Annotated in this window: 91 protein-coding genes, 2 tRNA genes and 1 pseudogene; 55 read left to right on the forward strand and 39 right to left on the reverse strand. The window is 68.4% G+C overall.

All coding sequences use genetic code 11. The annotated features are described in order from the left end of the window. Positions 1–74: 74 nt before the first annotated feature. Genes mscL through ITJ67_RS14120 form a run of 3 tightly spaced genes read right to left on the reverse strand, consistent with a single transcriptional unit; the run spans position 75 to position 1,498 of the window. Positions 75–512, reverse strand: coding sequence for a large conductance mechanosensitive channel protein MscL (mscL, locus tag ITJ67_RS14110; protein WP_160073377.1), 438 nt, complete (start codon positions 510–512; stop codon positions 75–77). Between the two features lie 45 nt (positions 513–557). Then, complete coding sequence (locus ITJ67_RS14115; RefSeq protein ID WP_160073375.1) at positions 558–860, reverse strand: FmdB family zinc ribbon protein; 303 nt, start codon at positions 858–860, stop codon at positions 558–560. Between the two features lie 59 nt (positions 861–919). Then, on the reverse strand, positions 920–1,498 hold the full coding sequence (locus tag ITJ67_RS14120; protein ID WP_160073373.1) for a 5-formyltetrahydrofolate cyclo-ligase: 579 nt from the start codon (positions 1,496–1,498) through the stop codon (positions 920–922). Between the two features lie 133 nt (positions 1,499–1,631). Here ITJ67_RS14120 and ITJ67_RS14125 point away from each other — a divergent pair, with 133 nt between their 5' ends. From ITJ67_RS14125 to ITJ67_RS14140, 4 genes are all read left to right on the forward strand, one after another. After that, entirely contained in the window at positions 1,632–2,555 is a 924-nt protein-coding gene (locus ITJ67_RS14125; protein ID WP_160073371.1) for a UTP--glucose-1-phosphate uridylyltransferase, read from the forward strand. A gap of 12 nt (positions 2,556–2,567) precedes the next feature. Continuing rightward, the gene (locus ITJ67_RS14130) at positions 2,568–3,215 is read left to right on the forward strand and encodes a GNAT family N-acetyltransferase (protein WP_160073369.1); all 648 of its coding nucleotides are present in this window, start codon (positions 2,568–2,570) and stop codon (positions 3,213–3,215) included. 129 nt (positions 3,216–3,344) lie between these two features. Further along, positions 3,345–4,466, forward strand: coding sequence for a hypothetical protein (locus tag ITJ67_RS14135; RefSeq protein ID WP_160073367.1), 1,122 nt, complete (start codon positions 3,345–3,347; stop codon positions 4,464–4,466). 43 nt (positions 4,467–4,509) lie between these two features. After that, positions 4,510–5,436, forward strand: a complete 927-nt coding sequence (locus tag ITJ67_RS14140) for a hypothetical protein (protein ID WP_194678063.1) — start codon at positions 4,510–4,512, stop codon at positions 5,434–5,436. A gap of 33 nt (positions 5,437–5,469) precedes the next feature. On the opposite strand, the gene ITJ67_RS20295 is transcribed toward ITJ67_RS14140, so the two are convergent. Next, a complete protein-coding gene (locus ITJ67_RS20295; protein WP_194678064.1) occupies positions 5,470–6,114 on the reverse strand; it encodes a helix-turn-helix transcriptional regulator in 645 nt (214 codons plus the stop codon). Between the two features lie 381 nt (positions 6,115–6,495). Here ITJ67_RS20295 and ITJ67_RS14150 point away from each other — a divergent pair. After that, a tRNA-Ala gene (locus ITJ67_RS14150) sits at positions 6,496–6,571 on the forward strand. A 124-nt stretch (positions 6,572–6,695) separates the two neighbouring features. Here ITJ67_RS14150 and ITJ67_RS14155 read toward each other — a convergent pair. Beyond that, complete coding sequence (locus tag ITJ67_RS14155) at positions 6,696–7,346, reverse strand: NADPH-dependent F420 reductase (protein ID WP_194678065.1); 651 nt, start codon at positions 7,344–7,346, stop codon at positions 6,696–6,698. 97 nt (positions 7,347–7,443) lie between these two features. On the opposite strand from ITJ67_RS14155, the gene ITJ67_RS14160 reads away from it, so the two are divergent. The 4 genes from ITJ67_RS14160 (at position 7,444) to ITJ67_RS14175 (ending at position 10,956) form a co-directional block, all read left to right on the forward strand. Further along, entirely contained in the window at positions 7,444–7,794 is a 351-nt protein-coding gene (locus ITJ67_RS14160; protein ID WP_160073359.1) for a DUF2200 domain-containing protein, read from the forward strand. A 55-nt stretch (positions 7,795–7,849) separates the two neighbouring features. Then, positions 7,850–9,151, forward strand: a complete 1,302-nt coding sequence (locus ITJ67_RS14165; protein ID WP_160073357.1) for a heparan-alpha-glucosaminide N-acetyltransferase domain-containing protein — start codon at positions 7,850–7,852, stop codon at positions 9,149–9,151. Positions 9,152–9,292: 141 nt separating this feature from the next. Continuing rightward, positions 9,293–10,498 carry an MFS transporter gene (locus tag ITJ67_RS14170; protein ID WP_323741468.1) on the forward strand — a complete coding sequence of 402 codons (1,206 nt, stop codon included), beginning with the start codon at positions 9,293–9,295 and terminating at the stop codon, positions 10,496–10,498. Between the two features lie 8 nt (positions 10,499–10,506). Continuing rightward, complete coding sequence (locus ITJ67_RS14175; protein ID WP_194678066.1) at positions 10,507–10,956, forward strand: DUF1622 domain-containing protein; 450 nt, start codon at positions 10,507–10,509, stop codon at positions 10,954–10,956. A gap of 74 nt (positions 10,957–11,030) precedes the next feature. On the opposite strand, the gene ITJ67_RS14180 is transcribed toward ITJ67_RS14175, so the two are convergent. The 3 genes from ITJ67_RS14180 to ITJ67_RS14190 all read right to left on the reverse strand — a co-directional run bounded on the left by ITJ67_RS14180 (position 11,031) and on the right by ITJ67_RS14190 (position 14,130). After that, the gene (locus ITJ67_RS14180; RefSeq protein WP_194678067.1) at positions 11,031–12,233 is read right to left on the reverse strand and encodes a TetR/AcrR family transcriptional regulator; all 1,203 of its coding nucleotides are present in this window, start codon (positions 12,231–12,233) and stop codon (positions 11,031–11,033) included. A gap of 510 nt (positions 12,234–12,743) precedes the next feature. Further along, a complete protein-coding gene (locus tag ITJ67_RS14185; protein WP_068478769.1) occupies positions 12,744–12,947 on the reverse strand; it encodes a cold-shock protein in 204 nt (67 codons plus the stop codon). 370 nt (positions 12,948–13,317) lie between these two features. Continuing rightward, positions 13,318–14,130 carry a siderophore-interacting protein gene (locus tag ITJ67_RS14190; protein WP_194678068.1) on the reverse strand — a complete coding sequence of 271 codons (813 nt, stop codon included), beginning with the start codon at positions 14,128–14,130 and terminating at the stop codon, positions 13,318–13,320. 156 nt (positions 14,131–14,286) lie between these two features. Here ITJ67_RS14190 and ITJ67_RS14195 point away from each other — a divergent pair, with 156 nt between their 5' ends. The 4 genes from ITJ67_RS14195 to ITJ67_RS14210 all read left to right on the forward strand — a co-directional run bounded on the left by ITJ67_RS14195 (position 14,287) and on the right by ITJ67_RS14210 (position 18,073). Beyond that, complete coding sequence (locus ITJ67_RS14195; RefSeq protein ID WP_194678069.1) at positions 14,287–15,057, forward strand: hypothetical protein; 771 nt, start codon at positions 14,287–14,289, stop codon at positions 15,055–15,057. A 101-nt stretch (positions 15,058–15,158) separates the two neighbouring features. Further along, a complete protein-coding gene (locus ITJ67_RS14200) occupies positions 15,159–16,247 on the forward strand; it encodes a GNAT family N-acetyltransferase (protein WP_194678070.1) in 1,089 nt (362 codons plus the stop codon). Positions 16,248–16,301: 54 nt separating this feature from the next. Next, complete coding sequence (locus tag ITJ67_RS14205; RefSeq protein WP_194678071.1) at positions 16,302–17,126, forward strand: VOC family protein; 825 nt, start codon at positions 16,302–16,304, stop codon at positions 17,124–17,126. Then, complete coding sequence (locus tag ITJ67_RS14210; RefSeq protein WP_194678072.1) at positions 17,123–18,073, forward strand: SDR family NAD(P)-dependent oxidoreductase; 951 nt, start codon at positions 17,123–17,125, stop codon at positions 18,071–18,073. Before ITJ67_RS14205 ends, ITJ67_RS14210 begins: the two co-directional genes overlap by 4 nt. Here the strand turns inward: ITJ67_RS14210 and trxA are convergent. Further along, on the reverse strand, positions 18,013–18,399 hold the full coding sequence (gene trxA, locus ITJ67_RS14215) for a thioredoxin (protein WP_104241786.1): 387 nt from the start codon (positions 18,397–18,399) through the stop codon (positions 18,013–18,015). The two genes, ITJ67_RS14210 and trxA, sit on opposite strands and share 61 nt — an antisense overlap. Positions 18,400–18,503: 104 nt before the next feature. Between trxA and ITJ67_RS14220 the strand changes: the two genes are divergently transcribed. Further along, positions 18,504–19,991, forward strand: a complete 1,488-nt coding sequence (locus tag ITJ67_RS14220; RefSeq protein WP_194678073.1) for an MFS transporter — start codon at positions 18,504–18,506, stop codon at positions 19,989–19,991. A 67-nt stretch (positions 19,992–20,058) separates the two neighbouring features. On the opposite strand, the gene ITJ67_RS14225 is transcribed toward ITJ67_RS14220, so the two are convergent. The 5 genes from ITJ67_RS14225 to ITJ67_RS14245 form a co-directional block, all read right to left on the reverse strand. Beyond that, positions 20,059–20,346, reverse strand: a complete 288-nt coding sequence (locus ITJ67_RS14225) for a YciI family protein (RefSeq protein ID WP_160073337.1) — start codon at positions 20,344–20,346, stop codon at positions 20,059–20,061. Between the two features lie 8 nt (positions 20,347–20,354). Continuing rightward, positions 20,355–21,275 carry a PRC-barrel domain-containing protein gene (locus tag ITJ67_RS14230; RefSeq protein WP_194678074.1) on the reverse strand — a complete coding sequence of 307 codons (921 nt, stop codon included), beginning with the start codon at positions 21,273–21,275 and terminating at the stop codon, positions 20,355–20,357. Between the two features lie 107 nt (positions 21,276–21,382). Further along, positions 21,383–22,312, reverse strand: a complete 930-nt coding sequence (locus ITJ67_RS14235) for a DUF4349 domain-containing protein (RefSeq protein WP_194678075.1) — start codon at positions 22,310–22,312, stop codon at positions 21,383–21,385. Positions 22,313–22,384: 72 nt separating this feature from the next. Beyond that, positions 22,385–23,215, reverse strand: coding sequence for an aldo/keto reductase (locus ITJ67_RS14240; protein ID WP_194678076.1), 831 nt, complete (start codon positions 23,213–23,215; stop codon positions 22,385–22,387). Between the two features lie 40 nt (positions 23,216–23,255). Further along, positions 23,256–24,470 carry an MFS transporter gene (locus ITJ67_RS14245; RefSeq protein WP_194678077.1) on the reverse strand — a complete coding sequence of 405 codons (1,215 nt, stop codon included), beginning with the start codon at positions 24,468–24,470 and terminating at the stop codon, positions 23,256–23,258. 331 nt (positions 24,471–24,801) lie between these two features. Here ITJ67_RS14245 and nrdH point away from each other — a divergent pair, with 331 nt between their 5' ends. The 6 genes from nrdH to ITJ67_RS14275 all read left to right on the forward strand — a co-directional run bounded on the left by nrdH (position 24,802) and on the right by ITJ67_RS14275 (position 29,764). Then, positions 24,802–25,038 carry a glutaredoxin-like protein NrdH gene (nrdH, locus tag ITJ67_RS14250; protein ID WP_068478736.1) on the forward strand — a complete coding sequence of 79 codons (237 nt, stop codon included), beginning with the start codon at positions 24,802–24,804 and terminating at the stop codon, positions 25,036–25,038. Between the two features lie 109 nt (positions 25,039–25,147). After that, positions 25,148–25,579 (forward strand): class Ib ribonucleoside-diphosphate reductase assembly flavoprotein NrdI, encoded by a 432-nt coding sequence (gene nrdI / locus ITJ67_RS14255; protein ID WP_104241771.1) that lies wholly within the window; start codon positions 25,148–25,150, stop codon positions 25,577–25,579. Beyond that, on the forward strand, positions 25,576–27,702 hold the full coding sequence (gene nrdE / locus ITJ67_RS14260) for a class 1b ribonucleoside-diphosphate reductase subunit alpha (protein WP_160073327.1): 2,127 nt from the start codon (positions 25,576–25,578) through the stop codon (positions 27,700–27,702). Before nrdI ends, nrdE begins: the two co-directional genes overlap by 4 nt. 105 nt (positions 27,703–27,807) lie before the next feature. Next, positions 27,808–28,791 (forward strand): class 1b ribonucleoside-diphosphate reductase subunit beta, encoded by a 984-nt coding sequence (gene nrdF, locus ITJ67_RS14265; RefSeq protein ID WP_104241767.1) that lies wholly within the window; start codon positions 27,808–27,810, stop codon positions 28,789–28,791. Positions 28,792–29,003: 212 nt separating this feature from the next. Then, a complete protein-coding gene (locus ITJ67_RS14270) occupies positions 29,004–29,165 on the forward strand; it encodes a hypothetical protein (RefSeq protein ID WP_160073323.1) in 162 nt (53 codons plus the stop codon). Positions 29,166–29,254: 89 nt separating this feature from the next. Continuing rightward, positions 29,255–29,764, forward strand: a complete 510-nt coding sequence (locus tag ITJ67_RS14275) for a DUF6328 family protein (RefSeq protein WP_194678078.1) — start codon at positions 29,255–29,257, stop codon at positions 29,762–29,764. Here ITJ67_RS14275 and ITJ67_RS14280 read toward each other — a convergent pair. Next, complete coding sequence (locus ITJ67_RS14280) at positions 29,728–31,365, reverse strand: metallophosphoesterase family protein (RefSeq protein WP_194678079.1); 1,638 nt, start codon at positions 31,363–31,365, stop codon at positions 29,728–29,730. The genes ITJ67_RS14275 and ITJ67_RS14280 overlap by 37 nt on opposite strands. 353 nt (positions 31,366–31,718) lie before the next feature. On the opposite strand from ITJ67_RS14280, the gene ITJ67_RS14285 reads away from it, so the two are divergent. The 4 genes from ITJ67_RS14285 (at position 31,719) to ITJ67_RS14300 (ending at position 37,541) form a co-directional block, all read left to right on the forward strand. Next, positions 31,719–34,004, forward strand: coding sequence for an amino acid ABC transporter substrate-binding protein/permease (locus ITJ67_RS14285; RefSeq protein ID WP_160073317.1), 2,286 nt, complete (start codon positions 31,719–31,721; stop codon positions 34,002–34,004). 107 nt (positions 34,005–34,111) lie between these two features. Continuing rightward, positions 34,112–34,816, forward strand: a complete 705-nt coding sequence (locus ITJ67_RS14290) for an amino acid ABC transporter ATP-binding protein (RefSeq protein WP_181059429.1) — start codon at positions 34,112–34,114, stop codon at positions 34,814–34,816. Between the two features lie 97 nt (positions 34,817–34,913). Continuing rightward, a complete protein-coding gene (locus ITJ67_RS14295; protein ID WP_323741469.1) occupies positions 34,914–36,617 on the forward strand; it encodes a glycoside hydrolase family 13 protein in 1,704 nt (567 codons plus the stop codon). A 168-nt stretch (positions 36,618–36,785) separates the two neighbouring features. Continuing rightward, positions 36,786–37,541 (forward strand): SDR family NAD(P)-dependent oxidoreductase, encoded by a 756-nt coding sequence (locus tag ITJ67_RS14300; RefSeq protein ID WP_104241755.1) that lies wholly within the window; start codon positions 36,786–36,788, stop codon positions 37,539–37,541. A 180-nt stretch (positions 37,542–37,721) separates the two neighbouring features. Here the strand turns inward: ITJ67_RS14300 and hrpA are convergent, their stop codons facing one another. Then, positions 37,722–41,651, reverse strand: coding sequence for an ATP-dependent RNA helicase HrpA (hrpA, locus tag ITJ67_RS14305; protein ID WP_194678081.1), 3,930 nt, complete (start codon positions 41,649–41,651; stop codon positions 37,722–37,724). A 74-nt stretch (positions 41,652–41,725) separates the two neighbouring features. Between hrpA and ITJ67_RS14310 the strand changes: the two genes are divergently transcribed. The 3 genes from ITJ67_RS14310 (at position 41,726) to ITJ67_RS14320 (ending at position 44,752) form a co-directional block, all read left to right on the forward strand. Next, a complete protein-coding gene (locus tag ITJ67_RS14310; protein WP_201297745.1) occupies positions 41,726–42,559 on the forward strand; it encodes an aldo/keto reductase in 834 nt (277 codons plus the stop codon). Positions 42,560–42,712: 153 nt separating this feature from the next. Continuing rightward, on the forward strand, positions 42,713–44,365 hold the full coding sequence (locus tag ITJ67_RS14315; RefSeq protein ID WP_194678082.1) for a RecQ family ATP-dependent DNA helicase: 1,653 nt from the start codon (positions 42,713–42,715) through the stop codon (positions 44,363–44,365). 111 nt (positions 44,366–44,476) lie between these two features. After that, positions 44,477–44,752: a hypothetical protein gene (locus ITJ67_RS14320; RefSeq protein ID WP_104332256.1), complete on the forward strand. Its 276-nt coding sequence runs from the start codon at positions 44,477–44,479 to the stop codon at positions 44,750–44,752. A gap of 71 nt (positions 44,753–44,823) precedes the next feature. Here ITJ67_RS14320 and ITJ67_RS14325 read toward each other — a convergent pair whose 3' ends face one another. Next, positions 44,824–45,477 (reverse strand): CatB-related O-acetyltransferase, encoded by a 654-nt coding sequence (locus tag ITJ67_RS14325; protein WP_323741470.1) that lies wholly within the window; start codon positions 45,475–45,477, stop codon positions 44,824–44,826. A 97-nt stretch (positions 45,478–45,574) separates the two neighbouring features. Between ITJ67_RS14325 and ITJ67_RS14330 the strand changes: the two genes are divergently transcribed. Then, positions 45,575–46,672: an SDR family oxidoreductase gene (locus ITJ67_RS14330; protein ID WP_194678084.1), complete on the forward strand. Its 1,098-nt coding sequence runs from the start codon at positions 45,575–45,577 to the stop codon at positions 46,670–46,672. A 522-nt stretch (positions 46,673–47,194) separates the two neighbouring features. Here ITJ67_RS14330 and ITJ67_RS14335 read toward each other — a convergent pair. After that, the gene (locus ITJ67_RS14335; RefSeq protein WP_160073303.1) at positions 47,195–48,109 is read right to left on the reverse strand and encodes an endonuclease domain-containing protein; all 915 of its coding nucleotides are present in this window, start codon (positions 48,107–48,109) and stop codon (positions 47,195–47,197) included. Positions 48,110–48,887: 778 nt separating this feature from the next. Beyond that, on the reverse strand, positions 48,888–50,666 hold the full coding sequence (locus ITJ67_RS14340; protein WP_323741471.1) for a dolichyl-phosphate-mannose--protein mannosyltransferase: 1,779 nt from the start codon (positions 50,664–50,666) through the stop codon (positions 48,888–48,890). 49 nt (positions 50,667–50,715) lie between these two features. Between ITJ67_RS14340 and rsmI the strand changes: the two genes are divergently transcribed. The 5 genes from rsmI to ITJ67_RS14365 all read left to right on the forward strand — a co-directional run bounded on the left by rsmI (position 50,716) and on the right by ITJ67_RS14365 (position 56,551). Then, positions 50,716–51,528, forward strand: a complete 813-nt coding sequence (gene rsmI / locus ITJ67_RS14345) for a 16S rRNA (cytidine(1402)-2'-O)-methyltransferase (RefSeq protein ID WP_194678085.1) — start codon at positions 50,716–50,718, stop codon at positions 51,526–51,528. A 69-nt stretch (positions 51,529–51,597) separates the two neighbouring features. Then, the gene (gene metG / locus ITJ67_RS14350) at positions 51,598–53,166 is read left to right on the forward strand and encodes a methionine--tRNA ligase (protein WP_104241737.1); all 1,569 of its coding nucleotides are present in this window, start codon (positions 51,598–51,600) and stop codon (positions 53,164–53,166) included. A 65-nt stretch (positions 53,167–53,231) separates the two neighbouring features. Then, a complete protein-coding gene (locus ITJ67_RS14355; RefSeq protein WP_194678109.1) occupies positions 53,232–54,173 on the forward strand; it encodes a TatD family hydrolase in 942 nt (313 codons plus the stop codon). Continuing rightward, positions 54,170–55,021: a 16S rRNA (adenine(1518)-N(6)/adenine(1519)-N(6))-dimethyltransferase RsmA gene (gene rsmA / locus ITJ67_RS14360; protein WP_194678086.1), complete on the forward strand. Its 852-nt coding sequence runs from the start codon at positions 54,170–54,172 to the stop codon at positions 55,019–55,021. The genes ITJ67_RS14355 and rsmA overlap by 4 nt, the downstream gene beginning before the upstream one ends. 168 nt (positions 55,022–55,189) lie before the next feature. After that, positions 55,190–56,551, forward strand: coding sequence for a hypothetical protein (locus ITJ67_RS14365; RefSeq protein WP_194678087.1), 1,362 nt, complete (start codon positions 55,190–55,192; stop codon positions 56,549–56,551). Between the two features lie 8 nt (positions 56,552–56,559). On the opposite strand, the gene ITJ67_RS14370 is transcribed toward ITJ67_RS14365, so the two are convergent. Next, positions 56,560–56,967 (reverse strand): GNAT family N-acetyltransferase, encoded by a 408-nt coding sequence (locus ITJ67_RS14370; protein ID WP_160073200.1) that lies wholly within the window; start codon positions 56,965–56,967, stop codon positions 56,560–56,562. A gap of 259 nt (positions 56,968–57,226) precedes the next feature. Between ITJ67_RS14370 and ITJ67_RS14375 the strand changes: the two genes are divergently transcribed. The 4 genes from ITJ67_RS14375 to ITJ67_RS14390 all read left to right on the forward strand — a co-directional run bounded on the left by ITJ67_RS14375 (position 57,227) and on the right by ITJ67_RS14390 (position 62,035). After that, positions 57,227–58,267 (forward strand): LLM class flavin-dependent oxidoreductase, encoded by a 1,041-nt coding sequence (locus ITJ67_RS14375; protein WP_194678088.1) that lies wholly within the window; start codon positions 57,227–57,229, stop codon positions 58,265–58,267. Positions 58,268–58,285: 18 nt separating this feature from the next. Continuing rightward, positions 58,286–59,629, forward strand: coding sequence for an LLM class flavin-dependent oxidoreductase (locus ITJ67_RS14380; RefSeq protein ID WP_194678089.1), 1,344 nt, complete (start codon positions 58,286–58,288; stop codon positions 59,627–59,629). Positions 59,630–59,756: 127 nt separating this feature from the next. Then, the gene (locus tag ITJ67_RS14385; protein WP_194678090.1) at positions 59,757–61,106 is read left to right on the forward strand and encodes a M20/M25/M40 family metallo-hydrolase; all 1,350 of its coding nucleotides are present in this window, start codon (positions 59,757–59,759) and stop codon (positions 61,104–61,106) included. Between the two features lie 176 nt (positions 61,107–61,282). Beyond that, positions 61,283–62,035: a MerR family transcriptional regulator gene (locus tag ITJ67_RS14390; protein ID WP_194678091.1), complete on the forward strand. Its 753-nt coding sequence runs from the start codon at positions 61,283–61,285 to the stop codon at positions 62,033–62,035. 540 nt (positions 62,036–62,575) lie between these two features. Here ITJ67_RS14390 and ITJ67_RS14395 read toward each other — a convergent pair. From ITJ67_RS14395 to ITJ67_RS14410, 4 genes are all read right to left on the reverse strand, one after another. Next, the gene (locus tag ITJ67_RS14395; protein ID WP_194678092.1) at positions 62,576–62,929 is read right to left on the reverse strand and encodes a hypothetical protein; all 354 of its coding nucleotides are present in this window, start codon (positions 62,927–62,929) and stop codon (positions 62,576–62,578) included. A 121-nt stretch (positions 62,930–63,050) separates the two neighbouring features. Further along, positions 63,051–64,877 carry an ABC-F family ATP-binding cassette domain-containing protein gene (locus ITJ67_RS14400; RefSeq protein ID WP_160070694.1) on the reverse strand — a complete coding sequence of 609 codons (1,827 nt, stop codon included), beginning with the start codon at positions 64,875–64,877 and terminating at the stop codon, positions 63,051–63,053. A 56-nt stretch (positions 64,878–64,933) separates the two neighbouring features. Beyond that, positions 64,934–65,539, reverse strand: a complete 606-nt coding sequence (locus ITJ67_RS14405; RefSeq protein WP_160070695.1) for a MarR family winged helix-turn-helix transcriptional regulator — start codon at positions 65,537–65,539, stop codon at positions 64,934–64,936. 128 nt (positions 65,540–65,667) lie between these two features. Beyond that, positions 65,668–66,120 (reverse strand): YybH family protein, encoded by a 453-nt coding sequence (locus ITJ67_RS14410; RefSeq protein WP_194678093.1) that lies wholly within the window; start codon positions 66,118–66,120, stop codon positions 65,668–65,670. A gap of 122 nt (positions 66,121–66,242) precedes the next feature. Here ITJ67_RS14410 and ITJ67_RS14415 point away from each other — a divergent pair. The 3 genes from ITJ67_RS14415 to ITJ67_RS14425 all read left to right on the forward strand — a co-directional run bounded on the left by ITJ67_RS14415 (position 66,243) and on the right by ITJ67_RS14425 (position 68,846). After that, positions 66,243–66,314 (forward strand) — tRNA-Gln (locus tag ITJ67_RS14415). A gap of 74 nt (positions 66,315–66,388) precedes the next feature. Beyond that, positions 66,389–67,834 (forward strand): bifunctional UDP-N-acetylglucosamine diphosphorylase/glucosamine-1-phosphate N-acetyltransferase GlmU, encoded by a 1,446-nt coding sequence (gene glmU / locus ITJ67_RS14420; protein WP_104341228.1) that lies wholly within the window; start codon positions 66,389–66,391, stop codon positions 67,832–67,834. Between the two features lie 34 nt (positions 67,835–67,868). Next, a complete protein-coding gene (locus tag ITJ67_RS14425; RefSeq protein WP_104241709.1) occupies positions 67,869–68,846 on the forward strand; it encodes a ribose-phosphate diphosphokinase in 978 nt (325 codons plus the stop codon). 228 nt (positions 68,847–69,074) lie between these two features. On the opposite strand, the gene ITJ67_RS14430 is transcribed toward ITJ67_RS14425, so the two are convergent. Both ITJ67_RS14430 and ITJ67_RS14435 read right to left on the reverse strand, forming a co-directional pair. Next, positions 69,075–69,746, reverse strand: a complete 672-nt coding sequence (locus tag ITJ67_RS14430; RefSeq protein ID WP_194678094.1) for a response regulator transcription factor — start codon at positions 69,744–69,746, stop codon at positions 69,075–69,077. Next, complete coding sequence (locus tag ITJ67_RS14435) at positions 69,743–71,020, reverse strand: sensor histidine kinase (RefSeq protein ID WP_228502945.1); 1,278 nt, start codon at positions 71,018–71,020, stop codon at positions 69,743–69,745. Before ITJ67_RS14435 ends, ITJ67_RS14430 begins: the two co-directional genes overlap by 4 nt. Here ITJ67_RS14435 and ITJ67_RS14440 point away from each other — a divergent pair. Genes ITJ67_RS14440 through ITJ67_RS14450 form a run of 3 tightly spaced genes read left to right on the forward strand, consistent with a single transcriptional unit; the run spans position 71,019 to position 73,176 of the window. Next, positions 71,019–71,171, forward strand: coding sequence for a hypothetical protein (locus tag ITJ67_RS14440; RefSeq protein ID WP_194678095.1), 153 nt, complete (start codon positions 71,019–71,021; stop codon positions 71,169–71,171). The genes ITJ67_RS14435 and ITJ67_RS14440 overlap by 2 nt on opposite strands. An 8-nt stretch (positions 71,172–71,179) precedes the next feature. Further along, positions 71,180–71,878 (forward strand): ABC transporter ATP-binding protein, encoded by a 699-nt coding sequence (locus ITJ67_RS14445; protein ID WP_160070699.1) that lies wholly within the window; start codon positions 71,180–71,182, stop codon positions 71,876–71,878. Beyond that, on the forward strand, positions 71,875–73,176 hold the full coding sequence (locus ITJ67_RS14450) for an ABC transporter permease (protein WP_194678096.1): 1,302 nt from the start codon (positions 71,875–71,877) through the stop codon (positions 73,174–73,176). The genes ITJ67_RS14445 and ITJ67_RS14450 overlap by 4 nt, the downstream gene beginning before the upstream one ends. Positions 73,177–73,261: 85 nt before the next feature. Here ITJ67_RS14450 and ITJ67_RS14455 read toward each other — a convergent pair whose 3' ends face one another. The 8 genes from ITJ67_RS14455 to ITJ67_RS14490 form a co-directional block, all read right to left on the reverse strand. Beyond that, a complete protein-coding gene (locus tag ITJ67_RS14455) occupies positions 73,262–73,867 on the reverse strand; it encodes an HD domain-containing protein (RefSeq protein WP_194678097.1) in 606 nt (201 codons plus the stop codon). Between the two features lie 180 nt (positions 73,868–74,047). Next, positions 74,048–75,433, reverse strand: coding sequence for a glycoside hydrolase family 32 protein (locus ITJ67_RS14460; RefSeq protein ID WP_160070702.1), 1,386 nt, complete (start codon positions 75,431–75,433; stop codon positions 74,048–74,050). Between the two features lie 161 nt (positions 75,434–75,594). Beyond that, positions 75,595–77,208 carry an ABC transporter substrate-binding protein gene (locus ITJ67_RS14465; protein WP_160070703.1) on the reverse strand — a complete coding sequence of 538 codons (1,614 nt, stop codon included), beginning with the start codon at positions 77,206–77,208 and terminating at the stop codon, positions 75,595–75,597. 46 nt (positions 77,209–77,254) lie between these two features. Then, positions 77,255–78,127, reverse strand: coding sequence for a carbohydrate ABC transporter permease (locus ITJ67_RS14470; RefSeq protein WP_228502947.1), 873 nt, complete (start codon positions 78,125–78,127; stop codon positions 77,255–77,257). A 122-nt stretch (positions 78,128–78,249) separates the two neighbouring features. Beyond that, positions 78,250–79,131 carry an ABC transporter permease gene (locus ITJ67_RS14475; protein WP_160070704.1) on the reverse strand — a complete coding sequence of 294 codons (882 nt, stop codon included), beginning with the start codon at positions 79,129–79,131 and terminating at the stop codon, positions 78,250–78,252. Between the two features lie 137 nt (positions 79,132–79,268). Next, positions 79,269–80,300: a LacI family DNA-binding transcriptional regulator gene (locus ITJ67_RS14480; protein ID WP_160070705.1), complete on the reverse strand. Its 1,032-nt coding sequence runs from the start codon at positions 80,298–80,300 to the stop codon at positions 79,269–79,271. A 418-nt stretch (positions 80,301–80,718) separates the two neighbouring features. Next, the gene (locus tag ITJ67_RS14485; protein ID WP_160070706.1) at positions 80,719–81,792 is read right to left on the reverse strand and encodes an alkene reductase; all 1,074 of its coding nucleotides are present in this window, start codon (positions 81,790–81,792) and stop codon (positions 80,719–80,721) included. Positions 81,793–82,219: 427 nt separating this feature from the next. Further along, positions 82,220–83,410, reverse strand: coding sequence for an ROK family protein (locus ITJ67_RS14490; protein WP_323741472.1), 1,191 nt, complete (start codon positions 83,408–83,410; stop codon positions 82,220–82,222). 127 nt (positions 83,411–83,537) lie between these two features. On the opposite strand from ITJ67_RS14490, the gene ITJ67_RS14495 reads away from it, so the two are divergent. From ITJ67_RS14495 to ITJ67_RS14510, 4 genes are all read left to right on the forward strand, one after another. Then, positions 83,538–84,818 (forward strand): ABC transporter substrate-binding protein, encoded by a 1,281-nt coding sequence (locus ITJ67_RS14495; RefSeq protein ID WP_236558233.1) that lies wholly within the window; start codon positions 83,538–83,540, stop codon positions 84,816–84,818. Positions 84,819–84,859: 41 nt separating this feature from the next. Then, a complete protein-coding gene (locus ITJ67_RS14500; RefSeq protein WP_194678098.1) occupies positions 84,860–85,804 on the forward strand; it encodes a carbohydrate ABC transporter permease in 945 nt (314 codons plus the stop codon). Next, positions 85,804–86,685 (forward strand): carbohydrate ABC transporter permease, encoded by an 882-nt coding sequence (locus ITJ67_RS14505; RefSeq protein ID WP_160070708.1) that lies wholly within the window; start codon positions 85,804–85,806, stop codon positions 86,683–86,685. The genes ITJ67_RS14500 and ITJ67_RS14505 overlap by 1 nt, the downstream gene beginning before the upstream one ends. Before the next feature lie 136 nt (positions 86,686–86,821). Next, entirely contained in the window at positions 86,822–88,519 is a 1,698-nt protein-coding gene (locus ITJ67_RS14510; RefSeq protein WP_160070709.1) for a glycoside hydrolase family 13 protein, read from the forward strand. Between the two features lie 201 nt (positions 88,520–88,720). Here ITJ67_RS14510 and ITJ67_RS14515 read toward each other — a convergent pair whose 3' ends face one another. The 4 genes and pseudogenes from ITJ67_RS14515 to ITJ67_RS14530 all read right to left on the reverse strand — a co-directional run bounded on the left by ITJ67_RS14515 (position 88,721) and on the right by ITJ67_RS14530 (position 94,013). Continuing rightward, positions 88,721–90,211 carry an HNH endonuclease signature motif containing protein gene (locus ITJ67_RS14515; protein WP_194678099.1) on the reverse strand — a complete coding sequence of 497 codons (1,491 nt, stop codon included), beginning with the start codon at positions 90,209–90,211 and terminating at the stop codon, positions 88,721–88,723. A 317-nt stretch (positions 90,212–90,528) separates the two neighbouring features. After that, positions 90,529–90,870 (reverse strand): annotated as a pseudogene (locus ITJ67_RS14520) (DUF5956 family protein); the annotation flags it as partial. A 69-nt stretch (positions 90,871–90,939) separates the two neighbouring features. Further along, positions 90,940–91,920 carry an SDR family NAD(P)-dependent oxidoreductase gene (locus ITJ67_RS14525; RefSeq protein ID WP_160075205.1) on the reverse strand — a complete coding sequence of 327 codons (981 nt, stop codon included), beginning with the start codon at positions 91,918–91,920 and terminating at the stop codon, positions 90,940–90,942. A 110-nt stretch (positions 91,921–92,030) separates the two neighbouring features. Beyond that, positions 92,031–94,013, reverse strand: coding sequence for a beta-galactosidase (locus tag ITJ67_RS14530; RefSeq protein WP_194678112.1), 1,983 nt, complete (start codon positions 94,011–94,013; stop codon positions 92,031–92,033). A gap of 90 nt (positions 94,014–94,103) precedes the next feature. Between ITJ67_RS14530 and ITJ67_RS14535 the strand changes: the two genes are divergently transcribed. After that, positions 94,104–95,123 carry an aldo/keto reductase gene (locus ITJ67_RS14535; protein WP_194678101.1) on the forward strand — a complete coding sequence of 340 codons (1,020 nt, stop codon included), beginning with the start codon at positions 94,104–94,106 and terminating at the stop codon, positions 95,121–95,123. A 26-nt stretch (positions 95,124–95,149) separates the two neighbouring features. Here ITJ67_RS14535 and ITJ67_RS14540 read toward each other — a convergent pair whose 3' ends face one another. After that, entirely contained in the window at positions 95,150–96,079 is a 930-nt protein-coding gene (locus tag ITJ67_RS14540) for a LysR substrate-binding domain-containing protein (protein WP_228502950.1), read from the reverse strand. A gap of 289 nt (positions 96,080–96,368) precedes the next feature. Here ITJ67_RS14540 and ITJ67_RS14545 point away from each other — a divergent pair, with 289 nt between their 5' ends. The 7 genes from ITJ67_RS14545 to ITJ67_RS14575 all read left to right on the forward strand — a co-directional run bounded on the left by ITJ67_RS14545 (position 96,369) and on the right by ITJ67_RS14575 (position 104,221). Then, on the forward strand, positions 96,369–97,667 hold the full coding sequence (locus ITJ67_RS14545) for a flavin-containing monooxygenase (RefSeq protein WP_194678102.1): 1,299 nt from the start codon (positions 96,369–96,371) through the stop codon (positions 97,665–97,667). After that, positions 97,664–98,098 (forward strand): RidA family protein, encoded by a 435-nt coding sequence (locus tag ITJ67_RS14550; RefSeq protein WP_104331627.1) that lies wholly within the window; start codon positions 97,664–97,666, stop codon positions 98,096–98,098. Before ITJ67_RS14545 ends, ITJ67_RS14550 begins: the two co-directional genes overlap by 4 nt. Continuing rightward, positions 98,095–98,766 (forward strand): DUF1028 domain-containing protein, encoded by a 672-nt coding sequence (locus ITJ67_RS14555; RefSeq protein ID WP_194678103.1) that lies wholly within the window; start codon positions 98,095–98,097, stop codon positions 98,764–98,766. The genes ITJ67_RS14550 and ITJ67_RS14555 overlap by 4 nt, the downstream gene beginning before the upstream one ends. Beyond that, positions 98,759–99,940 carry a M20 family metallopeptidase gene (locus ITJ67_RS14560; RefSeq protein WP_194678104.1) on the forward strand — a complete coding sequence of 394 codons (1,182 nt, stop codon included), beginning with the start codon at positions 98,759–98,761 and terminating at the stop codon, positions 99,938–99,940. Before ITJ67_RS14555 ends, ITJ67_RS14560 begins: the two co-directional genes overlap by 8 nt. A 78-nt stretch (positions 99,941–100,018) precedes the next feature. Beyond that, entirely contained in the window at positions 100,019–100,438 is a 420-nt protein-coding gene (locus ITJ67_RS14565; protein ID WP_194678105.1) for a hypothetical protein, read from the forward strand. Positions 100,439–100,628: 190 nt separating this feature from the next. Continuing rightward, positions 100,629–102,122 (forward strand): aldehyde dehydrogenase family protein, encoded by a 1,494-nt coding sequence (locus ITJ67_RS14570; protein ID WP_194678106.1) that lies wholly within the window; start codon positions 100,629–100,631, stop codon positions 102,120–102,122. A 92-nt stretch (positions 102,123–102,214) separates the two neighbouring features. Then, a complete protein-coding gene (locus ITJ67_RS14575) occupies positions 102,215–104,221 on the forward strand; it encodes a primary-amine oxidase (RefSeq protein ID WP_194678107.1) in 2,007 nt (668 codons plus the stop codon). Positions 104,222–104,279: the final 58 nt, after the last annotated feature.

Consider the following 104,279-nt stretch of genomic DNA (forward strand, 5'->3'; position numbering starts at 1 on the left):
CGGGGTGACCGGCGGCGTTCCTGTCTCTGCGTAGTGGTCCGAGCCGGCAGCGCTGCTACGCCGGCCTCGGGGCCCTAGGAGCGGGTCTCGGGGCCTTCACCCTGGAGCTTCGCAGGTGCCTCCTGCTGTGCCTTGAGAAGGTCGCGGATCTCCTCGAGCACGTCCTTCTCGGTGACAGCGGCCTCGACGGCGGGCTTCGGCTTGCCGTGGATGAGGCGGTAGCTCATGTCGTTGAGCTTGTTGATCGGCAGGATGATCGCGAAGTACACGACCGCTGCGATCAGGACGAACTGGATGATCGCGGCGATGACCGCGCCGAAGCCGATGGGCACCGTGCCGATCGTGACCGTGGCGGCCGCGATGTCGTCAGCCGCGAACAGCTTGGCGATGATCGGGTTGAAGATGCCGTCGACGATGGCGTTGACGATGCTCGTGAACGCTGCACCGATGATGACGGCGACGGCAAGCTCGATGACATTGCCACGCATGATGAATTCGCGGAATCCCTTCACGGGGTCCCCCTTTCGTTCTGTGCTGGAGTGCTGAGTCGTGTCAGTTCAGGACGCGGCGGGGGAGCTGCTGCCGCTCGAGGCGGCGGCGGGTGCCGGTTCCTTCTTGGCCGCGGCGGGCTTCGCCTCCGCGGAAGTCGAGGCGGAGGAAGAGCTCGAGCTCTTCTTCGCGCTGGCTGCGGAATCGGTCCGGTAGAAGCCGGATCCCTTGAAGGAGACGCCGACGGCACCGAAGACCTTGCGCAGCTTGCCTCCGCACTTGTCGCAGACGGTGAGGCTCGCGTCAGCGAACCCCTGCTGGATATCGAAGGCGTTGTCACATTCGGTGCAACGGTATGAGTAGGTAGGCATAATCTCGCTTTCGGGACCAGAACAGCATAATCGCGCGAGAGAGCCGGCGGGGGAATGCTTCAGAAACGTTGGATTCCCGATGGGGTGACGACCCCATCCACGCGCTCGTCGTGCACTTCGCGGGGGACCGCCTCGAGGACCTCGTCGTCGTAGACGACCGCGTAGACGGGCGGTCGCCCGGCCATGGAGCCGAGCGTGCGGTCGAAGTAGCCGCGACCCCAGCCCATCCGGTAGCCGTCCCGGTCGACGGACGCGGCGGGGATGATGAGCAGGTCGGCGTCGCCCAGGGCGATCGGGCCGAGGAGGTCGCCCGTTGCCTCGGGGAACCCGAGCTCGTGCGGGCGCTCAGACTGCCCGTCGGAGACGACCCAGTCGAGGAGTCCGTCCTCCCGCGTGACGGGGAGCAGCACGGTGATGTCAGCTGTACCGGCCCAGGCGAGGAAAGGCCGTGTGCTCGGTTCGAATTCGCCCGACAGGTAGCAGGAGATGCGTTTCGCGCCGTGCTCGGCGACCAGCTGCTGCAGGTGGAGGGAGATCTGTTCCCCGTGCTCCGCCAGGAGCAGCTCCCCGTGATTGCGGCGGCGCTGTCTGGTGTCGGCGCGGAGGGCTCGCTTCTCGGTCTTCGCATCGGTCGACATGGGAACGAGCCTAGCGAAGCGCCCCGTCGCGGGTTGGGGAGAGCTTGGGCGAGAACCCGCAGCCCGTGCCGCAGTGACGCGCCACGTACAGCTGCGTTTCGCGATGGCATTCGGTGGCCATACGATACGGCCTATGTCCTCGCGCATCACTAAGGCCGTTATTCCAGCTGCGGGCCTCGGGACGAGGTTCCTTCCCGCGACGAAAGCCATTCCGAAGGAGATGCTCCCGGTCGTCGACCGCCCTGCCATTCAGTACGTGGTCGAGGAAGCCGTCGAGGCGGGCCTCTCGGACGTGCTCATGATCACCGGGCGCAACAAGACGACGCTCGAGAACCACTTCGATCGCGTCGCCGAGATCGAAGCGCTGCTCGAGGCCCGTGGAGAGACCGAGAAGCTCGATCGCGTCCGCGCGGCGACGAACCTCGCCGATGTCCACTATCTGCGCCAGGGCGATCCGCTCGGTCTGGGGCACGCGGTCCTGCGGGCCCACCAGCACGTCGGCGACGAGGCCTTCGCCGTGCTCCTCGGCGACGACATCATGGCGGGTGGTGGCTCGCTGCTCTCGCGCATGATCGAGGTGCACGAGGCGACGGGCGCAAGCGTCGTCGCGCTCCAGGAAGTCGACCCGGCCATGATCTCCTCGTACGGTGTCGCCGCCTACGATGCGTCGTCGAGTGTCGAAGACGGCGTTCCCGGGGCGGGGCCGGACACGATCCAGATCACCGGGCTCGTCGAGAAGCCCGCGCTCGAGGATGCTCCGTCGAACTACGCGGTCATCGGCCGCTACCTGCTGCGGCCCGAGGTCTTCGGGGTACTCGAGCAGACCAAGCCGGGTGCCGGGGGAGAGATCCAGCTCACCGACGCGCTGCAGGTGCTCGCCGCGAACCGCGAGGAGCTGGGAGGGGTCGTCGGCGTGGTCTACCGTGAACGCCGCTTCGACACCGGCAACAAGCTCGACTACATCAAGGCGATCGTCGAGCTCGCTGTCGACGACCCGAAGCTCGGACCCGCGCTCGGCCCGTGGCTGAAGCAGTTCGCCGCCTCGATCGCCGAGTAGACTCCGCTTTCTATGAGCGCATCCGTCCCCACGCTGACGCACGGCCCGGTGTCGCTGCGTCCCATCAGGGTCCGGGATGCGCGTGAGCTGGAATCCGTGCTCCTCGCGAACCGCGAGTGGCTGCAGCCGTGGGAGGCGACGAGCCCCGGCGGTGGTGGCCGCTGGGATGTTCGGGGTGGCATCCGCTCGCTCCTGTCCCAGGCGTCGGCGCACACTGCGCTGCCGTTCGTGATCACCTACGAGGGCAGATTCGCCGGACAGCTCACCGTTTCCGGTATCAGCTACGGCGCACTCTCGTCCGCGACGCTCGGCTACTGGGTTGCACGTGAGTTCGCCGGCAAGGGGCTCGCGACGATCGCCACGGCGATGGCCACCGATCACTGCCTGCAGGGCCTCGGCCTGCATCGCATGGAGGTGTGCATCCGACCGGAGAACGCCAAGTCCCTGCGGGTCGTCGAGAAGCTCGGCTTCAGGTACGAGGGCCTGCGTCGTCGTTACATTCATATCGATGGCGACTGGCGCGACCATTTCTGCTTCGGCGTCGTCCGCGAGGAAGTCCCGCACGGCGTGCTGCGGCGCTGGCGGGAGGGCCTCGCTGATGAGCGCGAGGCGCAGGTGCCCCAGGCCGACTGGGCGCGGACCGCGCAGCCCCTCGTCTGAGTCGTCACCCCGCTTCGAGCGTCGATATTCACCCGCTTCGCCGGTTGTCGCAAGAAGTTCGGCAATCCCGAATCAGACACTCCGCACCAATCGGGGTTGGCGGCTCGGTCCGCGCTTAATGTTGACGCCATGCAGTTCGGCAGCAGTCTCGTCCTCGCCCTGGCGGTGACGCTCTGGCTTGCCTATTTCGTGCCGACGTGGGTGCGCCGTCGCAACTACCTCGCAACCGAGGAGAACGCGATCCGGATGCAGCAGGCGCTCCACTCGCTCGCGAACACGAGCGAGCTCGGTCAGGCGCGTGTGCGTGCCGACGGTCGCAGCGTGGTCGAGCAGGAGCGACGCATCAAGCGCGCGAAGGCTGAGGCGGAGCGCGCCGAACGCGAGCGGGACGAAGCCGCGCGGCGTGCTCTTCCGACGGTCGCCGTCCCACGCTCCGTCGAGGACCGTCAGCGGGCCGCCCGCGCGACTCGACGCGGCCGCCTCGTCACTTCCCTGCTCACGCTCGCCGGCCTCATCGCGGTCGGCGTCGGGATCGCACTGGGCTCGAGCATCGGCGTCTGGTGGGTGCTCGTCGCCGGAGTCGTGACCGTGCTCGCCGGGGTCGCCGGTCTCCAGCGCCTTGCACGCATCGCGAACGCGCAGCGCCTCGCGGTGCGCGCGGCGGGCGGCAGTCAGCGGGCGCCGCGCGCCGAGCGTCGCCCCGACTCGACGATCGACTTCTCCGTGAGCGACGCCCCCACCGTCGAGATCCAGCCGATTGCGGTTGCTGACGCCGCGGAGCCACTCGCGAGCTGGGTTCCGGTTCCCGTGCCGAAGCCGCTCTACCTCGAGCGCCAGCCGGTCGAGGAGCTGACTGCCGTCGAGAATTCGGCGGATGCTTCCGGCCGTCCCGGCCCGGATGGTCCCGGCGGCGGTGTCGAGGTCGAGAAGATCAACCACCTCGAGCTGCTTCGCGAGGCGGCTCGTCGCTCCGAGCAGAAGATCAGGGATGCACACGCGCAGCCGGGCATCGCGACGTTCTCGACGCGCGCATCTGCTGCGACGCAGGGCATGCCGCTTGCGCAGACCGCTGCAACCCGGGCGGGCCTCGCGCAGTCGTCGCCCGCGCTGAGCGAGGTCGTCCTGAACCCGATCGTCGTCGCCCCCGTCGAGAAGCGGCCGAGCCGCTGGGCGAGCATGGGGGTCATCGAGGAGATCGAGCCCGGGATGGGCGACCTCGATGCAGCACTGCGCCGTCGCCGTGTCGGCTAGTTGCCGCCGGGCCTCGCGCGCCATCCACTAGTGTGGTCGGATCATGGCTTCACCAGTAGACGGCGACCCCTTCGCGCTGACCGACAACGCATCGATCGATGTGCCGAACGGTACCTTCGCGGCGGGTGACGAGATGCTTGACCGCACTGGCGCGACGAATGCGCGCCTGGTGCTCGGTGGTCCCTTCGCGCGGTTCCGTGCGGCGCCTTCCGCTGCTCGCGTGAGCTGGTTCGTCGCTGCGGTCGCGCTTCTCGTCGTGGTCGTCGTCATTCCCGTCGCGATCGGCTCGTTCGCCGCTGTCCGCAAGGAGTCGCTCGCCGCCTCCACCGATGCGCCCGCCCAGCCTGCCGTTGTCGTGCTGAGCGCCGAGACGCTCGCGGTCAGCGCGCAGGTCGACGCCATCGAGCCCGCCTATGTCATGTCGAACGGCCTCGTCACGGACGAGTCGAAGACGACGATGGGTGACATGCTGACGACGGCTCGTGACCAGATCAACGTGAACGATGCCGCGGGTGCTGCCTCGACGATGGAGTCGGCCGTGCCGTACTTCGTGTCGGAGTACTCGCAGCGCGTCGCGACGGCTGCCGAGACGGAGGTCGAAGAGTACGTCCAGTCTGAGTACGAGACCGACGAGCGCCTGGCCGAGCTGATCGCGGTCGTGCGGGCGAATGCGCAAGGGCAGGACCTCACCGCTCTTGTGTCTGCCGTCATCGAGATCCCGCAGGTTGTCGGTGACGCGCGAGCCGAGCATTTTGGGAACCGCAGGACGTACGTTCCACCGGCCCCCACGACCGCTGCCCCCGCCCCGACGAGCTCCGCGGCGACGCAGCCGCCCGCAACGGAAGCGCCTCAGCTGACTCAGGCACCAGCGCCGTCGCAGACGTCCGCTCCTGAGCCGTCCAAGGATCCGAAGCCTGAGCCGGAGCCAACAGGTGGGCCCAACTTCACGTCGGCTCCGAACGGCGACTAGCTGAGGCGACCTGGTCTCGCTTCCCGGAGCAGCTCAGGCGGTGAGCGCTCGTGCGCGGTAGTGACCGGGCGTGACGTCGAGGACGCGCCGGAAGGCGTCGATGAAGGTGCTGGTCTGCGCGTAGCCGAGCGAGCGCGCCACGAGGGCGACGCTCGATCCGTTCGAGAGCTGCTCGAGCGCTGACTGCACGCGGACCATCTGGCGCCAGCTGTGGAAGGAGACGCCCGTCTCGTTCTGGAAGATGCGCGCCAGGGTCTTGCTGCTGACATCGAGGGAGGAAGCCCACTCCTCGAGTGACGTGCGGTTGCCGGGCTCTGCCCTGAGCGCATCCGCGATCGGGCCGATGCGGCGGTCGCGGGGCATGCGGACCCGCAGGTCGTGGCTGGCCGGGTCCAGGTTGTCGAACAGGACTCGTTCGATGTTGCGACGCTGCACCTGCGAGATGCCCTCGGCCGCGAGCCGCTCGAGGAGCTCGTGGAGCAGGGGTGTGACGGTGACTCCGTACGCTTCGCGGGGTCGGAGGAACGATTCGCGCTCTGAGAAGAATGTTGCCTGGAATTCACAGCTTGCCGTTGCCCGGCTCGTGTGCACTGTGCCCGCTGGGACCCAGACGGCGAAATGTGGAGGCACCACCCACGCGCTTCGTTCGACGACGACCTTCAGGACTCCGCGTTGCACAGAGAGCAGCTGACTGACGGGGTGGGAGTGGGGCTCCCACTCGAGTGGCCTCCCGCCTTTCTGCACTGGCGAGCTCCTGGCTGCGGGGAGCAGTGAAGGGGGAGGTGAGATATCTGGTTTGAGCACAAGGGTGCGAGAGTCAGGTTGCCATGTGGGCAGCGGTCCGGCGGTGTGCATATTTCGACATGCTACACAAGCTCGGACCGTTCCAACAAGCTTCCATGCGTCGTCAAGAAGCTCACGAGCATTCTGCAGCCTTCAGAATCCTGGTTAGCCGCGGTGGGGGGTAGTGACTGGTCGGGGGTGGTGTGAGTGGTCGCCCGTGTGGCGCCTGCGAGATTGGCGGTGTCGGGCCCCTGGTGGTAGTGTTTCCGTTCGTCAGGGCCTATGGCGCAGTTGGTAGCGCGCCTCGTTCGCATCGAGGAGGTCAGGAGTTCGAATCTCCTTAGGTCCACCAAGACACAAGAAGCCCGCCGGTCTCCGGCGGGCTTCTTTGTTTGCCCGCACGGTACCTGCGGGTTGTGGGCGGGGGCCCGACCTCGCTCCCTCGCGGGGCGACGGTCAGGGCCGGCCGGATGGGCTCAGGCGGTCTCGCGATACCGCTTGGCGGACGCGACCAGGTCCCGAAGCTCCGCCTCGGACGCCTTCGCTCCGTAGCCGGGGGTGTCGCGCTGGATGCGCCAGCCCTCCGCGAGCGGGGTGAGCGCGACGGTGTCGAATCCGAACTGGTCGTAGAGACCGCGCGCGAACTCCAGCGCCTCGTCACTGTCGCTCGCCGCGACGAGCGCGCGACGCGAGTCGGAACCCGCTGGGCGAGCGTCGGCGGTGATGTCGGCCGCAGCGATGTGGTTGAAGGCCTTGACGACGCGGGACCCAGGCAGGTGCGCCTGGAGGAGCTCGGCAGTTGTGGTCGACTCATCGTCGAGCTCGGCGATGCTGCCGTCGCGCTGCGGGTAGTAGTTGTTGGTGTCGAGCACGATCTTGCCGGCAAGGGCGTCGACGGGGATGCTCTGGTACGCATGCAGCGGCACGGTCACGACCGCGACGTCGGCGGCCTCCGCGACGTCGAGCGCCGTCGCCGCACGGGCATTCGGCCCCAGCTCCGCGACGAGGCCGGCGAGCGTCTCCGGTCCGCGCGAGTTGCCGATGACCACGTCGTAGCCCGCCTCGATCGCCTTGCGTGCGACCTGGCTGCCGATGTTCCCTGCTCCGATGATTCCAAGAGTTGTCATGCTCGAGACAACTCGCGGACGAAGGCGGCTCTTCCGAGATGACACCGGGTGACGGCATGTGACGCCGGTAGAATCTCGACGACACGGAGGAGCTGACATGGCCGGGCATCGCATCTACGGAACCGCGTTCGCGGACGTCTACCCCCACTACGTGGCGAAGGCGGAGCGCAAAGGACGCACGAAGGCCGAGGTCGACGAGATCATCCGCTGGCTCACCGGCTACAGCGAAGAGCAGCTCGGCGGCACCATCGAGACGCGCGTCGACTTCGAGACCTTCTTCCGCGATGCGCCGCTCATGCAGCCGAAGCGCTCGCTCATCACCGGGGTCGTCTGCGGCATCCGTGTCGAGGAGATCGAGGAGCCCCTCATGCAGGAGATCCGCTACCTCGACAAGCTCGTCGACGAGCTGGCCAAGGGCAAGGCGATGGAGAAGATCCTCCGCGCCTGAGGCCCAGCCTGTCGGCGGAGTGCGGCGCGGGGCTCTCTGCCGGTAGCGTGAGGGTGTGAGCGCCCCGAACCCCGCAGGCAACCCGGCCACTTCCTCTCTCGGTCGCCGGCGGATCGGGGGCGGCGCGGGCTCTCGGCGCGGCGGACGCATCTCCGGGCTGGACCTTGCGAGGTTCCTCGCGCTCATCGGCATGATGGCGACGCACGTCTGGGTCACGAACGCCGACGGCTCGACGCCAGCGCTCGCCGCGTTCCTCGGCGGGAAGGCCGCAGCCCTGTTCGCCGTCCTCGCCGGCATCGGGGTCGTGCTGACGACGCAGCGGCAGCGCGAGCGCCGAGCATTCGGCGCCGCGGCCCTCAACGTCTTCGGGCGCGGCCTCGCCCTCATGCTGATCGGCATGACGCTCGGTCTCGTCCCCACACCGATCGCCGTGATCCTCGTCTACTACGGGCTCGTCTTCTGGCTCCTCGTCCCACTGCTGCGGCTCTCGAACCTCTCCCTGCTCATGGTCGCGACCGCCTGGGCCGGCCTCTGGCCCTTTCTCTCCATGCTGCTGCGGGCCCCGCTCAACGTGGGCTCTGAGCTCGGAACGCCGAACTGGTTCGACCTGGCGCATCCGCTCGAGCTGCTCCGGGGACTCTTCGTGACGGGCACCTATCCCGTGCTCACCTGGGTGGTCTACGCGATCGTGGGCATGGTGGTCGGGCGGATGCTGCTGGCGGCCCGAGAACGCGGCACGATCCTGCAGCTGAGCCTCGGACTCACGGCAGTCGGCGCTCTCCTCGCACTGGTCGGAGTCGGCATCAGCATGCTGCTGGCGGGCCCCTTCGGCGGCCTCAACTCGATCGGCGCCTCGACTGGCACGGGGGCGCAGGCCTCCGAGCTCTTCTACTCAGCGGCGTTCGGCACCACGCCGACGGAGAGCAGCTGGTTCCTCGCCTCACCCGCACCGCACTCGGGAACGACGTTCGATCTCGCCATCACAGCCGGCACCTCGCTCATCGCGATCGGCCTGTGCCTGGCCGTCTGCCTCCGACTCGGCGACACGGCCATCCGTGCGATCGGACCCGCGCTGGGTGCAGGTGCGACGCCGCTCACCATCTACTCGCTGCATGTGATCGTCGCGGGTGTGACCTACACGACCCTCGTCAGCGGAGGGTGGCTCGCGGAGGCCCCCGAGCTGTTCTGGCTCGTCTCGAGCGCCCCGATCTGGCTGATCCACGTGGCTGGGGCCCTGGCTGTCGGTGCGGTCTTCTTCTGGTGGCAGCGGCGCGGCCCGCTGGAGGCGGCCGTGACCTGGACTGGCCAGCGGTTCGCGGCCCTCGCGGCGCCCCGCGCCTCGCAGACGGTGGAATGATCCAGCGCCGCCGGGCCCGCCAGCCTTGTCTGCGCTGCCTCGCCTTCCCGCTCGTGCAGCAGTGACTGCGGCGAGCCGGGTGCTCGCGCTGTGCTTGGATTGCAGCATGCTCAGCAAGAACCATGACATCGCGGTCGGGGAGTGACCTCCCGGGTCGACCGGCGCGCGCGCATCGCTGTCGCGGCCATGTTCCTCACCAACGGGGCGCTCTTCGCGAATCTGCTGCCACGCTATCCGGGGCTGAAGGCCGAGCTCGCGCTGAGCAACGTCGAGTTCGGGCTCGTCGTCGCCGCCTACCCGAGCGGGGCCCTTCTCGCGGGGCTGGCGGCCGCGGCGCTCATCCGCCGCTTCTGGTCGTCGCGTCTCGCCGTGGCCGGGACGGCCATCACGAGCCTCGCGCTGTTCGCCGCGAGCTTCGCCCCCAACGGGCTGCTGCTGGCGGCCGCCTTCGCGTTCGGTGGGGCAGCGGATGCGCTCACTGACGTGGCGCAGAACTCGCACGGGCTGCGGGTGCAGCGTCGCTTCGGGCGCTCCATCATCAACGGCTTCCACGCGATCTGGTCGATCGGGGCCGTACTCGGCGGCCTCATGGGGGCTGCCGCGGTGGCACTCCAGGTGCCGCTCCCGCTGCACCTCGGCCTCAGCGGCGCCGTGTTCACGCTCGTCGCGATCCTTGCGTACCGGTGGATGATCCCCGGCCCGGAGCACGACGACGTCGAGGTCACGACGGCGGGGATCAGGGTCGTCAAGGCCGGGACTTCCGCTCGCGGAGGGTCGGCGAAGTACCTGGTGCTGCTCGCGCTCGTGCTGCTCACCGTGGCCGGGTCGGTCGTCGAGGACTCGGGCAGCACCTGGGCGGCGCTGTACCTGTCCGGTTCGCTCGAGGCCCCTCAAGCGCTCGCCGCCTTCGGCTTCATCGCGCTCGTCGGCGCGCAGTTCGTGGGGCGGATGCTCGGGGATCGGCTCGTCGATCGTTTCGGGGAGCGTCGGGTCGCGCAGGCGGGTGGCCTCGTGACAGCGCTCGGCATGGGCGTCGCGCTGCTCTTCCCGAGCGTCGGGGGGACGATCGCGGGCTTCGCCGCCGCTGGTCTCGGAATCGCCACGCTGGTGCCCGCGGCCCTGCACGCGGCAGATGAGCTGCCCGGATTCAAGCCGGGCACGGCCATCACCCTGGTCTCGTGGCTCATGCGCCTCGGCTTCCTCGCCGCACCGCCCCTCGTCGGGCTGCTTGCCGACGCGACGTCGCTCCGCGTCGGGCTTATCGTGGTTCCGATCGCCGGAATCGTGGCGTTCCTGTGCGCAGGCGTCCTCGCCGGGCGCACGCGCCGATCAGACTCGACCTCCTAGGGGCAGGTATGCAGCAATCCATGGACCAGGTGTTCGAGATCGTCGCGGTCGTCGTCGAGGTGCTCGGCGCGTCGGCCATCGTCATCGGGATCGTCATCGCGGTGGTGCTCGCCGTCTTGGCGCTCGTGCGCGGGAAGGGCGGCAAGGTCGCCCTCGCGACGCTCCGCACCTCGCTCGGAGCTGGCATCCTGCTCGGGCTGGAGGTGCTCGTGGCCGCCGACCTCGTCCGCACGATCACGTCGAAGCCCTCGCTTGAGGATGCCCTCATCCTGGGACTCATCGTCGTGATCCGAACGGTGCTGAGCATGTCCATCCAGATCGAGATCGAGGGTGTGCTGCCGTGGCGTCGTGCCCTCACCACCAGCGGCGCGCAGCTGCTCGCCGACCAGGTCAGAGCGGCAGGCCGTCCCGAGTCTGCAGGTGCGACCGGGGCCGCCGAGGAACGCACCGTCGTGTGACGTGCCCGGGTCGAGAGACGAGCGTGGCCCGCACCCTGAACGGGGCGGGCCACGGCTCGTCGTGTGCTCGAACGTCAGACGTCGAGGACCGCACGCAGCATGTGGGCGACGCGCGTTCGGTTGCTCGGCGTGTCCTGCCAGGCGAGCACTCGCCCGAGAGAGTCCACGACGTGGAAACCGGCGTGCGCGACGCAGCGCGCCTCTGAGGCGGAGAACTGCGGCTTCACGGCACGCAGGAGTCCTGCCCATTCTTCGACGTGGTCGCGCTGGAGAGCGATGAGGCGCTCCCGCTCCTCGTCGCCAAGATTCGTCGACTCGGCGATGTAGACCTGCAGCAGCCGGTGGTGGGCGAGCTGGGCTTCCACGTAGGCGTCGATCAGGCCATCGAGCGCGTCTTCGTGGCTGTCGACGGCGGCGAAGACCTCGCGGGTCACCTGGCCGAGGTACTCGGCCGCACGAGAGCAGGCAGCGGCGAGGATTCCGCTCTTGCTCTCGAAGTGCCGATACACGCCGGATGCGGTGATGCCGACGGCGCCGCCGATCTCCTCGATGCTCACGAGGTTGTATCCGCGGGCGAAGAAGAGCTCGATGGACCGGGCGACGATCTGCTCACGCTTCGCCGTGGAGGGGATTCCGGTGGCTGCGGGAGCGACGTACGACTCGACTTCGGGCAGCTCCGCGTCGAAGGCACGCTGGGCGGCCCCCCGGAGGTAGTCGGCTGCGGCAGACGAGATGCTCGTGCGGTGCATCGAGACGCTCGCGAGCACGGCGAAGGCGGCGCGGCTCTGCAAGGCGGCGTCTTCGCTGCGCAGGTTCGGGCGCAGCTCCTTGAGCACCGTCGAGAAGCGGCCGTAGACCTTGGCGAGGCGCTGGTCGACGGACGCGCGGTCGGCGGGCTCGAGGTAGCGGGACTCCCAGCGGATGATCTCTCCGGTGCCTCGGCACTTGATGAGACTCTCGAGCGTTGCGCCGATGAGCGCCGCTGACTGCTCGGCCGGGGGAGCGCTGGTGACCGCTGCGCTCTCGGCGGCATCGTCAGTAGCCGTCTCGACCGCGTCGACGATGCCGAATGCCGTGTGCTTGAAGAGGTCGTACTTGTTCGCGAAGTGACGGTAGAGGGCTGGGGCCGAGATGCCGACCGACGCTGCCACGTCGCTCATGCTCACCTGGTGGTAGCCGCGCAGGGCGAATGCCTGGGTGGCGGCGGACTCGATGCGCTGCTTGCGGTCCTTGGGGCGGACGACTGGGGTATGAGGCCACGTGGGGGGAGTGGTCATGGAGGGAGTGTTGCTCCGTTCGAGGTCTGGTGCTGGTAGTGAACGAGGTATTCGCGGCCGGGGGTCCGCGCCTCGCCCCAGAAGGATACCTTCCTCCCTGCCGGTTGACCCTGGAACACACCTGATCTTCGGCTCGCAGGGCAGGACTCCCCGTGAACGACGAATGCTGCCCCAAGGCGGCTCGTGACGGGACTCGGTCGCGCAGTCGCGAGCGCCGCGAACCGCAAGCGCAGACGGATGGGACTGACCATTCCGCGTCGGCGAGGCGAATGCTCTGCTCTCTCGCCTCGTCAAGCGGGCACCACGCGTTCGCCGCGATCGTCGTCGTTGACAGATCGGAGGCTGCGGGTGAGGTGAAGTCGGCTTCTGCTCTGCGAGCCGCAGGGTCATTCGTGGCGAATGGTCACCGGGATGCACCCGTCAGGACAGACAAAACGAGTGCGACCCGAAGGTCGCACTCGTTGTGCGTGGTCATCCCGTCAGAGGACGGGGACCGCTGAGAGCCTGTATTTAGAGCGGGCGGATGCTCTCGGCCTGGAGACCCTTGGGTCCCTGGGTCACATCGAACTCCACGCGCTGGTTCTCTTCAAGCGTGCGGAAACCCTGGACGTCGATTGCGGAGTGGTGCGCGAAGACGTCGGGCGTTCCGTCGTCCGGAGCGATGAAGCCGTAGCCCTTGTCTGCGTTGAACCACTTCACGATGCCAGTTGCCATGTTTTTCTTCCTTCATTGTTATGCAGCCCGTACTTCGGGCGGGTGATCCGCGAACGGATCTGTGCTTATTAGGCACGGTTTATTTCGCGCAGGAATGCGCTGCCGAATCTTGGACGATTCGGGCTGCTCTTCCACGGCGCCGTAGAAAAGCAAAGATAAGGGGTGGATAAGTTCTTGGGCTCGGTGCTGTCTGGGGGCAGTTCCGATTCGGATGGGGCGCGCGCTCGACCCGTGTTAACTGCGGTGCTACTGGACGGCTTCCCGACGCTCAGCGCGTGAAACCAACGCTATCACGCTCCGAGCTCGCAATCGAAGGTGATTTCTCGCGGGAAAGTCACGCGGGGTCACGCATCCCATTCCCACCGTTCGGTCAGCCCTGTGGGGCTTCGCTGCGCCCGAGTTTCCAGTATCCGCAGAAGGTCACCTGGGTCTTGGGTACGGCGAGGTCCCTGACCAGGTGTCGCCGGACGCCCGTCGCGAGCTGCGACTCGCCGACGGCGAAGGCGTATGGCGTCGACCCCTCGAGCCGGGTCTCTCGGGCCGCTTGCAGCGCCATCTCGCCCGGACGCGCCCCGTTCGGGCGTGTCACCCAGTCGATCGTGAACCCCGAGGGGAGCTCCACGGGCTGCGCATCCCCTTGGGATGGGATCTCCACGATCGCGTGCCCGAGGGCTGCCCTCGGCAGGTCGCGGAGGATGCCGACGATCGCGGGCATCCCCGTCTCGTCGGCGACCAGCAGCTGCCAGTCGGTGGATGCGGGTGGCGCGAATCCGCAGCCCTGGTCGATGAGCGCGACGGGTGCGCCGACCTGCGCGTCGCGAGCCCACGGGCCGGCGATGCCGGCGTCGCCGTGCACGATGACGTCGATGTCGAGCTGCCGTTCGGCTTGGCGGAACTCGCGCACGGTGTAGTTGCGCATGGCGGGGCGCTTCGACTGCGAGATGAGCAGGTACCTGAGGTAGCCCTTGAAGTCGATGCGGTCGGGCGCGCGATCGAAGACGGTCTCGTCCTGTTGTTGTGGGAGCAGCAGGCGGAACCACTGGTCGAAGCCGAGGCCTTGGAAACGAGCGAGGTCATCGCCCTCCAGCGTCACGCGGACGACGTGCTCGCTCACTCGCTCTCTGGCCGCGAGGCGCGATCTGACGAGACCGCTCGCGGCGTGCGTGGTGGCGATGTTCGACATGGACGCTCCTTCTCGGGTTAGGTTTACCTTAGTCGCGAGGGTGCGGCTGGGCCAGTGGGCGCATCCGAGAGGTGCGCTGTCTGCGGTGCACACGGTGCCGCGTCTACGCTGGAGCAAGGGTGCGTAGCATTGAGAGCCAGCGAAGGAGTGGATCGCATGACGGGTGACGAGGCAGACGCGCCCGTTCGCGCGCTGCGACCACTCGGCTCCGCCAAGCCGGAACCTCACTCGGTCGGGCCCAGAGGACTCAGCGTCGACCTCGCCGGCGGCAGCGTCGGGGTGCTGGTTCGCGTCTCCAGAGAGGGACGCAAGCACGACAATCTCCTGCTGCTCGGGGAGGCACATAGCGCGAGGGCCGAGACGCTCGCCGGGTTGCTCCCGGACGCGCACGTCCTGGCACCGTCGATCGACGACCTGGGCTGGCCGCAGCGCTCGAGGGTGGCGAGGGAAACGACCGCGCACGCGGTCGTGGAGCTGATGGACCACTTCTCCGTCGAGCGAGCGGTGCTCGTCGGCACGGAGGCGGGTGCAGACCTCGCCGTCGCCGTCGCCGCGGCTCACCCAGATCGTGTCGGAGCCCTCGTCCTCGTCAACGGCGGCCTCGGCGACACTCTGCCCGCCGACGACCATGGCTCCTCATCACGCGACGCCCTTGCAGGTCTCCGAGTTCCCGTCGCGTTCCTATTCGGCGGGTCGGTGGCGGAGACGAACGGCTACACACCCTCGTCGGTGAGCGCCACGACGTCGTGGCTGCGCCACGTCGACGCGCAGGAAGTCGCCGCGGGGGAACACGACCGCTTCGATGAGCAGTCGATCGCCGTCGTCGCCGACGTCGTCGAGAGCCAGTTCGCTTCCGTTCGGGCCAGGGCCGCGCATCCGGCGACCGGTTCGCACCGCATCATCGCGCCTGACGACGACGGCAACTGACTCCTGAGCGGCCCCGTGCCGCCGCGCGTGTGACTCCATCGTCGTATGCTGGACAGTTGCACATGCGGGCGCGGCTTGCCCGGAGAAGTATTGGATGGTCTATGAGCGTCGCACCAAGCGTCGATCCCCGCACGAACACGAACCCTGGCGACTTCACCGTTCGAGAGGCCAAAGCGGACGAATTCGCCGCCATCGGAGCACTCACGGTTCGCTCGTTCGACTCGGGCGGGCACGGCAATGAGCGCTGGCGCGAGTCCCGCCGGGCAGCCGAACTCGACGTCGCCGCCCGGAGCGAAGCCGGGACGGTCCTCGTCGCCGTCGCGGCCGAACCCGAGCACGGCGCTCCGAGCATCATCGGCACCTCGACGCTGCTGCGCGCCGGCACCGAACCGGCGCGTCTCGCTCGTGGCGATGAGGCGGAGCTGCGTTTCACCGCCGTGGCCCCGGAAGCTCGCGGCGCGGGAGTCGCAGACGCGCTTGTCCACGCCGCTCTCGACCTCGCGCGGCGAAGCGGCTCCCGCGCGGCGGTGCTCGACGTCGGCGTCGCGAACTCGCAGGCGCGGCGACTGGCCGAGCGCGTCGGCTTCTCGCGTGTCAAAGGACGCGACACCGATGACGAGACGTTCGGAGCCGAGCTCGCCTATCGCTACGACCTCACGCAGACCGAAGGGGTTCGCCTTCGTCTGGTTCGGCACGACGAGGTCGAGCTCGTCGGGCGCCTCACCGAGCGGGCCTACAGCAACGACTACGAGGTCACGGCGAGCTACGCCGAGGACCTGCGGGACGCGGCGAGCCGGGCCAGCGAGGACGAGGTCTGGGTCGCCGAGGACATCGCGACCGGAACGATCCTCGGCTCCGTCTGGACGCCACGACCAGGTCAGCGGATCTCGCAGCTCGCCAAGCAGGGCGAGCTCGACTTCAGGATGCTCGCCGTAGCTCCCGAGGCGCGCGGGCGTGGCATCGGTCAGACGCTCGCGGGCCACGTCATCGCCCTCGGGCGTGATCGGGGCGCGTCGCGGGTCGTCATGAACAGTGGCCCGGAAATGCTCGGCGCCCACCGCCTGTACGAACGGCTCGGCTTCGTCCACCTCACCGACCGGGAGGGGCCCAAGGAGGTCGCCCCCGGCGTGGTCGTGCACCTCTACGCGTTCGGCTACGACCTGCAGGCCTCCCCGGCTCTGGAGATCTGACGCTCCTAGACTGCTGAGGCAAGATCTCTCAGCCAGAGTCAAGAGGAGCGGACCATGCCACGGTACGAGCACTTCGATGAGGGCGACCCCTGCTGGGTGGAGCTGGCGACGCCCGATCCACTCGGGTCTGCGTCCTTCTATGCAAGCGTTCTCGGATGGAGTCTGCGCGACATGGGGCCGGAGTCGGGGCACTACCACCTGATCTCAGCCGGCCCGCTGCCCGATGGTCGCCCGGCCACCGTGGGCGGGCTCGGCGCTGCCGAGCCAGGGGAGCGGAGCTCGTGGATCGTGTACTTCAACGCTCCGGACCTCGACGCGGTCCGCGAACGGGCTCTGCAGGCCGGAGCGAGCTCGGTGGCGGGACCTGAGGCCGTCATGGAGCAGGGGAGCATGGCGCTTCTCTCCGACCCACAGGGCGTCACGTTCGGGCTCTGGCAGCCCGCGGGGCGGCGAGGGTTCGACGCGTGGGGTGAGCCCGCCACGACCGCCTGGTTCGAGTTCCATACGACGCGGCTGCAGGCCGCGACCGGCTTCTACGCCGCAGTGACCGGCTTCGAATCGCACCCCATGGTCGACTCCCCGGAGTTCCGCTACACCCAGTTCGGTCCTCAGCCCGGCGGGGTGGATGCTCGCTTCGGAGCGCTTGAGGCGAGCACGGACAGTCCCCGGCAGCACGGAGCTGACGCACCCCCCGACTCCGAGTGGCTCGTGTACTTCATCACTGACTCCGTCGATGCCGCCGCCGCGAGGGCTGCAAGTCTGGGCGGGCAGGTGCGAGGTGCACCGGCGGACTCGCCGTTCGGCCGGATGACGACCCTCGTCGATCCCTTCGGCGCCAGCTTCTGCCTCATCGAGGCGCGCGAAGGTGACGCAGCATGAGCGCCGCAGCGGAGTTCGGTCCTCACGACCTCTCCGGCAGGCGCTACCTGATCACGGGCGCGTCGACGGGGCTCGGCTTCTTCACGGCGAAGAGCCTGGTTGATCGGGGTGCGAACGTCGTCATCACGGGACGAAGCACCGCGAGGCTCGAGGCGGCGGCCTCAGCCATGGGTCGAGCCGACCTCGTGACGACCCTCGCCTTCGATATCGCGGAGCTCGAGGCGACCCGCGGCGCGGCATCCAGGCTCCTCGTCGATGCTTCGCCAGCTGCATCCGGGTTCGACGGTCTTGTCCTCAACGCCGGAGTCGTGCATCCGCCGACCGAGCGAGAGGAGACGAGCGACGGCATCGAGCGGGTCTTCGCCACGAACGCCCTCGGCCACTTCGCCCTCCTGAGCCACCTCTCGGTGGGGGCAGCGCTCCGAGCGGGCGCCGCGGTCGTGTGGCTCGGCAGCATCGCGCCCGCGCTCACGAGGGCACACCTCGAGGACGTGCAGCTGCGCGGCGGCTACACGTCGTGGAACGCCTACGCGCAGTCGAAGCTCGCGACGCAGGTGCTCGCGATCGAGGGCGACCGGCGAGCACGCGCCGCTGGCGGGCACGTACGCAGCCTCGTCGCGCATCCCGGCTATTCGACGGGCGGTCTCACGCCGACGATCCCGGGCGTCCACGAGCCGTCGCTCGGCAAGCGCGCCCTGGACAGCCTCCTCGCCTTCGCGGCGCAAGGGAAGCACGAGGGCGCCCTCTGCCAGCTCAGGGCCGTCACCGACCCGCAGCTGGCAGGCGGGGAGACGATCGTCCCCGCCCACCTCACTCGAGGAATGCCCGTGATCGGCACCTCGCAGTGGCGCAGCTACGACCCCGAGCTGGGGGAGAAGCTCTGGACCTACTGTGCCTCGTTGGCGGGCGCAGCGCCCGACTTCTCGGCGATCTCAGCGCGAACCTGATCCATGTCGACGTTCTCGAGCGCCTCGATCAGCTTCTCGACTCCAGCGAGCGGCATGGCGCCGGCCTCGCGGTAGAGCAGCACGCCGTCGCGGAACGCCATCAGCGTCGGGATCGACGTGATCTGCAGACCAGCGGACAGCTCCTGGTTGTTCTCTGTGTCGACCTTCGCGAAGGTGATGTCCTCGTGGCGCTCCGACGCGGCGGAGTAGATGGGACCGAACTGGCGGCAGGGGCCGCACCATTCGGCCCAGAAGTCGATGAGGACGATGCCCTCGGAGGCAACCGTGTCCTTGAACGTCTCGGTGGTGATGTCGATGGTTGGCATGCGTCTCCTGTCTCTGGGCGTACGGGGAGCACAACGCGCCCCGCCCGCCGGCTATTCCTCGCGTGGCGCGCAACGGTCCGACAAGGGGCGTAGCATCCACCCTCGTGGAAACAGTCTCCCGCCCCTGGCCCGCCCTCTGGGCCCTCGTCATCGGCTTCTTCATGATCTTGGTCGACTCGACGATCGTCTCCATCGCGAACCCGGCCATCCTCAGGGATCTCCAGACCGACATCACCGCCGTCATCTGGGTGACCAGCGCGTACCTGCTCAGCTACGCAGTGCCGCTGCTCATCACCGGTCGCCTCGGCGACCGCTTCGGCCCGAAGCGCATCTACCTCATCGGCCTCGTCGTCTTCACCCTCGCGTCGCTCTGGTGCGGCTTCTCGGGTGACATCGGGATGCTCATCGCGGCACGTGCAGTGCAGGGCCTCGGTGCCGCCCTCATGACCCCGCAGACCATGTCGGTCATCACTCGGATCTTCGCGCCGGACAAGCGAGGCGCGGCCATGGGGCTCTGGGGTGCAGTCGCCGGCGTCGCCACGCTTGTCGGCCCCATCCTCGGAGGGTTCCTCGTCGACGGCCTCGGCTGGGAGTGGATCTTCTTCGTCAACGTGCCCGTCGGTGTCGTCGCGTTCATCCTGGCCTGGCGTCTCGTGCCCGACCTCGAGACCAAGGCGCACTCGTTCGACTGGCTGGGCGTCGTGTTGAGCGCGGCGGGTCTCTTCCTGCTCGTGTTCGGCATCCAGGAAGGCGAGACGTTCGATTGGGGGCAGATCGTCGGACCGATCTCCGTGTGGGGACTCATCGTCTCGGGTGTGGTCGTGCTCGTCGGCTTCGTCGTCTGGCAGCGCTTCAACCGCAAGGAGCCGCTCCTGCCGCTGGGGCTCTTCCGCGACAGGAACTTCACGGTCGCGAACCTCGGCATCTCGGTGCTCGGCCTCGCGATCGTCTCCATGCCGCTCCCGATCGCGTTCTACTTCCAGACGGCGCGCGCGCTCGAGCCGACGCAGGCGGCGCTCATGCTGGTTCCCATGGCCGTCGTATCCGGGGTCATGGCGCCGTTCGTGGGTCGCCTCACCGACCGCACCGAGCCACGCTGGATCGCGTTCGCGGGCTTCCTCATCGTGGCTGCCGCTCTCGGATGGATGTCGCTGCTCATGACGGCCGACACGCCGCTCTGGCAGCTGCTCATCCCACCCGCGTTCCTCGGCCTGGGGCTTTCCGGTCTCTGGGCACCGCTCGCGACGAGCGCCACGCGAAACCTGCCTCCCGCGCTCGCGGGCGCGGGGTCCGGCGTCTACAACATGACCCGCCAGGTCGGCTCGGTGCTCGGCTCTGCCGCGATCGCCGCCCTCATCAGCTCGCGTCTCGCGGCCGAGCTGCCTGGCATGCCGGCGGATGCCACAGAGCAGAGCAGCGGCGCGCTGCCGCCCGCGGTCGCCGAGGGATTCTCCGCAGCGCTGGGGCAGTCGCTGCTGCTGCCGATCGCCGCCTTCCTCGTGGGGGCGGTGGTCGTGCTGTTCTTCGAGAAGCCGAGGGCAGCGGCGCCCAGCAGCTCCGCTGAGTCGGTGCAGGCGCAGGAGAAGGCCTAGCTCGTGACGAAGCCGGCCGCCGCGAGTGCGGCGACCGGCTTCGTCGAGGTGCCGGGGAGTTCGTCAGTTACGGGGTGAACGGTCCGAAGACCTGTGTCCACTCGTAGACGTCGGTCTGGCGGATGACGCCGACAACGGCGAAGGGATCGGCAGGGAGGAGCTCACGCAGGGACGCCTCGTCGTCGCTCTCCCAGAGGAGCAGCGCGCCCGAGTGAGGAGCGGCCCATGGGCCCGAGGCCTTCAGGATGCCGGCGTCCTTCTGCTCGCCGAGCCAGGCTCGGTGCGCGGGGCGGTGCTCGTCGCGAGTGTCGGCTGAGCCGTCTGCGTAGTGGTAGATCGTGGCGAAGAGAGGCACGGAGGCTCCTAGTTCCGGTCGGGGCTGGTCGGGTCGATCGGCTCGTCGCTCGGCCGCTGGAAGCTGACTTCCTCCCACTCGGTCACCGTCGGAGCCTCGAACTCGTCGTCGCTTGCCGCGGCTTCCGCCGTCGCGATGAGGCGAGTGTCGTCGTCGTCGGCCGAGAGCAGAGGGGCTGCCGTCTCATGGGCGTCGATGCTGGCCTCGGTGTCGAAGGCGGAATCGGCGACGGTCTCGGCGAGCAGGGCGTCCTCGGTCCGCGACGCCTCGTCGGCGTCGTCGAAGTCGTCGCCGCTCGGCTCCAGGATGACGGGAGCGCTGCCCGGACGGAGTTCGCTTCCGCCCTCGACGAGGCTCGTCTCGGTGCCGTTCTCGGGCATGCGCCCGGGAACCTCGTAGTGCACGTACAGCGCGTCCTCCTCAGCAGGGCTGAGGTTCTGGTCGACCTCCGTGCTCGGAGCGCTCGTCACGAGCGACTTCGAGTAGGGCACGAGGATGCGCTTCTCGTCCAGCTCCGCGACGTCGAGGGGGATGAAGAACTCCTTGGTGCCGAACAGGCCGGTCTTCACCGTGACCCAGTTGGGGTCGCGGGTCTGGTCGTCGAGGTAGACCTGGCCTACACGGCCGATCCGCTCGTCTCCTGGTCCGAAGACGGTCGCCTGGAAGATGCGGGTGAGCTTCGCCTCGTGGGCCTTGAGCTGGGCGGCTGCGCTGCTCTCGCCGCGCACATGGCTGGTGCCGGCGGCAAGTGAGTCTGAGGCCTCGTCGGTCTCCTGGGGCGGTTCGATGGGGTCGTCTGCGAGGTCCCCGATCGTGTCGCCCGGAGCCAGGTCCTCGTCGGGGACACCCGCGGCCTCGATGCGCGTGGTGTCATCGTCGCGCGGCTCGAAATCGGGGTCGAACTTCGTGTTCGTGTCGTCGGCAGCCATGCTGTGCTCCTCGGTCAACGTGGATGTGGCGGGCCATTCGTGCCCACGTGCGCACGAACGACCTGCACAAGACTAGCGATTGCAGCGGTGCGCTGGCCGAGTCGGCGCTAGGAAGCGGGCTCGGCGGGTGCGCGGCCTGTGCCTTCCGGTGCCGCGGGGGCAGGCTGTGCAGCGCTGACCGCCTCCGCCCGGCGGGCCGCCCGAGCAGCTGCAGACCGCATGCTGAGACGCACGATGAGCCAGGCTGCGGCGCCGAGCACGGCGAGGAGGGCGAGCCCGGGGAGCGCGAAGCCGAGCGCGGTCCAGAACGAGGCGAACCCGCGCAACAGCGCCGCCATGCCGTCCTGCAGGCCCGCGAGGAAGCCAGCGGGCTCCTGCCCTGGGGAAGGGGCATCGCTCGAGATCGAGATGGAGACGGTCGAGTACGCGATGCTCTCCTCGAGCACCTCCAGCTGCGCGCGCAGGCTCTGCAGCTCGCTCGTGCGCTCGGTCAGCGTCGTCTCGATCGCGAGAAGGTCGTCGACCTCGGCGGCCGAGGAGAGCATCCCTCGCAGCGACGTCACTGACGCCTCGAGCGTCGAGACGCGTGAGGACATGTCCGTCTTCTGCAGTGTGACGTCGACGGCGGAGGTCTCGACCGAGACCACGTCGCCGACCTCGCGCAGCTCGGTGATGAACGCGTCGTAGTCGGCTGCTGGCACCCGCGCGGTCAGCTGCGCCGAGACGGAATCCCCGCCCGTCTCCGATCGGGCGTCGATGCGCCCGTCGCGTGCCTCGACGAGGTCCTCCACCCGCGTGCGAGCCCCAGGCACGTCACCCGTCTGGATCCCCACGTAGCCCGTCGTGACCACGTCGCGATTCTCCTGGGCGGCGCCCGCGGCCGCTTCCGGGGCTCCCGCGTAGTCCTGCGCGACGCCCTGAGGTGCCGATTCGGATTGCGACTCGGTCGAGGACATGCCGCCCGCACAGCCGGAGAGGAGGAGCGCACTGAGGGCAAGGGCGGTCGCGGCGCCGAGCCGCCGGAATGAGGTGCGCATAGGAGTCATGCAAGCACCTGGCGGGGCTCGGCGTGCTCCGAATTCCCCCAGAGATCCGCTGCTGGCGCGCGATCAGAAGAACAGGTCTGGGTCCTTGCCGGTGCGTTCGCCGGACTCGAGGGCGGCGATGACGGCGAGGTCATCGGCGTCGAGTGCGAAGTCGAAGACCTCGAGGTTCGAGGCGAGTCGGTCGCGGTGCACCGACTTCGGGATGACGACGTTGCCGAGGTCCAGCTGCCAGCGCAGCACGACCTGGGCGACCGTCTTGCCATGCTTGTCTGCCAGGGCGAGGAGCGTCGGCTCGTCGAGCAGCGTTCCCCGTGCGAGCGGCGACCAGGCCTCCGTGAGGATGCGGTGCGCTCGGTTGTATGCGCGCGTCTCGACCTGCGGCAGGCGAGGATGCAGCTCGATCTGGTTGACGGCTGGCACGGTCTCGGTCTCTGCCGCGAGGCGGTCGAGGTGGTGTCCCTTGAAGTTCGAGACGCCGATGGATCGGGCACGCCCCTCGCCATGGAGCCGCTCGAGCGCGCGCCAGGTCTCGACGTACCTGCCCTGCGCCGGGGCCGGCCAGTGGATGAGGTAGAGGTCGACGTAGTCGAGGCCGAGCTTCTCGAGGCTCTCATCGAAGGAGGCGAGCGTCTCCTCGAAGCCGTGCCGGTCGTGCCAGACCTTCGTCGCCACGAAGAGCTCCTCGCGGGGAGCCCCGCTCTCGCGGATGCCGCGGCCGACGCCCGCCTCGTTGTCGTAGAACGCCGCCGTGTCGAGGTGCCGGTAGCCCAGGTCGATGGCATCCACCACGACCCTGGTCGCCTCGAGGTCCGGCACCTTGTAGACGCCGAGACCGAGTTGGGGGATCTCGATGCCGTCGTTCATGGTCAGGCTGGGGGTGAGCGGCGAGGTCATCGAGGCCTTTCGGTCGGCGTTCTGAGCACCGGGAGCGGGATCAGGAAGGGGCGTTCAGGATGTTCATGGGCTCGGTGTCGGGTCGCGGCGCGATGTCGGCACCACGCAGGTCCGGGATGTGCCCGCGCCAGAGGAGGGCGACGACTGCACCCGCGAGGGCGAACGCGGCGCTCACCAGGAAGCCGCCGAGGGAACCAGCCAGGTCGTTCGCGATGCCGGCGAGCGCGGACCCCGCCGCGGCGCCGATGAGCTGCCCCGTCGCCATCCAGCCGTACGACTCGGCGCTCTCGCTGAAGCGGACGCTCGAGGAGACCGCAGAGAAGCTGCCGGAGAAGACGGGCGCGATGCCGAGGCCGCTCACGAAGAACGCGGCGCCGAGCCAGACCGGGTTCGTCGAGATCAGCGCGAGGCCGATGCCGAGGAACACGATCCCCATGCGGCGGGCGAGGGAGAGGGGCGCAAGCGGCAGGTGCCCGAAGGCGAGGCCGCCGACGAGGGAGCCCACAGCGAAGACGGCGAGCAGGATGCCGGTCTCCGCGCGCTCGTGGCCGAATTCCGCCACGACGGCGGCCTCGATGGCGGAGCAGGCGCCGACGAGGAGGGCGCCCGTCACGGACATGAGGACGACGACCGGGTTGCGGAGCACCGCCCCCGCTCTGCGTCGTGACTTCGGGATGCGCACCTTGCCCACCTCGGGGGCTGCCACGAACCAGAGGCCGCCGATGAGGGTGATGCCGGCACCGACGAGGATGCCGGCTGCTGGCGAGATCGCGAACGCGACGGCGGTCGTGGCGACGGGCCCGATCACCCAGATGACCTCCTGGAGGGAGGCGTCGAGCGAGAAGAGGCGCGACAGCTGCGATGCGGTGACGACCTTGGGGTAGATCGTCCGGACTGCGGGGGAGACGGGAGGGATGCTGAGCCCAGCCAGCACCGCGAGGATCGCCGCCTGCCAGAGTACTTGTGGCCAGAGCGCGAGCGCCGTGAGCGAGAGCGAGCACGCGATCATCGTGAAGATCAGCACGGGCCGCATGCCCCAGACGGTCATGAGGCGCCCGGCGACCGGGCCCGAGACCGCCTGGCCGATGCTCAGGGCGGCGAGAACCACGCCGGCGGAGGTGAAGTTGTTGTAGGTGTCCTCGACGTGCATGAGGATCGCGAGCGAGAGCATGCCAGCGGGGAACCTGGCGACGAGCTGCGAGAGCAGGAGTCGTGTCAGGCCTGGGGTTCTGAGTACAGTCGCGTAGTTCGTCACAGCGCCGACAATCGTACGCCTCGGACGAGGAATGTCGGTGGTTGGGGACAGACTGTGCACAACCGCCGGAAAACGGTGGAGAAACGCCGGAAACTGAGGCATTTTCTGTGGAGGACTTGTGGAGAACTACACGGTTGTAACACCCTATCTAGTGGTGGTAGCCTCATCGAGCACAAGATGTAGTGGCCGCAGGAAACTGCGACACAACGGGGGTTCATCCACCTGGCACCGCGTGAGACTGCTTCGGCAGGGCCGCGAGAGACCGGGCGAGACGCTTTCAACACACTGCACGAATAGCACTCCCCAAGCACTTAGGAACCAGGAGAAAACCATGGCAATCGCCGTCTACAGCAAGCCGTCATGCGTGCAGTGCACCGCCACCTACCGTGCCCTCGACAAGCAGGGCATCGAGTACGAGATCTTCGACGTCTCCGCAGACGAGAAGGCGCTGCAGACCGTCAAGGAGCTCGGCTACATGCAGGCTCCCGTCGTCATCGCGGGCGACGACCACTGGTCGGGCTTCCGCCCCGACAAGATCAGCCAGCTGGCTGCTCTCGCAACGGCCTAGCCGTCGCACCGAGCGAGGCTCAATCCTCACTGCTCTGAGCGCTCGCATCTCGAAACGCGACTCATGACGCGCATCAAGACATGACGCGGATGAAGAAGGGAGTGCACCCATGACCGGGCTCATCTACTTCTCGAGCGTCTCCGAGAACACGCGCCGCTTCGTCGAGAAGCTGGACCGGCCAGCGAGCCGCATCCCGCTCTTCCCGAGCGAACCCCAGCTTGTCGCGGACGAGCCCTACGTGCTCATCCTCCCCACCTACGGCGGGGGAGATGGGCGCGGGGCCGTCCCCAAGCAGGTCATCAGATTCCTCAACGAGCCACGCAACCGCGAGCTCCTCCGCGGCGTCATCGCCGGCGGGAACACGAACTTCGGCAAGGGCTACGGCCTCGCCGCCGACATCATCTCCTCGAAGTGCGGCGTACCCACGCTGTATCGCTTCGAACTCTTCGGCACGCCAGACGACGTCGCCGCAGTCAACTCTGGATTGGACAGGTTTTGGCAGCAACAACCGCTCTCGACGACGCAAGTGTCATCACGATGAACGCACCAACCGCGGCGAACACGCTCGACTATCACTCGCTCAACGCGATGCTCAACCTGTACGACGAGAACGGCCAGATCCAGTTCGACAAGGATCGCGAAGCCGCTCACCAGTACTTCATCCAGCACGTCAATCAGAACACGGTCTTCTTCCACGACCTGGAGGAGCGCCTCGAGTACCTCGTCGAGAACGAGTACTACGAGCCCGAGACCCTGGCGATGTACGCGCACTCCTTCATCGAGGGGCTCCGCAACCGCCTCTACGCGAAGAAGTTCCGCTTCCCGACCTTCCTCGGCGCCTTCAAGTTCTACACCTCGTACGCGCTCAAGACGTTCGACGGCAAGCGCTACCTCGAGCGCTTCGAAGACCGCGTGCTCATGGTCGCGCTCGGCCTTGCGCAGGGCGACGAGACCCTCGCCACGTCGCTCGCCGACGAGATGATCGCCGGGCGCTTCCAGCCCGCGACCCCGACGTTCCTCAACACGGGCAAGAAGCAGCGAGGCGAACTCGTCTCCTGCTTCCTCCTCCGCATCGAGGACAACATGGAGTCGATCGGCCGCTCCATCAACTCCGCCCTGCAGCTCTCGAAGCGCGGAGGCGGCGTCGCCTTCAACCTGTCGAACATCCGCGAGTCGGGTGCGCCGATCAAGCAGATCCAGAACCAGTCCTCGGGAATCATCCCGATCATGAAGCTGCTGGAAGACTCCTTCTCCTACGCGAACCAGCTCGGCGCGCGTCAGGGTGCTGGAGCCGTGTACCTCAACGTGCACCACCCCGACATCATGCGATTCCTCGACACCAAGCGCGAGAACGCCGATGAGAAGATCCGCATCAAGACGCTGTCCCTCGGCGTCGTCGTCCCGGACATCACGTTCGACCTCGCCAAGCGCGGCGAAGACATGTACCTCTTCTCCCCGTACGACGTCGAGCGCGTCTACGGCAAGCCGTTTGGCGACATCTCCGTCACGGAGAAGTACTACGAGATGGTCGACGACGCACGCATCCAGAAGACGAAGATCAGCGCACGCCAGCTGTTCCAGACGCTTGCCGAGATTCAGTTCGAGTCCGGATACCCGTACATCATGTACGAGGACACGGTGAACCGTGCGAACCCCATCGAGGGCCGCATCAACATGTCGAACCTGTGCTCGGAGATCCTCCAGGTCAACTCGCCGACGACGTACACCGACGACCTCGGGTACGAGACCATCGGCAACGACATCTCCTGCAACCTCGGGTCGATGAACATCGCCGCCGCCATGGACTCGCGCAACCTCGCGACGGCCGTCGAGACCGCGATCCGCGGCCTCACCGCCGTCAGCGACATGAGCCACATCGCGTCGGTGCCCTCCATCGCGAAGGGCAACGACGAGTCGCACGCCATCGGCCTCGGCCAGATGAACCTGCACGGCTTCCTCGGCCGCGAGCGCATCTTCTACGGTTCCGAAGAGGCTCTCGACTTCACGAACATCTACTTCTACACGGTCGTGTTCCACGCGATCCGCGCCTCGAACCTCATCGCGACCGAGCGTGGCAAGTCCTTCGCGGGCTTCGAGCGCTCCACCTACGCGTCTGGCGAGTTCTTCGACAAGTACGTCGACGTCGAGTGGGCTCCCAAGACGGAGCGCGTCCGCGAGCTCTTCGAGGGCATGCACATCCCGACGCAGGCCGACTGGGCCGAGCTGCGTGAGCTCGTGCAGAAGCACGGCATGTACAACCGCAACCTGCAGGCGGTCCCGCCGACCGGGTCGATCAGCTACATCAACCACTCGACCTCGTCGATCCACCCGATCGCGTCCAAGATCGAGATCCGCAAGGAAGGCAAGCTCGGCCGCGTCTACTACCCGGCGCCCTACCTCTCGAACGACAACCTCGAGTACTTCGAGGACGCCTACGAGATCGGCTACGAGAAGATCATCGACACCTACGCCGAGGCGACGCAGCACGTCGACCAGGGCCTGTCGCTGACGCTCTTCTTCAAGGACACGGCGACGACCCGCGACATCAACCGCGCGCAGATCTACGCGTGGAAGAAGGGCATCAAGACGATCTACTACATTCGTCTTCGCCAGCTCGCGCTCGAGGGCACCGAGGTCGACGGCTGCGTCAGCTGCATGCTGTAGGCCCCTCCCTGCTTTCGAGTCAGCCCTGCTCTCGAGCGAGGCCTGCCTCCGGGTGAGCTGCCCGACCATTCCCGCACGAACGCGACAGAAAAGAACTCCACGCACATGAACCCGCAGGCCGAGACGAGCCACCTTCTCGAGAAGGTCCAGGCGATCAACTGGAACCGCATCCCAGACGAGAAAGATGTCGAGGTCTGGAACCGACTCGTCAACAACTTCTGGCTCCCCGAGAAGGTGCCGCTGTCGAACGACGTGCAGTCGTGGAACACGCTCACGCCTGCAGAGCAGACGCTCACCATGCGCGTCTTCACGGGGCTCACCCTGCTCGACACGATCCAGGGAACCGTGGGCGCGGTCAGCCTCATCCCCGACTCGCTGACACCGCACGAGGAGGCCGTCTACACGAACATCGCGTTCATGGAGTCGGTGCACGCCAAGAGCTACTCGTCGATCTTCTCGACCCTCTCGAGCACGCCGCAGATCGACGACGCGTTCCGCTGGTCGACGGAGAACGAGAACCTGCAGCGCAAGGCGCAGATCGTCATGAACTACTACCACGGCAACGACCCGCTCAAGCGGAAGATCGCGTCGACGCTGCTGGAGTCGTTCCTGTTCTACTCGGGCTTCTACCTGCCCATGTACTGGTCGAGCCACGCCAAGCTCACCAACACGGCCGACCTCATCCGCCTCATCATCCGCGACGAGGCAGTGCACGGCTACTACATCGGCTACAAGTACCAGAAGGGTCTCGAGCTGGTCGACGAGGCCAAGCGCCAGGAGCTCAAGGACTACACGTTCGAGCTGCTCTTCGAGCTCTACGAGAACGAAGTGCAGTACACGCACGACCTGTACGACGAAGTCGGCCTCGCCGAGGACGTCAAGAAGTTCCTGCACTACAACGCCAACAAGGCGCTCATGAACCTCGGGTACGAGCCCATGTTCCCCTCGAGCGTCACCGACGTGAACCCGGCGATCCTGTCGGCGCTCTCGCCGAACGCCGACGAGAACCACGACTTCTTCTCCGGGTCGGGCTCCTCCTACGTCATCGGCAAGGCCGTCAACACGGAAGACGAGGACTGGGACTTCTAAGCCCAGCTCTCTCCACCACGCGCCACCCTCGAGGCGGTGCCGACCAGGACTCCTGGTGGGCACCGCCTCGAGGCGTCTCCGGTGCCGGCGTTTCCGGCGACGGTGACGCGCAGATCCCTGCCGGCATCCAAGCGCCGAGCGCTACGCTCAGCCTGCGGCACTCCGCCGCGCGGGCTGCGCAACGATGCGCCGAAGACGATCGAGGAGACCCCATGGGACACGACAAGAACGAAGAGCTGCGCGAAGAGCACGAGCACCAGGAAGAGCACCGCCAGGAACGTCGCGACGAGAAGTTCGAGACCGGCGACGGCGCCGTCGACGACGAAGGATCGCAGGACCGCCGACGCCAGGACGGCATCAGCGACCTCGCCTGACCGCTGAGCCCGGCACGCCACGAGCCGCGTGCCGGGCACCCGGAGGGACGAGCGATGGGCGAACGCCTCCCAACACCGCAGGAGAAGCCATGATCGACGACGGACGAGACGAAACCCCAAACGAGCGCTCGGACCGCAACTGGAGCGAGCTCATGCAGGAGTTCCGCGTGCTGCAGACCGGCACGCAGATCATGGCCGGGTTCCTCCTCACGCTGCCGTTCCAGCAGCGCTTCACGGAGCTCGGGCCGTTCGATCACGTGCTCTACCTGTGCCTCGTCATCTTCGCCGTCCTCGTCACACTCCTCGCGCTCGCGCCCGTCATGCTGCACCGCATCCTCTTCGGGGAACGGGCGAAAGCGCAGCTCGTCCACGCCGCCAGCGCCATCCTCATCCTCTGCCTCATCGCGGCGTCACTGCTCTTCGTCGGGATCGTGCTCTTCGTGTTCGACTTCGTGGTCTCGCCGACCGCCGGAATCTGGGCAGGGGGAGCCGTGGCCGTGCTCGTGCTGCTCCTCTGGACGGTCGGCCCAAGGCTCCTCAGAAATGCCCGCGACCGAGCGGCTCACGCCTCGCCGACGACGAACGCGTCGAAGACCTGAGCCGGCACCGCGGGGGTCCGGGCGTCGTACAGGTAGCTCTCGACCACGGCAGCCGAATCCGCTTTCGCACCTGCACCTGCACCTGCACGCGCGCCTGCATCTGCAGACACGGTCAGCACGCTGAACACGCTCAGCCCCGGCTCTGCGACATAGGGGAGTGGCTCGCCGGCCGCGCCGAGCCGAGGCGCACGCGTCGGAACGATCGGGTCGAGGCCGCCCGCGTCACCCTGCGCCACGGCATCGTGCGCGTTCCACCGGGACGGCGGGCGCGTTCGACGGCGCCCGCTGCTCCGATCGAACGCCCCGTGTGTGCTCCCAGCGTGCGACGTCTCGAGGTACTGCACGCCCGCCGCTGAGGCGAACCTCGACCACAGGTGCGAGTGCCCGCCGATGACGAGGTCGACGCGTGCCGCTTCGAAGAGCGGTGCGACGTCGCGCAGCAGGATGCTCTCGGCCGACGGGTAGTCGTAGCGCACGCCGGTCAGCTCACCGAGTCCGTCGCGCTCCTCGAGGCGAACGGGATGCGCGAAGTGCGGCATCGCGTTCACGCCGATGCTGTGCGGGCTCTCGTGCATGACGACCACGCGCAGCCTCGCATCCATGAAGGCGGGGCTCGCGAGCTCGCGGCGCAGCCACTCGTACTGCGGGCTGCCGGCCTGCAGGTCGTCGACGATGTGCGATCCGTAGCGTTGAGCCAGCGGATCCCCGAGTGCGTGCTCGGCCTCCTGGTAGCGGCTCGACACCAGGCGAGCGGCGGGGTCTTCGTCGGCCCGGTCTGAGCGCCACACCCGCGTCGCGCTCAAGGCGACGATGCGCAGCCCGCCGAAGGTGACCGCGTAGAAGCGGGAGCCGGATGGCGAGGGGAACAGGGTCTCGTAATTCGAGAGGCTCAGACCGTCTTCGGACACGCGCACGGGCAGCGCGCCCGCGAAGGACTCCGACAGCGTCCGCCCAGGCTCTCGCCTGCCCTGGACCTCGTGGTTGCCGACCACCGAGAAGATCGGCGTGCTCGGCAGGATGTCTCGCATGGACGGGAAGAACGCGGAGCCGCGAGCATCGTCGAACCATTCCGAGGCCCGGTCGGGGACATTCACGAAGTCGCCCGCGTACAGCACGGCATCGAAGGGGCCAGCGGCTTCGCTCGCGTGCCGCATCGCGGCGGGGACGGGAGCGCCGAGCTGGTGGTCGCTCGTCAGCAGCAGGCGCAGGAGAGGAGCATCCGCTGAGGGGGCTGCGGAGAGGCGTTCGACCCGGGAAGCGGCGGCACCGCTCACGACGCGATACGCGTACTCGACTCCGGGCTCGAGCCCCGAGGCTCGAGCCGACTGGCGCCACACCTCACGAGCAACCGTCGTCTCCGTCTCGAGTGCCTTCCGGAGATCCTCGAGGCCGGCGGGGAGGAAGCTCTCGCGGTCCTCCGCCATCGCGGGCAGTCGAACGCCAGCGGAGCTCGTCACCTGGGCGCCCGGCAGCGAGCTCGCGAGCGCAGGGTCCTTCAGCTCCTCGACCGATAGCTCCGCGAGACGCTCGCCGAGCCCGATCGGCACGACGATGAGGCGGGAGTCGCGAGCCTCCCCGTCCGTCACCCAGGCGACTTCCACGCCCAAAGCGTCGGGCAGCACCAGATACGGCTCGCACAGCAAGCTGACGTCGTCCTCGTCCCGCATCGTTCCGCCCTCCGCCGACCCCCGGCCGCAGATCCGGCCCAGCCAAGCGTAATCACGAGGGCGTCTCCCGCCGCACCCTCGACGCCCCAGACGCCATCGCGAAAACATCACAAGGCGAACACGATCTGCGGATCGTGTCATACAGCAGACTCCCAGCCAGGTAGCGTTGCGCTCACAATTCGGTTGCTGCGATCTGCGGCTGCTGACAGACCGGCAGAAGCGGGGGCTGCGCCGGGTTCCGCCAGGTTCCAACGCTCCTCCAGAAACTGCCCTGGCCGAGGAGCACGATGCGAACTTCGCTCACCTCACTCCTGCAACGAGTCGCAGACTCACGAAACCAAGTCCTGTCCGTCATCGCGGTCGCACTGCTGCTGCTGCTGACCGGTGGAGCCATCGCGGGAACCGCTCAAGCGGCCACGATCGGCAAGAGCGCGGTCGAGGGACAGACCTACACGATCGCCACCGACACCACGTGGGCGCCGTTCGAGTTCGAGATCGACGGCGAGCTCCGCGGGATCGACATGGACCTGATCAACGCCATCGCGGAAGATCAGGGCTTCAACGTCGAGATCAAGTCGCTCGGCTTCGACGGCGCGCTGCAAGCAGTGCAGACCAACGCCGTCGACGGCATGATCGCCGGAATGTCGATCACCGACGAGCGGAAGGGCACGTTCGACTTCTCGAACCCCTACTTCGACTCCGGCATCCAGATGGCCGTCGCCAAGAGCAACAACGACGTCACCAGCTACGAAGACCTCGAGGGCAAGACCGTCGCCGCGAAGAACGGCACAGAGGGCTTCACCTTCGCCGAGACGCTCGGCAAGGAGATCGGCTTCACCGTCACGGGCTTCCAGGACGCGTCCGACGCGTTCAACGACGTCACGAGCGGCAACTCGGTCGCGGTCTTCGACGACTTCCCGATCCTCCAGTACGGCATCGAGACCGGCGAGATCAACCTCAAGACGGTCACCGAGCCCGAGCGCGCCTCCTCCTACGGCTTCGCCGTCAACAAGGGCCAGAACGCGGAACTCCGCGAGGCCTTCAACGACGGACTCAAGAACGTCGTAGAGAACGGCACCTACCAGGGCATCCTCGACGAGTACCTCGGCGACGGCGCACCGGATGCGACCAAGATCTCCGGCGGCGTCGTCACCCTCGGCAACGAGGTCATCGAGGACGACGGCCCCGGAACGCTCCCCAAGAACCCGCTCTTCGCCGTCGACACCCCCAAGGACAAAGGCTCGTACGTCATCGCGACGGACAACACCTACGCGCCCTTCGAGTTCGAGCAGAACGGTGAACTCCTCGGCATCGACATGGATCTCATCCGTGCCATCGCCGCGAACCAGGGCTTCGAGATCGACATCAAGCCGCTCGGCTTCGACGCAGCGCTCCAGGCCGTGCAGTCCGGCCAGGCCGACGGCATCATCGCCGGCATGACCATCACCGACGAGCGCAAGCAGGTCTTCGACTTCTCGGAGCCCTACTTCACCTCGGGCGTGCAGATGGCCGTGAAGGACGGCGACACCAGCATCACCGGCTACGAGGACCTCGCCGGCAAGAACGTGGCCGTCAAGACCGGCACGGTCGGCGCAACCACCGCCGAGGAGCTGTCCTCCGAATACGGCTTCACGATCCGCACGTTCTCCGACACCGCCGACATGATCGCGGAGGTGCAGACGGGCAACTCCGTCGCGCTTTTCGAGGACTTCCCGGTGCTGCAGTACGGCATCCAGCAGGGCAACGGCCTCATGACCGTGACCGACCCCATCGAGGGTGGCGAGTACGGCTTCGCAGTCCTCAAGGGCCAGAACCCAGAGCTCCTCGAGCTCTTCGACGCTGGCCTCGCCAACGCCGAGGACACGGGCGTACTCGCGACGATCAGCGACCGCTACCTCGGCAGCGAAGAGGAGTCGGGCCAGCTCGGCTTCTTCGAGCTCGTCGTCGCCGCCTTCCCGTCGCTCATGGTCGGCCTCGGCTACACGCTGCTCGCAACCGCCCTGTCGCTCGTCTTCGCGATGATCCTGGGCCTCGCGTTCGGCTTCCTGAAGATCTCGAAGAACCTGCTGCTTCGCGGCATCGCCTCCACGTACGTGAACATCTTCCGAGGCACCCCGGTGCTGGTGCAGGCGTTCTTCTTCTACTTCGGCGTGCCAGCCGTGACGGGCATCTCGCTCGACGCGCTCACCGCCGGTGTGATCACGCTGAGCCTCAACGCCGGCGCGTACATCACGGAGACGGTGCGCTCCGGCATTCAGTCGGTCGACCCCGGCCAGATGGAAGCCGCTCGCTCGCTCGGCCTGACCCGCGGCAAGTCGATGCGCCGGGTCGTGCTGCCGCAGGCATTCAAGATCATGACGCCGTCGCTCATCAACCAGTTCATCATCACGCTGAAGGACACCTCGCTGCTGTCCGTCCTCGGTTTCGCTGAGCTCACCTACCAGGGCCGCATCGTCATCGCCTCGACCTTCCGGTCGTTCGAGATCTGGCTCGTCGTCGGCGTGCTCTACTTCATCGTCATCTACCTGCTGACGGTCCTCTCCAACTACGTCGACAAGAGGTTCAACAAATGAGTGACGTGAACAACTCAGCGTCGGATGCATCAGCCGTGGAGCAGACGCCATTCACCGGTCGCTTCGACGCGGTCAACTCCGGCCAGCCGCGCGTGCGGGTCGTCGAGATGCACAAGTCCTTCGGACCCGTGGAGGTGCTCAAAGGCATCGATCTCGAGATCGCGAACGGCGAGGTCATCGCGATCATCGGTCCGTCCGGCTCGGGTAAGTCGACGCTGCTCCGCTGCCTGAACCGCCTCGAAGAGGTCACGAAGGGGCACGTCTTCGTCGACGACGATGACATCACCGCCCCGAAGACGAACCTCGACAAGGTTCGGCAGCGCATCGGCATGGTGTTCCAGCACTTCAACCTCTTCCCGCACATGACGGTGCTCGAGAACGTGACGCTGGCGCCCCGCGAGATCAAGGGCGTCACGAAGGACGCGGCCAACAAGCGCGGCGAGGAGCTGCTGCGTCGAGTGGGCCTCGACCACCTCATGGACCGCCGCCCCTCGCAGCTGTCCGGCGGCCAGAAGCAGCGCGTGGCGATCGCTCGCGCGCTCGCTATGGACCCGGAGATCATGCTCTTCGACGAGGCGACGAGCGCCCTCGACCCCGAGATGGTCGGCGAAGTGCTCCAGGTCATCCGCGACCTCGCCAAGTCGGGCATGACGATGGCCCTCGTCACCCACGAGATGGGCTTCGCGCGCGAAGTCGCCGACCGTGTCGTGTTCATGGCCGACGGCAAGATCGTCGAGACGGGCACTCCCGACGAGCTCTTCGGGAACCCGAAGGAGTCGCGCACGCAGGACTTCCTCGGCAAGGTCCTTTAGCTGTACATCTAACAGCGCCCGCGCTCACCGGCGCTCGGCGACGACGTGCCCCCTGTCCAGCGGACAGGGGGCACGTCGCATCCACTAGCCTGTCGTGGTGACGCTCAACGATGCACCCACAGAGGCCCAGTTCGCGAAGGACACCACCCCAGGATCCGAATGGTGGCGCTCAGCCGTCATCTACCAGGTCTACCCGCGCTCCTTCGCAGACGGGAGCGGTGACGGCATCGGCGACCTCGCTGGCGTCACGGCGCACATCCCGGACCTCGCCGACCTCGGGATCGACGCCATCTGGCTCTCCCCGTTCTACCCGTCACCCCTGAATGACGCCGGCTACGACGTCGCCGACTACTGCGACGTCGACCCCGTCTTCGGCACCCTCGACGAGTTCGACCGGATGCTCGAGGCGGCCCACGCACGGGGCATCCGCATCATCGTCGACATCGTCCCCAACCACTCCTCGTCGGAGCACGCCTGGTTCAAGGCCGCGCTCGCCGCCGGCCCCGGCAGTCCGGAGCGTGCGCGCTACCTGTTCCGCGAGGGCAAGGGCGAGCACGGCGAGCTGCCGCCGAACAACTGGCAGTCGCTCTTCGGGGGGCCAGCGTGGACACGTCTCACCGAGGCAGACGGCACGCCCGGCCAGTGGTACCTGCACCTGTTCGACTCCACGCAGCCCGACTTCGACTGGTCGAACCCGGTTGTGCACCAGGACTTCGAGGACATCCTCCGCTTCTGGCTCGACCGCGGCGTCGACGGCTTCCGCATCGACGTGGCCCACGGCCTCGCGAAGGAGGACGGTCTGCCGGACTACATCCCCGTCGAGAGCAACCTGCCCATCGTCGGCGACCCCCGCACCCCGTACCTCGGACAGGAAGCGGTCCACGAGATCTTCCGCGCCTGGCACCTCGTCGCCGCCGAGTACGACGGCGACCGCGTGCTGTGCGGCGAGGCGTGGCTGCCGAGCGTCGAGGAGATGGCCGAGTGGGTTCGCCCCGGCCAGCTGCACCAGACCTTCAACTTCGCCTACCTGCGCGCGCCGTGGGATGCGGATGGCCAGAAGGAGGTCGTGACCCGGTCGCTCGCCGCGTTCGCCGCATCCGGTGCGCCGAGCACGTGGGTGCTCTCGAACCACGACACGGTTCGCCACGCGACCCGCCTCGCCCTGACCGAGCCGAACGCGCACGGAGCCGGCGTCGGCCCGAAGACCCCCGGTCAGCCTGACCCAGTGGTCGGCGAGCGGCGCGCACGAGCTGCGACGGCGCTCATGCTCGGTCTGCCGGGCTCCAGCTATCTGTACCAGGGTGAGGAGCTCGGCCTGCCCGACGTCATCGACCTCGCGGACGACGCCCGCCAGGACCCGATCTTCATCCGCTCGGAAGGCGAGCTGTACGGCCGCGACGGCTGCCGGGTGCCGATTCCGTGGGAGGCCCATGGCGACAGCTACGGCTTCAGCGCGACGGGAGAGTCGTGGCTTCCGCAGCCGGAGCTGTGGGCCGAGCTCGCGCGCAGCGATCAGGTGCACGACCCCTCCTCGACGCTGAACCTGTACCGCTCCCTGCTGGCGCTGCGCCGCGAGCACGACCTCGGCATGGGGGATGCCCGCTTCGCGTGGGTCGACGGCTTCGGCGACGAGGTGCTCGCGTACCGCAACGGCGACGTCACGGTGATCACCAACTTCGGCGCTCGGCCGGTCGCGCTGCCGGAGGGGCTCCGAGTGCTCGCCCGCAGCGAGGTGGCGAACGTCGAGGACGCCGGTCTCCTGAAGACCGATACGACGGTCTGGCTGGGCGCCGCCGAGTAGCTGCTGGGTGTGCACGCCGGGAGAGACAGTGGGCCGGTCAGGGATACAGAACAACTGAATGCTACGCCTGTTCGCTGACCCGAAACACAGCCAACTGTGGGTGCACGGGAGCACACTCGAAGGAGCAACCGGTGACCACCGGCCGCGCACTCTGAGAGGAACAGCACCATGGCATTTGCAGGAAAAGTCGCGATCGTGACCGGCGGCGGTTCGGGAATCGGCGAGGCGATCTCGAAGGAGCTCGCCGCCAACGGCGTCCAGGTGGTCGTCTCCGACATCAACCTCGAGGGCGCGAAGCGAGTGGTCGCCGAGATCGAGGCGGCCGGCGGCACCGCCTCGCCGTTCGAGGCGAACACCGCCGTCGCAGAGGACAGCGTCCGCACGGTCGAGCATGCCGTTGCCACCTACGGCAAGCTCAACTACGCCGTGAACAACGCCGGCATCGGCGGCAAGGCGGCCCCCGCCGCTGACGTCGAGGTCGACGACTGGGACCGCGTCATCAACATCAACCTCAACGGAGTGCTGTACGGGCTCCGCGCGCAGATCCCCGCGATCCTCGAGGCTGGCGCCGAAGAGGGAGCCATCGTCAACATGGCCTCCATCCACGGAACGGTCGCGGCGATCGGCAGCGGCGCCTACACGGCGTCCAAGCACGCGGTTGTCGGCATCACGAAGAACTCGGCTGCCGAGTACGGCCCGCAGGGGCTGCGGATCAATGCCGTCGGCCCCGGGTACATCTCCACGCCGCTGCTCGAGAAGCACCTCAGCGAGGAGCAGCTCGAAGCCCTCGTCGCGAAGCACCCGCTGGGGCGACTCGGCAAGGCGGAAGAGGTCGCGAACCTCACCACCTACCTGCTCTCCGACAAGGCGAGCTTCATGACGGGCTCCTACGTGCTCGTCGACGGCGGCTACACGGCCGTCTAGCGCCGGCTGGCGGGCTCAGCGCAGCCCGGCTCGCGTTCCAAGAGTCAGCCAGATGCACGCTCCCAACACCGGGAGGGTGCATCTGGCTGACTCCTGCGCTTGGTGGGTGGATGCGGTAGGGCGCGAGAGTAGGCTGCGGGGCGGCGTCCGCGTCCGGCGCTGCTTCTCCGCCAGGGCCTGCTATTTCTCCGCGAGGGCCTGGCGGATGCGCTTCAGCGAGACCGTCTCAGCCGTGCCGAGCTGCTGCGCGAAGAGACTCACGCGGAACTCCTCGAGCATCCACCTCGCCTGGACGACGGACGCCGGGGCGGAACGGTTCGCGGGGAACGTGCCGCCCGCCTCCGTGTACAGGGCAGTCGCCTGCTCCACCTGCATGAGGCCGGCCCGCTCGATGCTGGAGTGGCTGAGCACCCGCTCCAGGCGGTAGGTGAGCGCCCGCAGGTAGCGGGGGAGATGCGCAAGCCGCGTGACGCCGGTCTTCGACACGAAGCCAGGGTAGACGAGCGCCTGCAGCTGCGAGCGGGCGTCGGAGAGCGATGGCAGCACCGAGATGTGGTTCGCCGTCTTGAGCGCCTTGTTGGCCTCGCGGAAGCGGTCGAGGACCTCGGAGACGAGCTTCGTCTGCGCGAACATGCGGTCGAGCAGGGTCGCGTTGAACGTCTCGCGCAGCTCGTCGAACGCGGCGCGCGTGCGCACGGGGCCGCCATGTTCCTGGCTATACGCGGCAACCGCATCCTGGGCGAGGGCCGCGACGATGTCGCCGAAGAGCGCGGGAGTCGAGTGGTATGGGCTCGTCGCGAGAGCCAGCTTCTCCTTCGCCGTCAGGTGCTCCTGCACGTAGCTCGCAGGGGAGGGCACCGACGCGACGAGGAGGGCAGCCACACCAATGGGATGCTCGCGCGCCTGGTCCTCTGGCGTCGTCACGAGGCGCAGGTCGATGCTCCCCTTGACGACGGCGAGCGACGGGTAGGCGCGGATCACGCCGTGCTTGCGCTTGATGTCGATGAGCTCGGGGATCTCGTCGAGCGGCCACTCGGTGAGGCCGTGCTGGTCGTACCGGAGCTCCGCGGTCGACGCGCTCTGCGCGGGCACCGAACCGGCCTCGCGTACGCCGTTCCCGGGACGGGCGGGCGCCGCGACCTGCTGCGTCGCACGCAGCACCGACGCCTCCGATGCCTTCTTGAGTTCCTCCTGCAGCGCCTTGAGGTCCTCTCCCGTGCCGAGCTCGCGGCCGCGGTCGTCGAGCACTCGGAAGCGAACCCGAAGGTGCGAGGGGACACGGCTCCAGTCGAACTCGCTCACATCGAAGCGGATGCCCGCCTGCCGCTGCATGATCTGCCGCAGCGCGTCGTCGAAGTCGCCAGGAACCCCCTGGCCGAGGTCTGGCCTCGCCTCGCCGAGCTCGCCGAGGAGCTTGTCGGCCCAGTCCGCGGAGGGCACGAAGTTGCGGCGGGTGGCCTTCGGCAGCGACTTCAGGAGCGCGATGACCAGCTCCCGGCGCATGCCGGGCACCTGCCAGTCGAAGCCGCGGTCGTCGAGGCGCGATAGCAGAGGCAGCGGGATGTTGACCGTCACACCGTCGTCGGGCGCACCCGGGTCGAAGCGGTACCGGAGGCGGAGGCGCTGGTCGCCCTGCTTCCACTCGGTGGGGAACCCGGCACCCTGCTCGTCTGGGTCTGCGTGCTCCTCGCCGAGCACATCCGCCCTCGTCATGGTGAGCAGCTGCGGCGTCTGCTGCTGCGCGCCCTGCCACCACTTCTCGAACGTGGACTGCGAGACGACGTCCCTCGGGAGGCGCTCGTCGTAGAACTCGAAGACGGCGTCCTCGTCGTCGGTGTAGGCGCCGCGCGAACGGGTGCGCTCCTCGAGGTCGGCGAGGCTCTTGCGCAGCGCCCGGTTCTTGGAGTCGAAGCTGTGGCGCCCGTTCCAGTCGCCCTCGACGAGGGCGTGGCGGATGAACAGGTCGCGCGACCAGGCCGGGTCGATCTTCGAGAACTGCACGGTGCGTCCGCGGACGATGGGCACGCCGTAGAGGGTCACCCGCTCGATGGCGACGGCGGAACCCTGCTTCTTCTCCCAGTGCGGGTCGGAGTGGTTGCGCTTCGCGAGGGAGCCCGCGAGCACCTCCGCCCAGGCTGGGTCGATCTTCGCGACGGTGCGCGCGAAGAGGCGGCTCGTCTCGACGAGCTCCGCCGCCATGACGACATCCGGCTGCTTCTTCGCCTTCGCGAGCCCGGAGCCGGGGAAGATCTGGAACCGGGTGCCGCGCGCTCCCGCGTAGTCGCGCTTCAGCTCGTCGCGGATGCCGATGTGGCTGAGGAGCCCGGCGAGCATCGAGCGGTGGATGGCGTCGGCGAGGGCACCGGGCTCTTGCACCTGCCCGGCGGCGGGCCGCTGCACCTTCAAGCCGATGGGGCCGGCGAGCTGGCGGAGCTGACGGAACACGTCCTGCCACTCGCGGAAGCGGACGAAGTTGATGAACTCGTCGCGGCACTTGCGACGGAACGCGCTCGAGCCGAGCTCGTGGCTCTGCTCCTCGAGGTAGTTCCACAGGTTCACGAGCGTGAGGAAGTCGCTGGACGGGTCGCGGAACCGCGCGTGCAGCTCGTCGGCCTTCTGTCGTTTCTCGAGCGGACGCTCGCGGATGTCCTGCACCGTCATGCCGGCGACGATGATGAGGATCTCGCGGCTCACGTCGTGCTGCTTCGACTCGATGACCATGCGGCCGAATCGGGGGTCGATGGGGAGGCGGGCGAGGCTGCGGCCCGTCTTCGTGAGGCGCAGCTGGCTGTCCTTCCCGTGGCTGGCCTTGCCCGGTTCGACGGCCCCGAGCTCGCTGAGGAGGTCGGTGCCGTCCTTGATGCCGCGCGCGTCCGGCGGCTGCAGGAACGGGAACTCGGAGAGGGCCCCGAGGCCCAGCTCGAGCATCTGCAGGAGCACGCTCGCGAGGTTCGTGCGGAGGATCTCGGGTTCGGTGAACTCGGGGCGGCGATCGAAGTCGGCCTCCGAGTAGAGGCGGATGGCGACGCCAGCAGAGGTGCGGCCGGCGCGGCCCGAACGCTGCTTCGCGGACGCCTGCGAGATCGCCTCGATGGGGAGGCGCTGCACCTTCGCGCGCGTCGAGTAGCGGGAGATGCGCGCCGTCCCCGTGTCGATGACGGCGACGATGCCTGGCACCGTGAGGCTCGTCTCGGCGACGTTCGTCGCGAGCACCACGCGCCGGCGCACGCCGGGCGGACGCTTCGACTCGAACACGCGGTGCTGCTCCGCGGAGGAGAGGCGGCCGAAGAGCGGGAGGACCTCGGTCGACTCCGGGCGAGCGTCGCGCGCGACGTGGGCGCGGATCGCGTCCTGCGCGTCCCGGATCTCCTGCTCGCCGGACAGGAACACGAGCACGTCGCCGGGCAGGTCGCGGTCGAGCTCGTCGAGCGCGTCCACGATGCCCTCGAACATGTCCCGCTCCGGTGTCTGCGGGGCGGCGTCCTCGTCCTCGTCGCCGGGGAGCGGTGCGTCGGCGACGAGCGGCCGGTAGCGGACGTCGACGGGGAAGGTGCGGCCCGAGACCTCGATCATCGGGGCGTCGTTGAAGTGCTTCGAGAACGACTCGGGGTCGATCGTCGCCGACGTGATGATGACCTTCAGGTCGGGTCGCTTCGGGAGGAGCGTCTTCAGGTAGCCGAGGAGGAAGTCGATGTTGAGGCTGCGCTCGTGCGCCTCGTCGATGATGATCGTGTCGTACTTGCGCAGCAGGCGGTCGCGGTGGATCTCGTTGAGGAGGATGCCGTCGGTCATGAGCTTCACGCGCGTCTCGGCCGACACCTCGTCGGTGAAGCGCACCTGGTAGCCGACGAGCCCGCCGATGTCGCCGCCGAGCTCATCCGCGATCCGCTCCGCGATCGTGCGGGCGGCGATGCGTCGAGGCTGCGTGTGCCCGATCATCTGCCTGCCGAGCTCGAGGCAGATCTTCGGCAGCTGCGTCGTCTTGCCCGACCCGGTCTCGCCCGCGACGATGACCACCTGGTTGCCGGCGATGGCGTCGCGGATCTCGTCCCGCATCTGGCTGACGGGCAGCTCCGGCGGGTAGGAGATCTCGAGGGGAGTCGTAGTCATGAGCATTACAGTCTATTGCCGTGTCCGGTCAGCGCGGAACCAGTTCCGCTTGCTAGAACAGTGGGATGACCGCATTGCAGATCCCCAACGTTTCCCTCAACGACGGCACCAGCATTCCCCAGCTCGGCTTCGGCGTCTTCAAGGTCGACCCGGCAGAGACCGAGCGCATCGTGTCCGACGCCCTCGAGGTCGGCTACCGCCACATCGACACCGCCAAGATCTACGGCAACGAGGAGGGCGTGGGCAGGGCTATCGCGAAGTCCGGCATCCCGCGCGACGAGCTCTACGTGACCACGAAGCTCTGGAACGACGAGCAGGGCCGCGACACGCCCCGCGCGGCGATCGACGCGAGCCTCGAGCGCCTCGGCCTCGAGAAGGCCGACCTCTACCTCATCCACTGGCCGACGCCGAAGCAGAACACGTACGTCGAGAGCTGGGAGGCGCTCGTCGAGCTGCAGCAGGCCGGCCTGACCACGTCGATCGGCGTGTGCAACTTCTTCGAGTCGCACCTGCGCGACATCATCTCGGCAACCGGCGTGAAGCCGGTCGTCAACCAGATCGAGCAGCACCCGATCTTCCAGCAGCCGGAGCTCGACGCCTACCTGCAGGCCGAGGACATCAAGACCGAAGCGTGGGGACCGCTTGGACAGGCCAAGTACCCGCTCTTCGAGCTGGAGCCCGTGAAGGCGGCAGCGGACGCACACGGCAAGACGCCCGCGCAGGTCGTCATCCGCTGGCACCTCCAGAAGGGCAACATCGTCTTCCCGAAGACCACGTCGCGTGAGCGCATGGTCGAGAACGCTCAGGTCTTCGACTTCGAGCTGTCGGGCGCCGAGTACGACGCCATCACGGCACTCGAGCGCGGCGAAGAGGGACGCGTCGCGGCGCACCCCAACGAAGTGAACTAGCTTCCAGCAGCTGCTGGGACGGCCGGCGCCCCAGAGGGTGCCGGCCGTCTCGTCATTGGCGCGGTCGGACGGGGCGCAGAGGGTTGCGATCACGGCGCCGTCGGGCCTGTCAAGCGAAGTCTTCGCGCAGTTCGACGAAGATAGCGTCGGTGCATGAGTTCCTCCGCACCAACCCGTCGCACGCTCGAGCGCATCGCGCGGGAGCGGTTCGGGTGGGAGTCGCTGCTCCCTGGTCAAGGCGAGGCGATCCGCTCTGCGGCTGCGGGGCGCGACACGCTGCTCGTGCTCGCGACAGGTGGCGGGAAGTCAGCGGTCTACCAGGTCGCGGGCGCCGCGCGCGGCGGCATCGTTCTCGTCATCTCGCCGCTCATCGCCCTCCAGGCAGACCAGCGCGCATCGATCGAAGCCGCCCCGGACGCCCCGGATGTCGTCGCCATCAACTCGTCACGGGGCGCCGCCGCGGTGGCCCGCGCCTGGGAACGGATCGACGCGGGCGGGTCGTTGTACGTGCTCCTCGCACCAGAGCAGCTCGCGAACGAGGACAACGTCGCCCGCCTCGCGGCGCAGGACGTTGCTCTGCTCGTCGTGGATGAGGCGCACTGCGTCTCCTCGTGGGGGCACGATTTCCGGCCCGACTACCTGAGGCTCGGCGACGTGCGATCAGAGCTCGGCGACCCGCCGGTGCTCGCGATGACCGCGACGGCGTCGAAGCCGGTGAGGGCGGACATCATCGAGCGGCTGCGGATGCAGGATCCTGACGTGCAGGTGCACGGCGTCGATCGACCCGAGATCCGACTCGCAGTCCAGCGCCATGAGAGCGAGGACGACAAGCGGGCCGCGATCGTCGACGAAGCGCGCAGCTGGACCGCCCCCGGTCTCGTCTACGTGGCCTCGCGCAAGGAGACGGAGTCGTATGCGGCCGAGCTCGCCGCGGAAGGGCGGGAGGTTGCCGCCTACCACGCCGGCCTCAAGGTCGCAGAGCGCCGAGCGGTGCAGGACCGGTGGCGGGACGGTGAACTCGATGTCGTCGTCGCGACGTCCGCGTTCGGCATGGGCATCGACCGGGGTGACGTGCGCTTCGTGCTCCACGCGGCGACGACGGAGTCGCTCGACGCCTACTACCAGGAGGTCGGCCGCGCGGGGCGGGACGGCGAGCCCGCGACGGCCGTGCTGCACTACCGCGTCGAGGACCTCGCGCTGCGGCGCTTCTTCGCGAAGCGCTCGCTCGACAAGGCCGGGCTGCGCAAGCTGTGGCGCGCCATCACGCGCACGCCAGGTGCGAGCATCCGGGACCTCTCCGAGGCCGTCGGTCAGCCCGCAAGAACCGTCGCGAGGCTCGTCAATCAGCTCGTGGATGCCGAACTCGTCGAGACGACCGGGGGCGTGCATCCGCTGCGCAAGACCCGAGTCGATGCCGTGGTGAAGGCCGTCAAGGAGGCGTCCGCCGCCCGGGAGCGAATCGCCGAGTCGCGATTGGCGATGATGCGCGCCTACGCGGAGGGGACCCAGTGCCGCCGTCGCGTGCTGCTCGACTACTTCGGGGTCGAGGGGCCGGATTGGTGCGGGAACTGCGACGGCTGCGAGCGGCGCGAGGACATGTCAGACGCCCAGGCAGACAGCGTGCCGGCGGACGCGCCGCTCGACGTCGACGAGTCCGTCGAGCACAGTGAGTGGGGAGCAGGCACGGTCATCAGCGTGGAAGAGGACCGGGCGACGATCTTCTTCGAGACGGAGGGCTACAAGGTCGTCGCACTCGCGGCGCTCGACACGAACGTGCTGCGCCAGGTCGCGGACGCCACCGCGTAGTCGACGCCTCTTTCGCACGCTTTCTCCCACCCACGGGATGCTCCCAGCGTACCCACGGGATACGGAGGGACTTCGGATGGCTCGCTCAAGGAGGCGTCCTAGCCTCGCACGATGACGAATTCAAAGACTCGCAAGTTTGCAGGGCTCAGTGGACTCGCCGCGGTCGGCGCGCTCGCGGGAGCGCTCTTCGCCGCCACCCCCGCCAGCGCCGCCGGGTCGGCCTACTACGCCTTCGAGACCCAGGCGGAGTGCGTGACGAAGTGGGGAGCCGTCGTCGGCGGCTCCGTCGGCACCGGATCGAACGTGTACATCGGGCCGAACGCCTGCTCGCAGGACACGACGGGCACGTTCGCGGGCATGTACCGCCTCTACGTCGCCTACCCGTAAGCCGACTGTGGGGCGGCGCTGTGCGGCGGCGCTGTGCGGCGGCGCTGCGGCGTGGCCATGCAGCGCCGCGGCTACGCCAACCGGCCGGCGATCAAAGCGAGCTCGGCCACTGATCCGTCGGCGATGACACGGACATGCTCCGTGATCGCCTCGAGGGGCCAGTCCCACCAGGCAGTATCGAGGAGCGTCTGGACGTCATCGTCATCGAAGCGGCGACGGATGAGCGTCGCCGGGTTGCCGCCGACGATGCCGTAGTCGGGCACATCCTTCGTCACGACGGATCCCGTGGAGACGATCGCCCCGTCGCCGATGCGCACCCCCGGCATGATGGTGACGTCCCCGCCGATCCAGACGTCGTTGCCGACGACCGTGTCGCCGCGGCTCGGCAGGTCGCTGACGAGGTCGACGTGCTGCCCCCAGGCTCCGCCCATGATGGGGAACGGATACGTGGACGGCCCAGACATGCGATGGTTGCCGCCGTTCATGATGAACCGCACGCCGGAGGCGATCGCGCAGAACTTCCCGATGACGAGACGCTCAGGCCCGTAATGGTGCAGCACGTTGCGCGTCTCGAACGCTGCGGGGTCGTCGGGGTCGTCGTAGTACGTGAAGTCTCCGACGCTGATGAGCGGGCTGGTGACGAGCGGCTTCAGGAGGATGACCCGCTCCTGCCCCTCGATCGGATGCAGCGTGCTGGGGTCAGGGGGAGACGCGGGTTCATTCACCGACCCAGTGTAGAACCGCGCCATTCTCGGCCTGTGGCGCGCATCCCGAACCGCGCGGCCACGGAATAGCAATCGCGGCAGCCTCGTTGCACCCCTGATGACCTCGAACTCGAACAGCACCACCAACGCACCGAGGACCGCGCTTGTTGTGGGCGCCTCCGGGATCACCGGCTCCGCCCTCGTTGATCGCCTGAGCAAGGACGGTTGGGAGGTCCTCGCCTTCTCCCGCCGCGCCGTGACGAGCGGCACCGTGCGGGGCATCGCCGCCGACCTCCGCGACCCGGCGAGCCTGCGCGCTGCGCTCGCGGAGGAACGCCCCACGCACGTGTTCTTCACCGCCTGGCAGCGACAGGCGACGGAGGCGGAGAACATCGCCGTGAACGGCGCCATGGTCCGTGACCTGCTCGCGGCGCTCGACGACGCCCCCGTGGAGCACGTCGCCCTGGTCACCGGTCTCAAGCACTACCTGGGCCCATTCGAGGCCTACGCCGCGGGCGAGATGCCCGACACCCCGTTCCGTGAGGAATCCGAGCGGCTCGACACCCCGAACTTCTACTACGCGCAGGAAGACGAGCTCTTCGCCGCTGCCGCCCGCCAGCAGTTCACGTGGTCGGTGCATCGATCGCACACCGTCATCGGGCATGCCGTCGGCAACGCAATGAACATGGGCCTGACGATCGCCGTGCAGGCCACGATCGCGAAGCACCTCGGCGTGCCCTTCGTGTTCCCCGGAAGCGCGGCGCAGTGGAACGGCCTCACCGACATGACCGACGCTGGGGTCCTCGCCGAGCAGATGGTGTGGGCGTCGACGGAGCCGGCAGGCCGCAACGAGGCGTTCAACATCGTCAACGGGGACATCTTCCGTTGGCGGTGGATGTGGCCTCGCCTCGCCGAGATGCTCGGCGTCCCCGCCGAGCAGGTCGTCGGGTTCGACGGGCAGGCGCGCCCGCTCGAGGAGCAGATGGCGCAGCTCGAGCAGCACTGGCCGGCCATCGCGGCCGAGCACGGGCTCGTCGAGGCGGACATCTCGCGGCTCGCATCCTGGTGGCACACCGACGCCGACCTCGGACGCGAGATGGAGGTCGTCACCGACATGGGCAAGAGCCGCGCCGCCGGCTTCCTCAGCTTCCGCCGAACCGACCAGGCCTTCGCCGACCTCTTCGCGCGCTACCGCGCCGACCGCCTCATCCCCTGACCGAATCCCCTGACCGCATCCCGGCTCGGCCCGCTCGGTAGGAGGGGGCAGCTGGGTCGCTTTCCCCCTCCGGACGGTTCCGCGCACGGGCACCCTGGCCGTCCTGGGTCACTTTCGCTCCATCGGATGGCGCCTCCAGGGCTGCCTGGGTCGCTCTGCCCCTGCGGATGGCCCGGCCGGGGTCGCCTGGGACACCTGGGTCACTTTCGCCCCTGCGGATGGCCCGGCCTGGATCGCCTGGGACACCTGGGTCACTTTCGCCCCTGCGGATGGCCCGGCCTGGGTCGCCTGGGACACCTGGGTCACTTTCGCCCCTGCGGATGGCGCGGCCTGGGCCGCCTGGGCCACCTGGGTCACTTTCGCCCCTACGGATGGCGCCTCCAGGGCTGCCTGGGTCGCTCTGCCCCTGCGGATGGCCCGGCCTGGGCCATTTGGGTCACTTTTCTCCCTCCGGACGGCTCCGCACGGGGTGAAAGTGACCCAAATGAGGCCTTGGCCCTGTGGCCCTTCCGCGCTGCCGGGTCACCGGGACAGCGCCGCACGCAACCGCGCGAGGAAGACGGCGGCGTCCGGAAACAGGTCAGCGTGGGTGACGCGGATCACGCGCCATCCGGCTGCGATCAGCGCCTCGGTGCGCGTTATGTCGCGTCGGAACTGCGCGGGACTCAGGTGGCCTTCGCCCTCGTACTCGACGATGACGCGCTGGGCTCGAAAGACGAGGTCGCCTCGTGCCAGGAAGCGTCCGCCCGCGTGGATATCGGCGTTGACGGCCGGTTCCTCGAAGCCCGCATCCACGATGAGACAGCGAAGCCAGCTCTCCGGCGGGGAGGCGACGTGCTCCCGAAGGCGCGGCAGTACGCTGCGCAGGACCGAGCAGCCGCGGAGTCGGCCCCAGCGCTCGACGGCGTCCTCCAAGCTCGAGAGCGGTGTCATCGAGCCGGACGAAACCCGCCCCGGGTAGCGGTCGAAGTCGCTGATCATCGCGTCGCCGACCGTGATCAGCTCCGTCTCGCTGAACGAGCTCCCCAGCAGAGCGAAGAGCAGCGGCGCGGGAACCACTCGGACCCCGTCGATGAGGTCCGCCTCCCAGAGCTCATCCCGGATGCGCCGCGCACGGACGCCCGCCGCTCGTGGTCTCGAGGCCGACTGCCTGCAAAGCACATCGACGGTCGTGGAGCGATGGCGCCGCGGTACCGGCAACCCGTAGGCGTGCAGCGCGGAGGGCCCGCTCAGCGCCTGGCCGCCGCGAAGTCGCGGCCCGAAGCGGAGGACCTGCTCCCTGGTGTCGTGTGCGGGCTCCGTCGCTCGCACTCCGCGGTACGGACGAGCGAGGCTCTGCCTGGCAAGGGCTTTCTTCGTGAGACCCGCGGCGTTCCCCTCCGCGATCCCGAACGCGCGGTCTCTGAGCTCCTCGGGGATCGGGATGCGCGCGGCCATGCCGGAAACCTACGCGCGTGGGCGTCGTCCCGCGGAAGTTCTCCACAGCCCCCGATGCCCGCCGCACCCAGCGCCCGCCGCTTCCGCTGACCGCTGCATCCGCTAACCGCTGCTTCCGCTTCCGCTTCCGCTTCCGCTTCCGCTTCTGCTTCCGCTTCTGCTTCCGCTTCTGCTTCCGCTTCTGCTTCCGCTTCTGCTTCCGCTTCGGCTCCCGGTGTCGCTGCGGCTGGTCAGGAGGTCAGTTTGCGCCCATATTGAGCCGTTTGATGGGGGGAAAGTGGCCCATCTGGCGCGGGGCCGTGCGTGCGGGGATGCGCGCGGCTGGGTCGGAAGCCTACGCACGTGGGCGTCGTCCCGCGGAAGTTCTTCACTGCCGGGCGTATCCGCGGCCGCTCCCGCTGCTGCTGCGGCTGGTTAGGAGGTCAGTTTGAGCCCATGTTGAGCGGTCTGATGGGGGGAAAGTGGCCCATCTGGCGCGGGGCCGTGCGTGCGGGGATGCGCGCGGCTGGGTCGGAAGCCTACGCACGTGGGCGTCGTCCCGCGGAAGTTCTTCACTGCCGGGCGTATCCGCGGCCGCTCCCGCGGCCGCTCCCGCTGCTGCTGCGGCTGGTCAGAAGGTCAGTTTGCGCCCATGTTGAGCGGTCTGATGGGGGGAAAGTGGCCCATCTGGCGCGGGGCAGGGCGCGCGGGATCGTGCGGGCGTGCGGGCGTGCGGGGCTTGCGGGGCCGCGGGCGCGCGGGGCTGCGGCGCGCGCACGCCCGCCGCGGCGCGGCGCGGCTACCGCCAGCTGGGCAGCCAGTGCGTGAGCGACCAGTAGGAGGTGGAGATCATCTGGCCGGTCCACACGGGCCAGAAGAGCACGGAGACGAGCGCCATGATGACGAGCAGCACCCCGACCGCGGAGACGCCGATGGTCCTCGAGGGGCGCGGGGTCTCGCGGTCGCCGGCGATGGTCTGGATGACCACGAGGGAGGCGAGGATCATGAACGGCAGGAACGCGATCGCGTAGAAGTGGAAGACGGCCTGGCGCTCGAGGTACGCGAGCCACGGGAAGTAGCCGGCTCCGTAGCCGACGAGGATCGCGAAGTACTGCCATTTCGGGCGCAGGAAGCACATGATGATGAGGAACAGGATCGACACGGTGCCGAACCAGAAGATGATGGGGTTCGAGATCGACGTGATCGCCTCGACGCACTGTCCGACATCGCAGGATGAGCCGTCGCCCGCCTCCGAGTAGACGTAGCTGAACGCGGTGGGGCGGATGAGGAACGGCCATTCCTGCGGCCCCGACTGGTATGGATGCTCGGCGCTGAGTCCGCGGTGGAAGTTGTACGCCTCGACCTGGTAGTGCCAGAGGCTCTGCAGGGGCAGCGGCACCCACGAGAGCAGTCCGGTCCACGCGTTGCCCGCCTCCTCGGCCCAGCCGCGGTAGAAGCCGCCTGTGGTGGTGAGCCAGCGGGTCCAGGTCGCGAGGTAGGTGAGGGCTGCGAGCGGCACGGTCAGGAGGAACGACACGGGGCCCTGCATGAGGATCGCGGCGGAGCCCCAGAAGGTCACGCCGAGCCGCTTCCGCTCGATCATGTCCACGACGAGTGTGTAGACGCAGAACGCGGCGAGGAAGTAGAGGCCAGACCATTTCACGGCCGATGCGGCGCCGAGGGTGACGGCCGCAGCCATGAGCCAGGGCCGCCACCAGAGGCGGGGTCCCCAGTCGGGTCCGACGGGCTTCACGTCGGGCGCGCGCGAGGTGGTCGTGGCCTTGGTCGGAATCGGCTCGCCGTCGAGGCCTTCCTCCGCGCGCCAGGCCATGATCTTCGTGCGCAGCTTCCGCTGCTGGTCCTCGCGGTCGAGGAGCACGAAGAGGAAGGCGAGCAGCACGAAGAACATGAGGATGCCGTCGAGGATCCCGACGCGCGACATGACGATCGCGTGCCCGTCGATGGCGAGCATCCCGGCACCGATCGTGGCGAGCACGGGCGAGCGGAACAGCTTCTTGGCGATGACCCAGAGGAGCGGCACTGCGAGGGTGCCGAGCAGGGCGACGGCGAACCGCCAGCCGAAGGGGTTGTCGGCACCGAACACGAGCATCCCGAGCCCGATGAGGTACTTCCCGAGGGGCGGATGCACGACGTACGAAGGGTCGGTTGTGTACCCGTTCGGGTCTCCTGCGTTGAACGCGTCGTTCGGGTTCTCGGGCCACTCCGCCTCGTAGCCGAGGTTGAGGAGGGTCCACGCGTCTTTCACGTAGAACGTCTCGTCGAAGATCAGGAAGTGCGCGCCGCCGAGATTCCAGAACCGGAGGACGGCGGCGAGGAGGGTGACGACGCCGAGGAGGATCCACTCGGTGCGCACTCGCAGCCTGGGGGTGCTCGTGACTCGCGCCCAGAGGTCGTCGAACACCGAGCCGCGCGCCACCGGGGCCGCTGGGGTCTTCGCCGCCGGCACGGCAGGGGCAGCGGATGCGGTCACCGTGCCGCTCGTCGCCGTCGCGGGGGCCGTCGTCGCGGACGACTCGGCCGCCTCGTCTGGTGTTCCCGTGTCTGCTTGCTCGCTCACCCAAGCAATCGTAGGGGCCGCGGGGCGAGCGCGTGGGAGGATCGCAGCCATGATCATCCTGGCCGGCACCCCCATCGGGAACCTCGGCGACGCTTCGGCGCGCCTCATCGACACGTTCAAGAACGCCACCCTGGTGGCGTGCGAGGACACCCGTTCGACGGCGAAGCTGCTCGGGATGCTGGGCGTCGAGAACCGCCCGCGGCTCGTCGCCCTCCATGAGCACAATGAGGACGAGCTCGCGAAGACCATCGTCGAGCAGGCGCGCGAGGCCGATGTGGTGCTCGTCAGCGACGCCGGCATGCCGGGAATCTCCGACCCGGGCTACCCGATCGTGGCGCTCGCGGCGAAGGAGGGAGTGACGGTGACGAGCGTGCCAGGGCCGAGCGCGGTCATCACGGCGCTCGCGATCTCGGGGCTGCCGACCGACCGCTTCACGTTCGACGGCTTCCTGCCTCGCAAGGCGGGGGAGCGGGAGACGTTCCTGCGCTCGCTCTCGACCGAGCCGCGCACGGTGGTCCTGTTCGAGTCGCCGCACCGCCTGGCGCGCACGCTCGCCGACATGGCCGCGATCTGGCCGGCCGATCGTCGCATCGCCGTCTGCCGGGAGCTGACGAAGCTCTACGAGGAGGTCAGGCGAGGAACCGCGGCGGAGCTGGTTCCGTGGGCGGAGGAGGGGGTGCGCGGCGAGATCGTGATCGTCGTGGAGGGTGCGGCCCCCGCGGTCGTCGATGAGGCTGGGGCCCAGGCGATGGTCGCGGAGCTCGTGGCGGGCGGGATGCGCCTGAAGGACGCGGCAGCACAGGTCGCCTCCGAGACGGGCATGAGCAAGCGAGACCTCTACCAGGGCCAGCTCGCGAAATAGTGGGCCGGGGGTGTCTCTCAGGAGCACCTCGCGTCGTAACAGTCCCCGGCCGACAATAGGATGATCCCTATGGCTTCCGGCGAATCGTTCTACATCACGACACCGATCTTCTACGTCAACGACGTCCCCCACATCGGTCACGCGTACACGGAGGTCGCTGTCGACGCGCTCGCCAGGTGGCACCGTCAGCGTGGCGACACCACGTGGCTGCTCACGGGCACCGATGAGCACGGTCAGAAGATCATGCGCTCGGCCCTCGCGAACAACGTCACCCCGCAGGCGTGGGCCGACAAGCTCGTCAACGAGGCGTGGAAGCCCATGCTGGAGACGCTCAACATCTCGAACGACGACTTCATCCGCACGACGGACGAGCGCCACGAGACTCGTGTGCAGCGCTTCCTGCAGAAGCTCAACGACGCCGGTTTCATCTACGACGCCGAGTTCGAGGCGCTCTACTGCGTGGGTTGCGAGGAGTTCAAGCCGGAGTCCGAGATCGTCGCCGGCACCGGCCAGTACGAGGGCGAGAAGGTCTGCGCCATCCACTCCAAGCCGCTCGAGCTGCTGCAGGAGCAGAACTACTTCTTCAAGCTCAGCGAGTTCCAGGACCGCCTGCTTGCGCTCTACGAGGAGAACCCGGAGTTCATCCAGCCGTCGTCGGCGCGCAACGAGGTCATCTCGTTCGTGCGCTCGGGGCTCCGCGACCTGTCGATCTCGCGCACCACGTTCGACTGGGGCGTGAAGGTCCCGTGGGACGAGTCGCACGTCGTCTACGTGTGGTTCGACGCGCTCCTCAACTACATCACTGCCATCGGCTACGGCGACGACGAGTCGGAGCTCGAGAAGTTCTGGCCGGCGCACCACATCGTCGGCAAAGACATCCTGCGCTTCCACGCTGTCATCTGGCCGGCGATGCTCATGGCCGCAGGCCTGCAGGTTCCGGCCGGCATCTTCGCGCACGGCTGGCTGCTCGTGGGCGGCGAGAAGATGTCGAAGTCGAAGCTGACGGGCATCGCGCCGACGGAGATCACCGACGTCTTCGGGTCCGACGCGTTCCGCTACTACTTCCTGCGCGCCATCCACTTCGGGCAGGACGGCTCGTTCTCGTGGGAGGACCTGTCGGCTCGCTACCAGGCTGAGCTCGCGAACGGGTTCGGAAACCTCGCGTCGCGGGTCATCGCGATGGTGAACAAGTACTTCGACGGGGTCGTCCCGGAGCAGTCCACGATGCTCGAGTCGGAGCAGGTCATCATCGACCTCGCGACCGAGGTCGCGGCGAAGGCCGACGAGGCGATGCTGGCGTTCGACATCGATGGCGCTCTCGCGCACATCTGGCGGCTCGTGGATGCGCTCAACGGGTACATCACGGAGCAGGAGCCGTGGGCGCTCTCCAAGCAGGGCGATGAGGGCCGTGCGCGCCTCGCCGCGGTGCTCGAGGTCACGACTCGCTGCCTCGGCCACCTGGCCGTGCTGCTCAACCCGTTCGTCCCGATCGCGGCCGAGAAGCTGTGGTTCGCGATCGGCGGCAACGGCGAGCTCGCCTCCACCCGCATCGACAACGCCTACGCGCTTGTCGGCTCGCGGCCGCTGAGCGAGCTGCCACCGCTCTTCCCGCGCATCGAGCAGGAAGTCCAGCGCTAGCGGTGACCGATTCCCAGCACGACGCCGGGGCCCAGGACGCCGGGGCGCGGGGTGACGCCGAGAGGCTGCGCCGCCGCTCGGCGACCAGCGAGTCCGGGCACACGCGCATCCTCGCGTACCCGCCGTACCCCGAGGCGCTTGCCGTGCCCTGCTACGACAACCACACGCACCTCGAGATCGAGGATGGCGAGGAGGACGAGCGCCTGACGCTCGACGAGCACCTCGCCGCCGCGGTCGCAGCGGGCGTCAAGGGCGTCGTGCAGGTCGGCAACGACGTGCCGTCGAGCCGCTGGTCGGCGCACGTCGCGGCGACCCACGAACGGGTGCTCGCGGCGGTCGCGCTGCACCCGAACGTCGTGCCGGAGCTCGCCGCTGCTGGCACCCTCGAGGATGCGATCGCCGAGATCGACCGCCTCGCGGCCGAGCCCCGCGTGCGGGCCATCGGCGAGACGGGGCTCGATTACTTCCGCACGCCGGAGAAGGCCGACCAGCTGCTCCAGGTCGAGGCGTTCGAGCGGCACATCGGGCTCGCGAAGAAGCACGGCCTCGCCATGCAGATCCATGACCGTGATGCGCACGACGACGTCATCTCGACCCTCAAGCGGGTCGGCGCCCCGGAGCGCACGGTCTTCCACTGCTTCTCCGGCGACGCGGACATGGCGCGCATCGCGGCGGCGGAGGGCTGGTACCTCTCGTTCGCGGGCACGGTCACGTTCAAGAACGCCGCTTCCCTGCGGGAGGCCCTGTCGGTGACGCCGATCGAGCGCATCCTCGTGGAGACGGATGCTCCGTTCCTCACGCCGGTGCCCTTCCGTGGCCGCCCCAACGCGCCGTACCTCATCCCGGTCACCCTGCGGGCGATGGCCGAGCATCTGGGGATCGCGGTGGATGAGCTGAGCGCCAAGGTCGCCTCGAACACCGAGGCCGTCTACGGCAGCTGGCAGCAGGCCCCGGGCCAAGGCGACCATGCCCGTGACCTCACCTCCGACGAGAGAGAGACCGCATGAGCGTCAGCCTGCTCGGCGCCAACGAGATCCGCGAGCTCGCGGCCGAGCTCGATGTGACGCCCACGAAGAAGCTCGGACAGAACTTCGTGCACGACCCGGGAACGGTGCGGCGCATCGTGCAGACCGCGAAGGTCCGTTCGGGGGAGCACATCCTCGAGGTCGGGCCCGGCCTCGGCTCGCTCACGCTCGGTCTCCTCGAGACGGGGGCGAGCGTCACGGCCATCGAGATCGACGAGCGCCTCGCCGCCCGACTCCCGCAGACGGTGGAGGAGCACGCGCCTGGCGCGCATCTCGACGTGATCGTCTCCGACGCCCTCCAGGTTCAGGACGTGCCGGGAGAGCCGGTCGCGCTCGTCGCGAACCTGCCGTACAACGTGTCGGTGCCGGTGCTGCTGCACCTCCTCGAGCGGTTGCCGTCGCTGCAGCGCGGGGTGGTCATGGTGCAGGCCGAGGTGGGGGAGCGCATCGTCGCCGGACCCGGCTCGAAGGTGTACGGCTCGCCGAGCGTGAAGGCCGCCTGGTACGGCACATGGTCGAGTGCGGGCCTCGTGGGCCGCAAGGTGTTCTGGCCGGTGCCGAACGTCGACTCCATCCTCATCTCCTACACGGAACGTGCTGAGCCGCGCGGCTCGGAGGAGCTGCGTCGCAAGGTGTTCCGAATCGTGGATGCTGCGTTCGGTCAGCGCCGCAAGATGCTGCGCCAGGCGCTGTCGCCGTTACTCGGCGAGAACGCGGCGGCGACCTCGCTTGTGCTCGAGGCGTCCGGCATCGACCCCACCGCCCGCGGCGAGACGGTCGGCATCGAAGACTACGTGCGGCTCGCGGCGGCCTGGACTCCCGAAGACTGAGCCCGGCGAGGGGCAAGCGGCCCCTCGCGACTCCATCGGGTCGGGGAACGCCGAGGAACACCTGGGGACGCCTGGGAGTCCGGTGCGCACCGTCGAGCCGACTGGGGCAGACTAGCGTCGGGCACCACAACGAGGTCGGTGCCCGCACAGTGTGGCGAGGGAGCGGTCATGGGCGACACATCGGCAGCCCATCGCGATCCTGAGGCGCCTCCGCGTCGTGCGCGCACCATCACGATCGTCGCCATCGTGGTCGTTCTTGTCCTCGCCGCTGGCTGGGTTGTCCTCGCGTTCACGGACGAGTCGGACACCTCGCCGACGGATGCGGTGAGCGAGTCGACGCTGCCCGGCTACCCCACGCGGGGTCCCCGAGCCGATCTCGACGACCAGCGTGCGCTTGTGGCCGCCGCCGACCTCTGGAGGGCCGACGGCGCGGACGACGTGACCGACAGGGCCGACGTGACGGGCGGGAGCGACGGCATCGAGATCCCGGAGGGACAGGTGATCGAGCTGCTCTGGGCCGGCGATGTCGACTCTCTTTCGCTCGGTTCGGTGCCGGGCCTCCGCAGCTCGTTCTCGGCTCGCCTCGTGATCCTCCGCTCCGACAACGCGGTCGCGGCCCTTGCTCGTCCGCTCGACGGTGCCGGCAGCGACGACGACACGGCGTTCACGATGCTCGGGGCGTCCTCGATCACCACGAGCCGCTATGAGCGCGGGTTCACGGTCGCGCGGGGCGTGCTGCTCTTCCATGAGCGGATGCAGCGCGGGATGTCGCTCGAGACGGCGACCTTCTCCACCGAGACGGCACCCGCGCTGAGCGAGACGCCGACCTCCGACGGGCTCCTTCTCCTGTCTGCCAGGGCGCTGCTGCGCATCCCGGACGCGGGAGGCACGGCTGCAGCGGACGTCTACGCGGGGTTCGCCTACGTGCATCCCAGTTCGGGGCTCACGATGCTGCAGACCGAGGATGCAGACCGGGACTGGACTGCGGTCACCGATCCCAAGCGTGGCAACGCTCGCTTCGCGGCGCTCTCGCGCGGCATCATCACCGCCCGAGACGCACAGCACGGGTACCGGCTGCGGGCATCCATCCTCGACGATCAGCCGCTGCCCTCCGGTGAACGGCTCGCGCTCGCCTCGGTCTCCCACCTGGAGAGCCAGGGCCGCGGCTCTGGGGTCCTCTGGGCGGCGATCATCGCCGTGCGCGGCAACGAGGACCCGATCGTGCTCGGTGCGGGGGACGTCGCGAGACCGGTGAACGGCGCACCGCAGCTGCCTGTCATCGCGGCCAGGTGGGTCCGAGATGACGGTGTGGACGTGCTCGTCGTCGCGGGCACCCGCGAGATCACCTCGTTCGACATCGCTGCGTCTGGCGGCACGACCAGCTTCGCCGGCTCTGGCGGTGTCGTCGACCGCTCGCGCCTCGCCCTGACCTGGGAGGACGAGGCCGGGAACGCGGTCAGCCGACCGGCGCTCGTGGTCATCGGGATGTCGGGGGCCGGGCCGGTGCCGTCACTAGAGCCGATCAGCTGAACGGTGAGCTAACCGGCGAGCTCGAGGGTGAGCGCGAAGATCTGCGTCCAGCTCTCCTCACCGTGCTCGAGCTCGGGCCGACGCTCGAAGCCGAGCTGCTCCAGCAGGCGCTGCATGGCAACGTTCTCCTCCGGCACGTAGGTGTCGATTCCGGCTGCGAGGTGCAGGTCCGCCCAGGTGATGGCGGCCCTCGTCACGCGGGTCCCGATGCCGGTTCCGCGCACGTCCGGGGCAACCCAGAGCTCGTCGAACACGAGCTCGGAACCGACGGCGTCGAGGGGGCCGGAGAGCACCGCGCTCGCGACGACTCGTGTGCCGTCGAAGGGAATCGCGTGGAACTCCACGCGGCCGCTGCCCGCTCGGGTGGTGGTCACACGGACGGCGTTGCCGATCGACGTGTGCAGCCCGAGGCTCATTGCAGGACCGGCCTGCCTGTCTCGACGCGCTGCTGGCACATGAAGTTCAGGCCTGTTGTCGTGTGTGTCATCTTCATGCTCCTTCCACGGTCGGGGCTGTGCGGTCCGCTCCAGTGGGAGGCGGGCTGCTGCTCATTGGTGGGTACCGTACGCCTCACTTCACGAGGCTCGCACCCAGTGTTGCGCCAGAAGTCCTCCCGGGGCGGCAGGTGAAGCGTCGACATCCAGGCGGCGACGTGCGCTTCCTAGTCTTCGAGGCATGACTCACGAGAACCCGCCGTTTGCCATCGCCGTCGAAGCGGGCAGCGAGGGCGTCAGCCCACAGCGAATCCGCGCAGCGATCGCCGCGCTCGAGCGCTTCGGCGTGACCATCGCCACGTTCGAGGACACGGGTTTCCGCGACCTCGCGACGACGGCTCCGCGGCTGGACGCCATCGAGCAGGCCGCGTTCGCCGCCCCGCTCTCCGGGGCGACCGGCCTCGTGCCACTCATCCGGGTCTCGGCGGTCGAGCCGTTCCACCTCGCGACGCAGCTCGCGACGCTCGACTACGCGTCGCACGGCAGGGCAGGGTGGATCGGCGACGTCGACGGCAGCGAGGTCGAAGCGGCCGCGTTCGACCGGCCCCCGCTCGATGGGCCTGAGGCCCGCCGCACTGAACTCGACGACACCATCGAAGTGCTCGGCAGGCTCTGGGACTCCTGGGAGGACGCCGCCGTCATCCGCGATGTCGAGACCGGCCGCTACCTCGACCGCGACAAGCTCCACTACGCCGATTTCGAGGGCGCTCGCTTCAGCGTGAAGGGCCCGTCCATCATCCCGCGCCCGCACCAGGGACTGCTCCCGACGTTCGCGCCCTACGGCTCGGCGGCACCCGAGCTCGTCGACGTCGCACTCATCCGCGAGCGCACGGTCCTCGAGGCGAGCGCCGCGGCCGGGCAGGCCGACTCCCAAGGCATCGCCCGCACGATCGTCGAGGTCTCGGTTGCGCTCGATGCGCCAGGACGCCCCGCGGCCGACCGGGCCGGTGCGCCCGCGGCCGACACGCAGGCGGCGGGGCGCATCCACTACTCCGGCGATGCGGTCGGTCTCATCGAGCTCATCACCGAGGTCGCGTCGTTCGCGAACGGCGTGCGCGTGCTGCCCGCGGACTTCGACGCGGATGTGCAGGAGCTCGGCCGCGCCGTGCTCCCAGCGCTGCGCCGCGCTGGCGTCTTCACCTCGCCGCGCGCCGGCGAGCACCTGCGCGACGCTCTCGGGCTCGCGCACCCCGTCAACCGCTACGCCGCCCAGGCTCTCTGAACGCGAAGGATCACGACGATGACACAGCACAGCACAGGCCCGACGCGGCCTGCCTCGGGAGCGGCGGACGCGGGCCAGATCCAGTTCGGCGTCTTCTTCCAGGGCGTGAACTCGACGACCATCTGGTCAAGCGAGCAGAGCGGATCGCAGACCGAGTTCGAGTCGTTCCGGCGCATCGCCCAGACCGCTGAACGCGGACTCTTCTCCGCCTTCTTCCTCGGTGAGGGGCTGCGGTTGCGCGAGCATCTCGGCAGGATCCACGACAACGACGTGGCGGGGCGACCGGATGGCATCACGCAGCTCGCCGCGCTCGCGCCCATCACCGAGAAGATCGGCCTCGTCGCCACGCAGAACACCACCTACAACGAGCCGGCCGACCTGGCCTACCGGCTCGCGAGCCTCGACCTCCTCAGCGAGGGGCGCGCGGCGTGGAACATCGTGACGACCGACAACGCGTGGACCGGCGCGAACTTCCGCCGCGGCGGTCACCTCGCGCATGAGCACCGCTACGACCGGGCGGCTGAGTTCGTGCGGGCAGCCAAGGAACTGTGGGCGAACCGGGGCCGCGTCGATTTCGATGGTGAGTTCATCCGCTTCGTCTCCGAGCGGGTCCTCCCGCAGAGCCCGCAGTCGCGACCCGTGCTGTTCCAGGCCGGCGACTCCAGCCAGGGGCGCGACTTCGGTGCCGAGCACGCCGATGTCATCTTCTCCGCCCACCCCGAGCTGGAGGGTGCGACGGCGTTCGCCGCCGATCTGCGCGAGCGGCTCACGAAGTTCGGCCGTGCACGCGACGAGCTCGCGTTCTTCCCCGGCGCGACGATCATCGTCGCCAGAACCCCCAAGGAGGCGGAGGAGAAAGCCCGCTGGGTGCGCGAGCACCAGATCTCGCCCTCGACGTCGCTTCGCTACCTCGAACAGTTCTGGGGCAAGGACCTCTCCCACCTCGACCCCGACGGTCCGCTGCCTGTGGAGGATCCGGTTGTGGCCGTCACCGACGGCACCCGCGGCAGCGCGTTCCAGAACGCGAAGGCGCTCGAGCTCGCGCAGCAGTGGCGGGAGAAGTCGGAGGCGCTCGGGCTGTCGATCCGCGAGTTCGTGATCCACCTCTCCTCGCAGCGTGGATTCGTCGGCGGCGTCGACGAGGTCGCAGACACACTCACCGAGCTGGCCCGCAGCGGAGCCGTGACGGGCATCAACCTGACCCCGTACCTCGTGCCCTCGGGGCTTGACGACATCGTCGACGAGCTCATCCCGGCGCTCCAGGAGCGCGGCTCCTACCGCACCGAGTACCCGGGAACGACGCTGCGCGAGAACCTCGGTCTGCCCGCCGTCGTCGGGGACCTGGTGCCAGCGAGCGTCTGAGCCGGGGCACCTCGGTGAAGGTGGGAAGACCTGACAAGAGGGGCCGCGTGAGCCCCTGCGGCCTGGCTCGTTACTCCGCGCAACGCTCCGGCGCGCGCCTCGGCCACCTTCCGCCGAGGATGGGGGAATGACTTCGCTTCGCGACGAGACCGTCACCCTCCTGCAGCAGCTCATCCGCGCCGAGACCGTCAACGACGGTGCGCTCGACTCGGGCAACGAGTGGCGGGCGGCGGCGGTCATCGAGGAGTTCTTCGCCGGCAGCGGCGTCGAGCTCGCGCGCGTCGAGCCGTTCCCCGGTCGTGTCTCCGTCGTGGCACGCCTCACGGGCAGTGACGCTGCTGCGGAATCGCTGGCCCTCGTCGGCCACACCGACGTCGTTCCCGTGAAGGCGAGCGACTGGGCGCATCCGCCGCATTCGGGCGAGCTCGTCGACGGCGAGGTCTGGGGGCGCGGTGCCGTCGACATGCTGTTCCTCACCGCCTCCTACGCGGTCATCTTCAAGCGCCTCGCGACAAGCGGCTTCGCCCCCACCGGCGACCTCGTGTTCGCGGCCGTCGCCGACGAGGAGCAGGGCAGTCGGGCGGGGGTCGGCTGGTTCTCCGAGCACGACTGGGCCACGATCGCCGCCGACAACGTGCTCACCGAGTGGGGAGGCGCGCGCCTCGGCGGCATCGGCAGCACCGCCATCACGGTGGGCGTCGGCGAGAAGGGGGCAGCCCCGCGGCGCATCGTCGTGCGCGGCGACGCGGCGCACGCCTCGGCTCCGTGGGGCCGATCGAACGCGGCCGTCACCCTCGCCAAGGTCATCGACCGCCTCCAGGCCGGCGCGCCGAAGCCCCGCATCAGCGAGCAGTGGATCGACACGCTCGCAGCCCTTGACCTTCCGACCGAGCTGAGCACGCGGCTCGCGCATCCCGACACCATCGACGAGGCCATCGACGAGCTCAGCGCGCACCCCGAGCTCGGCGATCTCGCCCCGTTTGTCCACGCCTGGACGCACACGACCGTCGCCGTCACCGTCGTCGACGCCGGGTCGAAGGTCAACGTCATCCCGGACAGCGGGTCGATCTCGCTCGACATCCGAGTGCTGCCAGGCGTGACCGAGGAGGACGTCGAGGCACACCTCGCTGCCGTGGCCGCCGAGTTCCCAGGCCTCGTGAGCGTCGAGGGGGAGTGGTTCTCGCCAGCGAACGAGTCGGCCACCACGACTCGCCTCTACGGGCAGATCGAAGAGGCCCTCGCCGAGTTCGTGCCAGGAGCGAAGCCCGCTCCGATCCTCGGGGTCGGCGGCTCCGATGCGCGCTTCTACCGGCTGCACGGCGCGAACGCCTTCGGGTTCGGGATCCTGAGCTCCGAGCTGACCTTCTCGGTCGCCCGCAACAGGTTCCACTCCGCGAACGAGCGGCTCGACCTCGAGTCCATCGACCTCACGGTGCGCGGCCTCGATCACGTCGTCCGAGGCTTCCTCTCGGCCTGACGCGCGCCTGACGCGCGCCTGACGCGCCAGTCGGTGCGTCCGTTCGGGGGCTCGGGCAAACTCGTGCACCCGCTTGACCTTGACGCAGCGTCAACTTCTACAGTCGTTCTCGAGCGGTTCGGATCTCCCGAGAACGGGGGAGCCGCTCACACGATCTGAGCGAGAGGACGCCCGCCATGGAATGGTCGATCGGCGAAGTCGCGAAGCGGTCGGGGGTGACGTCGCGGACGCTGCGCCACTACGAGAGCATCGGCCTGCTGCGGCCGAGCCGGACGGGCGCCAACGGCTACCGCTACTACGACGAGGGCGCGCTGGTTCGGTTGCAGCGCATCCTGCTCCTCCGCGAGCTGGGCGTTGGCCTGTCAGCGATCGGAGACGCCCTCGCCGGCCGCAGCGACGATGTCGGTGCGCTCGAGGCGCACCTCGGCTGGCTGCACGACGAGCGCGGCCGCCTCACGACGCAGATCGGATCGGTGCGTGCGACGCTCGCCGCACTCAAGGGAAAGGAACAGCTCATGCCCGAGCAGATGTTCGACGGATTCGACCACACGCAGTACAAGGACGAGGTCGAGGAGCGGTGGGGCGCCGAAGCCTCTGCCGAGAGCGACACGTGGTGGCGCGGCCTCGGCGCGGACGGCAAGAAGGGCTTCCTGAAGGAGCAGACGCAGATCCAGGATGCGTTCAGCGCGGCCCAGTCGGCGGGGCTCAGGCCTGGCAGCGACGAGGCGCAGGCGGCCGCCGCCCGCCAATTCGCGTGGATCAGTGACAGCTGGCAGGGCAAGTCCCCGACGGCCGAGCTGTTCACGAACCTCGGTGAGATGTACGTCACCGACGAGCGCTTCGCCAAGAACTACACGCGCGTCCACGCGACGGGCGCCGAGTTCGTGCGCGACGCGATGCGCATCTACGCCGAGCACACCCTCGACTAGCCGAGCTGCACTATCACCCAGATGAGCTGAACCCTCGGCTGGCTCGACACGACCAGCCGAGCTGCTCCCTCGACCAGCGGTGCACGCCCTGCGGAGCCTGCAGCCGGGGCGTCCCTGAGCGGACCAGCACCGGCATCCATCGCTCGAGTCGACCGAGTTCTCACAAACGTCAGCGAGATGCATCTTCGTAGCGACCGAAGCATGCATCTCGCTGACTCTTTTGCCTTTCAGCTTGTGGCTTTGGGGCCCGCGGGCCGTAGCTATGCGCGTCCTGTGCGCTCCGCCTCGCGCGGGCGTCCCCACACAGCCAATCTCCCCCCCCCTGCACAGAAGTGAGGGAGATGCATCTCCCCGTCGAGCGCAAGATGCATCTGGGTGACTCCTGCGCAGGCGACCTGAGGGATGCGCGGGTTTGGGATGCGCGGGGAGGTGGGGGTGGGGTGCGCCGGGAGGTGGGATGCAGGGCGCTACTGGGGGCGCTTCCGGGGGCGCTCAGGGTGCTCAGGGGCGCTCAGGGCATCCGGGGCTGTCCGGGGGTGCTCAGGCGAGCGTCGCCGTGTCGACCTGCGGGCCGCCCTCGTAGGTGACGGTGATGGTGAGCGGGCGACTGCTCGCGCTCTCCGGCAGCTCGAACTCGAACGAGACGGGCGCGAGCATGAGGATGCAGATGGCGTCCGGGTCGACGATCGGGAAGTGGATGCGCACCTCACCGGCCGAGCCGACGAGCAGTTCGGGGTCTCCCGCACCGCACAGGGGCCGGTTGTTGAGCATGTCGAGTCGGAACCTCGAGGCCGCGACCCAGGCGAAGCTCGGTGGCACATCCTCGTTGGTGCCCGCGCCGAGAGGATCGTAGTCCGCGGGCGGCGTGACGCTGACACCGATGATCGGGCTCATGTTCGCCAGACTACGCTTGCAGGCTTCCTGCCTCTGGTGAGCTGCCGGTCTGCTGCCGGTCTCCAGCTGCTGGTCTGCTCCCAGTCTGCCCCTGGTGAGCTGCTCTGCCGCCCGCGAGCCGCTACGCCTCGAGGATCTCGGAGAGCTCGAGCCAGCGTTCCTCGAGCGCGTCGATGTCGGCCGCGAGGGCTTGCCGCTTGGCGGTGATGGTCCCGAGTCCCTCGTAGTCGCCCTGGTCGTGGGCGGCCAGTTCGGCGTCGACCTTCTTCATGGACTGCTCGATCTTCTGGATCTTGCGGGCGATGCCCTGCACTTCCTTCTCGGCGCTGCGGCGGTCAGCGCCGCCTATGGAGAGGCCGGAGGCACTGGAGGCTGAAACCGACGAGGAACCGCCGGCGGTCGCATCCGTCGTGCTGGAGAGCGTCGCGGGGGCTGAGCCCTTCAGGCTGTTGGCGCGCAGCTCGAGGTATTGGTCGACGCCGCCGGGCAGGTGGCGGAAGCCGCCGTCCCACACTGCGTACTGCTGGTCGGTGACGCGTTCGAGCAGGTACCGGTCGTGCGACACGACGAGGAGGGTGCCCGGCCACGTGTCGAGGAGGTCCTCCATCGCGGCGAGCATGTCGGTGTCGAGGTCGTTGGTGGGCTCGTCGAGGATGAGCACGTTCGGCTCGTCGAGGAGGATGAGGAGCAGCTGCAGGCGCCGACGCTGACCACCGGAGAGGTCCTTCACGGGGGTCTGGAGCTGTGTGGTCGTGAAGCCGAGGCGCTCGAGCAGCTGCGACGGCGTCATCTCCTTGCCGCCCGAAACGTAGCTCGACTTCTGGCGCGCGACGACCTCGCGGACGCGGTCGTTCTGGTGCTCGTCGAGTTCGGCGAGGCGCTGCGAGAGCGTCGCGATCTTGACGGTCTTGCCGCGCTTCACCTTGCCGCTCGTCGGCTCGAGGGTGCCCGCGACGAGGTTGAGGAGCGTCGACTTGCCCGCCCCGTTCACGCCGAGGATGCCGGTGCGCTCGCCAGGTGCGATGCGCCACTCGATGTCGCGGAGCACCTCCTTGTCGCCGAAGGTGACGCCGACGTCGAGCAGGTCGACGACGTCCTTGCCGAGGCGCGCCGTCGCGAGCTGCGACAGCTCGACGGGGTTGCGCACGGGAGGTTCGTCCTCGATGAGCTGCGTCGCGGCCTCGATGCGGAACTTCGGCTTCGCCGTGCGCGCCGGGGCGCCGCGGCGCAGCCACGCGAGCTCCTTGCGCATGAGGTTCTGCCGCTTCGATTCGATGGCGGCAGACTGCCGGTCGCGCTCGACGCGCTGCAGGATGTACGCCGCGTAGCCTCCCTCGAACGGGTCGAGAACACGGTCGTGCACCTCCCACGTCGTCTCGCACACCGCATCCAGGAACCACCGGTCGTGCGTCACGACGACGAGCCCGCCCTGGTTCTTCGACCAGCGGCCGTTGAGGTGCTTGGCGAGCCAGGCGATGCCCTCGACGTCGAGGTGGTTGGTGGGCTCGTCGAGCATGATGATGTCGTCGTCGCCGATGAGCAGGGCCGCGAGGGCCACGCGGCGCTGCTGGCCGCCGGAGAGGTCGCCGATCTTGTCGGTCCACTCGAGGTCGCCCGCGAGCCCGTTCACGACGTCGCGGATCTTCGCGTCGGAAGCCCAGTCGTGGTCGTCCATGTCGCCGACGATGGCCTGCTTGACGGTGAGCTCCGGGTCCAGGGTGTCTGCTTGGTCGAGCATCCCCACGCGCACGCCCCGCCGCCGTGTGACCTTGCCGCCATCGGGCTGGATGCGGTCGGCGAGCAGCTTGAGCAGGGTCGACTTGCCGTCGCCGTTGCGTCCGACGATGCCGATGCGGTCGCCCTCTTGGATGCCGACGGAGACGCTGTCGAAGACGACTCGAGTCGGGAACTCGAGGTGGAGCGCTTCCGCGCCGAGAAGATGGGCCATCAGACCAGCTTAAGGCCGGCGAGGCCCGGCGCCCTCCGAGCGACTGGGGTGGGAGCTCAGTGAGCGGGGTCGTCCATTCGGAGCGAGAGGGTGCGCAGGGCCGTCGCGAGGTCGTCCCGCGTCTCGAGGTCGAGCTCGGCGAGCAGCTCGCGCTCGGCGGCGACGAGCCGAGTGAGGGCCTGGTCGACGAGATCGCGCCCGTTGGCGGTCATGGTGACGAGGATGCCGCGACCGTCGTTGGGGTCGACTTCACGGGTCACGAGCCCCCGGCTGACAAGGCGGTCGATGCGGTTCGTCATGGTGCCGCTCGAGACGAGGTTCGACGCGAGCAGGTGCTTCGGGCTGAGGCGGTGCGGGGATCCGGCGCGGCGCAGCGCCGAGAGGACGTCGAACTCCCACAGCTCGAGCCCGGTCTCGGCGAACGCGGCCTTGCGGAGCGCGTCGAGCTGCTTCGCGATGCGCTTCACGCGGGAGAAGATGCGCAGCGGGTCGACGTCCAGGTCGGGCCGTTCCCGCGACCAGTCGCGCACGATCGTGTCGACCGTGTCGGTCGGATGCGCGGCGCGGCCGCCGTGCACGCCCTCGCTGTGCCTGCCCTCGCTGAGCTCGACCGTCGCGCGCGGAACGTCACGCGGGTGAGCTGCACGTCTGGGGGCATCCATACGTCCCATTATGGCGAGTCCCGCGAGAGCACGTCGACGCGCCAGCTGTGGGGCCCCGTTCTGCCGGGGCGGCGCGTCCGCCGACTCGTCGCGGCGCGGTCTCCCTGCCGCGGCGGAACGCTCGGTTCCTAGGAGTTCGGGTGGTGTGCGTCCACCTCGCGCTTCGTGACGACGAGGCCGTCGTCGGCGCCGACGGGGGCTGAGGTGTGCTCGTGCGCGACCACCCATTCGCCCTTGTGCTGCACGATCGCCCAGGTGAGGCGGTTGTCCATCCACTCGAGCTGGCCCTCGGGGTTCTGCCAGGAGTAGCGGACGAAGCTCTCGACAACCACGACGTCGTGGTCTCCGTAGGCCCGCAGATCGGTGAAGGTGGCCGCGTGCGTGCCCGACTCGATGGAGTCGAACCAGGCGTCGAGTGAGGTGCCCCAGGCGTCAGCTCCCTCGTGGGACCAGGTGCTCCAGAGGTCGAAGACGCGCACATCGGGCGCGTAGAGCGACATGATGGCCCCTTTGTCGCGCCCTGCGACGGCGGCCGAGTAGGTGTCGGTGAATCGCCGCGCGATGGACAGAGCTTCGGACATGACGCCTCCTTGTGTCTTCTGCTTCGCAGTCTGGCCCAATCCCCTCCACAGCACCAGCGGCGCTTGCCCGCGGCCTCTCCGGTTCTGGCACAATTGGCGAGTGCGCGCGTGAGCGGGCACGTTCCTCCTTGGTGTAACGGCAGCACGACAGCCTTTGGAGCTGTTAGGTCCAGGTTCGAATCCTGGGGGAGGAGCGGCGCGGGGGTGCTGCATGCCACCGTGGACCGTGATGGCGTTCGAATCACGGCGCCCACAACGAGGAGGATCTGTGACCGATCGAGAACTCGCAATCGTCATCCTGGCGGCTGGCCAGGGCACGCGGATGCGCTCGAGCACCCCGAAGGTGCTGCACCGACTCGGCGGCATCCCGCTCGTGGGGCACGTGCTGCACACGGCCGCAGAGCTCGGCCCGGCGCACACCGTCACTGTGGTCCGCCACGATCGCGACCGCGTCGTCTCGGCGATCCGAGATCTGGCCCCCGACACGCAGTTCGCCGACCAGGACGAGGTCCCCGGCACCGGTCGTGCGCTCGAGGTCGGCCTCGAGTCGCTCCCCGCTGACTTCGACGGCGTCGTCGTCGTGCTCTCCGGCGACGTGCCGCTGCTCGACTCCGGCACGATCGGGCGCATGATCGAGCAGCACCGGCGCGCGCAGAACCAGCTCACGCTGCTGAGCGCGTTTGTGCAGGAGCCCGCGGGCTTCGGGCGCATCGTGCGCTCCTCCGGCGGCGACTTCGACGAGATCGTCGAGCACAAGGACGCGAGCGAGGAGCTGCTGCGCATCTCCGAGATCAACGCCGGGGTGTACGCGTTCGACGCCCGCACGGTGCGTCAGGTGCTCGGCCGAATCGACGACTCGAACTCGCAGCGGGAGAAGTACCTCACCGACGCGGCGAAGCTCATCAAGGCGGATGCGGGGCGCATCGAGGCCATCGCCGTCACCGATCCGGAGATCGTGCAGGGCATCAACGACCGTGTGCAGCTCGCGGAGGCGCAGCGCTACTACAACGCGCGTCAGATCAGGCACTGGCAGCTCGAGGGCGTCACGGTGCACGACCCGGCGACGACCGTCATCGAGGGCAACGTCTCACTCGGCCGAGACGTCGAGCTGCTCCCCGGAACCCAGCTGCGCGGGGCGACGTCCGTCGCCGAGGGGGCCATCATCGGGCCGGACACGACGCTCGTCGACTGCGAGGTCGGCGAGGGCGCCGTCGTGAAGCGCACCGACGCGACCCTCAGCGTCATCGGCGCTGGTGCGACCGTGGGCCCGTGGGCGTACCTGCGGCCGAACACGATCCTCGGGGCCGGAGGCAAGATCGGCACGTTCGTGGAGACGAAGAACGCGCAGATCGGCGACGGCTCGAAGGTCCCGCACCTCTCGTACATCGGGGACACCGAGGTGGGTCAGAACTCGAACGTCGGCGCTGGCACGATCACGGCCAACTACGACGGGGTGAACAAGCACCGCACCACGGTGGGCAGCAACGTCCGCTCCGGCTCGCACAACGTCTTCGTCGCCCCGGTTAGGATTGGCGACGGAGCCTACACAGGGGCCGGGACCGTCGTCCGCAAGGACGTTCCGGCTGGTGCACTCGCCATCAACGTCGCACCTCAGCGCAATGCTGAGGGGTGGGTGCTGAAGAACCGAGCGGGCACCGCCGCGGCAGAGGCCGCCGAGGCGGCCTCTGCGGCAGATTCCACACCGAACGCGTAACAACAGAGCAAGCACAGGAAACGGGCGGTACAGCGTGTCTGGCATCATCACCTCCACGGAAAAGCGACTTGTTCTCGTCTCGGGCAGAGCTCATCCTGAGCTCGCCGAGGCAGTCGCCGCAGAACTGGGCATCGAGCTCGGAGAGACCGAGTCGCGCACCTTCGCGAACGGCGAGATCTACGCTCGCTACGGCGAGAGCATGCGAGGGGCCGACGTGTTCGTGCTCCAGTCGCACTGCCCGCCCATCAACGAGTGGCTGATGGAGCAGCTCATCATGCTGGACGCGCTCAAGCGCGCGTCGGCGAAGCGCATCACGGTCGTCGCACCGTTCTACCCGTACGCGCGTCAGGACAAGAAGGGTCGCGGCCGCGAGCCGATCTCGGCCCGTCTCGTCGCCGACCTCTTCAAGGCGGCCGGCGCCGACCGCATCATGTCGGTCGACCTGCACGCCCCGCAGGTGCAGGGCTTCTTCGACGGGCCCGTCGACCACCTCTTCGCGATGCCGGTGCTGCTGCAGCACTTCCGCGAGAAGCTCGACCCGGCGACCCTCACCGTCGTGTCCCCGGACATGGGGCGCGTGCGCGTCGCCGACGTGTGGAGCGATCAGCTGGATGCCCCGCTGGCGATCATCCACAAGCGCCGCGACCCGAGGGTCGCGAACCAGGTGAGCGTGCACGAGATCGTGGGTGACGTGAAGGGTCGCGTCTGCCTGCTCGTCGACGACCTGATCGACACGGGCGGAACCATCGTGAAGGCCGCCGAGGCGCTCAAGGCCGCCGGTGCCATCGGCGTCGTCGTCGCGGCCACGCACGCCGTGTTCTCGCACCCGGCCGTCGAGCGTTTGAGCTCGGACGCGATCGACGAGGTCGTCGTCACCGACACGCTGCCGTTGCCGCCCGAGAAGCGCTTCGACAAGCTCACGATCCTGCCGATCGCCCCGACGCTCGCTCGCGCGATCACCGAGGTCTTCACCGACGGATCGGTCACCTCGATGTTCGACGGCGCCGCCTAGCCACCACGGGTTGCCGCACGCACGTCACACGCCCCGCCTGAACCACTCGGTTCCGGCGGGGCGTCTGCGTGTGATGCTTCCTCCGCTGATGCGCTGTGACTCCCGCCCGGCGCTGGCATCCGCCCCGTCTCTCTACCCGCCTCTGCTCGGCGCTCTCCGGGTGAGTCGCTGTGCTCTCCGGACGAGTGGCTGCGCTCCGGGTGAGTCGCTGAGCTCTCCAGACGAGTCTCAGTGCCCTCCGGGCGATAGGAGCCCGCTCTCGTAGGCGATGATCACGAGCTGCGCCCGGTCATGGGCGTCGACCTTCGCCATGATGCGGTTCACGTGCGTCTTCGCGGTGTGCGGCGAGATGAAGAGCAGCTCGGCGATCTCGGCGTTGGCGTGTCCGCGAGCGACGAGGAGCAGCACCTCGCGTTCGCGATCCGTCAGCTGCTCGAGCTGCTGCGGCACGATGGAGGGCCCTGTTGGCTGCGAGCGGAGCACGTATCTCGTGATGAGGCTGCGGGTCGCGGCCGGAGAGAGCAGCGCGTCGCCGGCGTGGACCGCGCGGACGGCTCGGACGATGTCGTCGGGTTCGGCACCCTTCCCGATGAATCCGCTCGCCCCGGCGCGAAGGGCGGCCAGCAGGTACTCGTCCTCTTCGAAGGTGGTCAGGATGAGCACGCGCACCTCGGTGTTCCGCGGATCGCCGCAGATAGCGGCGGTCGCCTCGATCCCGTCGAGCTCCGGCATCCGGATGTCCATCAGCACGACGTCGGGTCGCAGCGTGGCGACGAGAGCCACGGCCTCCCTGCCGTTTCGTGCCTCGCCGACGACGTCGATGCCGGGCTCCTGGCCCAGGATGTCGGAGACGGCCTGCCGGATGAGGGCCTGGTCGTCGACGACGAGCATGCGGGTCATCGGGGGTCTCCGTGGGTGGCCGCGCCGAGGTGCGGGCGGTCCTGCCGGGGGAGGGTCACAGCCACACGGTAGCCGCCTGCGGCTGTGCCCGTCGTGACGGTGCCGCGCACCGAGGCGACCCGCTCGCGGAGGCCGAGGAGCCCAAGCCCGCCCGACGGGCGGGCGTCCGACTCGTCCGTGGCAAGGGGCGAGTCCGCCGGCCCGACTGGGCCCGAGACGGGGTTCGTGACGATGACGCGCAGCTCCGTCTCCGTGAGGGCAAGCAGGACGTGCGCGCGGTTCTCGGCGCCGTGCTTGTGTGCGTTCGTCAGCGATTCCTGGATGACGCGGTACGCGACGAGGCTCGTCGCGCCCGTGACCTGCTGCAGCTCGCCCTCAGCTCGCACGTTGACGTGGAGTCCCGCTTCATTGAACGACTCGACGAGGGCGTCGAGCCGTTCGAGTCCAGGCTGCGGGGTGGCGGATGCGTCGCCTGTGTCGTCGGCGCGGAGCACGGTGAGCAGGTCGCCGATCTCGGCGAGCACTGAGCGTGCAGCCCCTCGGATGGTGAGGAGCGCATCCTCGGCTCGCTCGGGGCGGGTCCGGAGGGTGCTCGAGGCGACCCCGGCGTTGAGGCTGATGACGGCGATCTGGTGGGCGACGGCGTCGTGCAGGTCGCGCGCGATGCGGAGCCTCTCCTCGGTGACACGACGGCGTGCCTCCGATTCGCGGGTCTGCTCGGCGCGTTCGGCTCGCTCCGTGATCGCGACGATGTACTCGCGCCGGGAGCGGGTCGCGTCTCCGGCAGCCGCGGCGAAGGCGATGGTGACGGCGAACTGGATCGCTCGCGGATCGAAGACGCTTCCGAGCGCTGCGAACAGACTGAGCAGGGCGACGCCGAGGACGGCGAGGGCCGCGGTGAGGGCTGCCCTGCGGCGGGTCGACTGCGTCGCGACGCTGAACATCGCCATCGCTGCGGCCAGGACGACGCCGGGCGCGAGAGTCCCGGTCAGGGCGGTGGCTCCGTAGATCACGAGCGTCGCGACGAGCACGGCGACCGGGTAGCGGCGGCGGAACGGCAGGAGGGCTGCCGGAGCCAGGACCATCGCGAACGCGAACGGTGTGCTCGGTCGAAACTCATCCCCGCCGAACGGCATGACGGCGACGCCGACGATGAAGAGCGCAGCGAGCACGTCGACGACCCAGGATGGTGCTCGGGGGAGCGTCCTGGCGCGGCCTGCCATCGGCGAGTGCGGCCTGGCCTGGCCGGTCGCGGTGCTGCGGGATTCCTGCATGGACCAAGTGTGCCCGCCGGATCTCGCTCGCGCGTCCCCCGTCGAGAGCACGGCTGTACCGCATCCGCAGTACTCGGTGACCGCGGTCGGGGGACGCGCGGCGCTCGGGGAGCAGCGAGCATCAGAGGGTCGAGACCTCGGCACCAGCTAGGAGGCAGCATGCCAGCACCGATCATCTCTGTCCGCGACGTCCGTCGGTCGTACGGTCGGGGGCAGAACCGCTTCGAAGCCCTGAAGGGCGTGAGCTTCGACATCCGCGAGGGGGAGAGCCTCGCCATCGTCGGCAAGAGCGGTTCAGGGAAGTCGACCCTCATGCACGTGCTCGCGCTCCTGGACGTGCCGACCTCGGGCACCGTGGAGTTGGAGGGCACCGACACTCGAACGCTGCGGGGGAAGAAGCTCAACCGAACCAGGAACAAGACGTTCGGCTTCGTGTTCCAGCAGTTCTTCCTCACCCCGAACGTCTCCGTGCTCGAGAACGTGGTGCTCCCCATGAAGATCGCCGGCGTTCCGCGCGGCGAGCGACGAAATCGCGGGCTGGCGGCGCTCGAGCAGCTCGAGCTCGATGACAAGGCGAGGAGCAAGGCCCTCAACCTGTCTGGCGGCCAGAAGCAGCGGACCGTGATCGCGCGTGCGCTCGTCAACAATCCGAGGATCATCTTCGCGGATGAGCCGACGGGCAATCTCGACACCGGCACCGGCGGAGTCGTCGAGGACATCCTCTTCCGCCTGAACCGAGAGAACGGCATCACCTTGATCGTCGTCACCCACGATGAGGACCTCGCGGCGCGCTGCGATCGCCGCATCCTCATCCGCGATGGCCTGATCGTCGAAGACTCTGCGCAGGTGGCGGCATGAGAACCCTGGACCTCGTCGGCACCGCCGTCTCGAACACGTTCCGCTCGAAGACGCGCCTGCTGCTCACGATCCTGGCGATCTTCGTGGGAGCGTTCACGCTGACGCTCACGAATGGGCTCGGCACGGGCATCAACGCCTACATCGACGACACCGTCAACGGGGTGGGGGCGGCAGACACCTTGACGGTGACGAAGACGAGCGACGCGACGGGCTTCGGCAGCGGCGAGTCCGGCCCGCTCGAGTACAACCCGGACGCTGTGGCGAGCGCCGGCCCTCCAGGGTCGACCGTCACCGCGCTCCTGCCTGCCGACCTGGAGTCGCTCGCGGGCATCGAGGGCGTCGACGACGTGCAGGCCACGAAGACGCTCTCGGTTGACTTCGTGCAGGCCGGTGCCGGCACCAGGTTCGCGGTGGGGGCGGGAAGTCTCGTGGAGGGCCAGACCGTCCAGCTGCAGGCCGGCTCCGATCCCGACGACGCGAGCGGCGAGCTGCAGGTGCTACTGCCGACCTCGTACGTCGAGCCGCTCGGCTTCGCCGACGCGGATGCGGCGCTCGGCCGGACCGTGACCATCGGCAGCACGGATGCGCTCCGCGGCACCCACGAGACCCAGGCGGTTGTCGTCGGCGTCGCCGAGGAGAGCATCGCCTCGCCGACGGGGGCAGCGCTCGTGCCGAACGACGCGCTCACGGACCAGCTCTACGCCACACAGAACATCGGGATCCCTGCGGACCAGGTGGAGCGGTACGCACAGGCCACGGTCTGGTTCAGCCCGGATGCGAGCAGCGACGACATCGATCTCCTCAAGCAGCGGCTCTCGGATGCCGGCTACACCGGGAGCACCGTCGCCGATCAGCTCGGCACGATCAAGACGGTGATCGACGGGATCGTGCTCGTGCTGAACGCCTTCGCGGTGATCGCCCTCCTCGCTGCGAGCTTCGGCATCGTCAACACGCTGCTGATGTCCGTGCAGGAGCGAACTCGCGAGATCGGGTTGATGAAGGCCATGGGGATGGGCAGCGGCCGCGTGTTCACGCTGTTCAGCATCGAGGCGGCGTTCATCGGCTTGCTGGGGAGCGCGATCGGTGCGGTCGTCGCCGTCGTCGCGGGCACGGTCATCAGTGCGTCGCTCGCGACGACGCTGCTGGCGGACCTGCCGGGGCTCACGCTCATCGCGTTCGATCCGGTCTCGATCGGCGTGGTCATCGTCGTCGTCATGGTCATCGCGTTCCTGGCGGGGACGCTGCCCGCGGCTCGAGCCGCACGAGCGGACCCGGTGGAGTCGCTGCGCTACGAGTGACGGTGGCATGGAACCGGAACGGGGCTGGGTCCCGGCGGAGATGCTCGAAACCAGCGGATCTGCTCGACCTGCGGGAGCTCAGCGCCTACCCGAGCTGCTCGAGCGGGTTCGTGTCGAGCTTCTGGAGGAGCCCGCCGTCGACGAGCCTGCGGGCGGAGGTCGTCGGCTTCCGCGCTGCCTGGTCGGTCACGCACGCACCGAACTCGGCGGCGAGCGTGCCTCGCGGATGCGCTGCCAGGACCTCCCGCAGGAATCCCTCCGGCAGCGCATCCGGCCTGCTCCCGGTGATGTCGAGGCCGGTTGCGCGTTCGAGCAGGTACCCCTCGAGGTCCAGTTGTGGGTCGACGCTCGTCCAGTTGTGGCGCACGATGACGTCGAGGACCCGCGCTCGACGCTCCGCGGCCCAGCCCGCACCGGCCGTCAGGGCGACGGCGACGTGCCCACCCGCGTGCTCGTAGGAGACCGTGTGGTTGTCGTACTCCGTCGTCGTCCCGATGTCGTGGAGGAGAGCTGCGACGTAGAGCAGCTCGTGGTCGACACCAGCTCGACCCTCGACCGCGGCGATGCCCTCCGCCCACAGCCACGAGCGGACGGCGTGGGCGGTGAGCGACGCCGTCTGGTACTGGAGGGCCAGCTCGAGCGCGCCTCGGGCGGCGGCGGAATCAGGGACGGGGAAGTCGGCGATGCGCATGGCCAACTGTCCCACGCGGCGTGCGGTTCGCGTTCGCCAACAGCCTCACTCGGCCTGAGGCGTGTGCCGCTGCTCTGTTCCTACCTGGCGCCTTCCTGCCCGGCGCATTCCTGTGCAGTGCGCTCCTGCCCGGCGCACTCCTATGCTCAGTCGTGGCTCACTCCAGCGTTCGGGCGTGGCTCACTCCTGTGTTCGCGCGCGGCCCAGCGGAACGCTGGGGAAGATCTGCTCCGTCACCGTCTGCGTGCCGTCGGCGAGGAAGATCTCGATGACGGTCGCGTCCACCACGATCCTGACGTCGATGGGTGACGCGATGTGCGCGCCGATCGGCACTCGGTTGGGGGCCGCGAACCGGGGATGGAAGTCCACGATGCCGCTGCTCCCGCGCTCGACGGTGAGGCTGGCGGAGTCCGCGTCGCGATCGAAGTGGACCAGCACCTGCTCGTCGGTAGCCCCGTCGCTGTCGAGCACGATCGTGGACCGACTGCCCGGCTCGATGGCGATCCTGTGCTCCGAGATGGTCATGCCCGCGTGGCCTTCCCCGATGACCGGAACCTGGCCCAGCCGGTGGCGGCCGTCGGCGCAGCGGACGAGCCTCATCTCTCGGACGAGCGACATCGCGGAGCGCCACGGCGAGGTCGGCGTCTCGTTGGCGTAGTCCCAGTTGCTCGCCCAGCCGATCATGAGGCGGCGGTTGTCCGGGGCGTTGTCGAAGGAAACGGCCGCGTAGTAGTCCCGCCCGTGGTCGAGCCAGTCGTACTCCTCAAGATCGTCGGAGGCGGTCAGGCGCTCGGCGACGAAGGTGGTGCCGTCGAAGTCGCCGACGAAGTACTGCGTGCCGGACCCGCCGGCCCGCGCTCCGGGGTTCATGCTCACGATCAGCACCCACCGCGTCTCCCCGGTCTCCTCGACGCGGAGCGGGAAGAGGTCGGGGCATTCCCAGACGCCACTCGTCGCGTGCGCGGGCCCGAAGTCCGACGCGAACGTCCAGTCGATGAGGTTCTTCGAGGTGTAGAAGAGCACCTTCCTGGCGATCGCATCCACGACCACCATGACCCAGTTGCCGTCGTCGCCGCCGTGCCAGAAGACCTTCGGGTCTCGGAACTCGGACGAGCCGATGTCGAGGACCGGGTTCCCCGCGTACCGCGTCCAGGTGGCGCCGTCATCGGTGCTGAAGGCGAGCGACTGTGCCTGCAGGCCGGGCTTCTCTCCCACGGGTGGGCGTGCGCTCGTGTAGATGGCGACGAGGGCCGTCTCGCCGTCGCTCGCGAAGCCGGCCGTGTTGCGGGTATCGACGACGGCGCTTCCCGAGAACGCCATCTCCTCGTCGGTTGCGGGGATCGCGACCGGCTGCTCGGTCCAGGACACGAGGTCGGTGGACGTGGCGTGCCCCCAGGAGATGTTGCCCCAGGTGCTGCCGAACGGGTTCGTCTGGAAGAACAGGTGGTAGACGCCCTGGTGGTAGACGAGCCCGTTCGGGTCGTTCAGCCAGGACTTTTGGGACGTGAAGTGAGCGGTTGGTCGCAGCGGCGTCACGGCCGTGGTCGTCGGGGGAGTCATGGTCATGGATGCGTTCCGTTCTTGAAGGTGAGCGCTCACGGGCTATCTCTTGCACGTGCGCTCACGCAGCTGATCTCTGCTGATGGCAGCTCGTGCGGGGCGGTTCTGCTCGTCGGACGGGGTGGGCGCGCGGGCGGCGGGACCGGGAGGGTCCCGCCGCCCTTCGGCTACTCGCCGCCTTGCTGGAACCGGTCGTAGGCCTGCTGGTAGATGTCGGTGACCTCTGCGACGCCGAGGCCCTCGAGCTGAGACGTGTAGCTCTCCCATTCGGCGTCGATGTTCCCGTTCACGACCCAGCTCGCGAACTTCTCCTTCACGAGGCTGTTGATGTCGGTGAGCGCGAAGGCGGTCTGGTCGAGCTCCTCGTTCGACAGCAGCACTGGTGGGTACGCCTCGTTGGCGGCGTACGGCGCGTAGTTCTCGTTCACGAGGTCCTGGCGCAGCTTCGCGCGGGGCTCAGGCGCGACGACCGATTCGAAGTCCTCGGCTGTCGTGATCTTGGGGCCGCCCGGGGCGACCTTCTGGCGTCGTTCGCCTTCGGACTCTCCCTCTGGGGCGGGGATCTGCACGAGGAGGCCAGCTGCGTCCTCTTCCAGCGTCACGCCGATGGGTCCCCAGCTGGTCTGGGCCGACATGACCGGGTCGAAGAGGCGATCAGCCCAGCGGATGGTCGCGGACGGGTACTGGTTGGCGCGCGTGAGCGCCATGGCGCCGCGGTTGATCTCCTGATTGTTGGAGACGCTCGCGAGGCGCTCGCCGTTCGCGCCCTCGAGGACGCCGACCAGCTCGTAGTCTCCACTCTTGTCCTCGCCGACCATCTCTTCGAGCTCCCACCAGAAGAAGGATCCGAGGATCGGCGTCTCTGCCTTGCCCTTGGACAGGTAGGCGACGTCATCTTGCGAGAACGATTCGGGGTCGATGAGTCCGTCTGCATACCACTCGCCAAGCGCTTCGACGCCAGCACGGTACTCGCTGGTGTTGGCGGTGAACTCCACGGTCCCGTCGCGGACGATGCGGTGGTCGTTGTTCTCCGGCTGGCCGCCGAGGGCGGTGATGAGGTCGGAGGGGTTGGCGGCGAAGGAGTCGGTGCGGAACGAGAGTGGGATCTCGTCGGCCTTGCCGTTGCCGTTCGGGTCGCGTGTCTTGAACGCCTCAAGCGCAGCCTGGTATTCGTCGATCGTGGTCGGCATGGGGATGCCCAGGGTGTCGAGCCACTGCTTGTTGATGTAGAGGAAGTTGGGGTACTGGAGGATCCCGAGCTCCTCGACGGAGGGGAGCGTGTAGATGTGCCCGTCGGATGCGGTGAGCGCGGCCCTGATGTCGGGTCGAGCGTCGAGGATGCCGGACAGGGTGGGCGCGTGCGCTGCGATGAGGTCCTCGAGCGGGATGAGGGTGCCGTTCGACCCGTTCTGGACGATCTCGGAGTCGCTCAGGCCCGAGTTGAAGAGCACGTCGGGGAGCTCGTCTCCGGCCAGCATGAGGTTCTTCTTCTCGGCGTAGACCTGCTCGGGCAGGTTGCGCCAGTCGATCGTGATGTTGGTGTCCTCTGCCCACTGCTGGACGAGTTCCATGGAGGCGTAGTCGGGGGCGAGCGCCGACTTGGTGCCGCCGAACGTGAGGCTCAGGGGCTCGGTGACGATGGGCAGCCCTTCGGCGTTGAATCCGTAGTCGGAGGAGAGGTCGGTGAGCTCGCCGCCGCCGCTGCCGCCTGTGCATCCGGTCAGCAGGAGGCCACTTACGGTCACGAGGGCGATCGAGGTCGCGAAACGTCGCTGTTTCATGTTCGTTCTGTCTTTCTAGTCGAGCGATGGTGGGATGAGGAGCTGTTCAGCTCTTGACGGCGCCGAGAAGGGCGCCCTTGGTGAAGTGCTTCTGCATGAAGGGCAGGACGATGAGCAGCGGCAGGCTGGAGATGACGATCATTCCGTACTTCATGAGCTCGCCCAGGCGTTGAGCGGCGGCGTAGGAATCGACTGCGCCCGTGCCTCCTGCGGAGTTGACCTCCGACTGGATGAGCACGTTTCTGAGGACAAGCTGGAGTGGGTACTTGCTCTCGTCGTCGAGGTAGATGAGGGCGTCGAAGAATGCGTTCCAGTTCGCGACCAGGTGGATCATGATCATGAGGAAGATGAGGGGCTTCGAGAGCGGGAGCACGATCTGGAAGAAGAAGCGGAAGTCGTTCGCCCCATCGATCTGAGCGGCTTCCCGGAGCTCGCTCGGGACGTTGTTCTCGAAGAAGGCCCTCGCGATGATGAGGTTCCAGACGCCGACCGCGCCGGGGAGCACGACGGCCCAGATCGTATCCAGCATGCCGAGGTCGCGCACGACGAGGTAGCGGGCGATGAGGCCGCCGTCGATGAACATCGTGAGAATGAAGACGAGCATGAGGACCTTGCGTCCGTACAGGTCCTTCCGCGAGAGCGCGTAGGCCCCGCAGAGGATCGACACGACGCTGATGAGGGTGCCGACGCTCGTGTAGAGCACGGAGTTCCCGAAGCCCTGCCAGATGGCCGCATCCGCGAAGATCCTCGCGTAGCCCTCGAGGGTGAACCCCTGGGGCCACAGCCAGACGTTGCCGTTGAGGATCTCGGCGGGTTCGCTGACGGAGGCGATCACGATGAAGTACAGCGGGTACAGGACGGCGGCGATGGCGAGCAGCAGGGTCCCAACCGCGAAGGTGTTGAAGATCGGGTCTGCCATGCGCTTGCGCCAGGGGTCCCGTCGGCGCGGCACAGGGTGGGGAGCCACCCGGGGTCGCGCGCCGTGGTCGAGCGGCGCGGGTGCATCGGATTGGGGGCGTGAGGCCGTTGAGGTCATGTTCATCACCAGAGAGTCGACTGGCCTGCACGCTTCGCGACCCAGTTGAAGGTCAGGAGCAGCACCATGTTGATGAGGGAGTTGAAGAGGCCGATGGCGGCCGAGTAGCTGAACTGGGCCTGCTTGAGGCCGGCTTGGTACACGTAGGTCTGGATGACCTCGGAGGTCGGCAGGTTGAGGTCGGTCTGCATGAGGAGGACCTTCTCGAAGCCGAGGTTGAAGAGGTTCCCGATCGCGAGGATGAAGAGGATCGTGATGACGGGGAGGATCCCGGGGATGTCGATGTGCCGGATCCGCTGCCACTTGTTGGCCCCGTCGACGCGCGCCGCTTCGTGGAGCGACGGGTCGATGGCGGTCAGGGCGGCGAGGTAGACGATCATCGAGAATCCCGCGTTCTGCCAGATGTCCGAGCCGATGTAGAGGGGCCTGAACCACTCCGCTGAACCCATGAAGAAGATGGGGTCGCCGCCGAACACCGTGATGGCGTTGTTGACGATTCCGGATCTCGGCGAGAAGAGCAGGTAGATCATGCCGACGACGACCACCACCGAGATGAATGACGGCGAGTAGAGGACGGTCTGCGTGAACTTCTTGAAGCGCTCGCTCTGCAGCTGATTGACGATGAGCGCCAGGATGATCGGCACGGGGAACGCGATGAGCAGCCCGAGTGCGTTCAGCGTCAGGGTGTTCGCGATGAGTCGCTCGAACTGGAACGAGGTGACGAAGCGTTCGAAGTGCTCCAGCCCTACCCAGGGGCTCCCGGCGAATCCGTCTGCCGGGTTGTAGTTGCGGAAGGCGATCTGTGCCCCGTACATGGGCCAGTACTTGAAGACCAGGACCGAGGCGAGCGCGGGAAGCAGTAATACGTATAACTGCCAGCTCCGCATGGCGCGGCGGACTTCAGTTCTGAAGTTTCGTCGCGGGCGGCGCGGCTGTCGGGGCTGCTCTGGGTGTCGGAACTGTTCTGACTGTCGGGACCGCCGGGGCTGTCGTGGTTTGCGTTCCGGGAGGGTGATCTTCGTGGTCATGCCTTGGCCTTTGCTACCGACCCGCGAGTCACGACGGTGCACTCGAGTGGGATGTGAAGGGACGGGGAGGGTGTCGGGTCGAGGAGCAGGTCGATGGCGGTCCGCGCCATCTGCTCGTAGGGGAGGGCGACCGTGGTCAGGCCGGGGTCGAGGTGCGGCGCGAGCATCTCGTGGTTGTCGAAGCCGATGATGGAGCAGTCGTCTGGAACGCTGAGGCCGAGGGCCTCGAGTGCCCGGTAGGCGCCCCAGGCGGTTCGGTCGTTGCCACAGAAGATCGCCGTCGGTCGGTCGTCGCCCGCCATGAGCTCCTTCGTGAGTCGCAGGCCATCCTCGACGATTCCGGTGCCGGGGAGGATCCACTCGGGCCTCGGTGAGAGGCCAGCTTCAGTGAGCGCGCGCCGGAACCCGGCGAGGCGTCCGATGCCGGCCGGCAGGTCGCTGATCTGGGGCTGGATGTTGATCATCGCCAGCTTCGTGTGGCCTGCGTCGAGGAGCTGGCGCGTCGCCGCGTAGCCGCCCATTTCCTCGTCGGGGAACACGCTCGGCACGAGGCCGGCGCGGTCCTGTGCGTTGACGACGACGGTGGGTACCCCGCTGAGCGCCTCGGGGACATCGAGGACTCGGTGGTACATCGAGGCGTAGACGACGCCGCGCACTCGGTAGGACTGCATCATCTCGACGGCGGCCTGCTCGAGTCCAGCGTCGTTGTAGGTGTCGACGGTCAGGATCACGTTGCCGTTCTCCCAGGCGAGGCGCTGTGCGCCTTTCAGGAGCCCGCCGGCGAAGGGGGAGCTGGCGACTTCGTCGGAGATGAAGCCGATCATCTCGGACTCGCCGCTCCGCAGGGTCTTCGCGAAGGCGTTCGTCCGGTAGTCGAGCTCGCGGACCGCTTCCAGAACGCGCTCCTTGGTGGCTTCGGCGACGCGGGATCCCGCGACGTTGTTGAGGACCAGCGACACCGTGGCCTGCGATACACCGGCGTGCTCTGCCACCTGTGACATCGTCGTCGTCTTGGGGCGTCTCGCCATTGCCCACCTCCTTGTGGATCAGTTAATCGTATAACGCATGCTAGCACGAGGGCGGAGATCCGCAATGGCGGTGTGGGGCGGCGACCCACGACATCGGTGCCCGGTCGCGCCGCGCACGACGCCACCGTGGATCATCCGGGTGGCGTCGCGCGCGTGCTGCCGTGCTGCCGTGGCGTCGCGCGCGTGCTGGCGTGCTGGCGTGCGCGTGCTGGCGTGCTGCCGTGCTGCCGTACGTGAGCTGGCGTGCGTCGGGCAGAGCGGCGCGGGCCTCGCGAGTCGGCAGGACTGCGCGGTCTGCTGTCTGCTGTCTGCACGATTTAGCTGGGCGGCACGGGCCGCGGTAGTTGGCAGGACAGTGCGGTCTGCGCAGGCTGCGCAGGCTGCGCTGTCCTGTGCCGGGCTGCGCGGTCTGCCCGGTCTACGCGGAGAGTCGCGGGTAGTCGGTGTAGCCGACCGCCCCTTCGCCGTAGAAGGTCGCCGGGTTCGGCTCGTTCTCCGGGTGGTCGCCCTGCCAGCGCTCGACGAGGTCGGGGTTCGCGATCGCGAGGCGGCCGACGGCCACCGCATCCGCGTTGCCCTGGCCGACGAGGTTGAGGGCCTCCTCGCGGGTCGTGACGCTGCTGAAACCGCTGTTTGCGATGAATGCGCCGCCGAAGCGGGCCCGCAGGTCCTGCACCAGCGCGCCTTCCGGGTCGGCGTGCAGCACGCTCAGGTATGCGAGGCCGAGCGGGGCGAGGCCATCCGCCACGGCGTCGTAGGTTGCGCGCACGTCGGCTTCGTCCGTCTCGACGACGTCCTGGATGTTGTGGGCGGGTGACAGGCGCACGCCGACGCGTCCCGCGCCGATCGCCTCCGCGACGGCCGCCGTAACCTCGACGACGAAGCGGGCGCGCGCCGCGGGCGAGCCGCCGTACTCGTCGGTGCGCTGGTTCGATACGGGCGAGAGGAACTCGTGCAGGAGGTAGCCGTTCGCGCCGTGGATCTCGACGCCGTCGAGGCCTGCCTCGATGGCGCGCCTTGCAGCATCCACGAACTCCTCGCGGACCTCGGCGAGCTCAGCCGTCGTGAGTTCGTGCGGAACCGGGTAGGGGAGCTTGCCGTTCGGGGTGCGCACCTCGCCATCGATCGCGATGGCGCTCGGAGCGACGATCCGGTCGGTGCCCGTGATCTCCGTGTGCGAGACGCGTCCGCCGTTCATGAGCTGCATCACGATGCGCCCGCCGCGGGCGTGTACGGCCTCGGCGACGCGACGCCAGCCTTCGACCTGCTCGGGGGTGACGATGCCGGGCTGGCCCGGGTAGGCGCGCGACTCGGCGCTCGGGTAGGTGCCCTCGGTGATGATCAGGCCAAGGCTCGCGCGCTGCGCGTAGTGCTCCGCGACGAGCTCGCCCGGCACGCCTGCTGCATCTGCGCGGGTGCGGGTCAGCGGCGCCATGACGACACGGTTGGCGAGCTCGATGTCGCCGAGAGTCAGGGGGGAGAAGAGGTCCACTTGGACTGCCTTTCGGATCGCGGGACCCGCTCGTGCGCGGCCCCACAGGTCGAACAGCGGCCCGCTCGTTCGCATTCCGTGCGGGCGTGTTGCGCGCTCAGGCTGCACCTGTTCCGGCAGAGATTTCTCAGGCACCCATTGCTCAGGCACCCATTGCTTCGCCGCCCCTTTGCTGCGGCACCACTCGCTTCGGCACCCACTCCGGGTTCGACGAGGGTGGTTCCTGTTCCTGCGTTTGCCAGCGCTCATCCGCGTGCCGGTGGGCGCGGGTGCCCGTGCCCGTGCCCGGGTGCTGGCACTGGCACTGGCACAGTCACGGGTGCGGAGCGCGAGATATCCCTGTTCGGGTGCTTCGTCGTTCGGGGTGTCTCCCTGTTCGGGGTTTCTCTTCGTCCGGGGCCTGTCTTCGTCCGGGGTCCGTCCTCGCTCAGAGGTCCAGGATGCTGGCCCTCAGGGAGCTGAGGGCGTGCTGCACGGCGCCGATCGACACGACGCCGGCGCCGAGCTCTGAGCGCACGAGTTGCGGAACGGGCAGGTGCAGGAGCGCTGGGAGTTCCTCCCTGGCCGCCGCGATGATGCCGTCGGCGCCGGGCGCGACGCCTCCCGCGATGATGACCCGTTCGGGGTCGAAGAGGCTTGCGACGAGGCCGGCGATGCGAGCCAGCACTCCGCCGACTTCCGTGACGACCCGACGAGCGTCAGGGTCGCCGTCCCTGGCCGCTTCGAGCACGAGCTTGCCGTCGATCTGCTCCGGTTCCACCCGCAGGAGTGGGCTTCCGGGCAGCACGTTGCCGTCGGCGACGGCTGCCTTGGCGAGCCGCGCCGCACGCAGCCCGAGGCCGTCGACGCCTTCCGCGCCGGCCACGAGGTCGAGCCCGAGCATCTCGCCGACCCCGCCGTGGGCGCCACGGAGCAGTCGCCCGTCGACGACGATGCCCGCACCGAAGCGCTCGCCACTCAGGAAGGTCACGAAGTCGCTGCTGCCGACACCTCCACCCACGCTGCCCTCCGCGACGGCGGCGAGCAGGGCGTCGTTCTCGACGCGGATGATCGGGATCTGCTCCTCGAAGACCGTCACGAAATCTGGGTTGGTGCGCTGCCAGAATCTGTCGACGTGCGTGGGGGAGGTACCACGCCCGTCCACGGGGGCGGGGACGCCGATGCAGATCGCCGCCACTTCCTCGAAGGCATGCCCGGTCACGCCGAGCTGGTCGGTGACGACCCGGCGCAGGAGGTCTCGCCTCGTCTCGGGGGAATCGGCCTCGGGGTCGACCTCGACCTGGCTGGTGCCGATCGTCGAGCCGCGGAGGTTCGACACGGTCGTCGTCAGATGCTCGCGTCCGGCATCGACGCCGACGACGACCCCCGCGTCTGCCGCGAATTCGAAGCGGCGCGCGGGGCGCCCCTTCTGGTAGCTGCCGTCCTGTCGCGAGTTGGGGAGCTCGGTGACGAGCCCGCACGAGGCGAGCTCGTCGAGGAGGTCGATGATGGTCGACCTCGTGAGGCCGATGCTCATGGCATCCGTCGCAGTGAATGCCTCAGAGCTCCAGGCGTACTCGAGCAGCAGTTGCAGGTTGGCGCGCTTCAGGGGAGGTGGGGTGCTGAGAAGGCTGAACACGGTGTTGACCTTTCGCTGGCAGTGGGTTTACATTACCTCCAGCAGTAAATTTAGATACAAAATTTAGTGTTCGTTTCAATGTCTGGCCAGCGTCCGCAGCGGCCAGCTCAGCCCAAGGGACAACGACGTGCCAACACCTTCGAAACGCTTCCGGCCCCGCGCCCTGCTGCGTGCGCTTGTCGCCGCGCTCGTGATCGCGCTCGCCGGCTCAGGACTCGCCGCCTGCACCAGCACGGGGCCCACCGAGGTGCGCTTCTTCCTCAGCAAGCCGGAAGCCATCCCGTACTTCCGAGAGCTCATCCAGGACTACAACTCCTCGCAGAGCGAGGTGCGAGTGGTCCTCGATACCTCCTCCAACCTGCAGGCCGGGTTCCTTCGCGGCAACCCGCCGGACCTGGGGCTCCTCAACTACAACATGGAGATGGCCCGCTTCATGGAACGCGGGGCACTTTCAGACCTGTCCGACCTGCCTGAGGCCGACCGCATCCTGCCGGAGATCCAGGGCCTCGTCGACCAGTACGCCAGCTACCCGGGGCGCACGAGCGTGCTGCCCTACTCGGTCATGGCCGCATCCGTCATCTACAACAAGGACATCTTCGAAGAGCAGGGCCTCGAGGTGCCGACCACCTACAGCGAGCTCATCGAGGTCTGCGATCAGCTCAAGTCGGCCGGCGTCGACCCGTTCTACGCCACCTTCAAGGACCCGTGGACGGTGAGCCAGGGATGGTTCGACTACACGGTTGGCGGCTCCATCGACGTCGCGGGCTTCTACGACGAGCTCAATGAACTGGGCACCGACGTCGGGCCGGACTCGCCCGTCTCGTTCGAAGCGACCATGACCGACCCGGTCACGCGGATGACGGAGCTCGCCAGCACCTACACCAACGCGGATGCGGGCAGCCGAGGCTACGGCGACGGCAACGTGGCCTTCGCCGAGGGCAAGGCGGCCATGTACCTGCAGGGCCCGTGGGCGCTCGGCGAGATCGCCAAGACCAACCCGGACGCGAACCTCGGCATGTTCCCCCTCCCGATGACGGAGAACGCGGACGACCGCGAGGTGCGCGTCAACATCGACCTCGCAGCCTGGATTCCGGAGGCCTCCAAGCACAAGGAGGAAGCGCGCGAGTTTCTCCAGTACCTCTTCCAGCCGGAGGTCATCAACGCCTACAACGCTGCCCAGCTCGGCTTCGGCACGACCGTCGACGCCGACCCGGTCACCGACCCGCGGCTCGTCGAACTCCAGCCCTATTACGAGAAGGCCGCCTTCTACCAGGGGCCGTCGAAGGCGATTCCGCTGACGATCCCCACCGAGAACTACATGCAGGGACTCGTCACCGGGGGAGCGAGCGTCGACTCGACGCTCAGCACGCTCGACGCCGACTGGGCCCGCCTCGCGCTGCGCCAATGACGGCCAGCGCAACTCGATCGAGAACCGGACCGGAGACACCAATGTCGACCACCATCGAGGCAACCACCACTGAGGCGATCCGCACCGAGGAAGCCGCCCGCGAAGGCCAGAAAATCAGGCCGCGAAGCTCACGTCGCATCGACCGCGTCCACTACCTCTTCCTCGTCCCGACGCTCGTGCTCTTCACGATCGCCATCACCATCCCCGCCATCATCGGCATCTTCTTCAGCTTCACGAACTCCATCGGCTTCGGCGAATGGAACTTCGTCGGCATCACCAACTACATCGCCATGTTCGGCGACCCCGCCATCTGGCAGAGCTACGGGTTCACGATGGGCTTCGCTGCCGTCACCGTGATCCTCGTCAACGTGCTCGCGTTCCTCCTCGCGATCGGCCTCGTCGCCCGCATCCGCCTCAAGGCTCCGCTGCGCACCGTGTTCGTGATCCCCATGGTCATCTCGGGCATCGTCATCGCGTTCGTGTTCAACTTCCTGTTCTCCAACGCCGTGCCGGCACTTGGGCAGAGCCTGAACATCCCATGGCTGTCGGAGAGCATCCTCGCGAACCCGAACCTCGCCTGGATCGGGATCGTGATCGTGACGGCCTGGCAGGCGATCCCCGGCACCCTGCTCATCTACATCGCCGGTCTCCTCGCGGTTCCCGGCGACGTCTACGAGGCGGCAGACCTCGATGGCGCCTCGAAGTGGCAGCAGATGCTGCAGATCACGCTGCCGCTCGTCGCCGGCTACGTCGTCATCAACGTGATCCTCGGCTTCAAGAACTTCCTCAACGCCTACGACATCATCGTCGGCCTCACGGACGGCGGCCCGGGCACGTCGACCAGAAGCATCGCCATGACGATCTTCACCGGCTTCAGCGGCGGCGACTACGCCTACCAGATGGCCAACGCGACGTTCTTCTTCGTCCTCGTCGTCGTCATCTCCCTCCTCCAGCTCCGCCTCACCCAGGGAAAGAACCAACTCTGATGGCACTTCAACAGCCCATCGTCAGCCGCGCACGAGTGGCCTCGGCAAGCAGGAACCGTGGCGGACGAGGTCGATGGTCGACGACGATCATCCTGCTCCTCTGCGCCGTGACCGTGCTCATCCCGCTCTACGTGACCGTGGTGACCGCCTTCAAGACCACCTCGCAGGCTGTCAGCGGCAACGTCTTCGCTCTGCCTGCGCCATTCAGCTTCGACGGATTCGTCGAGGCCTGGAATCTCACCAACTTCCCGCAGGCGTTCAGCGTCTCCGTGTTCATCACGGCGGGCACCGTCGTGGGCGTCATCCTGCTCGCGGCTCTCGCCTCGTACGCCATCACGCGCAACTGGAACAACCGGTTCTTCCGGGGCTCCTTCTACTATCTGCTGGCGGCGATGTTCCTGCCCTTCCCGGCCGTCGCCCTTCCGCAGATCCAGATGAGCGGACTCTTCGGGCTCGACAATCCGGTCGGCGTCATCATCCTCCACGTCATGTTCCAGCTCAGCTTCTCGATCCTGCTCTTCACCGCGTTCCTGAGGTCGATCCCGGGCGAGCTCGAGGAGAGCGCCCGCATCGACGGCGCCAGCACGTGGCAGACGTTCTGGCGGGTCATCTTCCCGCTCCTCGCCCCGATGAGCGCGACGGTCGGCATCTTCGCCTTCCTCGCCTCATGGAACGACTTCATGATGCCGTCGCTCATCATCTCCGACCCGGCGATGCAGACCCTGCCCGTGGTGCAGAAGATCTTCCAGACCCAGTTCAGCAACAACTACAACGTGTCCTTCGCCTCCTACCTGATGGCGATGGCGCCGGCGCTCATCGCCTACCTGTTCACGCAGCGGTGGGTCATGGAGGGCGTCACGCAGGGCGCCGTCAAGGGATGACTGCCTCGCGGACGCCGCATGAGCTTCCACAGGAGCATCTCGCGCCCACCGCGAGCTCTCTCGAACCTTCTCGAGCCCTCCCGAACCCAGAACTCTCTCAGCCACAGACCACCAACAACCCGAGGAATACCCAACTATGAGCTCGACCTTCTCCGCAGAGACCGACGTCCTCACCCGCGCCCGCCCGCAGGACGCCGACTGGTGGCGTCAGGCGGCGGTCTACCAGATCTATCCGCGCAGCTTCGCGGACGCCAACGGCGACGGGCTCGGCGACCTGCCGGGCATCACCGCGAAGGTGCCGTACCTGCAGGCGCTCGGCATCGACGCCGTCTGGCTCAGCCCCTTCTATCCGTCTGAGCTTGCCGACGGCGGCTACGACGTCGCCGACTACCGCAACGTGGATGCCCGCCTCGGCACGCTCGAGGACTTCGACCGCATGGTCGCCGCCCTGCACGTGGCCGGGATCCGCGTGATCGTGGACATCGTCCCGAACCACTCGTCTGACCAGCACGAGTGGTTCCAGGCGGCTCTCGCCGCTGGGCCGGGCTCCCCGGAGCGCGACCGCTACATCTTCCGCGACGGCAATGGGCCGGACGGGGCGGAGGCGCCCACGGATTGGGAGTCGGTGTTCGGCGGACCGGCTTGGCATCGTGTCGAGGACGGCCAGTGGTACTTCCACAACTTCGCGGTCGAGCAGCCCGACTTCAACTGGGCGAACCCCGAGGTGCGGGCCGATTTCCTGCACACGCTGCGGTTCTGGTCAGACCGAGGCGTTGACGGCTTCCGCATCGACGTCGCCCACATGCTGACGAAGGACCTCAGCGGCGAGCTGCCGTCGAAGGCGGTGCTCGACGCGTTGCCCTTCGACGGCAATCACCCCATCATCGACCGTGACGACGTGCACGAGGTCTACGCCGAGTGGCGCAAGGTCTTCAACTCGTACGACCCACCGCGGACGGCCGTCGCCGAGGCGTGGGTCGAGCGTGACCGCCGCCCGCGTTACGCGAGCCCGGAGGGGCTCGGTCAGGCGTTCAACTTCGACCTCCTCGAGGCCGACTTCGATGCCCGCCAGTTCTCGAGCATCGTGACCGACAACCTCGAGCTCGCGGAGCGCTCCGGGTCGTCGACCACCTGGGTGCTGTCGAACCACGACGTGGTGCGTCACGCGACGCGCTACGGACTGCCGCATCCGGAGCGCAGCGAGAAGGGTCACCCGGTCGTGAAGCACGGCTCGGAGTGGCTGCTCTCGGGGGGCGAGCACCCTGTGCTCGACGCGGAGGGCGGGCTGCGTCGGGCGCGGGCGGCAACTCTGTTCACGCTCGGGCTGCCGGGTTCTGCGTACCTGTACCAGGGTGAGGAGCTCGGGCTCCACGAGGTCGCCGACATCCCGGACTCGGACCGCCAGGACCCCACGTTCTTCCGCAACCCCGGCGTCGACATCGGCCGCGACGGCTGCCGTGTTCCTCTGCCCTGGGTTGCCGAGGGTCGATCGTTCGGGTTCGGGGAAGCGGATGCGCACCTTCCCCAGCCCGGATGGTTCGGCGCGTCGGCCGTCGAGCTCCAGGAAGAGGACGCCGGTTCGGTGCTTGCGCTCTACCGGAAGGCCCTCGCGCTGCGGCACGAGCTGCAGAGCGGGGAGCAGCTCGAGTGGCTGCCGAGCGGGAGAGCGGACGTGCTTCGCTTCGCCCGCCCGAACGGCTGGGAGATCGTGACGAACTTCGGGTCCGAGCCGTTCGACCTTGGCGCTGACGCTGAGGTGCTGCTGCGCAGCGACCTCGACAGTGGCACAGACTTGGCGGGCGAGACGACCGCGTGGGTGCGTCGCCCGGCCTAGTCGGGGCTCGCTAGCCGGAGTCCGTCGGCGACCATCGGTAGGCGGCGGGAAGTGTGAAACAGGAAGAAGGAGAGAGCGGGCAGCGCGGAGCGACTCGCGACTCCCACTTGGGTGCGCCCTCGCTCGTCACACGAGCGAGGGCGCACCTCTGCGAGCGCGCCTCGTGGAGGCAGCGCGTCGCCCGCGGGTCGCCTCGCCTGGTCAGAACGGCGGCGCGCTGGAGGCTTGGCCGAGCTGCGGCGGCGGGTCTTCTTCAGGGGCCGAGCGCTCACTCGAGTTGGGCCCTGGGGGCTCGTCCGCTGGTCTGAAGAGTTGGTCGGTGGGTGTGAAGGTGGGGCCGTGGGGTTCGGGTCGGTCGACGTAGGTTTTTCCGCTTGGGGTGGTCCATTCGAGGGTGCCGCCGTCGTGTTGGGTGACGGTCCAGGCGGTGTGGTGCTTGATGATGTGGTGGTTTTTGCAGAAGTCGCTGAGGTTCCAGGTGGCGGTTTTGCCGCCGTATTGGTGGTCGATGGTGTGGTCGAGTTCGCAGTTCGTGGCGGGTTGGCGGCAGCCGATGAAGCGGCAGTGGATGTCGCGGGCTTTCAGGAACGCGCGCATGGCTGCGGTGGGGGTGTAGGCGTCGACGGCTTGGATTGCTCCGGTGATGGGGTGGGTGAGGAGGCGGACGAAGGCGGGTGCGGTCGCGGCGAGGTGTTTCGCGTCTTCGATGGGCATGGGGGACATGCCCTCGAGCAGCGCCGGGGCTCGTGCTGGCCGGGCCGGGTCGGGGAAGAGTGTCGTGATGGGGATGCTGACGTGGGCGGTGGCCTGGATGCCGTTCGCTGCGCTCGAGATGGTGGGGTCGCTGGTGAGGAGCAGGTCCGCGACGACGTCGGACATGACCTGGTCGAGGGTGCGCTCATCCGGCGCAACCGCGTCTGCCAGCTCGCCCGGCTCGCCCGTCTGACCGGTTTCGCCGGCCTGGCCGGTCTGATTGGTGCCCGGCTTGGGGCGGGCTCTGATGATGGCTTTGCTCTGCTTGCGTGCGCGGTCGCGGATGGCGTGCGCGAGGAAGGAGCTCATGAGCACTCGCAGGATGCTCATGCCGTCGCCGAGGTCCTCGACGCTCACGCGGCGCCGTTTCTTCGCGCGTTCGTGGCGTTGATCGATGGACTCCCCGGTGAGCTCTTCCGCGACGCGCTCGGCCGCTTTCTGCAGCGCTGCCGGCGGGAGCGGCTCCCGGCGCACCCGTTCCAGCATGACCTGGACGAACTCGCCCCGCCGGTGGGTCTGCTCGGCCGGGTCGTCGTGGTTGATCTTCAGGCCGGTCTCGACGAGCTTGTGCACCTGAGCGGGCGTCGCGACATTGCTCTCGAGCGCGAGGGCGAGGGCCGGGAACTCGCGCAGCGTCACGGATGCTGACGCGAGGTGTCCTTGGGCGGTGCCGGCGGCGAGCTTCACGAGCAGGCCGACCTCGTTCGCGATCGATCGCACGTGCATGGCGGATTCCGCGCATCCCTCAGCGACATCGAGGGCGTGCCCGAAGTCGTACGCGGCCGCGTGGGCTCGCAGTTGCAGGGCGGCGCCGGCCGCGAGCATCGCCGCGGCCGCTTCCTCCATCGCGAGGATCTCCGACCGGCGAGCCGCGACGGAGGCCGGGTCCGAAGGGTCAAACCCCGGATCGGCCACGTCGTTGCTGCGGTGCTGTTGCATGGACCCAAGCCTACCGGACCGGTCCGATTTTAGGGAGGGTTGTGCATAACTTTTTCAGGCTCCCGAAGTCACATGCTGGCCTACACGGGAGATATCCCCAGAAACGGCAGGCACTCAAGTTGATCGAAATTGGTAGCTGTGTACGATTAGCCGCCCCGCGTGTCCGTGAAGTAATGTTCACAAAAGTCTAGCGAGGCGGAAGCTGGTCCCGAAGGAAGTGCCCACGAAGACCCCGCGACCCGCCGACGCCCCGACCCGCGCCATCACGGGCTCGCGCGCCCACCTCGCGCGCCCACCTCGCGCGCCCACCTCCGTGCCTACTCCCGTGCCGGTTCAGCCAGCAGCTCTCGGAGCGCGGTCAGCATTCGCTGGGCCGCGAGGCGTCCGTTGTACGGGTCGATCGCGTGGTGGGCAGCCATGCACGCGCCATTCAGCCTGCCCTCGTCGACGCCTGCGGGCAGGCTGATCTCCCAGTCGACGCCGAACGGCTGCTCGGGAACACCTGCATGGGCGAGGTATTCGGCGGTCATCTCGTGGATGATCGCGCGGATCTCTTCCGTGGCGGGCTCCAATGGGTGGCCGTCTGGGCTGTGCGTCGGGTATGTTGCGGGCCGCTGGCACACGTACTCGGGGCCAGCCAGGTAGGCGTTGAGCGCCGTCCACCCGTTCGGGTGCGAGGCGCACGCGCGTTCCGACTCGGTGCGCTCCGTCGGGAAATCGCTCCAGGTTCAGTTCGAGAGCTCGGGCTCGGCGGGCTGGGAGGCCTCGTCGGCGAGGAGTGACTCCGAGAGCTCCCAGAGCCTGCGAGCGGCATCAGGGTCGATGGCATGCGGGACGACGCCGTGCACGCCGTCGGTGACCTCCTCGACGAGCTGCGCCGGGTGGCAATCCTCGTAGTAGGCCGGCGTGCCGGGCCCGAGCTCGGCGCGGGTTGCGACGTACACGGACGTCGCGGCGCCCTGCTCGGGTGTCTTGGTCGGGAAGCGTCGCTTCATGTCGGCGAGCACCTCGGGGTCCCAGTGTCGCTGCAAGTTCGTCCAGATCCCGCCGGGCATGACCGCCGCGGCCGTGACGCCGCGGTCGGCCCAGCGACGTGTCGCCTCGAGCGCGAAGAGCACGTTCGCGGTCTTCGACTGCCCGTATGCGAGTCCGGAGTCGTAGTCGTCCCTGACGAAGAAGGGGTCGTCGAAGCGGATGCCGCTGGAGGCGTGCCCGCTCGAGCTCACGACCACGACGCGCGCGTTCCCCGCCTCGGTGAGGGCAGGCAGCAGCGCCTTCGCGAGCGCGAAGTGCCCGAGATGGTTGACGGCGAACTGCAGCTCCCAGCCGCCCGGGGTTCTGAGCTCCGGGGTGTGCATGATGCCCGCGTTGTTCACGAGCAGGTGCAGGGGCCCGGTCCAGGCCTGGGCGAGCCTCTGCACGGTCGCTAGATCGGCGAGGTCCAGGTGCTCGACGCGCACGTCCGGGTTGCCGGTGGATGCGCGAATGTCGGTCGCGGTGCGCTCGCCAGCGTCGAGGTCGCGGACGGCGAGCGTCACCGCCGCACCCGCCGAGGCGAGCGCGCGGGCCGTCTCGACGCCGATGCCGGAGCTCGCTCCCGTCACGAGCGCGGTCCTGCCGGTCAGGTCGGTGCCCTCGACGACGTCGAGGGCCGTCGAGCTCGCACCGAACTGGGGCGTGCCGAACGCGGGTGTCGTCTGGGGTGTCATGACTCGTTCCTATCAGCGCGCTGTGACGAGACCCTGATCGTTTCCGAGCGGTGCCGTCAGCCGTCAGCCGTGTGCCGTCGCCGTCAGCCCCCGGGCCGCGCCCGCCACGGTCAGCCGTCGGCGCGCGGAACGGCGACGACGCGGACGCTCCCGCCCGGGACGGCGTCGCCGGAGCTCACTGCCCTGTCGGCGAGGAGGTCGTGCCCGACGATGCCCGCGCCCGCATCCAGCGCCCCGTGGTTGATCTGGAACACGTAGTCGGTGTCGTCACCGTGGCGCACGACGGTCTCGAGGTCGCTGATCGGTGAGTAGGTGGAGTCGGCGCTGTCGAGCACGGCCGTGACGAACCCGTCGAGGTCCGCGCCGTCGAGCGCGGTGGCGAGGTACCAGGCGGTGCCCTCGCCGAAGCCGTTCCGCGTGATCGCCGGTCGGCCAGTACCGGGCCCGTCGGCGAAGTCGGTGACGCTGTGCGCGCCCTGGAGCTCGATGTCGTCGCTCCAGACGCGGCCTATCGATCCATCGGCGAGCGTCGTCCGCTCCCCGGCGCGCAAGGGAAGGAACTCCTCGATGACAAGTCCGAGCACGTCGCGCAGCTGCCCCGGGTAGGGGCCGGTCGGCACGTCGTCGTTGCTCGAGACGATGCCGGAGAAGTAGGAGAAGGCGAGCGTGCCGCCTCCTGAGGCGTAGTCGCGGAGGTTGGCGGCGGCATCATCCTCGATGAGGTACAGGGACGGGGCGAACACGACGTCGTAACCGGTGAGGTCGTCGGCGGGGTGGACGAAGTCGACCGTCACGCCGCGGCGCCAGAGCGCCGAGTAGAACGCTTCGACCCGTTCCCGGTGGTCGAGGTCGACGGACGGCCGCCAGTCGAGATCCTGCGCCCAGAAGGAGGTCCAGTCCCAGGCGATCGCGACCCGAGCATGCACTTGCGACCCGAGGATCGGGGCGAGGGCGGTCAGGTCGGCTCCGAGCGCGACCGACTCGCGCCACTTCCGCGATGCCTCGCCGGCCTGGGGGATGAGCGCGGAGTGGAACTTCTCTGCGCCCTTCTGCCCTGCCCGCACCTGGAAGAACAGCACCGCGTCGGCGCCACGGGCCGCGTGCGCGAGGCTGTTGCGCCGCATCTCGCCCGGGCGCTTGGCGATGTTGCGGGGCTGCCAGTTCACGGCGGAGGTCGAGTGCTCCATGAGGATCCACGGCTTGCCTCTGGCGAGCGAGCGTGTCAGGTCGGCGGCGCGTGAGAGCTGGATGTGGTTGTCGTCCTGCTCGGCGGTGAGGTAGTGGTCGTTGGCGACGATGTCGACCTCATCGGCCCACTGCCACAGGTCGACGCTCGGGCAGATGCCTGCCATGAAGTTCGTGGTGATCGGCTGAGGGGCGTGCTCGCGGATCGTGTCGCGTTCGGCCTTGAAGCACTCGAGGAGCGCCGCCGAGCTGAAGCGATGGAAGTCGAGGCGGTGGGCGGGGTTGCTCGCCGTTCCCGAGGTGCGTGGGGCGTCGATCTCGTCCCAGGAGCCGTAGCGCTGTCCCCAGAAGTTCGTGCCCCAGGCCGCGTTGAGGGTGTCGAGTGTGGCGTAGCGGTCCTGCAGCCAGGCGCGGAACGCGGTGACGGAGGCGTCGTCGTAGCTCTCCGTGATCGGGGCGCCGTACTCGTTGTGGACGTGCCAGAGCACGACTGCCGGGTGCTGCGCGTAGCGTTCTGCGAGCTTCGCCGCGATGGCCGTCGCCGCGAGGCGGTACTCCGGGGAGCTTGGGCTGACGATGCCGCGCGAGCCGAAGGCCAGGGGGACGCCGTCGCGAGTGACGGCCCTCGTGTGCGGATACTTCCGGTAGAACCAGGCGGGCGGGGAGGCGGTCGGCGTCGCGAGGTCGACGTCGATACCGGCGGCGTGGAGCAGTCCGATGATGTCGTCGAGCACCGTGAAGTCGTAGACGCCCTCCTCTGGCTCGATGAGGGCCCACGAGAAGATGCCGATGCTGACGAGGTTGATGCCGGCGTCGCGCATGAGGCGGATGTCCTCGTCCCACACTTCACGAGGCCACTGCTCGGGGTTGTAGTCGCCGCCGAAGCGGATCTTCTTGGGGCCGGGCATCCACGTCGATGTGTTCACCCGAAAGAGCTTACGTCATCGTAAACGTGGCGCGCCATTGACTTACGAAAGTGAAAGTGGCTGAATCGGTGCATGACCGACGAATCGCGCCCCGCATACGAGGCCGCCCCCGACCGGTATGAGCGGATGCGCTACAGCCGTTCCGGGAGGAGCGGGCTGAAGCTCCCAGAGCTCTCCCTTGGCCTCTGGCACAACTTCGGGCGGGAGCGGCCCCTCGAGACGCAGCGGGCGATCCTGCACCGGGCGTTCGACCTCGGCATCACCCATTTCGATCTGGCGAACAACTACGGCCCACCACCCGGCTCGGCCGAGGAGAACTTCGGCCGGATCTTCGCGCAGGACCTCGCCGCCCACCGCGACGAGATCCTTGTCTCCTCGAAGGCGGGCTACGCCATGTGGCCGGGGCCATACGGAGAGTGGGGGTCGCGCAAGAGCGTGCTCGCCTCGCTCGACCAGTCGCTCGGTCGCCTGGGCCTCGACTACGTCGACATCTTCTACTCGCACCGATTCGACCCGGAGACGCCGCTCGAGGAGACGATGGGGGCACTCGCGACGGCGGTCGACTCCGGGCGGGCCCTCTACGTCGGCGTCTCGAACTACGACCCAGCGCAGACCCGTGAGGCGGCGCGCATCCTCGCGGGACACGGCATCCCGCTCACCATCCACCAGCCCAGGTACTCGATGTTCGACCGCCACATCGAGCGGGGCCTGCTGCCGGTGCTGGATGAGGTCGGGGCCGGCGGGATCGTGTTCTCGCCGCTCGCGCAGGGGCTCCTCACCGACCGATACCTCGGCGGTGACGTGCCGGAGACCTCGCGGGCCGCGACGTCCAGGTTCCTGTCTGCCGATGGAATCGACGCCGAGTACCTCGCCCGGGCCCGCGCACTGAACGACATCGCGGCGGGGCGCGGGCAGACGCTGGCGCAGCTCGCGCTGAGCTGGGTGCTCCGGCACCCGCAGGTGACGAGCGCGCTCATCGGCGCATCGAGCGTCGGGCAGCTCGAGCAGAACGTGGCCGCGCTGGAGGCGCCGGCGCTGACCGAGGACGAGCTCGCCGCGATCGAGCCCTTCGCCGTGGATGGCTCCGTCTAGCGTCTGGCCGAACGTGGGGGCTCGCTTCAGCTGGCGTCGGCTGTCGTCCCGAAGAGCTCGCGCGCGAGCTTCGCGATGACACGGACCTTGGCGCTCGGCTTCACCTCGGAGAGGCGCACGAAGCAGACGTCGAGGGGCGCGACCCTCTCGGCGATCGGCACGGAGACGAGTTCGCCTCCGTCGTAGGTCTGCGGCATCTCCGGGCGGTGGTTGAGGATCGAGAACCCGTGCCCGCGCGCGACGAGCGAGCGAACCGTCTCGTAGCTCCTCGAGCTGTAGCGCACGGCGGGGTGCACGCCGGCGTCGGCCAGCATGCCGAGGAAGTAGTCGCGCGAGTGGGCGATGTCCAGGAGGATCAGGTCCTCCTCGGCGAGCTCCGCCAGCTTGATCCGCTTCCGCTGCGCGAGGTGATGATCGACGGGGAGGATGATGTGCGGCGGCGACGCGTAGAGGTGGTCGAACGTGAGGTCGTGCACCGCCCCGAAGTCGTAGGCGATCGCACCCTCAACCGAGCCGTTGAGGAGGAGCTCGACCGTGCCGTCGACATCGGCCTCGATGATCTCGATCTGCAGCTCGGGGTGCTCCTCCTTGACTCGGGAGATGAGTCTGGGGAGCACGAAGGGAGCCAGCGTGACGAAGCAGGCGAGGCGCAGGGTTCCGCGCACGGAGGTGTGATGACCGCGCACGTTGTCGGCGACCTCGTCGACCTGGGCGAGGAGCGGCTGCGCGTCCCGGAGCAGCTGCGTGCCCGCATCCGTCAGTGCGAGTCCCTTGCTGCGCTGGCGGATGAAGAGCTGCACGCCGAGCGACCGCTCGAGCTGGGCGATGGCCGTGGAGACGGCGGACTGCGCGACGTGCAGGTCGAGGGACGCCTCGGTCATCGACTGCTTGGTCGCGGCGGCGACGAAGTACTGCAGCTGAGTGAGGGTCATGTCGAAGCGGCTGGATCTGGCCATGCACGGATGGTATCTCGACTGATGATGCTGTCGGCCCCGCAGTTCAAGAATTCTGATGTGGTTCTGCGGAGCCGAGAAGACCTCTTGCCCCCGAGTTTCCCGGGGGCGGCGCATCCACATCAAGAGATTCGATGGACTGCCTCGGCAACGCATATTTGCCGCCACTTCCGCGGTGGGGTTTGGTGGAGTCACTCGGGGCGGACGACATGGCTGCCCAGCGATCAGGTGCTTCCGGCTTCGGCCGGGGTGTGGCTCGCGAGCGAGTTTCTTCGCCAGCATGGAGGTTCGTATGTCGTTCCAGGAGACGGAAGTGCTCGTCGTGGGTGCCGGCCAGGCCGGAGTCGCGATGAGCGAGCACCTGACGAGACGTGGGGTGCCGCACCTCGTGATCGAGCGGGAGCGTGTCGCCGAGCGGTGGCGGACGGGCCGCTGGGATTCGCTGGTCGCCAACGGGCCGGCCTGGCACGACCGGTTCCCGTCCATGGAGATCGAGGGCGTCGCGCCTGACGCCTTCGCGACCAAGGATCAGATGGCCGACTACTTCGAGCAGTACGCGGAGCGCTTCGGCGCCCCGGTCCGCTGCGGAGTGGAGGTTACCGAGGTGCGCAGGCGCGAGGGTGTTCCCGGCTTCCACGTGCAGACGAGCGAAGGCCAGATCGATGCGCGCTACGTCGTGGCCGCCACCGGGCCATTCCAGCGGCCCGTTTTTCCCGCGATCGTGCCGGCCGCGACCGGCATCGAGCAGCTCCACTCGAGCGCGTACCGCAACCCTGAGCAGCTTGCCGATGGCGCGGTCCTCGTGGTCGGCGCGGGTTCCTCCGGCGTGCAGATCGCCGATGAGCTGCGCCGCTCCGGCCGGGAGGTCTTCCTCTCCGTCGGCCCACACGACCGCCCGCCGCGTGCCTACCGGGATCGCGACTTCGTCTGGTGGCTCGGCGTGCTCGGCAAGTGGGAGGCCTCGGCGCCGCCTCGCGGGGCGGAGCACGTGACGATCGCCGTCAGCGGCGCGAGAGGCGGGCACACGGTCGACTTCCGTGCGCTCGCGGCGAGCGGCATCACGCTCGTCGGTCGCACGAACAGCTGCGAGGACGGGGTCATCAGCTTCGGGCCGGACCTGGCGAAGAACATCGCCGACGGCGACGCCAACTACCTGTCCGTCCTCGACGAGGCGGATGCGTTCATCGTGCGCAACGGGATGGACCTCCCGGAGGAGCCGGAAGCGCGCGTCTTCGGTCCCATCCCGGAGTGCGTCGAGCATCCGCTCGCGCAGCTCGACCTGGCTCAGGCTGGCATCACCTCGATCGTCTGGGCGACCGGCTTCGCGGTCGACTACAGCTGGCTGCCGGTCGAGGCCGTGGACGAGCGCGGTCGCCCCAAGCAGCAGCGTGGCGTCTCGACGGAACCCGGCATCTACTTCCTCGGCCTGCCGTGGCAGTCCCGGCGCGGCTCGAGCTTCATCTGGGGCGTCTGGCACGACGCGAGCTACGTCGCCGACCAGATCATGATCCAGCGCGGCTACGCCGACTACCGCACGGAACCGAGCACCAGCAGCACCCCCGTCCCCGCCTCGATCGGAGCTTCGCGATGACCACGCACACCCGCATCCGCCCCTTCAACACGAAGGTGACCTATCCCGAGCAGAACCTCGACAACGATCTCTGCCAGGCGGTCGTGGCCGGCGGCGTCGTCTATCTGCGCGGGCAGATCGGCCAGGACCTGGAGTCGCGCGAGTCCGTCGGGATCGGCGACGTCGAGGCCCAGGCGGAGAAGGCGATGGCGAACATCGCCATGCTGCTCGACGAGGCAGGCTCGTCGCTCGACGACATCGTGAAGGTGATCGTGTACATCATCGACCCGCGCTACCGGGAGCCGGTCTATCGCGTCATGGGGCGGTGGCTGAAAGGCGTGCATCCCGTGTCGACCGGCATTGTGGTGAGCGCCCTCGCGCGCCCCGAGTGGCTCGTCGAGATCGATGCGACGGCCGTCATCAGCACGCCGGCGGACGGGGACGCCCAGTGACGTTCTCCATCGTGGCCAGAGACGAGACGGGAGCCCTTGGGTCCGCGATCTGCTCGTCGTCGCCCGCCGTGGCCGCGCGATGCGCGCACCTCGCCGATGGCGTCGGTGCCGTCAACTCGCAGAACGTGACCGACCCGAGGCTCGGACCGATCCTGCTCGAGGCGCTGCGCACAGGCGCGTCGGCTCGGGAGGCGCTCGACACCGTCACCGCGCAGACGGAGCACATCGAGTACCGGCAGCTGCTGGTCGTGGATGCGGCTGGCGGGTCGGCCGTCTACTCGGGAGGCCGGGCGCTCGGCATCTTCGGCGACAGCCAGGCCCAGGGGGTCGCCGCGGGCGGAAACATGCTCGCAGCGGCCACGATTCCGGACCTCATGGTGGACGCCTTCGGCAGCGCCGAGGGCGAGCTGGAGGAACGGCTGATGGCTGCGCTGCGCGCGGCCATCGCAGCCGGCGGCGAGGCTGGGCCCGTGCACTCGGCGGGACTCTCGGTGGTTCGGGCCGCTGGCTGGCGGGTGACCGACCTTCGGGTCGACTGGACGGAGGCCGACCCCGTCGCCGAGCTTGCCGACCTCCTCGAGGTCTGGCTGCCGCAGCGCGACGACTACGTCTCCCGCGGCATCGACCCGACGGCGGCTCCTTCCTATGGGGTGCCCGGAGATGAGTGACCTCACGGTGGAGGACGCCAAGCGCCGCGCCGACGAGCGCGTCTCGGAGGCGGCGCCGTCGCTCATCGCGCTCTCCGAGCGACTGCACGCCAACCCGGAGACCGCGTGGCAGGAGCACCAGGCTGCCGCGTGGGTCGCGACGGCGCTGGAGGATGCGGGTTTCGCGGTGCAGCGCGCCTACCTCGGCTTCGCGACGGCCATCCTCGCCGAGTACGGCACGGGGCCGCTCAAGATCGGCATCATGGCCGAGTACGACGCCCTCCCGGGACTCGGGCACGCGTGCGGCCACAACCTGATCGCGGCCTCCGCGGTCGGGGCGGGCCTCGCGCTCCTCCCGCTCGTCGAGGAGCTCGGCGTGACGGTGCGCGTCTACGGGACACCCGCGGAAGAAGGCGGCGGAGGAAAGATCGAGCTCATCGAGGCCGGTGCGTTCGCCGACCTCGACCTCGCGATCATGGTGCATCCTGCCCCCGTCGACGTCGCCGAGGCGAGGCCGTTCGCGGTCTCCCACAGCCACATCACCTACGACGGGGTCTCAGCGCACGCCGCCGCGTATCCGGACGAGGGCGTCAACGCGAACGACGCGTTCCTCATCGCGCAGCTCGCGCTCGGGCTGCTCCGACAGCAGCTGCCCGCCGACACGCGCGTGCACGGGATCCAGACGGTCGGCGGGTTCGCGCCGAACGCGATCCCCGAGCACACGGAGGGGCGCTGGTACGTGCGCGCCAACACGCTCGAGGAGCTGCACCGGCTCGAGGAGCGCGTGAACCGCTGCTTCGAGGCGGGGGCGCTGGCGAGCGGCAGCACGCTGCGCATCGAGCCGGAGAGCAAGCCATACGCGGAGTTCCGGACCGACGAGAAGGCGCTGGCGGCGTACACGGCCAACGCGATCGCCCGCGGGCGGGTCTTCGCCGACCCGTTGACTGCCGGCCGCATGAACCGCGCCTCCACCGACATGGGCAACGTCTCGCAGCTCGTACCCGCTATCCACCCGTACATCGGCGTCGACTCGCTGCCCTTCGCCAATCACCAGAAGGAGTTCGCAGCGGCCTGCGTCGGCCCTGCCGCCGAGCGTGCGCTCGTGGATGCGTCGGTGCTGATCGCCTGGACGGTCATCGATGTCGCATCCGCCACATCATCCGCGTCCCGCGCGGACGGTCTCGGCGAGGGCTGACGCCCTGCCTCGCTCATGAGCACCATGGTGAGGGGCATCCCGCGGACCGCGGGGCAACGACCGGGAGCCTCCTGGTTGGTGCACCACGCGGTGATGCTCGTCGCGATGATCCCGTGCCTCGTGAGTGCGCACGAGCCGATGCTGCACCTCGGGGGAGCGGTGCTGATCTACCTCCTCTGCATGGCGACCGCCCGTCGATGCCGGAGGGACGGCCGGCACCTGCCTGCCCTCGTGGACGAGCTGGCCATGCTCGCGCTGCTCGTGGCCGGCTTCCTCGCGGGCCACGCCGGCGAGGCGACCATGGCGTCGTCGCACCACGGGGGCCAGGGGAGCGTGCAGCTCGCGCACCTCATCGCCGCCGCGACGGCGATCGCCTGGCTGACGGCACGCGGGCTGCTGTGGCGAGACCTCGCCATGGGTCCGAGGCTCGGGCAGGTGTCGTTCGTCGTCAACGTGATGATGGTGGCCTGGATGCTCGTGGCGACGCTCGCCGGGTGAGCCTGCCTGCGACACGTCGGCATCGAAGATGCAGATGCAGTAGATCGAAATCGTGTGCTTGGTAGATGTGCCGACGTGGCGCAGTGTGGATGCACCACCGACAGCGATGTCGCTCGGCCACGCGCGGGTCGGCGACACCGCTGAGCATTCCAGAGCACGACCCGAGTGCCCCCGACGAATGGAGACGCAGATGGAAGAGCCCACCTCGATCGACTGGCACGCCCGCGCCCAGTCCCTCACGCCAGATGGGCGCCTCTTCATCGACGGCGTCCGCGCCCACGCGTCGGACGGTGCCGTGGTCTCCAGCATCAACCCCGCGACGGCCCAGGCGTTCGCCGCAGTCGCCGCCGGAACCACGCACGACACCGAGCGCGCCGTCGCGGCGGCCAGGGCATCGTTCGAGGCCGGCACGTGGAGCGGCCTCGCCGCCGCAGACCGGGGCCTGATCATGCAGCGCTGGGCCGACCTCGTCGAGCTCCGCGCCGAAGAGTTCGCCCTCCTCGAGACCCTCGACATGGGCAAGCCGATCGGGCAGTCCATGACCGTGGATGTTCCCGGCTCCGTCGCGACCATCCGCTGGTACGCGGAACTCGCCGACAAGCTCGGCGACGAGGTGCCCTCGACGCCCCCTGGATCGACCGCCGTCGTCTCGCGCGTGCCGCTCGGCGTCGTCGCCGCCATCACGCCGTGGAACTACCCCATGGAGATCGCCTGCTGGAAGATCGCGCCAGCCCTCGCGGTCGGCAACAGCGTCGTCCTGAAGCCGGCCTCAGAGTCGTCGCTGACCGCGCTCCTGCTCGCGGAACTCGCCGTCGAGGCAGGAGTGCCCGCCGGTGTCCTCAACGTCGTCACGGGCTCCGGCCGCGTCGTCGGCGAAGCCCTCGCACGGCACCGTGGCGTCGACGCCCTGACCTTCACCGGCTCCACTGCGGTCTCGAAGCGCCTGCTCGTGGCCTCCGGCGAGAGCAACATGAAGCGCCTCTCGCTCGAAGCCGGCGGCAAGAGCGCGAACCTCGTGTTCGCCGACGTCGAGTCGGTCGAGCTCGCCGCCGAGAAGGCGGCCTTCGGCGCCTTCTACAACCAGGGCGAGGTGTGCTCGGCGAACTCCCGCATCTACGTGCAGCGCCCCGTGCTGGACGCCTTCATCTCCGCCTTCGAGCTCGCCGCGGGCGCCTACGCTCCCGGGGATCCCCTCGACTGGTCGACCGGCGGCGGCGCGCTCGTGAACGAGTCCCACACGGACGACATCGAACGTGCCGTGGATGCTGGACGCTCCGCTGGCGACATCCTCTTCGGCGGCGAGCGCATCGAACGCGGAGCGTCGCGGGCGTTCTACGCGCCCACCGCGGTGGCGGGCCTCGACGCGAAGCACCCGCTTGTCGTCGACGAGCTCTTCGGGCCCGTCGCCACCATCATCGCCTTCGACGACGAGGACGACGCCGTCCACCAGGCGAACGACTCCACCTACGGCCTCGCGGCCTCGGTCTGGACCTCGAACTTCGCCAGGGCGCACCGTGTCGCCGACCGGCTCGTCGCAGGGACGGTCTCGGTCAACACCGTCGACGCGCTCGGCCTCACGACGCCGTTCGGCGGCTTCCGCGAGTCCGGGTTCGGGCGCGACCTGTCACGCCACGCGATCGACAACTACGTCGGACTCAAGACCACCTGGTTCCAGCACGGCTGAACCGCGTGCCGCACCCCGACCGCGCAACGGTCGAGCGGTGCTCCCGATCTCCGACGGGGAGAGTCCCCGTCGTTCCGCGCGAGGAGGCGCTCATGACCACAACAGAACCCCTGCACACCACGGGTCAGCGGGTGTCGCACCTCGACGAGGTCCGGCATCCGCTCGACCCGCTCACCGCCATCGAGATCGAACGAGGCCGTTCCATCCTCGAGGCCGAAGGGCTCCTCACCGAGCAGAGCCGGTTCCCCAGCGTCATGCCCATCGAGCCGGACAAGGAGTTCGTCCGCGGCTTCACCGAGGGGGGCCCGCTGCGCCGCCGCATCGAGTACGTCGTGCTCGAGACGGACACCGGCGTCTCCACCGAATACGTCGTCGATCTGGACGCCGGCGTCATCGCATCCTGTGATGTGGTGGCAAGCGGGGAGTTCCCCTACGGGCAGCCCGCCTACCTCTTCGAGGAGTACGACCGCGCGATGGAGATCGCCAAGTCGAGCGAGGAATGGCAGGCCGCGATGCGCCGCCGCGGCCTCGAGGATCGCATCGAAGACGCGTTCTGCTCCCCGCTGGCCCCCGGCTACTTCGGCTACGAGGACGAGATCGGGCGACGCATGATCCGCTCCCTCACGTTCCTCCGCGACCACCCGGACGACGTCGCCTGGGCGCACCCCGTCGAGGGCCTGCTCGTGACGATCGACCTCACGACCGGCAAGGTCGTGAGCGTCTTCGACGAGGGCGACGTCGTCACTGCGGCGACCTCAGGGCGCTACGACGACGAGCACGTGGGCCCAGCGCGATCCACCCTCAAGCCCATCGAGATCACGCAGCCGGAAGGCCCGAGCTTCGCCGTCGACGGCTCCCTCGTGGACTGGGAGGGGTGGCAGTTCCGCGTCGGCTTCAACGCGCGGGAAGGGCTCGTCCTCAACCAGCTCAGCTTCCTCGACGGCGAGGAACGCCGACCGATCATGTACCGCGGGTCCGTTCCCGAGATGATCGTGCCGTACGGCGACACCTCCCGGAACCGGTACTGGATCAGCTACTTCGACGCCGGCGAGTACTACCTCGGCAAGAGCGCCAACTCGCTTGCGCTCGGCTGCGACTGCCTCGGCGTCATCCACTACTTCGACGGCATGAGCCATGACGACCACGGACACGCCATGCGCGTGCCCCAGGCGATCTGCATGCACGAGGAGGACGCGTCGATCCTCTACAAGCACACCGAGTTCGGCTACGGAACGGATGTGCGTCGGCAGCGGCGCCTCGTCATCTCCTACATCGCCACGGTCGGCAACTACGACTACGGCTTCTACTGGCACCTGTACCTCGACGGCACCATCGAGGTCGAGGCGAAGGCGACCGGGCTCGTGTTCAACGGCTCGGGAGTGCCAGGGGCGACCGAGGCGCACCGGCTGGAGATCGCGCCGGGGCTGTTCGCGCCGGTGCACCAGCACATCTTCTGCGCGCGGCTCGACATGGAAGTCGACGGGCCGGACAACTACGTCGACAGGTCGGAGGTGCGACGCATCCCGATGGGGGAGCAGAACCCCTACGGCAACGCCTTCACGTGGGCTCGTGAGCGGATCGAGACCGAGGGCGGCTTCGACGACGACCGCTCGGTGCGACGGACCTGGCACATCGGGTCGAACGAGCGCCGCAACGCGATCGGCAAGTCGACTGAGTACGAGCTGCTTGGCGAAGGGTGGCCGACGCTGCTCGCCGACCCCGAGTCGAGCGTCTACCAGCGAGCGACCTTCGCCGCCCACAACACGTGGGTCACGAAGTACCACGAGGACGAGCGCTGGCCGGCCGGCAAGTACCCGAACCAGCATGCAGGCGGCGCGGGGCTTCCCGCGTATGTCGACGATGCCGAGTCCGTCGACGGCGGAGACATCGTCGTCTGGCACTCCTTCGGTCCCACGCACCTGCCGCGGCCGGAGGACTTCCCGATCATGCCCGTCGACATCTACCGCCTCCAGCTGAAGCCGTACGGCTTCTTCGACCGCAACCCGGCGCTGGATGTGCCCGACTGGGCGACACGAGGGGCTGGCTCCTGCTGCGCGCACAGCGCGGCGCGCAGGTACGGTCGCATGCCTGCCGAGTAGGCCAGGAACGACTCGAAGGAGCGACTCGAAGGTGCGCCGCGCGGAGATCCGCGCGGCG

The sequence above is a fragment of the Pseudoclavibacter sp. VKM Ac-2867 genome (assembly GCF_015351275.1).
In the GTDB taxonomy this organism is placed as follows: domain Bacteria; phylum Actinomycetota; class Actinomycetes; order Actinomycetales; family Microbacteriaceae; genus Pseudoclavibacter.

Bases quoted from the DNA above. Each gene is read 5' to 3' on its own strand.
- ITJ67_RS14115 (WP_160073375.1), bottom strand. From the start codon at position 860: ATGCCTACCTACTCATACCGTTGCACCGAATGTGACAACGCCTTCGAT.
- ITJ67_RS14120 (WP_160073373.1), bottom strand. From the start codon at position 1,498: ATGTCGACCGATGCGAAGACCGAGAAGCGAGCCCTCCGCGCCGACACC.
- ITJ67_RS14125 (WP_160073371.1), top strand. From the start codon at position 1,632: ATGTCCTCGCGCATCACTAAGGCCGTTATTCCAGCTGCGGGCCTCGGG.
- ITJ67_RS14130 (WP_160073369.1), top strand. From the start codon at position 2,568: ATGAGCGCATCCGTCCCCACGCTGACGCACGGCCCGGTGTCGCTGCGT.
- ITJ67_RS14135 (WP_160073367.1), top strand. From the start codon at position 3,345: ATGCAGTTCGGCAGCAGTCTCGTCCTCGCCCTGGCGGTGACGCTCTGG.
- ITJ67_RS14140 (WP_194678063.1), top strand. From the start codon at position 4,510: ATGGCTTCACCAGTAGACGGCGACCCCTTCGCGCTGACCGACAACGCA.
- ITJ67_RS14155 (WP_194678065.1), bottom strand. From the start codon at position 7,346: ATGACAACTCTTGGAATCATCGGAGCAGGGAACATCGGCAGCCAGGTC.
- ITJ67_RS14160 (WP_160073359.1), top strand. From the start codon at position 7,444: ATGGCCGGGCATCGCATCTACGGAACCGCGTTCGCGGACGTCTACCCC.
- ITJ67_RS14175 (WP_194678066.1), top strand. From the start codon at position 10,507: ATGCAGCAATCCATGGACCAGGTGTTCGAGATCGTCGCGGTCGTCGTC.
- ITJ67_RS14180 (WP_194678067.1), bottom strand. From the start codon at position 12,233: ATGACCACTCCCCCCACGTGGCCTCATACCCCAGTCGTCCGCCCCAAG.
- ITJ67_RS14185 (WP_068478769.1), bottom strand. From the start codon at position 12,947: ATGGCAACTGGCATCGTGAAGTGGTTCAACGCAGACAAGGGCTACGGC.
- ITJ67_RS14190 (WP_194678068.1), bottom strand. From the start codon at position 14,130: ATGTCGAACATCGCCACCACGCACGCCGCGAGCGGTCTCGTCAGATCG.
- ITJ67_RS14195 (WP_194678069.1), top strand. From the start codon at position 14,287: ATGACGGGTGACGAGGCAGACGCGCCCGTTCGCGCGCTGCGACCACTC.
- ITJ67_RS14200 (WP_194678070.1), top strand. From the start codon at position 15,159: ATGAGCGTCGCACCAAGCGTCGATCCCCGCACGAACACGAACCCTGGC.
- ITJ67_RS14205 (WP_194678071.1), top strand. From the start codon at position 16,302: ATGCCACGGTACGAGCACTTCGATGAGGGCGACCCCTGCTGGGTGGAG.
- ITJ67_RS14210 (WP_194678072.1), top strand. From the start codon at position 17,123: ATGAGCGCCGCAGCGGAGTTCGGTCCTCACGACCTCTCCGGCAGGCGC.
- trxA (WP_104241786.1), bottom strand. From the start codon at position 18,399: ATGCCAACCATCGACATCACCACCGAGACGTTCAAGGACACGGTTGCC.
- ITJ67_RS14230 (WP_194678074.1), bottom strand. From the start codon at position 21,275: ATGGCTGCCGACGACACGAACACGAAGTTCGACCCCGATTTCGAGCCG.
- ITJ67_RS14235 (WP_194678075.1), bottom strand. From the start codon at position 22,312: ATGCGCACCTCATTCCGGCGGCTCGGCGCCGCGACCGCCCTTGCCCTC.
- ITJ67_RS14240 (WP_194678076.1), bottom strand. From the start codon at position 23,215: ATGACCTCGCCGCTCACCCCCAGCCTGACCATGAACGACGGCATCGAG.
- nrdH (WP_068478736.1), top strand. From the start codon at position 24,802: ATGGCAATCGCCGTCTACAGCAAGCCGTCATGCGTGCAGTGCACCGCC.
- nrdI (WP_104241771.1), top strand. From the start codon at position 25,148: ATGACCGGGCTCATCTACTTCTCGAGCGTCTCCGAGAACACGCGCCGC.
- nrdE (WP_160073327.1), top strand. From the start codon at position 25,576: ATGAACGCACCAACCGCGGCGAACACGCTCGACTATCACTCGCTCAAC.
- nrdF (WP_104241767.1), top strand. From the start codon at position 27,808: ATGAACCCGCAGGCCGAGACGAGCCACCTTCTCGAGAAGGTCCAGGCG.
- ITJ67_RS14270 (WP_160073323.1), top strand. From the start codon at position 29,004: ATGGGACACGACAAGAACGAAGAGCTGCGCGAAGAGCACGAGCACCAG.
- ITJ67_RS14275 (WP_194678078.1), top strand. From the start codon at position 29,255: ATGATCGACGACGGACGAGACGAAACCCCAAACGAGCGCTCGGACCGC.
- ITJ67_RS14285 (WP_160073317.1), top strand. From the start codon at position 31,719: ATGCGAACTTCGCTCACCTCACTCCTGCAACGAGTCGCAGACTCACGA.
- ITJ67_RS14290 (WP_181059429.1), top strand. From the start codon at position 34,112: ATGCACAAGTCCTTCGGACCCGTGGAGGTGCTCAAAGGCATCGATCTC.
- ITJ67_RS14300 (WP_104241755.1), top strand. From the start codon at position 36,786: ATGGCATTTGCAGGAAAAGTCGCGATCGTGACCGGCGGCGGTTCGGGA.
- hrpA (WP_194678081.1), bottom strand. From the start codon at position 41,651: ATGACTACGACTCCCCTCGAGATCTCCTACCCGCCGGAGCTGCCCGTC.
- ITJ67_RS14315 (WP_194678082.1), top strand. From the start codon at position 42,713: ATGAGTTCCTCCGCACCAACCCGTCGCACGCTCGAGCGCATCGCGCGG.
- ITJ67_RS14320 (WP_104332256.1), top strand. From the start codon at position 44,477: ATGACGAATTCAAAGACTCGCAAGTTTGCAGGGCTCAGTGGACTCGCC.
- ITJ67_RS14330 (WP_194678084.1), top strand. From the start codon at position 45,575: ATGACCTCGAACTCGAACAGCACCACCAACGCACCGAGGACCGCGCTT.
- ITJ67_RS14335 (WP_160073303.1), bottom strand. From the start codon at position 48,109: ATGGCCGCGCGCATCCCGATCCCCGAGGAGCTCAGAGACCGCGCGTTC.
- rsmI (WP_194678085.1), top strand. From the start codon at position 50,716: ATGATCATCCTGGCCGGCACCCCCATCGGGAACCTCGGCGACGCTTCG.
- metG (WP_104241737.1), top strand. From the start codon at position 51,598: ATGGCTTCCGGCGAATCGTTCTACATCACGACACCGATCTTCTACGTC.
- rsmA (WP_194678086.1), top strand. From the start codon at position 54,170: ATGAGCGTCAGCCTGCTCGGCGCCAACGAGATCCGCGAGCTCGCGGCC.
- ITJ67_RS14365 (WP_194678087.1), top strand. From the start codon at position 55,190: ATGGGCGACACATCGGCAGCCCATCGCGATCCTGAGGCGCCTCCGCGT.
- ITJ67_RS14370 (WP_160073200.1), bottom strand. From the start codon at position 56,967: ATGAGCCTCGGGCTGCACACGTCGATCGGCAACGCCGTCCGTGTGACC.
- ITJ67_RS14375 (WP_194678088.1), top strand. From the start codon at position 57,227: ATGACTCACGAGAACCCGCCGTTTGCCATCGCCGTCGAAGCGGGCAGC.
- ITJ67_RS14380 (WP_194678089.1), top strand. From the start codon at position 58,286: ATGACACAGCACAGCACAGGCCCGACGCGGCCTGCCTCGGGAGCGGCG.
- ITJ67_RS14385 (WP_194678090.1), top strand. From the start codon at position 59,757: ATGACTTCGCTTCGCGACGAGACCGTCACCCTCCTGCAGCAGCTCATC.
- ITJ67_RS14390 (WP_194678091.1), top strand. From the start codon at position 61,283: ATGGAATGGTCGATCGGCGAAGTCGCGAAGCGGTCGGGGGTGACGTCG.
- ITJ67_RS14395 (WP_194678092.1), bottom strand. From the start codon at position 62,929: ATGAGCCCGATCATCGGTGTCAGCGTCACGCCGCCCGCGGACTACGAT.
- ITJ67_RS14400 (WP_160070694.1), bottom strand. From the start codon at position 64,877: ATGGCCCATCTTCTCGGCGCGGAAGCGCTCCACCTCGAGTTCCCGACT.
- ITJ67_RS14405 (WP_160070695.1), bottom strand. From the start codon at position 65,539: ATGGATGCCCCCAGACGTGCAGCTCACCCGCGTGACGTTCCGCGCGCG.
- ITJ67_RS14410 (WP_194678093.1), bottom strand. From the start codon at position 66,120: ATGTCCGAAGCTCTGTCCATCGCGCGGCGATTCACCGACACCTACTCG.
- ITJ67_RS14430 (WP_194678094.1), bottom strand. From the start codon at position 69,746: ATGACCCGCATGCTCGTCGTCGACGACCAGGCCCTCATCCGGCAGGCC.
- ITJ67_RS14440 (WP_194678095.1), top strand. From the start codon at position 71,019: ATGGACCAAGTGTGCCCGCCGGATCTCGCTCGCGCGTCCCCCGTCGAG.
- ITJ67_RS14435 (WP_228502945.1), bottom strand. From the start codon at position 71,020: ATGCAGGAATCCCGCAGCACCGCGACCGGCCAGGCCAGGCCGCACTCG.
- ITJ67_RS14445 (WP_160070699.1), top strand. From the start codon at position 71,180: ATGCCAGCACCGATCATCTCTGTCCGCGACGTCCGTCGGTCGTACGGT.
- ITJ67_RS14450 (WP_194678096.1), top strand. From the start codon at position 71,875: ATGAGAACCCTGGACCTCGTCGGCACCGCCGTCTCGAACACGTTCCGC.
- ITJ67_RS14455 (WP_194678097.1), bottom strand. From the start codon at position 73,867: ATGCGCATCGCCGACTTCCCCGTCCCTGATTCCGCCGCCGCCCGAGGC.
- ITJ67_RS14460 (WP_160070702.1), bottom strand. From the start codon at position 75,433: ATGACCATGACTCCCCCGACGACCACGGCCGTGACGCCGCTGCGACCA.
- ITJ67_RS14465 (WP_160070703.1), bottom strand. From the start codon at position 77,208: ATGAAACAGCGACGTTTCGCGACCTCGATCGCCCTCGTGACCGTAAGT.
- ITJ67_RS14470 (WP_228502947.1), bottom strand. From the start codon at position 78,127: ATGGCAGACCCGATCTTCAACACCTTCGCGGTTGGGACCCTGCTGCTC.
- ITJ67_RS14475 (WP_160070704.1), bottom strand. From the start codon at position 79,131: ATGCGGAGCTGGCAGTTATACGTATTACTGCTTCCCGCGCTCGCCTCG.
- ITJ67_RS14480 (WP_160070705.1), bottom strand. From the start codon at position 80,300: ATGGCGAGACGCCCCAAGACGACGACGATGTCACAGGTGGCAGAGCAC.
- ITJ67_RS14500 (WP_194678098.1), top strand. From the start codon at position 84,860: ATGTCGACCACCATCGAGGCAACCACCACTGAGGCGATCCGCACCGAG.
- ITJ67_RS14505 (WP_160070708.1), top strand. From the start codon at position 85,804: ATGGCACTTCAACAGCCCATCGTCAGCCGCGCACGAGTGGCCTCGGCA.
- ITJ67_RS14510 (WP_160070709.1), top strand. From the start codon at position 86,822: ATGAGCTCGACCTTCTCCGCAGAGACCGACGTCCTCACCCGCGCCCGC.
- ITJ67_RS14515 (WP_194678099.1), bottom strand. From the start codon at position 90,211: ATGCAACAGCACCGCAGCAACGACGTGGCCGATCCGGGGTTTGACCCT.
- ITJ67_RS14525 (WP_160075205.1), bottom strand. From the start codon at position 91,920: ATGACACCCCAGACGACACCCGCGTTCGGCACGCCCCAGTTCGGTGCG.
- ITJ67_RS14530 (WP_194678112.1), bottom strand. From the start codon at position 94,013: ATGCCCGGCCCCAAGAAGATCCGCTTCGGCGGCGACTACAACCCCGAG.
- ITJ67_RS14535 (WP_194678101.1), top strand. From the start codon at position 94,104: ATGACCGACGAATCGCGCCCCGCATACGAGGCCGCCCCCGACCGGTAT.
- ITJ67_RS14540 (WP_228502950.1), bottom strand. From the start codon at position 96,079: ATGGCCAGATCCAGCCGCTTCGACATGACCCTCACTCAGCTGCAGTAC.
- ITJ67_RS14545 (WP_194678102.1), top strand. From the start codon at position 96,369: ATGTCGTTCCAGGAGACGGAAGTGCTCGTCGTGGGTGCCGGCCAGGCC.
- ITJ67_RS14550 (WP_104331627.1), top strand. From the start codon at position 97,664: ATGACCACGCACACCCGCATCCGCCCCTTCAACACGAAGGTGACCTAT.
- ITJ67_RS14560 (WP_194678104.1), top strand. From the start codon at position 98,759: ATGAGTGACCTCACGGTGGAGGACGCCAAGCGCCGCGCCGACGAGCGC.
- ITJ67_RS14570 (WP_194678106.1), top strand. From the start codon at position 100,629: ATGGAAGAGCCCACCTCGATCGACTGGCACGCCCGCGCCCAGTCCCTC.
- ITJ67_RS14575 (WP_194678107.1), top strand. From the start codon at position 102,215: ATGACCACAACAGAACCCCTGCACACCACGGGTCAGCGGGTGTCGCAC.